Genomic DNA, 112373 nt, shown 5'->3' on the forward strand with positions numbered 1-112373 from the left:
ACGGTCTCGTAGAACTCCGCGATGTTCGGCAGCTGCACCACCACCCGGTCACCGTGGCCGATACCCAGCGCGCGCAGGCCCGCCGCGACCCGAGCCGCGCGCTCGTCGAGCTCCCGGTAGGTCCACCGGCGCTCACCGTCGACCACGGCCACGCGGTCGCCGTGGACGGTGGCGCGGTCGGAGAGCAGCCGCCCGAAGGTCTCGCCCGTCCAGTAGCCGGCGTCGCGGTAGCGGCGCACGACGTCCTCGGGCCAGCCTGGCGCGTCGGTTCCGGTCATGCGGTGAGCTCCGATCCCATGGCGCGCAACAAGGTCTGGAACTTCGCGGAGGTCTCGTCCACCTCGGCGAGAGGGTCGGACGCGGCGACGATCCCGCCGCCCGCGTAGAGCCGCATCCGGGTTCCGGCGAGCTCGCCGCAGCGGATGGACACCGCCCACTCGCCGTCGCCGTTGCGGTCGACCCAGCCGACCGTGCCCGCGTAGTAGCCGCGGTCGAAGGGTTCCAGCTCGCCCAGCACCTGCCGGGCCAGCGCGCGCGGGGTGCCGCACACGGCAGGTGTGGGGTGCAGCGCGGCCGCGAGCCGCAGTGCGGTTGTCCCCGGATCTCTGAGCTCGCCGGTGATCGGGGTGCCGAGGTGCCACATCGTCGGTGTCGCCACGAGCATCGGCTCCGGGGGAACGTGCAGGGTCCGGCAGAACGGGCGCAACGCCTCCACCACGGCCTCGGTCACGAGTGCGTGCTCGTCGCGGTTCTTCGCCGAGGCCGCCAGCGCCTCGCCGTTCTCCTTGTCCACCACGGGATCGGCGCTGCGGCGTGCCGATCCGGCGAGCGGGTGCGACGACACACGGGCGCCGCGCTTGGCGAGCAGCAGCTCCGGCGAGGCACCGAGCAGCGTGGCCCCGTCCGGGAGCCCGACGGCGAAGGTGTAGCCGGACGTGTTCTCCCGCAGCAGGTTCGCGACGATCCGCTCGGCGGCCACCGGCTCGGCGAAGTCGAGCTCGAGCATCCTAGCGAGCACGGCCTTGCGCAGTGGTGTGTCGGCGATCCGGCCGACGAGCGCGCTCACCGCTTCCGCGTGCGCGCCTCGCGACGGCACCGAGCGCACGCGCTCGGGCGCGGGAACCCGCGCCGGCCCGCCCTGCCGCCCCGGCGCCGGCGGCGCCCCGACCCGCAGGGTCTTGGGCACCGCGAGCGCGGAGTCGTTTCCGCCGAAGGGAAACGCGCCGAGCGCGACCGGCACCTCCGCATCGGCGAGCACCTCCGGCACGCACTCGGCCAGCTCGTCGGGAGTGCCACCGTCCCAGCCGTGCGCGACGCCGTTGCCCAGCAGACTCCGCCGCGGGCTCGCGAAGAACACGTCGCGGGGCTGGTAGTCCTCCAGCAGTACGCCGGGGTCGTCTCGAGTCTCGTCATCAGCCACCGAGCGCCGCGCCCCCGTCCACGTACAGCTCCTGCAAGGTGATGTGCCCGGCGCCGGGCGAGCAGAGGAACACGATGGCCTCGGCGACGTCGTGAGGCCGGGCCAGTCTGCCCAGCGGGATGCCGATCTTGAAGTCAGCGGGCGAGCCCGCGATCACCCGCTCGGCCGACTCCGCCTCGTCCGCGCCGTCGGGCCACATCCCGCGCAGCATCGGAGTGTCGGTCGAGCCGGGCGCGACAACGTTGCAGCGGATGCCGTGCCCGGCGAGCTCCAGACCGAGCGATTTGGTGAACATCGTCGCCGCCGCCTTCGACGCGGCGTAGCCGGCCATGCCCGCACGGGGGACGCCCCCGGCGTTGGAGCTGACGGTGACGATGGAACCCGACCCGCGCGGCACCATCCGCCGGGCCACCGCCCTGCTCATGCTGAACACGCCGGTGGCGTTGACGGCGAACAGCGCGGCCCAGTCGTCGTCGGACAGCTCCGTGACCGGGCCGGTGCGCAGCACGCCCGCGCAGTTGACCAGTGAGCCGATGGGTCCGCACGCCTGTTCCACCTCGGCGACCACCGCGTCGGCGGCGCCGGGGTCGGTGAGGTCGGCGGGAAACGCGCGCACGTCCAGACCACGCTCGCCGAAGTCGGCCACGACCCCGCCGAGCCGCTCGATGTCGCGGTCGACGGCGGCGACCCACAGCCCGCGTTCCGCGAACGCCAGCGCTGTCGCCGCGCCTATCCCCTGTGCCGCCCCAGTGACGACGGCGCCTGTCTCGCCCTCTCGCACGGCAGCCATACAACCTTAGGTAAGGCTTGCTTAACAAGGGCCGAACCGGGCACATCAATGGTGAAACTCTGTCGGATCGTGACCTGCCGCACAAGATCGGCACCGCGCGACGGTCACCGTGCGGTCACCATCCGCAGCCGACGGCACGCCGCTGATCAGCGATGATGACTCGCCGATGCTCACGTCCACCGTGCCAGCGGTCGCGGACCACCCGGCGCGACGTGACGTTCTGCACGGTTGACGATCCGCCGACCGCGCATGGTTGGTGAATTCCTCTCAGTCGGCGGAGCGCTCCAGCGCCACCCGCGCTCTCGCCCTCGCGATGCGAGAGCGGACCAGCAGGAAGACCACCAGCACCACACCGACCACCACGACGAGCCGGTTGACGTCCACCGCGGGCACCCACGTCAGCGAGCGGTCCTTGATCGTGTAGGCCCCCACTGGGCGGGCAGCCGTGCCGAATCCGCCGCCCTCGCCCTGCGCCCCCTTCTCGTCCACCCCGGACCCCGCGCCCCCACCGCCGCTGATCGCCGCGGCCGGGATCACGAGCACGCCGTCGCGCTCGATGGGTTCGCCGTAGACCCTGCGCACGGTCAGCGTGTCGCGGGCCTTCGTCAGCAACTGCTCCACGTTCATGGGATTCGTCCCTCCATTGTGGTCAGGATCGGTCAGCGGATTCCGGACGCGGTGGTCCGGGTGTGCGGGACGCTCGTTGCACCGGGATGGCCACCAGCGCCACGCCTCCGGCCAGCAACACGACTCCCAGTGCCAGCAGGCCGACAGCGATCCACGTCAGCGCGGGTGCCTTCGCTCCGGCGTCCACCCGCACGTCGACGCCCGGTGAGCCGTTGGCGTTCATCGCCACGACGGTCCAGGTGCCGGAGCGGGAGGGCCAGTACACGGTCTGCGTGCCGCGGCCGCCGGCCTCGGCGACCCAGATGTCCTCGGCACCGGGGCGCGCGGGCGGCGCCCCGCCGCCGTGCTGGGTCAGCGTGGGCTGCTCCGGGTCCGTCACGGTGGAGTAGCGAACACCGGAGAGGTAGCGCTGAGCGTCGCCCGAGCGCGCGATGCCGACGAACACGTCGTCGGCGGGGTCGGTGCCGGTGACACGGACTCGGACATCGCCTGCCAGTCCGGCCACGGCGACCCAGTCGGTGTCGGTGTCCGAGAGGCCGATCCGCTCGCTCACCAGCGCGTAGCCACCGGTGTCGAGGGTGTGGGAGAAGCCGAGGAAGCCATCGGCGTCGCGGTCGTTGCGGTCGGCCCACAGCAGTGCGCCGCCGCCGGTGAGCAGTCCCATCGACGTCAGCACCAGTATTCCGCCGAGCACCACCGAGACGATCCGGCCCGGGGTCCAGCCTGGATGACCCAGCGGCGGGGTCACCGGCTCCGGGGCGTGTGCGTAAACCGGGCCACCCGGATCCTGCCCGCCGAGGTCGAGCCGGAACGGCGGATACCGGTCGGTCATCAGTCCCGCGTAGGCGGCGACCCGGACCACCCAGCGGTCCATGCCGAGCACGAAGTCGAACACGGGCCGCGGGTACCGGCCGGTGAACAGCAGCACCACGCCCGCGATGAACACGAGGATCCCGACGAGCCCACCGGCCGCCCACTGGTAGCCGCTGTTCTGCGAGTACGACGACGCGAACCACAGCCCGCCGCCGACGAACACGCCCACCACGAAGTACTGCGGGATCGCCAGCAGCCACCACTTGATGAGCACCAGCCCCCGGGACAGGCGCTCCGGATAGTCGATGTCCAGCCGGGCCGGGTATCCCGGTTCGTCAGCGAGCGTGAACGGCGGGTACCGATCGGTGCCGAGGGCGGCGTAGGTGTAGTAGTGCACCCGCCAGCTCCAGCGCAGCACGCCGACGTTGAAGTCGAAGATGGGCCGCGGGTAGCTGCCGGTGATCAGAATGGCGAAGAACGCCACGACGGTGAGCACCACGAACGCGATCCAGAGCAGGGCAAGCAGGATGTAGTGCGGGATCGCCAGCAGCCACTTCACCAGCCACAGCCACCGCGAGAGCGCGGGATCGAGCGCGGCCTCCACCCGCACCGGATACGGCTCGTGGTGCTCGACGCCGGTCACGGCAGCGCTCCCGTGGCGACGCACCGGGCACGCAGGACCCCGGGCACGCCCTCGGCCAGCACCAGTGCCACGTGCCGGTCGGTCTCGCTGTCGAACCGGTCGATGATGGTGGCCTCGCCGTGGCTCACCTCCACGGCCCAGCGGCTGGGCCCGCCGAAGAACGCGAGCCGGTGGCGGATGTCGCGCGCCAGCGCCTCGTCGGTGCGCGCCAGCATCCGCACCAGGTCGCGCCGGGTGAGGATCCCGACCAGGCGGCGTCCTCGCGTGACGGGCACGGAACGCACCCGCTCGTCGAGCATCAGCCTGACCACGTCCACGACGTCGGTCGCGGTGCCGACCGCGACCGCGGGCGCGGTCATCACCTCACCGACCGTCGACCCCGCCGCCCGCCGCTCGCCTCCGCGTGGGTGGCGCGCGTCCCGCGGGAACCGGTCCCGCACGAGATCGGCCTCGGTCACGACGCCGAGCAGGGCCGAGTCACCGTCCACCACGGGCAGTGCCGAGAACCCGTTCCGCGCCAGGGTGTTCGCCGCCGCCTTGACCGGTGTCCCGCGCTCCACCGTCACCACCGGTGCGGTCATCACGTCGGACGCGCGCATGACGATCGCCTCCTCCCGTCCCGCTCCGCTTCCAGGATCGGGGCCGGGAGGGCGCGAGCGAAGGGTCCTTGGACCCTGGCCCGGCGCGCTAGGAACCGCGTTCGGACGGTACCGACCGGACTGCGCGTGCTGACGGTGAAACCCCGTCAGCACGCGGAGTTCGCGAGTGACCACAGTGGACGGGCAACGCTTCGCCGGCGCGGCGGAGACGGCGACAATCGGAGGATGACCGGACGTCCCCTGCCGCCCGTGGCCGTCGTCGTGAGCTTCATCGACCGCATCAACCACGCCGACGTCCCCGGCCTGACCGAACTCATGACTGACGACCACCGGTTGCTGGTGGCCGCCGAACCTCCCGTGGTGGGCAGGCAGGCCACCGCACACGCATGGTCCGTCCACACCGCCACGTTCCCCGGTTACGTCATCCATCCCCGGGAGCTCGCCGAACGCCACGGCCGGGTGGCCGTCGCGGGCCACATCACCGGCTCGGGCGAGGGCCGGCGTAGGTCCGTCTTGTGGCTGGCCGAGGTGCGAGACGGCCTGGTGGCCACCTGGCAGGTGCTCGACGACACGCCCGACGCGAGGGCCGGTCTCGGACTGCGGACGCCGCCCGGCTGAGCGGACCCACCACGGCGCCTGGTCACGCGGCGCGAACGGCCACCAGGTCGAGCGTGAGCGTCAGCCGGCGCCCGGTCATGCCCTTCTGCGCGGTGATACCGAACTCGTAGCGGTCCACCTCGGCCGTGGCCGTCAGGTTCACCGTGCCCTCGCCGACGTCGGCGCGCTCCACGAGCACGTCCAGCGGCCGCGTTTGCCCGCGCACCGTCAGCGCACCGTGCAGCGTCCAGCGCCCCTCGGTCTCGGAGACACCGGTGGAGGCGAACGTGATGTGGGGGTGCTCGTCGGCGGCGAGGTACTGCGTGGACCGGACGACGGAGTCGCGCGCCGCGTTGCCCGTGTCGAAGCTCGTGGCGGGAATGCTCGCCCTCGCGGAGGAGCCCGACACCGGATCGGCGACGTGGATGTGTCCCTCGCCCAGTGCGAACGTCCCGCGCACGGGCGCGAGCCCGAACAGGTGCCGGGTGACGAACGAGATCGTCGAGCCCTCGGGGTCGACGCGGTAGTCGCCGTGTGCGGGCAGCGCGCCGGTGGCGGCGGAGTCGCTCATGGTGTGGTCCCTCTCCCTGTCGGTGCCGGGCGCACGGCGGCGCCGGCGATGTGTGGAATCCCGGCCCCCAGCGGTCCGCGGACCACGAACCGGTGGACATCGGTGAGCTCGAATCCAGCTCGGTGCATCGCGGGTTCGGGGCGCCGGTTCGGCCTGCACCGCGCGCCGAACGATCCGGTGACCCTTCCCCAGATGTCCTGTGCCCGGCGCAGCCCCGTGCCGTCGGGGGCCGCGACGTGCTCGGCGACAACGTAGCGTCCCCCGGGCCGCAACACGCGGTGAATCTCCGAGATCGCGGCGTCCGGGTCGTCGACCGAGCACAGCACGTAGGTCGCCACGACCGCGTCGACGCAGCCCGAGGGCAGGTCCAGCCGTTCGGCTCGCCCGTCCCGGACATCGGCGACGCCGAACGGGGCCGGTGTCCCACGCAGCCGGGCCCGGTGCCGCGCAGCGGGTTCGACGCCGATCCAGGTGACGTCCGGCGCGTAGTACGGCAGGTTCACACCCGCGCCGGGCCCCAGCTCGAGCACGGTGCCGCGCAGCGAGCCGAGCAACTCGGCGCGCAGTGCGTGGGCGGGAAGGCTCGTGATCATGGCGGCCAGCATCACCGTCGCGCCCGGCCCGCCACATCGGCCGGGAGCCGGGTGCCGGTACCGCCTTGGGCCTCGTCTCGATTCGACTTTGGTCGCTGTGCCGACCGGATGGGCGGTCGTACGCTCTGGTGCGTGTCCACCGACCTCTCCTGCCGGGTGCGAGCGGGTTTTCCCGCCGCGGTGATCGCCGCGGGTGCCCTCGGCTCTGCCTGGGGTGAGTACGCGTCGGGCACCCGTGGATGGCTGCTGGGCTTCGACCTGGCGATGGTCGTGACCACCGTCTGCCTCACACCACTGCTGGTGCGCAAGCCGGCCCGGACGACGCTCGTGCTGGCGGCTCTCGCGGTGGTGTCTCCGACGGCCACCCCCGCGGCCAGCGTGGGTGTGCTGCACACGGCGCGAATGCGCCCGTTCACCGTGGCGGTGGGGGTCGCCACGGTAAGCGCGGCCGCCCACACGCTGCGCTGGTGGTGGCGGCCCGTCGGCGGGCTGTCCTTCTGGTGGTGGCTGGTGCTGGTGGTCGTGGCACACGCCGCCCTGCTCGGTTTCGGCGCGCTGGCCGCGGCCCGCCAGGCGCTCATCGCGTCGCTGCGGGACCGCGCCGAGCGCGCCGAGGCCGAGCAGGGCAGGCGGATCGCCGAGGCTCGCGCGGCGGAGCGCACCCGGATCGCCAGGGAGATGCACGACGTTCTCGCGCACCGGCTGTCGCTGCTCGCGACCTACGCCGGCGCGCTGGAGTACCGGCCGGGAATGCCCGCCGAGCGGGTGTCGCAGGCCGCGGGCGTGATCAGGCTGACCGTGCACCAGGCACTCGAGGAACTGCGCGACGTGATCGCCCTGCTGCGCGACGACCCGGCGAGTGAGGGCACCGACCGCCCGATGCCGGCGCTGGCCGACCTGCCCGAGCTGCTCGCCGAGACACGCTCCACCGGCGCGACGGTCGACCTGCGCGGCCTCACCGATCCGGAAGCGCTGCCCGGAGCGACCGGCCGCACCGCCTACCGCGTGGTGCAGGAGGCGCTGACCAACGCCCGCAAGCACGCGCCGGGCCAGCCCGTGAGCATCGAACTCGACGGCACGCCGGGCACCAGGCTCGTGATCACCGTGTCGAACCCGCTGCCGAACCCGCTCGCGGACCCACCGGCGGAGGAGCCTGCGCCACCACCGGTGCCCGGCTCGGGGACGGGGCTCGTCGGGCTCACCGAACGGGTCCGGCTCGCGGGCGGCAGGCTCGACCACCGCGCGACCGCGCGCGAGTTCCGGCTGGACGCCTGGCTACCGTGGCCCGCATGACGGGCGAGGTCAGGGTGCTCATCGTCGACGACGACGCCCTCGTGCGAGCGGGGCTGACGCTGATGCTCGACGGCGCCGACGGCATCGTTGTGGTGGGTGAGGCGGGCGACGGCGACCAGGTGCCGGCGGCGCTGGACTCGCGGGCCGCCGACGTGGTGCTGATGGACGTCCGCATGCCGAGGGTGAACGGGATCGCGGCCACTCACCGGGTCCGGGCCAGGACCACACCACCCGAGGTGATCGTGCTGACCACCTTCGACACCGACGAGAACGTGCTGCGCGCGCTGCGGGCGGGGGCCAGCGGCTTCCTGCTCAAGGACTCGCCTCCCGCCACGATCGCCGACGCGGTACGGCGGGTCGCGGCGGGCGATCCGATTCTCTCCCCCGCCATCACCCGCAGGCTCATGGATCGTGCGGCCACCGACGCCACGGCCTACGACCGCGCCCGCTCCGCGCTGGCCGCGCTCAGCGGCCGGGAGCACGAGGTTGCGCTGGGGCTCGGCGAGGGCAGGTCGAACGCGGAGATCGCGGCCCGGCTCCACGTCAGCGTCGCGACGGTGAAGGCGCACATCACCCACATCCTCACCAAGCTGGACCTCGGCAACCGCACACAGGTCGCGTTGCTGATGCACGATGCGGGCCTCTGCTGAGCGCGTTTCGACGATGATTCTTTTGTGCGGAGAAAAAGCAAATGCCGAATCGTCGTCCACATAGCGGACACTCCCGGAAATGATCGCGGGAAAACGTAGCATGACCGGGTGACCCCTTTTCAGCTCGCCATTGTCGGCGCGGGGCCGCGCGGAGTGTGCGTGCTGGAGAGAATCTCGGCGAACGCGCCCGAGTTCCTCGGCGGGCGGGATCTGGTCGTGCACCTCGTCGACCCGTTCCCGCCGGGGCCGGGCCGGATCTGGCGCCACGAACAGTCCCCGTTGCTGCGCATGAACTCGATGGCCGAGGACGTCACGATGTTCACCGACGACACCGTGCGCATGAAGGGCCCGATCCGGCAGGGGCCCTCACTGGCCGAGTGGGCGAACCTTGTCCGCGCGGGCGAACTCGAGGTAGAAGTCCCACCCGACGTCGCCGCGGAACTGCACGCGCTGGAGGGGATGTCGTTTCCCACGCGCCGGCTGCAGAGCGTCTACCTGGCGTGGGTGTACGAGCAGATCCTCGCCGGACTGCCCGCCGGGGTCGAGGTGCGCGAGCACCGGGCGCGCGCGACCGGCATCACCGGGGAGTCCGCCCAGCAGGTGTGGCTCGAGGGCCGCGACGAGCCGCTCCACGCCGACGCGACCCTGCTGGCCGTGGGCCACCTGGACGCGGAGGCGCACGGCACCCCCGAGGTCCTCACCCGGTTCGCCACGCGCCGGGCCCGCCGGTACTACCCGCCCGGCTACACCGCCGACGTCGACTACTCCGGGGTGCCCGCGGCCGAACCCGTGCTGGTGCGCGGGTTCGGGCTCGCGTTCGTCGACCTGATGCTGCTGCTCACCGAAGGCAGGGGTGGACGATTCGAGGAAGTTCCCGGCGGGTTGCGGTACGAGCCCAGCGGCGCCGAGCCGATCCTGCACGTGGGCTCCCGGCGTGGCGTGCCGTACCACTCCAAGCTCGGCTACCGGCTGCGCGGAGCCGCGCCGCGGCTGCCGAGGTTCTTCGACGACGACGCCGTCTCCGGGCTGCTCGCCCGCCCCGGACTGCTCGACTTCCGCGCCGACGTGTGGCCGCTCGCGGCCAAGGAGATCGCGTGGGGCTACTACCACGAGCTGTTCACCGCGCACCCCGAGCGGGTGCGGATGAGTCTGGCCGAGTTCGAACGCGCCTTCGCCGGACAGGACTGGGGCAGCGCCGGGCATCGCGCGCTGGTGCGCCACGCCGTGCCGGCCTACGACGACCGCCTGGACCTGGATCGGCTGGACCGCCCGCTCGCGGGACTGCGGTTCGACACCGCAGAGGCGTTCGGCAAACACGTGCGCGGCTACGTGGAGGCCGACCTGGCCCGGCGCGCGAACCCGTTCTTCAGCGCCGACCTGGGCGCGTTCACGGCGCTGTTGTCGGTGTACGGCAGGCTCGCGGCGATGCTCGGCGAGGGCCGCATCGAGGGCCGGTCCCAGCTGACCGATGTGGACAACTGGTGGCACGGCTTCTTCAGCTACCTCGCGAGCGGGCCGCCGCCGCGCAGGCTCGCGGAACTGCTCGCGCTGCACGAGTCCGGCGTCGTCGCGTTCCTCGGCGCGGGCATGCGGGTGCGGCTCGACGAGCGCAACGGGCTGTTCGCCGGTAGTGGCGAGAACTTCCCCGGCACCGTCGTGTCCGGGACGCTGATCGAGGCGCGGCTACCGGAGCCGAGTGTGCGCAGGGCGCTGGATCCGCTGCTGCGCTCGTTGCACGGTGCGGGCGGGCTGGCCGAGGAGACCGTACGGACCCGGGCGCCGGAGCGCGAGCTGCCGTCGGGGCGAATCCACACGCGACTGTCCGACGGCAGAATGCTCGACGCCCGCGGCGAGCCGCACCCGCGCCGGTTCGCGGTGGGCCCGCACACGAGCGCCCGCTCCGGGGCCGCGTTCACCCGGCCCCGGACCAACGCCGTGCCGTTCCGGCAGAACGACGCCGTGGCGAGGGAGATGCTCGCCCTCGCCACGGACCAGCGCTCATGACGCCGCGGGCGCGCGCAGCGTCCCGGGCCGCGGCGTCGAGAGTCCGAGGTGGTCGCGCAACGTCGGGCCGGAGTACTCGGTGCGGAACACCCCGCGCTCCTGCAGCAGCGGGACCACCGTGTCGGCGAACTCGTCCAGCCCGCCGGGAGTGACGTGCGGGACGAGGATGAATCCGTCACTGGCGTCGTGTTGCACCAGGTGGTCGATGCGCTCGGCGACGGTCGCGGGTGAGCCGATGAACGTCTGCCGCCCGGTCACCTCGATGATCACCTCGCGCAATGACAGTCCCCGCGCCTCGGCGAGCTCGCGCCACTGCCGGGCGGTGCCCACCGGATCCCGGTACATGCGCACGCTCGCGCGGCCCTGCGCGATCGTGTTCTCCCCCGGCAGCGGGTCGATCTCGGGCAGCGGCCCGTCCGGATCGTAGGCCGAGAGGTCGCGGTTCCACAGCTGTTCGGCGAACCTGATCGCGGTCTGGCCGGACACCTGCAGGCGGCGCACGTCGGCGGCGCGTTCGCGCGCCTCGGCGTCGGTGTCGGCGAGCACGAACGTCGCAGCCGGCAATACCTTCAGGTCGTCCCGCGCACGTCCGTAGCGCGCCAGCCTGCCCTTGACGTCGGCGTAGAACTCCTGGCCCGCCTCGAGCGTGCCGTGCCTGCTGAAGATCGCGTCCGCGGTGGCTGCGGCGAACTCCCTGCCTTCCTCGGAGTCACCGGCCTGCAGGATCACCGGCCTGCCCTGCGGTGCGCGTGGCACCGTGAACCTGCCCGTGATGTCGAAGTGCGCGTCGCGGTGCGCGAACTCCCCCGCCGCGGCATCGGCCACGAACACACCCGACTCCTTGTCGGCGACGAGCTCGCCGCCGCGCCACGAGTCGAACAGCTCCTGAGCGGTGTGCAGGAAGGCCTTGGCCCGGGCGTAGCGCTGGTCCTCCGGCAGGAAACCGCCTCGCCGGAAGTTCTCGCCGGTGAACGCGTCCCACGACGTGACGACGTTCCAGCCCGCGCGCCCGCCGGAGAGGTGGTCGAGGCTCGCGAACTGGCGAGCCACCTCGTACGGCTCGTTGAAGGTGGAGTTGATCGTGCCCGTGAGCCCGAGGTGCTCAGTGACGGCGGCCAGCGCCGCGAGCACCGAGAACGTGTCGGGCCTGCCGACCACGTCCAGGTCGTAGATCCGGCCGGCCTGTTCGCGCAGCCGCAGGCCCTCGGCCAGGAAGAAGAAGTCGAACTTCGCCCGCTCGGCGGTCTTCGCCAGGCGCACGAACGACTCGAACTCGATGTGGCTGCCCGACTGCGGATCGCTCCACACCGTGGTGTTGTTGACTCCAGGGAAGTGCGCGGCCAGGTGGATCTGCTTGAGCCGCCTGCTCGTCGTCATGATCGTCAGACCTCCGCGTAACGGTTGGTGGGACGGGCCAGGCCGAGCCGCTCACGCAGCGACCGCTCGGCGTAGTCGGTACGGAAGACACCCCGGAGCTGGAGTTCGGGCACCAGGCGTCGGGTGATGGTCTCGAGGTCGTCGGGCAGCGCCGCCGGACGCAGGCGAAACCCGGAGAGCCCTGCCTCGGCCCACTCCAGCACCAGATCCGCGAGCTCACCGGCGGTGCCGGTGAACACGAGGGCGTCGGACGAGTAGTCCTCGCCCGCGCGCTCGTCGAGGCGATCCCTGCGCCGCGCGGCCTCTGCGGCGGTGTCTCCGAGAAAGACCACGAGATCGGCGAACACGCGGGGTCCGCCCTCGCCCTCCGGACGGAGCTCGCGCTCGATCGCTCGCGCGTCCCCGGCGTCGCGCGGGGTCACGAACACGACGTCGGCCGAACGCTGCGCGAGCCGGTAGGCCGGTGCGGCGTGGGCCAGCACGGTCACCAGTGGCTGGCCCTGCGGCGGACGGGGCGTGATGGACGGGCCCTTGACGCTGAACCATTCTCCGGCGAAGTCGATGTAGTGCAGCTTGTCGCGGTCGATGAACCGGCCGGTCGCGACGTCGCGGATCTCGGCGTCGTCCTCCCAGCTGTCCCAGAGCCTGCGCACCACCTCGATGTAGTCGCCGGCCTCGGCGAGCAGGTCCTCGCTCGCGAGCACGCCGGGGTCCCTGCGGCCGAAGTGCGCCGCGTCCGCCGGCCTGCGCGCCACCTGCGCTCGCCAGCCGCCGCGGCCCCGGCTGACGTAGTCGAGCGTGGCGATCGCCTTGGAGAGGTGGAAAGGTTCGGTGTGCGTGACGATCCCGGTGGGCACGAGTCCGATGTGGTCGGTGCGCGGAGCGACGCGCGAGGCGACGAGCACCGCGTCGAGCCTGCCCGGCACGCGGTCGGCACGGAACTCCGCGCCCGGCTCGTGCGACGACCGCACCCCGAGCGAGTCCTCGATCGTGACGAAGTCCAGCAGTCCACGCTCGGCCTCGGTCACGAGATCGGTCCAATAGCCCGCGGTGAACAGGTCGCCGGGGCGGGCCCTCGGCTCGCGCCAGGCGGCGGAGTGCCAGCCCGCGCCCTCCAGCGCCACGGCCAGGTGGATTCCCGGTGCGCTCGCCATTCCCGCGTCCCCTTTCGCCACGATTCTCCTCCTTCATCGAAAAGGACACGGCGGCCACGGAATTCCCGCGTCCAGAGAATGGGACCGGGGCCGTTCTTTTCGTGCGGAACGAAAATCCTGTCCGCCGTCAGCGGAACCGCTGGCACTCCGCCGCGCCACCGGTGAAGCTGGCGGAATGGATCTCGGATTTCGCGGTGAGGTCGTGGACTTCTACCACCGCTACCGCCGTGGCTACCCGCCCGCCGTGCTCGACGCGCTCGTCGGCGCCTTCGGCCTCGGCGAGGACGACGTGGTCGCCGACCTCGGCTGCGGCACCGGGCAGTTGACGCTCCCGATGGCGCGCCGCGTCCGCGCGGTGGCCGGGGTCGACCCCGAACCGGCGATGCTGGAACGGGCTCGCCGCGCCGCGAGCGACGAGGGCGTGTCGAACGTGAGCTGGGTGCTCGCCTCGGACGCCGAGGTCCCCGCGCTGGCCGGGCTGCTCGGATCGCGGGCGCTTGGGGCTGTCACGATCGGTCAGGCACTGCACTGGATGGACCACGAGCGGCTGTTCCCCGCGCTGGCGCCGCTGCTGCGGCCGGGCGGCGGGGTGGCCGTCGTGGCCAACGGCACGCCGTTGTGGTTGCAGGACACGGCGTGGTCCCGCGCGCTGCGGCCTTTTCTGGAGGACTGGCTCGGAACGCGGCTCGTGCGCACGTGCGGCACCGACGACGAGAGCCGACGGCGCTACGCCGACGCGCTGACGCGTTCCGGCTACGCCGTGCACCACACCGACGTCGCCTACGAGGCCGCCCTGTCGGCCGACGAGATCGTGGGCGGCGTCTACTCGGCCCTGCCTGTCGACCGGCTGCCCGCACCCGGTGAACGGGCCGCGTTCGCCGCCGACGTCGAGCGCGTGCTCGCCCCGTGCGCGCCGTTCACCGAACAGGTCCAGGTCTCGCTGCTGCTGGGCCTCGTGCCGAGGCCGCCGCCCGTCAGGGCCTGAAGGCCTTGTCCACGGTGCGCAGGCAGAGCGAGAGCGCGGTGAGCTTGGGGACCCCGGACTCGAGGGAGTGCATCCACGCGCTGTAGAGCAGCGCCCACACCACCTGCAACGCCCACGCCGCGTCCAGGTCGGGGTCGAGGGAACCGTCGGAACGGCCGCGTTCGACCACGCGCATCACCTCGCGGTCGAAGTCGGACTCCTCCTCCCACTCCTTGCCCGTCATCAGCTGCGGGTTGTTGAACAGCAGCATCAGCGGGTCGCCGACCTCGAACAGTTCCTGGCACAGCCGGTTCACCGCGTCGGCCCCCGGTCCGTCGTCGAGCCGGGCGCGCGTGGCTGCAGCGTCGGCCTGCTCGAGTGCGTCGAGGCTGATCGCCGCGAGCAGGTCGGAACGCTCCGGGAAGTAGCGGTGCATCGTGGTTCTGCCGACTCCGGCGGTCGCGGCGATGTCGCCGAGCGAGGCCGAGATGTCCTGGGAGAGCACGGTGACGGCGGCGTCGAGAATCGCCCGGCGGGTGCGGGCGCGTGTGCCGGTCTCGGCGGTGTCGGAGCGTTGCTGACTCACGACATAGAAGGTACCAGCCGTCCCGTTTAGAAACTCGTTCGACAAAAACGGAACATCAGTGTTCCATGAGAGTCATGGGAGACCCGGATCAGAACACGGCGGCACCCACAACCGGACGGCTCGCCATCCTGTGGTCGTTCGCGCGACCGCACGTGCCCGCTCTCGCACTCGGCCTGCTGCTGGCCCTCGTCGGCTCAGCCATGAGCCTGGCCACCCCGATGGTCACCAAGTGGGTCCTCGACGCGCTCGGCGCTTCGGCGTCGCTGACCGGGCCGATCGTGGCGCTGGCGGTGCTGCTGGTCGTCGGCTCGCTCGCCTGGGTGTGGCAGTGGATCCTGCTCGGCTCACTCGGCGAGCGAGTGGTTCTCGAGGCCAGGGAGTCGATGGTGCGCCGGCTGTTCACGGCGAAGGTGCAATCGGTCACCGCTAGGCCGAGCGGTGAGCTGGTCGCCAGGGTCACCTCGGACACCGTGCTGCTGCGCGAAGCCGCCTCCTCCAGCATCATCGGCCTGGTCAACGGCGCGATCATGCTCACGGGCTCCCTCGTGCTCATGGGTGTGCTGGACCTGGTGCTGCTGAGCACCACGGTCGCCGCGATCACGGTGGTGGCGGTGCTCTTCGCCGTGCTCATGCCCGCCATCGCCAAGGCCCAGGAACGCGCGCAGGAGCACGTGGGTCGCCTCGGCGGAACGCTGGAGACCGCGCTGCGCGCCATCCGCACCGTGAAGGTCAGCCGCGCCGAGACCCGGCAGGCCGACCGGATCCTCGCCGACGCGCACGCCTCCGCCGAGTACGGCATCCGGGCTGTCCGCCGCGAGGCCGTGAGCTGGACCGTCGCCGGGGCCGGTATCCAGGTGGCGATCATCGTGATCCTCGGGCTCGGGGCGTGGCGGGTCAGCCAGGGCCAGCTCGAGGTCTCGAGCCTCATCGCGTTCCTGCTCTACGCGTTCGGCCTGATGGAGCCGATCACGGAACTGACGCAGAACGTCACCGGCCTGCAGTCGGGCATCGCCGCGGCGGGCCGGATCAGCGACGTCAGGGCACTCGACGTCGAGACCGACCCCGGCAGCGCCGAAACCACGCCCACCGCCCGGACGGCGAGCGGACCCGTCCTGGAGTTCCGGGGCGTCACCGCCGCGTACGGACCGGGACAGGAACCGGCCGTCACCGGCGTCGACCTCACGATCCCGGCCCGCGGTCACACCGCGATCGTCGGCCCTTCCGGCGCGGGCAAGACCACCCTCTTCTCGCTCGTCCTGCGCTTCCTCGAACCCCAGCACGGCGAGGTCCTGCTGAACCAGCGGCCCTACCGGGAGCACTCGCACGCCGAGATCCGCTCGCGCCTGGCCTACGTGGAGCAGGAGGCGCCGACCGTGCCGGGCACGATCCGGGAGAACCTGCTGTTCACCCACCCCAACGCCACCGACGCCGAGCTGGCCGAGGTGCTGGAGGAGGTGCGCCTGAGCGAGAAGATCGCGGAACTGGAGGACGGGCTGGACACCCCGCTGTCCTCGACATCGCTCTCGGGCGGGCAGCGGCAGCGGATCGCGCTGGCGCGGGCGATCCTGCGCACCCCGGACGTGCTGTTGCTCGACGAGGCGACCGCGCAGGTCGACGCGCTCACCGAGGCGGCGATCCACGACTGCATCCGCGATCGGGCCGCCTCGGGCGCGGTGGTGACCATCGCGCACCGGCTCTCCACCGTCGTCGACGCCGACACCATCGTCGTGCTCGAGCGGGGCCGGATCCGGGCCCAGGGCACCCACGACCAGCTAATGGAGACCGACGAGCTCTACAGCGCACTGGTGGAGGCGCTGCGGATCGCCGGCGAACGAGAGTCCACTATGGTCACCGGGTAACGGGCCGGGCCAGTGACTCCACTGTGGATGACAAGGAAGCCGGGCTGAGCGCGAACTCAGGCGGGCGTGAGCACCTCGGCCCGTTCGGCGCCCGACGCCACCAGTGCGCGGTACTTGGCGACGTGCTTGGCCGCACCGAACCCGGCCACGCCCACGAGTCGCTGTCCCGCGAAGTACCCGGCGACAGTGCCCCGCACCGGGCCGCCCGCGAGGCCCTCGCCCTGCAGCGGCACCACGTCGTCGGCCAGCTCGGGCCGCCCGATGACCTGGATCTTCATCCCGAACTGGTCGGACCACACGTAGGGCAGGCTCGGCGGTGGCGGGGCCGCGCCGGCGATGGCGCGGGCCACGATCGCGGCCTGGTCGGTGGCGCTGGTCCAGTGCTCGCTCCGGAACCGGCCGCCGCGAACGGGGTCCTCCCACGCGGCCACGTCGCCGACGGCCCACACTCCCGCGGCGCCGAGGACTCTGCCCTGCGCGTCGCACGCGAGCCCGGCGGTGGTGTCCAGCGTCGTGCCCGCGGCCGTGCCTGCGAGCCAGTCGAGCGCCGGTGCGGCACCGACGCCCACCAGCACGACATCGGCGGAGAGCCGGTCACCGTCCGCCAGCTCCACCGTGCCGGAGTCCACGAACCGCTCCAGCCGGGCGCCGAGCCGCAGGTCCACCCCGGCATCGGTGAGCAACCTGCCGCACAGCGCACCCACCTCGGCGCCCAGCGCCCGCTCGCACGGCGCCACCGACGCCTCGAGCACGGTCACGTCGAGTCCTCGCTCGCGGGCCCCGCCCGCGACCTCCGCGCCGATGAACCCGGCGCCGACGACGAGCAGGGACGACGCGCCGGCCAGTGCGGCCTGCAGCGCGAGTGAGTCGTCCAGAGTCCGCAGCGTGTGCACGCCCCCGGGCTGGCCGGGCAGTGTCCTGGCCTGGGCACCGGTGGCGACCACCACCACGTCGGCGTCGAGCACCGTGCCATCGCTGAGCTCGACCGCGCCCTCGTGCAGCGCCACGGCGGCGACGCCGTAGCGGGTCCGCACGTTCAGCTCGGCCAGTGCGTCGGCGCCGCGCAACGCGGCCCGGTCGGGCGTCCAGGCACCGGTGAGGACCTGTTTCGACAGCGGGGGCCGGTCGTAGGGCGTGTGCGTCTCCGCACCGACCAGGCTGATCTCACCCTCGTACCCGGCGCCTCGCAGCTGCTCGGCGGTGCGCACACCACCGAGTCCCGCTCCGATGACCACGACGTGCTCGGGCTGACTCACCACAGGGCCTCTCCTCGGTTCGACGATCACCGTCGATCCTGGCACGAACCCGCCGGGCGCGGCCACGACGCCGGACACACCGCGGTGGTCCCGCCCGTGCGGGCGGGACCACCGCGGTGTGTCACCAGTCGCCGCCCCGGTCGAGGGCGTTGTACGCGGTCTGCAGCGGGGCCCACCCGTTGGTGGTGTTGTGCGACTCGCCCTCGCTGGCGTGCCAGTAGCGCAGGTTGAACTTGTCCTTGCCGGGAACCAGCTTCCGGATCGCCGTGTGCGAGATCTCGTAGTCGGCATCGCGCAGGTACCGGAACTTGTGGTCGGCGTAGTGCCCCTTGTCGATGGCGGAGCTACCGCTGACGGTCTCGTCCTCGTCGGAGCCGACGAAGCTCCAGTCCGTGCCGGAGGCCCACTTCTGGTCGAGCTGGTTCTCCTTCTTGTGCAGCACCTCCATGAAGTAGGAGTCGGGGTTCATCGAGTCCCACTGCGTGCTGTCGTACTTGTCGGTGTCGAGGATTCCCTTGTGCGGCGTCGCGAGCGTCACCACGTCACTGACCTTCAGCGGTCCCGGCGGAAAGCCCTCCCAGCCCTTCGCCGAGCCGAGGATCGCCACCCGGCTGACCAGACCGCCCATCGAGTGCGCGACGATCTCCACCGACTCGCCCTTGCTGGTGTGGTCCTCATAGATCCGGTTGGCCAGGGAGGCCGCGACCTTCTTGATCCGGGTGCTGGTGGTGCCGGCACCGAGGTCGACGTCGCAGTTGGTGTCCCCGCCGTAGTAGGCCACGGTCTTCATCGACGAGCGGGACTTGCCCTGCTTCTCGAAGTAGTCGAGCGCGGTACCCCAGATCGACGAGCAGTCCGACGCCTCGTTGTCGTTGTAGCCGTGCACGAAGTAGATCGGCGCACCGGCTCTGGCCTCGGCCGGTTTCTCCGCCGCCTGAGCCGTTCCCGCCAGTCCTCCCAGTACGAACACGGCCGTGGTCACGGCCGCGGTCGCCCGGCGGCGGCCGTCGTGCTTCATCGCGCATTCCTCCCTCGCGTCGTGCCGAAGTGGTTCATGGTCTCCGACGCGAGCCGATGCCGTCACGTTCCGGCTGGAATCTCACCTGTCGGTAGGCGGCAGCTCCATCACCCGCGTGTTCTGGAAGGAGTCCTGCAGCCAGCGGCCGTTCTGTTCGACCAGCACGTTCGTGTTACGCGAGTAGGAGTCCTCGCGGCAGGTCGTGCTCGGCGGCTCCAGCTGGCAGCTGGTCCGCACGATCACGGCCAGGCCCGGACGCACGAACCGGACGTGCTCGTCCAGAGCGCGCAGCCTGGTGTTGTCGATGAAGTGGTCGAAGTAGTACCGCATTCCCTCGGCGATGCCCTGGCGGGTGCGCAGGTGGTCGCCGTTGAAGGTCACCACGTCGGCGTCGGCCGTGAACGTCGCGGCGAAGTCCTCGGCGTCCTCGCGGTGCCACGCGTCCTCCTGCTGGCGCAGGATCCGGTCGAACGCGGCGGTCGCGGACTCGCCCGGTTTTCCCGCGTCGCCGGGCTCGGCGGTGGCGAGCAGCGCCGAGCCGCCCGTGAGCAGCGCGGCGGCGGCCAGCACCGCGGCGAGCCTGGCATGTCCCTGACGTCCCATGGGTTCTCCCCCGTCCGATGTGTCCGGTGTGGTCACCGGCTCGGGAGTGAACCTAGGAGCGGCGAGGAGACATCGTCGTCCGGTGAGAGTTGCGGGTCGTGCGCGGCGGGCTACTTCCGGGGTAGCGGTTCGGTCACCGCGTGCACGGATCTGCGAGGCGTCGTGGCTCCGGGGAAGCCGTACCCGAGCCGCAGCGCCGTCTGCGGGCACTCACGGTCGCCCAGCATGGTCCTCAGCACCGTGCGCGCGGCAGGCACCTCGATGGGCTGCGCCAGGAAGGAGGCGCTCAGCCCGGAGGCCGTGGCTGCGAGCAGAACCCGCTGCAACGCCTGCCCCGCGCGCAGCCGGGCCAGGCGCGTGTCGCCCGGGGTCTGCAGCACGGCCACCAGCGGGTCGCGTTCGAACCGGCGTTCGGCGGCCGACTCACGCCCGCCGTAGTCCCGCAGCGCGAGCACGCCGCCCTCCAGAGCTCGCGGGCCACCCGCGGTCCTCGGCACGCCGTCGGCGTCCGGAACATCGCGGGTCCACGTGGCGAGCTCGGTACGAAAAGCCGCGTCCTCGGACTGCAGGTGATCGGAGCGGCGCAGCAGCGCGGCGAAGGCGTCGAGCTGGCCGGGCTGGTCGAGCAGCACGAGCCGGGCGCCCTCGGCGACCGCGGCGCGGCCCAGCGCGTACCGCAGATGCAGCGGAACCCTGCGGTCGAGAAACGGCCTGCGGTTGGTGTGCCTGCGCGGGATCGCCCCGGCCAGCCGGAGATCCTCAGGCGCGGGCCTGCGCGGCCGTCCGGGCCGGATCGTGGCCAGCAGCACCGGGTTGTCGCGTTCGGGCAGCAGGTCCACGATCGGCGTCCGCCCGCTCTCGACGATGCTGAGCCGGATGTTGAGGATCGCGGCGCCGCACGCGAGCAGCGCCTCCCTGGCGTCGGGGTCGCAGACGCGCAGCACCCGGCGCGGATCCAGCAGCACGTCGATGCGCCCGGCGTGCACGCGGAACCGCCACGGCTGCGTGTTGTGCGGTGACGGCGCCCGCACCGCCGCCGCGAGCGCGGACTCGATCAGTGATGTGGCAGGGCTCGGTGGTGCCGTCATGGTCATCGCGTGCCTCCTGCCTCACGGGGTCGCACCACGGCGACTGGGCAGGGCGCGTGGGTCACGAGCGCGCGGCTCGTGGACCCCAGCAGCATGCCCCGGAAGCCGCCCCTGCCCCGGCTTCCCACCACCAACAGCTGCGCGTGCTCCGCCTGCTCGAGCAGCGTGCGCACCGCGCGGCCGCGGGCCACGACGGTCTCCACCGGCACGTCCGGGTAGCCGTCGCGCACCAGCCCGACCTGGGCGTCCAGGACGGCGCGTTCCTCGGTGTCGATGTCGTCGGGGTTCACCGAGAGCGGGTACATGCGCACGGTGGCCTCCAGCATCGCGTCGTTCCAGGTGCGCACCGCGACCACGGGGACGCCCCGCAGTGCGGCCTCGTCGAAGGCGAACTCGACGGCGGCGTCGCTCGCGGGTGAGTTGTCGATGCCCACCACTACGGGTCCCTCGGTGCGCGGGCCCTCCTCCTGCCCACGGACCACGACCACCGGGCAGCTCCCGTGCGCGGCGAGCGAGACGGCCACCGATCCCACGAGCAGGCCACTGAACCCGCCGAGCCCGCGCGAGCCGAGCACCACGAGCGCACTGCGCCGGGATTCCGCGAGCAGCGCGGCCGCGGGCTGCGCCTCGACGAGGGACACCTCCACCGCGACGCCGGGGGCGGCCTTCTCCGCGGCTTCCCTGGCCTCCCGCAGCCGCTGTTCGCCCTCGGCGCGCAACCCGGAACGGAGCTCACCGACGCTGGTGATGAACGCGGGGTAGCCGCGCTCGGGCACCAGGTAGGCGTTCACCAGCCGCAGAGTCCCGCGCCGCTGGGCCGCCTCCGTGGCGGCCCACGCGACCGCGTGCCGGGCGGACGTGGAGCCATCCACGCCCACGACGATCGTGCTCATGTGCTCAGGCCTTCCGTGACTGGGCTGTGCTCTCATCGTGACCGGCCCGTGCACCCGGCGCGTGGGCCGAAAGCCCCTGGTTCGCATGACCTCGGACCCGCCGGGATCAGGTCAGCAGCACGACCGTGCCCTGCGCGGAGCGCCGTTCGAGCGCCGCGTGCGCGCTGGCTGCCTGTTCCAGCGGGAACCGGCTGATCAACGGCACCAGCCGGTCGGCCGCCGGCGGCCTCCAGTGCCGCCGCCCGGTCGCGGAGCAGCCGCCGGCCCCAGCACCCACCTGGCGGTGATCCCGCGCTCGCACAGGTCGCCGGTGCGCAGCGGGGTCGGCTCCCCCGACGCGCAGCCGTACAGCAGGACGCGACCACCCCGGCACAGCAGCTCCAGCGCCTGTCTCCCGGTCGCACCGCCCACTCCGTCGAACACGACGCTGACCTCTCGGCCCCCGAGCGCGGCACGGACCCGCGCGGGCCAGCCCGGCTCCCGGTAGTCGATCGCCACCGTGGCGCCGAGCGCCGCGACCCTGGCGAGCTTGCCCGGCCCGCGCGCCGCGCCCACGACGGTGCGGCCCTCGGCCACGGCCGCCTGCACGGCGAGGCCGCCGATCCCGACCGCGGCCGAGAGCACCAGCAGCACGTCGTCGGGCGTGAGCTCCGACTGGTCGAGCACGCCGAGCATCGTGGCCCCGGTCGTGTCCATCGCCACCGCGGCGGCCGAGCCCACCTCGTCGGGCACCGCGAGCAGCGCGCCGGCGTCGGCGACGGCGACGGCCCGCTCCGCGTAGCCGCCCCGCTCGACACCGGCCACCACCCGGCACCCGAGCCAGCCGCCCGCCACGCCCGGACCCAGCTCGCTGACCAACCCGGCCACCGCCGCGCCGAGCACGGCGGGCAGCCGGGGCGGCCGGTGCGGGCCGACGGCGATCCCCCGCCGCAGCCTGGTCTCGATGAACCGGACGCTCGCGGCCTCGACGTCCACCACCACCTGCCCCACTCCCGGCACGGGATCCGGTGCCCGCTCGAGCCGCAGCTCCTCCGGCGGGCCGTAGGCGTGCAGGCGCACCACGCGCATCGATGACTCCTCCACTTGATCGAGACCGCGGCCCCAGCCATCACTGTCCACCTAACTGGAGGTCAAGGGCGTTCGCGCCGATCACCGTCCACACACGACAGGCGCTCTCGAACTCACCGTGCTCCTGGCCAGGACTCCACGAGAACCGTTGGTACTAGGGACATTCGGCCCATGCGCCCCTGCGCGGCGCTTCTCTAGGGTCGGCTTCGACGGCGGTGCGCCCGGCGCCCGCGCTTCATCGCGAGCACGTCCTGCACACCTGTTGGCCCCTTAGCAACCTCCGGTACGGGAAAGGACGACCATGAGCTTTGTGACGGCCTCCGACGGCGCACAGATCTTCTACAACGACTGGGGTTCGGGCCCGCCGGTGGTGTTCTGCCACGGCTGGCCACTCAACTCCGACAGCTGGGAGGCGCAGATGCTGCTGCTGGCCTCCCACGGCTTCCGGTGCGTCGCCCACGACCGGCGGGGCCACGGAAAATCGACGCAGACCTGGCGTGGCAACAACATGGACACCTACGCCGACGACCTCGCGGTCGTGCTCGACATGCTCGATCTGCGCGAGGTGACGCTGATCGGATTCTCCACCGGCGGCGGCGAGGTGGCCCGCTACGTCGGCAGGCACGGACTCGACCGGATCGCCAGGATCGCGCTCGTGTCCGCGGTGCCGCCGTTCATGTTGCGAACGCCGGACAACCCCGGCGGTGTGCCGGTGGAGACGTTCGACGAACTCAGGACGGGTTCGCTCGCCGACCGTGCCCAGCTCTACCGCAATCTGGCCGACGGACCGTTCTTCGGCAACAACCGGCCGGGCGCGGTCGTCTCGCAGGGCACGCGGGACGCGTTCTGGCTGCGGAGCATGCAGTCGGGTCACCGCAACGCCTACGAGTCGATCGAGGCGTTCTCGGCCACCGACTTCCGCGGCGACCTGGAGGCCATCACCGTGCCGACGCTCGTCATCCACGGCGAGGACGACCAGATCGTGCCCTTCGCGGTGGGCGGGCAGGCCTCGGCCGCGCTCATCAAGGGCGCGACGCTGAAGGTCTACCCCGAGGCACCGCACGGCATCACCGACACGCACAAACAGCAGCTCGGAAACGACCTGCTGGAGTTCGCCTCAGCGGCCAAGGAGACGTGATGAGCCACGCCATTCCCGCACCCGACACCATCGTCCTCATCCACGGCCTGTGGGTGACGCCGCGCAGCTGGGAACACTGGATCACGCACTACCGCAAGAAGGGCTACACGGTGCTCGCACCCGCCTATCCCGGGTTCGAGGTGGAGGTCGAGGCGCTCAACGACGATCCGAAACCGGTGGCCGACGTGACCATCTCCGCGATCATCGAGCACCTGGAGTCGGTGCTCAGGCCGTTGCAGCGACCGCCGATCATCATGGGGCACTCGGCGGGCGGCGCGTTCACGCAGGTCCTGCTCGACCGGGGCTGGGGCGCCGCGGGCGTGGTGCTCAACTCCGCGCCGACGGAGGGCGTGGCCGTCGTGCCGCTGTCCCAGATCAAGTCCACGTTCCCGGTGTTCAAGAACCCCGCCAACCGGCATCGGGCGATCGCGTTCACCCACGAGCAGTGGCACTACGCCTTCACCAACACCTTCAGCGACGAGGAGTCGCAGGCGCTCTACCGGCGCTACGCCATCCCCGCTCCCGGTCGCATCGTGTGGGGCAGTCTGCTCGCCAACCTCCAGCCCGGCCACCAGGAGGCGTGGGTCGACTACCACAACGACGCCCGTGCGCCGTTGCTGTTCATCGCGGGCGGGCAGGACCGCCTGATGCCGCCCGCGGTGCAGCGCTCCAACGCCAAGCACTACAAGTCCAACACCATCACCGAGATCAAGGAGTACGAGGACCGGGCACACCTGCTCCCGGCACAACCGGGCTGGGAGGAGATCGCTGACTACGCGCTGAACTGGGCGGTGGACAACGCGGGACGGGCGGCCCAGCCCGCCCGCTGAGACGCTGAGGCTCGTTCATCGCCTCACGGGGCGCGCGAGGTGACGTGCACGCGTTCGCCGTGCAGTCCGAACAGGATCAGCAGCTCGACCGCGCGCCCGTCGGCCGAACCCAGCCAGTGCGCGACGGTGGTGTCGAACTCGGCGGCCTCCCCCGGCGGGACGGTCAGGTCGCGTTCGCCCACCACCAGCCGCAGCCGTCCGTTGAGGACGTAGAGCCACTCGTAGCCGGCGTGGGTCTGCGGAGTGGGTTCGGCCGGCCGGTCGCGGCCGGGGATGAGCATCTTGTACGCCCGCACGCCGCCGGGCCTGCGGGACAGCGGGATGAACGTCATGCCGTAACGGGGGACCGGGTGCAGGTGGATCCGGGGGGTCGCCGGTGCGCGGCGCGCCGACGAGATCGTCGAGCGGAACGTCGTGGGCGCGGGCGAGCGGCAGCAGGAGCTCCAGGTTCGGCCGCCGCCGCCCGCTCTCCAGGCGCGACAGTGTGCACTCGGAGATCCCGGTCCTGGTCGCGAGCTCGGCCAGGGTGGAGCCGCGCTGCTTGCCCAGGGCCCGCAGCCGCGGTCCGACCGCGTCCAGCACGTCCTCGAGATCCTCGCTTATGCCCCCAGTCCTGCCGACCCGGCAAGTGTTCGTGCGTTCGGGACGGCCCGCGGGCCACGGTGGTCTCCGTAGCCGATCTCCGACCCGAGGGGACACCGCCGATGAGCGCGAACCGCACCGAGACCGCCCGGTTCTGGGACGAGGTGCACAGCGCACCCCGCCCCGCACAGACCGGCCGCCCGAATCCGGTGCTGGCCGAGATCGCTGGGAGCCTCGACCCCGGCTCGACGGGCCGCTGAGCTCCGGCCGTCCACTGACGACAGATCTCCGCTCTCCCTAGCGAGGACTGGTGGTGACGCACGCCGGCTGCGAGGTGCGGCGGCAGAGCCGCCAAGGCCGTGCCGTATAGGGCGTTATACATCCATCAGTGGAGTCGCCACGGCAGCGCCCGAGCGGTGCCTCAGACCTGCTTGACGTAGCGGTGTGCCGGAACGGGGATCGGCCCGTCCTCGCTGGCGGCGGCGTAGTCGATCGGGCCCTCGTCGGACCACCCGTTGCGCTCGTAGAACCGGCGGGCGCGCGCGTTGCCCCCGACCACGGCGAGCCACGCCTGCTCGTGGCCCCCGTCGGCGACCAGCCGCTCGGCCTCGGCGAGCAGCACTCCGGCGACGCCGCTCCCCCGGTGCCTGCCCGCGACGTAGACCTGCTCGACCTCGTCCTCCACCACCATGACGAATCCCGCGACGGCGCCGTCGACGGTGGCCACAGCGGTGTCCTCCACCCGTTGCTCGGCGCGCGCGGTGAACGAGTCCGGGGTCCGGATCGCCAGTAGCGCGTCGGGCACGTTGCCCAGGTGGGCATCGCGCCAGCCCTGGTACCAGATCTCGGCGACCGCGATGGCGTCGGCGGGTCGCGCGGGACGCACCGTCACGGCCGGTTCGGCAGACATCGGCTCAGTGTAGGGATCTCAGCTCAGCGGCGACGTCGTAGCCACGCCGCCAGCCCTCCGGGTCGGGAGCGAGCACCAGCTCCTCGGCCCCGGCCTCGGCGTAGGCGGCGAGTTGCCCGGCCGCGCGCCGGACGGAACCGTCGAGTATCGGCGCCACCACCGTGGCACCCGGCACTGGCCTGCCGCGCGCGGCCGCGGCCGCGCGCAGGTCCGCGAGCCCCGCCGCGACCCGATCCGGCGTAGACGCGACCGAGATCCAGCCGTCGCCGAACTCGGCCGCCCGGCGGCGCGCCCTGGCGCCATCGCCGCCGACGAGCACCGGCGGCATCGGCGAGCCAGGCTCCAGGGCGATCTCGAGACCGTCCTCGACGACGGCGGATCGCCCCGTGACGAGAGCGGGCAGCACGCGTAGCGCCTCATCGGTGTGCCTGCCCCGGTCGGCGAACGACGCGCCTGCCGCCCTCCAGCCGGCATCGCCGTGCGCGGGGTTTCCCGTGCCGACACCGAGCACCACCCGGTCACCGGAGACGAGCTGCAGCGTGGAGATCTGCTTGGCAGCCACGGCGACCCGGCGCAGTGCCAGCAGCAGGACCCCGTAGCCGAGGGTGACCCGCGTCGTCGCCCCGGCCGCCGCCGCCAGCACCACCGAGCTGTCCAGGATGGGCCCGCTCGCGATCAGGTGGTCGGTGGACCACACCGAGTCGAGACCGGACTCCTCCGCGTGGCGTGCGGCCGCGGCGATGCCGGCGGGATCGTCCGAGGGCAGGAACACTCCGATGCGCATACCGCTCGCAACTCGCCCTCGACGATCACCATTCCGCCTCTTCTACGATGGCCGGGTGGCGTCGTCCTACCTGAGCCCACGCGAGGACCAGAACCGCCGCCTGCTGCGCGCCCGCGACGCGATGGACCGCGACTTCGCCCGGCCCCTCGACGTCCCCGCGCTGGCCCGCATCGCGCTGATGTCGCCGACGCACTTCACGCGCTCGTTTCGCACCACGTTCGGCGAGACGCCCCACCGCTATCTGCAGCGGCGGCGCATCGAGCGCGCGATGTCGCTGCTGCGCAATCCCGCGCCCACCGTCACCGAGGTGGCCGCGGAGGTCGGCTTCGAGAGCCTCGGCACGTTCAGCCGCACCTTCCGCACCGTCGTCGGGCTCTCCCCCACCGAGTTCCGCGCGAGCTCCACGCCGCTGTCGGCGCCGGACTGCTTCGTCCGGTCGTGGACGCGGCCGAGTCGTTTCGGATAAGCCGTCCGGCAGCCGTTCGGCCTACGGTTCCGGTCATGTTCACTCGCATCAGCATCCACTCGGTCACCGTCCTCGACCAGCAGGAGGCGCTCGACTTCTACGTGGGCAAGCTCGGCTTCGAGGTGGTCTCGGACGTCGACATGGGATTCATGCGCTGGCTCACCATCGCGCTGCCGAACGACCCCGACCGCCAGCTCCTGCTCCAGGTCCCCGGCCCGCCGTTCGTCAGCCCGGAGATCGCGGCCCAGCTGCGCGACCTGGTGACCAAGGGCGCGCTGGGCACCGCCGCGATCCTCAACACCGACGACTGCCAGCAGACCTACGACGCGCTCTCCGCCAAGGGAGTCGAGTTCACCGAGAAGCCCACCAGCCAGCCCTACGGCATCGACTGCGCCCTGCGCGACCCGTTCGGCAACCACATCCGCATCACCCAGCTCGCGACGACGCCCGCGGAGATCTCCGAGGGCGACATCGCCCGCTGGCGGAACGAGTCGGCGTGACGACGGGGTGCCGGGACGAGATCCGCCCCGGCACCCGCGGCGGTCACAGGGTGAGCCGTGGCCAGTCCGCCGTGTCGCGCAGCAGCTGCCGGTCGTGCGTCGCGAGCACCACCGCCGCCCCCGTGGCGCCGAGCGCCTCGGTGAGCTCGTCCACGAGCGTGATCGACAGGTGGTTGGTCGGCTCGTCGAGCAGCACCACGTGCGGCCGGGCGGCCAGCAGGATCGCCAGGTCCAGCCTGCGCTGCTGACCGACGGACAGCTCCGTCACCGGCCGGTGCGCGGCGTCCGAGGGCAGCAGCCCCAGCTGGCCGAGACCCACCCGCTCCGACTCGGCGAGCGCGCCAGAGCCGACGAGCCTGCCGACGGCCGCCTCGTAGACCTCGAACGCGCGCCGCCGAGCGGGTGCGGGTGACTCCTGGGCGAGCCTGCCGACGCGCGCCCCGCGCCTGCGCTGCACGACGCCCGAGTCCGGGTCGAGCACCCCGGCCAGCACCGAGAGCATCGTCGACTTGCCCGCGCCGTTGGGCCCGGTCACCACCAGCCGGTCGCCCGAGCCCAGCAGCGTTGACGCCGGTGACTCCAGCCGGCCGGCCACGGTGACATCGTCGGCACGGAGCAGCGTCGCCCCGGCCACGGTGGCCGCGTCCGGAACCCGCAGGCGCAGCGGCGGCGGGGGTACGTCGACGACGTGTGCCTCGAGCTCCTCCTGCCTGCGATGCACCGAACGCACCAGCGCGGGCGCGCGGGTGGCGCGGGTGTGCTTGCCAGTGCCCTTGTCCGGACGCCAGCCGGTGGACAGCCGGTTCTGCGCCTCGGACAGGTTCTGCGCGAGGCGCTGCCGCTCGTTCTGCTGATCGCGGTAGGCGGTCTCCCACCGCTCCCGTTCCGCGCGGCGGCCCTCCAGATAGCCCGCGTAGCCGCCGCCGTAGACCCGCGGCCGACCGTCGCTGGCCGGGTCGAGGTCGAGCACCGTGGTGACCACATCGGACAGCAGCGCACGGTCGTGACTCACCAGCACCACCCCGCCCGGATGCTCGCGCAGCCTCGCCGTGAGGTGGTCGAGTCCGCTCGCGTCGAGGTGATTGGTCGGCTCGTCGAGCAACAGCAGGTCGTGACCGGCACCCAGCAGGCACGCGAGCCGGATCCGGTAGCGCTGCCCCACCGACAGGGTCGGCAGCGGACGCGTGCGATCGGTCTCGGCGCTCAGCGCGGCGAGGGAGATGTCGACGCGGCGGTCGGCCTCCCACGCGTCGATCGACTCGGCCTCCGCGAGCGCGTCGGCGTAGCGCTGCTCGGCGCCGGGCAGCTGGTCGACGAGCGCGAGGGTGGCCTCCTCGAAGCGCGCGAGCACGGCCCGGACCTGGGCGAGCTCCACGTCGATGAGGTCGCCGACGGTGCGCTCGCCGTCGACGGGCATCTCCTGGTCGGCGACGCCGAGCGTGCCCGCGCGGTGCACGGTCCCCGCATCGGGCGTCAGTGTTCCCGCGAGGACCTGGAGCAGGGTGGTCTTTCCACGGCCGTTCTCGCCGACGACACCGAGCCGGTCGCCCGCCGACACCGTGAGCTCCACTCCGGTCAGGACAGGACGGCCGCCGCGGGCGAGCGCGACCCCGCTGGCGTTGAGATGAGCGCGTGCCCGTGCGGGCAGCGCGATGACGCTGGACATACTTCCTCCGAGACAGCCGGAATCCGCGCGGCACGAACCGCGGCGAGGACTCCGGACTGGACAATGGGACGACGACGGACGCGCTCGGCCACGCCCGGTGTGGTCACGGGCGGCCGAGGTCCGGCGGCTCAGAGGTAGTACTGGTACTGCACGTCGCGAGGCTAACAGACGCCGCCGCCGGCTCGCCCGTGGTTTTCGCGCCCGCGCCTGCTGCGACGATGGGCCGATGACCGACACCGGCCTGATCACCTCGTTGCGCGCCACCCGGTTCTTTCTCGACCGGCCGGTCGAGGAGGCCGAGCTGGACGCCATCGTGGACGTCGCGCGCTGGACGGGATCGGCCCGCAACCGGCAGCCGTGGCGGTTCGTGGCGGTGACCGACGGTGCGGTGCGAGCCGAGCTGGCGCGGCACGGTCGCTACGCGCAGGTCCTCGCCGTCGCCCCGGCCGTGCTGGTGCTGCTGTCCGATCCGGGCGCGGGCGAGGACACCGAGTTCGACCTCGGCCGGGTGTGCCAGTCGGTGCTGCTGGCCGCGCACGCCCGCGGTCTCGGCAGCTGCCCGGTGACGGTGCATCCCGAGGAGAACGCACGACGGGCCGCCCGGCTGGTCGGAGCGCCCCCACCGTGGCGCGCGGGCCACGCCGTCGCGCTGGGCCACCCCGCGCCCACTCCCCGCGGCCGCTCCGCGATCCCCACGGGACGCAAACCGTTGACGGAGCTGCTCACCCACCACCGACCCGGGTCCGATTAGGACCGGGCTGGGATCGCGCGCCGACGACGGCCAGCGCGGACAACGACAGCACCACGGCGAGCCCGCCGAGGCTGAACCCGAGCGTGGTGATCGCGGCGAGGCCGCCGACGAGCAGTGGACCGCCCGCGTCGCCCAGCTCCTTGCCGACCTCGGCGGCTCCCATCGTCTGACCGAGCCGCTCCCGCGGGGTGGAGGAGGCCAGGTGCGCGAAGCCCAGGGGCGTCGTCAGCCCGGTGCCCACACCGATGGCGACCGCGGCCACGACGATGCCCGCGACGCCCGGAATGACGGTGACCAGCACGGCGCCGGCCGCGGCGAGCAGCAGTCCGCTGGCCATGCCGGGCCCGTCGCGCAGGCGCCCGGCGTCGCGCGCCCTGCCCGAACACGGCTGCACCAGCGCGCCGCACGCGGCCAGCAGCGACACCACGGCTCCGGTGACGAGCGGCCCGAGTCCGCGCCCGGCTCCCTCGACGGGCAGGAACCCGACGCCGACCGCGAGCGCCCCCGTGGCACCGGCCAGTGCGAGCGTCGGCCGCACGAAGGCTCCGTGGCCGAGGCGGCGCGCGAGGTCCGCGACCGTCTGGCGGGCCCTCGGCAACGGGGCGAGACCCGGAACGGCCAGCGCGGCCCAGCTCACGACCGCGAGTGCCAGCCCGGCCAGGGTCGCGAACAGCAGCGAGTAGCCGCCGACCGTGATCAGCACACCGCCGAGCACCGGACCGAGCGTGTAGCCCAGGCCCTTCCACGCCCCGTAACCGCCGAACGCGCGCCCGTGCCGGGACTCGGGCGAGAGCCGGGCGACCAGCGCTCCGGCCGCCGGTGAGAACGCGGCCGCCGCGGCGCCCTGGAAGAACCGGACCACTCCGATCAGCGCCGCATCGCCCGCGATCACGAACGCGGCCGACGCCACGGCGAACGCGAGCAGGCCGCCCAGCAGCACCGGACGCGGGCCGGTCCGGTCGGCCAGCGTGCCGAAGACGGGCTTGAGGATCACCTCGGCACCGTCGTAGACGGCGAGCAGGACGCCGAGCGTCAGCAGGGAGGCGTGTTCGCCGCCGGTCAGCCCGCCGAGTCCCGCGGCGATGCTGTGGGCGCCGAAGGCGGTGACGAACCCCGCGGCGTACAACGGGGCACGGCGGCCGCGGCCGGTCCCGACCGGGCTCATTGCCCTGAGCCGTCTCCCATGGGCGCGAGGATAGTCCGCGGCGTCAGGCCACGACCGGCGTCGCGCGCTCAGCTCGCCGGGCGTTCACTCCGGGTCAGGTGCTCGGCCGCGGCGATCGTGGCGGCGTACTGCGTCGCGACGAGCGACCGGATGGGGATCACCTCGTAGCCCTCCACCGCGGCGTCCTCGGCGAGCCAGCGCTCGTAGTGCTCCGACACCGTGTCGCGCGCCTGCCGCACGGAGGCGCGCACGTTGCCCACGGCGAGTTCCCCGTCGAGCGCCCGCAGCAGGATTCCGGCATAGCGCAGGCGGAAGCAGTGCACGTCGCCCTCGAGGGAGGCGACTTCCGCCACGGTGGCGGGACGCCGCGCCTCGGCGGCCTCGCCGCGCAACTGCGCCGACTCCGCCGCACCCGACAAATACGCCGTGAAGAACCGGGTCGCGCGCCAGAACGGCGAGTCCGGCGCCATCAGGAACCCCTCCACCGCGTCGAGGCCATGCCTCAGCACGGCCTGGAGCTCGGCCAGGTCCCGTCCCTTGCGGGCGAGCGCGCTCGCGTAGGACACCGCCGACGGTGTCTCGTCGGCGGTCGCCGGGTCCTGCCAGTGCGGCAGCTCGCTGATCAGCGTCAGCGAGCCGTAGCGCTGGGCGTAGGACGCGGTGTTGTCCCCGGAACGGCCCGGCCACGTGCCGCCCTCGGCGATGATCCGGTCGACGGCGCGCCGGATCGACGAGCCACGGAAGATGGCATCGGCGAGGCGGTCCAGGTGCGGGCCCTCGGGCTCGCCCCGGTCGAGCGGCAGGCCCAGCGCCTCCGGGATCTGTTGCAGCACCGGGTACAGCGCGGGCTCGGCCCGGTTGAGGTAGTAGTACACGCCGCCGAGTTCGCTGTTGTGCAGCGAGCAGACCAGCGACGGCCGGTGCTGGTCGATCAGCCGCATCAGCGCCTGCGTCTCGGGCAGCGCCGCGTCGAAGTAGGCGTCCTTGTAGTCCAGCGGGAAGGTCCACTCCACCTGGTCTCCGCCCGCGGGCCGGTAGAAGTTCCTGGCGTAGTGCTGGCGGGTGAACGGGCCGGCGAGCCAGCCCTCGTTGAGCCGCAGCCCGTCGGGGTCGATGCAGGTGATGATCTCCCAGCGATGCCCGAGACGCTCCCGCAGTCCGGCGTCGGCACACAATCGCTCGGCCAGGTGCAACGCGGTCAGCCCGCCGATCGGCTCGTTGGGGTGCGGCAGCCCGAACACGAGCGCGACGGGCAGGTCGGCGTCGCCGTCCAGCGACAGGCACAGCAACGGCTCGCCCTGCCTGGACGTCCCGACCCGGCGCAGGCTGGTGATCTCCGGATACGCCGAAGCCACCGCGCGCAGCCGCCGGTGGAGCTCGTCCACACCGGCGAACGCGCCGAACTCCGGGACCTCGTCGATCTCCTTCACCAGCCACTCGGACAGCACGGGTGAATCCTCCCTCGATCGTCGGTGGTGCGGGCCACGTCGGCGCCGCTGCCCGAGTCTGGCGGCTCCCCGCGGTGCTGACCAGTGGCGACGGCCCGAGTTCACTGGCTTGGCCTTATCCGTTCCCGCACAAGGGAAAACGTGCCCCCAACCGGCCGAAACCCACCCGGTTGGGCTCACCCGGGCAACGCTTCAGAGCCAGTCGCGCCTGCGGAAGGCGAGGTAGAGGATCACCGACATGGCCACGATCGCGACCGCCGACACCACGAAGCCCCACGCCTGCTCCGAACCGGGTAGGGCACGTTCTGCCCGTAGAAGCCGGTGATCGCGGTGGGCACGGCGATGATCGCGGCCCAGCTCGTCACCTTCTTCATGATGGTGTTGAGCCGGTTGCTCTGGATCGTCAGCTGCGTGTCCCGGATGGTCGCCACCAGCTCCCGCAACGATTCCGTCCACTCCGACACGCGCAGCACGTGGTCGTAGACGTCCTGGAAGTACGGCACGAGCTCGTCGTGCACGAGGTGGGCCAGCGCCTGCTCCCTGCGCAGGAACGGGTTCAGCACCTCCCGCATCGGCAGCACCACCCGGCGCAGCAGCACGAGGCTGCGCCGCAGCCGCAGCGACCGGCGCTGCAGCTCGGTGGAGTCGACGCCGGAGTCGAACACCAGCTCCTCGAGCGCGTCGATCTCGTCGTCAAGCGCGGTGACGGCGTCGAAGTGCCCGTCCACCACGTAGTCGAGCAGGCCGTGCAGCAGATAGCCCACCCCGCACTTGGCGAGCTCGGCCGAGGCGTCCCAGCGCGCCACCACGGCGTCGATGTCGAAGTGCTCGTCCTTGCGCACGGTCACCAGCGCCCGCTCGGTGATGAACGCGGCGACCTCGGAGGCCTGCAGCTTCCCGGTGCCGGTGTCGAGTCGAGCGGCGTAGGCGGTGAGGAAGCAGTGCCCGTCGTAGCGATCGAGCTTGGGCCGCTGGTGCTCGTGCACCGCGTCCTCCACCGCGAGCGAGTGCAGGCCGAGCTCGTCGCTGAGCACCACGAGGTCCTGCTCCCCCGGCGCGCACAGATCCACCCACACCACGGCCGTGGTGTCGGCCAGGTGCTCGGACACGTCCTCGAGCGGGAAGTCCTCGGCTTCGAGGACGCCGTGCCGGTAGAGCCGCGTTCGGACCATGGGCGCACACGCTACTGGCCCCTGAGCGACGCGCATGTCCGCGGACGGCGCGGGCCGGGCGAACGGCGCACCGCGTTGAGACCAATGGTCGAAGGAGTCACGCACCGCGCCCGAGAATGCGGCGACACGCACGTTTCCTGGCTCTGTCGACCGCGATGTCACCATATCGTGCTGCGGCATGCGCTACCGGGTGCTACGCCCTCCTTATTGTTATCGCTGGGCCGTGTTGATCCTGGCCCTGGTGACGATGACGACGCTGGCCGTGGTCGCGCTGCGCCCGTCCGCCCAGGGCGCCTCCGCCGCCCCGACTCCACCGCGGCGCCCGGCGTTCACCCCCGCGCCGCCGCCTCCCCCGGTGGAACCCGCGCTCGTGCGGCACAGCTCCGAGCCGGGCCGCGTCGTCGCGCTCACGTTCGACGACGGCCCCGATCCCGCGCACACACCGCGCATTCTCGACCTGCTGTCCGAACACGACGCCGTGGCCACCTTCTGCATGCTCGGCTCCCAGGCGCGCCGCTATCCCGAACTCGTCACCGACGTGCTGGCGCGGGGAATGCGCCTGTGCGACCACACCGTCAGCCACGACCAGGAGCTGCGCACCCGCAGCGAGCAGCGCGTCATGGCCGAGATCGTGGGCGGCTGGACCGATCTGCAGATCGCCGCGGGCGAGGACGTGCCGGTGCCGTACTTCCGCGCCCCGGCCGGGAACTGGTCCGAGCGCCTCAGCACGCTCGCGGCACGGCACGGGATGCGCTCGCTCGCGTGGTCGGTCGACTCGCGGGACTGGACGCGGCCCGGCGCGGCGCGCATCGTCGCCACGGTCAAGGACGGCGTCGAACCCGGCGCGGTGATCCTGCTGCACGACGCGGGCGGGCCGAGGGAGGAGACCGTCGCCGCGCTGGAGGAGCTGCTGCCGTGGCTGCGGGCGCAGGGCTACCAGTTCGGGTTCCCGTGAGGTTGCTAGTCTCCCCGCGTGGACGAGGCCGCCGAGACTGTCGTGGAGATCTACACCGACGGCGCGTGCAGCGGCAACCCCGGCCCCGGGGGCTGGGGCGCGGTGCTGCGGTACGGCCACCACGAACGCGAGCTGTACGGCGGCGAGTCCGAGACCACCACCAACAACCGCATGGAGCTCACGGCGCCGATCCGCGCGCTCGAGACGCTGACCCGGCCGTCGGTGGTGAAGCTCTACACCGACTCCACCTACGTCCGCAACGGCATCACCAGCTGGATGATCCGGTGGCGGAGCAACGGCTGGCTCACCAGCGCCAAGGAGCCGGTGAAGAACGCCGACCTGTGGCAGCGGCTCGAAGCCGCGGTGAGCCGGCACCAGGTGGAGTGGCACTGGGTGAAGGGCCACGCCGGTCACCCCGAGAACGAGCGCGCCGACAAGCTCGCCGTCCGCGGGGTCACCGAGGCCCGCGAGCGCCTCACGTCCTGAGCGCGGGCAGCACCGCCTCGCTGAGCAGCCGCACCGAGTTCAGCGAGTGCTCCACCGGCATCCCGGCCCAGTGCGTGCGCAGCAGCAGGTGGTCGACCCCGAGCTCGTCGCGCCACGGCAGCAGCGCGCGCACGCAGTCCTCCGGTGAGCCCACCACGAACCGCTGCTCCGCCAGCTGGTCGTAGGGCATCTCGAACGACTCCCGGTCCGGCATCACGCGGTCCTGGCCCCACCGGGCGTAGGTCCGGTACTTGCCGCTCAGGTACGGACCGGCCAGCTCCACGGCCCGCTCGCGGGTCTCCGCGCAGAAGATCTCCCGCATCGCGGGGCGTTCGGCCGGTTCGGGCACGCCGTGTGCGGCTGCCTCGGCGCGGAAGAGCTCCGCCTGCCTGCGCACCGTGCCGAGCGTCGCGTGCGGATTGATCATCCACGTGCCCGTGAGGCGCGCGGCGCGGCGCACGGCACCGTCGCTGTTGGCCGCCATCCATACGGGCGGGCCGGGCCGCTGCACCGGCAGCACCCCGAGCCGCGCGCCGTCGAGGCGGCACCACGGCAGGTCCGCGCCCACGGTGTCGCCGGCCCACAGCCGCCGCACGACGTCGAGGTTGGACTCGAAGCGGCGCACCTTGTCCTCCGGTGGCACCCCGAGCGCGGCGTACTCGACCTCGCGGTAGCCGAGCCCGACCCCGAAGATCAGCCGCCCGCCCGTGATCACGTCCAGCGCGGCGTAGTTCTCCGCCACCTCCACGGGGTTCTGCAGGGCGAGCAGCAGGATGCCGATCCCGACGCGCAGCTCGCCTGCCTCGGCGGCGAGCCGCGCGAGGTAGGGCAGCGGCTGGATGTGGGTCAGGCCCTCGCTGAGGTAGTGCTGACCGGCGAACACCGAGTCCCATCCGCCGTCGCGGGCGGCCCGCAGCAGGCTCAGCTGGTCCTCGAGCGCCTGGCGCTGGTCGGCCCCGATCGGCTGCTGGTTGGTGAGGAAGATGCCGAACCGCATCGCGCTCACCCGCCCGCTCTGGCCAGCGTCGTCCTGGCACTGGCGACGATGGGCGGGTCCACGAGCTTGCCGTTCAGCAGCACCACGGACTCGCCGCGCCGCTGCGCGTCGTCGAACGCCGCCAGCACGGCACTGGCGTGCGCGGTCTCCTCCTCGGTCGGGGTGAAGACCCGGTGCACACCGGCCAGCTGCGCCGGATGCACGCACGCCTTGCCGCCGAAGCCCAGCGAGCGGGCCAGACGCGCCTCGGCCTCCTGCGCCGCGTCGTCGCGCACGTCGAGGTGCACGACGTCGAACGGCGGCCGCAGCCCGGCCGCGATGGAGGCGAACACGAGCACCGAGCGGGCGTGCAGCAGTTCCTGCCCGTCGGCGCGGAGCTCCAGGTTGGCCTCGGCGGCGAGGTCGGCTCCGCCCAGCATCAGCGCCACGACCCTCGGGTGCGCCGCCGTCTCGTAGGCGTCGCGCACCCCGGCCGCCGTCTCGATCAGCGCGATGACCGGCGGCCCGTCCTCGTCCAGCGCGCCGAGCGCCGACGGCGTCGCCTTCGGCACCATGATCCCGTCGAGCGCGACACCGGACAGCGCGGCCACGTCGTCGGCGAACCACGGGGTGCCGGGCGCGTTGATCCGCACGAAGCTCAGGCCGCGCGAGCGACGGGTCGCGAACGCCGCCGCGATGGTCGCCCGCGCGAGCTCCTTCTCCCCCGGTGGCACGGCGTCCTCGAGGTCGGCGACCACCAGGTCCGCCTCCGACGCCAGCGCCTTGGCGAGCTTGCGCTCGTCCTTGCCGGGCGCGAACAGCAGCGAGCGCGCCGCCTCCAGTGCGAACGTCACGACCGCACCGCCGCGAGGAAGCCGAGGTCGGGCAGCTCGCCGAGCCGCGTCACCGAGTCCTCCAGCGCGCTCACGGCGCCGCCGGAGAGCGCGAGTCCCGCGTTGGCGCGGTACTTGACGCGCACGTCGTCCTCGGTCATCGGGTTCTCCGCGCCGCCGCGCTGGTAACGCAGTTCGGCCTCGAAGGTGCGGCCGTCTGTGGTCTCCACCCGCACGCCGCCGCCGAACGCGTCCGGCCGGGGCGAGTACTCGCGCGTCTCGTAGCTCACGCGCGGCGTCACGGCGAGCACCGCCTGGTCGGCGATCGCGTCCGGGGTGAAGCTGCCGACCTCCACGCTGCCGCGCACCAGCAGGCTCGCGAGGCAGTACGGCAGGCTGAACTTCGCGTCGTAGGGCGTGCGCGGGCGCACCTTGTCCGCTGACGGCTCGAGTACCAGGTCCACCCCGGTCTTGTCGGTGAACGCCACCACCCGGGCCACCTCATCGGCGCGCAGCGGGTGCTCCCGCAGCACCTCGGCGAGCGCGTCGACGGGCGCGTGCGTGTAGTGGCACGCCGGGTAGGGCTTGTAGGCGATCGAGGGCGTGTTCCACCGCTGCCCGAGATCGGCCAGCCCCGCGCCGAGGTCGACCTCGACGCCGTTGAGGTAGGTGGCGTAGAAGCCGCGCCTGCCCTCGAACACCGTGGCGGGGCCGGTGGCGCCGTGCGCGGCGAGCCGCGCCGCGGTGATGCCCGCCTGCGCGGCCCAGCCAGGGTGCAGCCGCTTGGTGTCGGCGCCGTCGGCGAGGAACTCCAGCAGTCCCGAGGCCATGCTGCCCGCGATGCCGAGCGCGTGGGCCGTGGTCTCGGCGTCGAGCCCGCGGGCCCTCGCCGCGGCGGCCGCGGCGCCGAACACGCCGCACACGCCACTGGGGTGCAGTCCGCGGGCGTGGAAGACCCCGCCCGCAGCGGCGCCGACCCGCGTGGAGACCTCGTTGCCCGCCACCACCGCGGCCAGCACGGTCGCGCCGTCGGCCCCGGCCGCCTCCCCCGCGGCGAACGCCGCCGGGGTCACCGCGACGCTCACGTGCGTCACCGACTCCGGGTGCGTGTCGTCGAAGTCGAGCGCGTGGCACAGCACCCCATTGACGAACGCCGCCTCCGCCGCGGGCAATCCGTGTGCCACCCCGATGCCGGTCGCCGGCCCGCCGCCTGCGCCCTCCTCGGTTCCCGAGACCACGTAGGCGGCCTCGTCCAGCGCCGACGCCGCCAGCCCGCAGCCGAGCGTGTCGAGCACGTGCAGGCTCGCCGTCCGCCGCACCTGTTCGGGCAGGTCCTGCGCGCGCAGTCCCGCGGTGAAGGTCGCGATCCGCTGCGCCGCAGTCGGTGCTTTCTCTGCCAGGGTCATCAGTCGTCCTTTCCCACGCCCAGAAACGTTCTGCGTACCTCGTCGTCGCCGAGCAGCTCCGAACCCGCGCCGGAGTAGGTCACGCGGCCGCGCTCGATCACGTAGCCGCGGTCGCTGAGCTCCAGCCCGGACTTGGCGTTCTGCTCGATCATCAGGAAAGTCAGGCCCGCCGCGTCGCGCAGCTCGCGCAGCTGCTCGAACACCTCGCGCACCAGCACCGGGGACAGGCCCACGGACGGCTCGTCCATCAGCACCAGACGCGGGCGCAGCATCAGCGAGCGGCCGATCTCCAGCGCCCGCCGCTCGCCGCCGGAGAGCGTGCCCGCCTGCTGCGAGCGGCGGGCGGCGAGCTTCGGGAACAGGTCGAACACCTCGGCCACGCGGCCGCGGATCTTGCCGCGGTCGCGTTCGAGGTACATGCCCAGTTCGATGTTCTCGTGCACAGTCATTGAGGGAAAGATCGCCGGCTGCTGCGGGACCAGCGCGATCCCGGTGGTCAGCAGGCGCTGCGGGCCGTAGTCGGTGATGTCCTCGCCGTCGAGGAGCACGCTGCCCTCGCGGACGTCGATCAGCCCGTACAGCGCCTTGAACACCGTGGACTTGCCCGAGCCGTTGGGCCCGACCACGCACACGATCTCGCCCTGGCCGACTGTCAGGTCCACACCGTGCAGGATGTCCACGCCGCGGTATCCGGCCCGCAGCCCGCGCACCTCGAGCAACGGCCGCTGCCCCGGCTCGTCGCGGCGCACCTCGGCCTCAGGCTCCGAGATAGGCATCGATGACCTCCTGGTTGGACTTGACCTCGTCGGGCGGGCCCTCCGCGAGCACGCGCCCCTGCTGGAGCACGACGATCCGGTCGGCCATCCCGAACACGAAGCCGACGTTGTGCTCCACGATCACGAACGCCACGTTCTCCTCGCGGTGCAACAGCCGCAGGTGCTCCGACAGCTCGGCGATCAGCGCCGGGTTCACCCCGGAGGTGGCCTCGTCGAGCATCACGACCTTCGGGCCCGGCATGATCGCCATGACCAGCTCCAGCAGCCGCTGCTGCCCGCCGGAGAGGCTGCCCGCCTTCTCCCGCGCCATCCCGCCGAGGCCCACGAGGTCGAGCAGCCCGGCCGCCCGCTCCCGCGCGGCGCGTTCCGGGGACCGCAACAGGCCGAACGAGGGCAGCCGGGTCCAGTCGCGCGAGAGCAGCGCGTTCTCGGTGACGGTGAGCTCGCCGAACACCCGCGCGTCCTGGAACGTCCTCGTCAGCCCCAGTCTGGCTACTGTGGACGGACGACGGCCGGTGATGTCCTTGCCGTCCAGCCGGATGCGCCCGTCGTCGGCACGCCTGCCCGCGGACAGGCAGCTGAGCAACGTGGACTTGCCGGAGCCGTTGGGCCCGATCAGTCCCACGATCTCGCCCGCGTCGACGTGGAAGTCCACGGCGTCGAGGGCGACGAGCCCGCCGAAGCGGCACGTGACCCGCTCGGCCGTGAGCAGCGCAGTCATCGGCTCTCCTCCTTCCCGGCGCGCCGGGCTCTCGCAAGGTGGACGCGATCGGCCAGCGAGCCGGCGATGCCCTTGGGCAGGGTCAGCACCACCACGATCAGTGCGACCCCGAAGAACACCAGGAAGTCCTCACCCTCGGTCTCCCACAGCGTCTCGCGCAGCAGGATGAACACCGTCGCGCCGAGCGCGGGGCCCCACACCGTGCCGAGCCCGCCGAGCGTGACCATCAACGCGAGGTTGATCAGCAGCACGTCGCGGAACATGATCGCGGGGTCGATGAACGCCGTCTGGTAGGCCCACAGGCTGCCGATCAGCGCGGTGATGGAACCCGCGACGCAGAACGCCGTGAGCTTGACCATCGTGGTGTTGATGCCCCGCGCCTCGGCCCCGATCTCGTTCTCGCGCACGGCGAGCATGCTCGACCCGAGCTGTGAGCGCCGCAGCCACACGGTGCCCAGCACCACGATCACCGCGACACCGAGGAACACGTAGTAGAACAGCGTCCGGTCGATGACGGCCTCGAAGATGATGCCGCCGGAGCCGCCGGTGAAGTCGCGGAACACCAGTGCGAGCTCCCGCATCGCCATGAACGCGCCCAGCATGGCGATGGAGAAGTACACGCCCCGCAACCGCAGCAGTGGGTAGCCGACGACGAGCGCGAACACGAAACCGAACACCGGGGCGAAGGGCACCGTGTACCAGAACGGCATCTCCAGGTGCGTCACCAGCAGGCCCGCGGTGTAGCCGCCGATGCCGAAGAACACGCCGTGCCCGAAGTCGACGTAGCCGGTGAAGCCGGAGATGATGTTCCAGCTCGACGTCAGCCCGATCCACATGAAGACCGTGCTGAACAACAACAATGCCGAGTTGTTGAGCCCGAACAGGGGCGTCACCAGCAGCGCCGCCAGCCCGGCCGCGAACAGGCCCGCCCGCAGTCGCGGGTCGGCCAGCCGCGACGCGGCGAGCGCGCGGACCGGGGCAGCCGACAGGCGCTGCGCCGCCTTCTGTGGCGGTGGCGCGCCGGGCGTACTGACCGTGGGGGTTCCGCTAGACACCGGCGGTCACCTGCTTTCCTCCGCTGATTCCGTTGGGGCGCACCACGAGCACGACCACCACGAGGATGAACGCGGCCGCGATGCCCAGACCCGTGCCCACCGAGGGCACGTACGAGGCGAGCAGTGTCTCGATCAGCCCCACCACCATCGCCGCGAGCACCGTTCCGGTCATCCGGCCCACGCCGCCGAGCACCACGATCGCGAACGCCTTCATCGTCAGCAGCGGCCCGAGGAACGGGTAGAAGCCCTGCGCCGAGCCCAGCAACGTGCCACCCGCGAACACGAGCGCGATACCGATGCCGAACGCGATGGCGTAGACCGCCGCGATGTCGATGCCGACGACGCGCGCCGCGGCCTTGTTCTGCGCCGCCGCCTGGATCGAGCGGCCGACGCGCGTGCGGTTGAGCAGCGCCCACGTGAGCACGAGGATCACCACGGCGCCGAGCAGCATGAACGCCCTCGGGGTGGGGATCGTGAGCCCGAAGATGCTCACCACGTCGGCCGAGTAGCCGGTGGTGGTCACCCTCGGGGTGCTGCTGAACAGCTTCAGCAGCACGCCCTGGGCCACCGCGCCGATCCCGAAGGTCAGCAGCAGCGACATCAGCGGCGGCCGCTCGACCACGCGGATCACCAGCGTCCGGCACAGCACCCAGCCGAACCCGAAGCCGAGCGCCATGATCACGGGCAGCGCGATCAGCGGATCGACTCCCAGGTAGTGCTGGGCGGTCCACGCGAGGTAGGCCCCGATGAGCACACATTCGCCGTGGGCGAGGTTGAGCACGCCCATCACGCCGAACACCAGCGAGAGTCCTTGCGCGACGAGGGCATAGAAGCCGCCGAGCACGATGCCGTCGAGCACCACCTGACTCAACTGGCCCATACGCATAACTCCTTTGTCAGCACGGCGCCACGCGCCGATGGGCTAGCCGTGGATCAACGCTGCGACCACGGCTTCATGGGTACGATTTCGGCGGAGGCGTTCTCCTCCGGGGCGACGACGACCTGCTCGCCCTTGGCGTTGAGCTGGATCGTCAGCATCGGCCGCGTGACGTTGGCGCCCTTGAGCCCGCTCGGGTCGCCCTCGCCGGAGTAGTTGATCCGGCCGTAGAACGTCTCGGTGTCCAGCTCCAGCAGCGCCTCGCGGACCTTTTCCACGTCGACGCTGCCCGCCTTCTCGATCGCGAGCTGCAGGGACAGCGCCACCGCGCTGCCGCTGGGCGGCATGTACGACGGTTCCTCGCCGTAGCGCTCGACGTAGCGTTTCCGGTAGTCCCCGGCCGTGCCGAAGTACTCGTCGGAGAACTGCGCCGAGGAGTGCCACTGAGTCGGCGCCATGATGCCCTCCGTCGCGGCGGCGCCGAGCTGCTCCACGAAACCGGGCTCGGTGGGCGCCTGGATCATCACGACGTACTCCGGCGCCCAGCTCATGCTGCGCATGGTCTGCACCGTGAGCACGCCCATGAGCGTGTGGCCGGCCTCGACGAGCACGTCGGGGTCGGACTGGCGCAGCTGGGTCACCGCGCCGCGGATGTCGTTGGCGTCGCTGGGCACCCGTTGCGTGCCCACCACCCGCATGCCCAGCTCTCCGGCGAGCTTCTCGGTGGCCGTCTGGATGTCGACCATCGGCGCCTCGTCGGTGTGCAGGATGCCCACGGTCTTCGCCCCGCGTTTCGCGAGCTCCCGCAGCGCCGACTCGGTGTAGCGGCTCGTGTTGGTGAGCGGGCTGAACACGTAGTCGGAGCCCTGGCTGAACACCGTGTCGGCCGCGGCACCGCCCGCGAAGAGGATCCGCTGGTTCGGCTCGGTCACCGCCGACGCCGCGAGCGTGAGCCCCGACGAGTAGGAACCGAAGATGAAGTCGATGCCGTCCTCGCTGATCAGGCGCTGCGTGAGCCGCACGGCCTGCTCCGGGTCGGACTGGTCGTCGTAGTAGACCATCTCGACCTTGCGTTTGCGGTCGCCGACCTGGATGCCGCCCAGCTCGTCGTTGACCATGTCGGCCCACAGCTCGTAGCCGTGTTTCACCGCCTGGCCCTCGATCGAGTACTTGCCCGTGTCCGACACGGCGGCCCCGATGCGGATCGGCCCGTTCGGGTCGTCGGCCACGGGCGGCTTCGCGCAGCCCGCCGCCAGCAGACCGAGCCCGGCGAGGCCGGCGACCACCGCGCGCGCCCGCCTACCCCACATGAGCCTTGCCTCCGAGCAGCGCCTTCGCGATGACCGTGCGCAGCACGTCGTTGGTGCCCTCGCCGATCGCCATCAGCGGCGCGTCCCGGTAGAGCCGCTCCACCTCGAACTCGGCGGAGTAGCCGTAGCCGCCGTGGATGCGCATGGCGTCGAGCGCGCACTGCAGAGCGGTCTCGGAGCTGAACACCTTGGCCATCCCCGACTCGGCGTCCATCCGCGCCCCGGCGTCCATCTGCGAGGCCGCCCAGTACGTCATGAGCCGGGCCGCTTGCAGCTGGATCGCGATCTCGGCGAGTTTGATCTGCACGGCCTGGAAGTCGCCGATCGGCTGGCCGAAGGCCTCGCGTTCCCTGGCGTAGCGCAGTGCCTCCTCGTAGGCGCGCTGCGCGATGCCGACGGAGCGGGCGGCGATGTTGACGCGCCCGGTCTCCAGTGAGGACAGTGCCTGCCGCATGCCCTTGCCCTCGACGCCGCCGAGCAGCGCCGAACGCGGGACCCGGACGTTGTCGAGCCGCAGCTCGCACGACTCGGTGCCCTTGTAGCCGAGCTTCGGGATGTCCTTCTCCACCGAGAAGCCCTCGCTCGTGGTGTCCACGAGCAGCACGCTCATGCCGCGGTGTGCCGGAGTCGCGGCCGGGTCGGTCTTCACCAGCACCGGCAACGGGTTGGCATAGCGGGCGTTGGTGATCCACGTCTTGGAGCCGTTGACGACGTAATGGTCGCCCTCCAGCCGCGCCGTGGTGCGAATTCCCTGCAGGTCGGTGCCCGCACCCGGCTCGGTGAGCGCGATACCGGTGCGCAGCTCGCCGGTGGCGAGCCTCGGCAGGTACTGCTGCTTCTGCTCCTCCGTGCCGTGGTTGGCGATCATGAAGCACGAGACGGAGTGGCTGCCGAGGATGCCGGCGATGCCCATCCACCCGCGCGAGATCTCCTCGAAGGTGAGCACGAAGGACACGGTGTCGGCGCCGAGGCCGCCGTAGGTCTCGGGGATGGCGAGCCCGAACAGGCCGAGCGTGCGCATCTCGGCCACGATCTCGGCCGGATAGCGGCCCGACTGCTCCCAGTCGCGTGCGACCGGGATGATCTCCTTGTCCACGAAGGCACGCAGCGAGTCGCGGAACAGCCGTTGTTCGTCGTTGAACGAGAAGTCCATGGTCACTCCTGGTGGGGATGGGTTCAGGCGGTGCCGAAGGCGCCTGCCGCGCGAATGCCCGCGATGTGCTCGGGCGAGTAGCCGAGCAGCTCGCTGCACAGCGACTCGGTGTGCTCGCCGCGGTGCGGTGCCCGGTGCGGGGCGACCCGCTCGGGCCCGACGCGGACCGGCGAGGCGACCTGGCGAACCGTGCCGAACACCGGGTGCTCGGTGGCCACCACCATCTCGCGGGCGAGCGCCTGTTCGTCGGCGAGCGCCTGCGGGATGCTGTTGATGGGCGCGCACGGGATCGACGCGGCGCGCATCTTCTCCAGCCAGCCGGCGACCGTGCCGCGGACCAGCTCGTCGTCGAGGATCTTCTCGAGTTCGCCGTGGTGGCGTGCCCGGTCGGCGAAGGTCGCGAACCGGGGGTCCTCCAGCAGGTCCGCCCTGCCGATGATGGTGGCCAGCCGCTGCCAGAACTTCTCCTTGGCACAGCCGATCACCAGCCAGCCGTCGCTCGCGGGGAAGGTCTGGAACGGCACCAGCGACGGGTGCGCCGAGCGCGCGGTGCGCTGGGGTTCGTGGCCCGCGCTCAGGTGCCAGGTGGCGAGGTAGGTGAGCATGCTGATGGCGGTGTCGTACAGGCTCAGGTCGCAGTCCATGCCCACGCCGTCGCGGCGAGCCGCGTGGATACCCGAGACCAGCGCTATGGCGGCCACGAGCCCACCGCTGTAGTCCACCATGGACAGTCCGGTCTTCTGCGGCGGTCCGCCGGGCTCACCGCCCACCGACATCCAGCCCGCGAGGCCCTGCAGGATGTAGTCGTAGCCGGGTTCCTTGACGCGCGGCCCGGTCATTCCGAAGCCCGACAGCGAGCAGCACACGATCGCCGGGTTGAGATGCTCGAGGTCGGCGTAGGTGATGCCGAGCTTAGCCGGCACGTCACCGCGCAGGTTCGAGTACACGGCGTCGGCACCACGGACCAGGTCCTCGAACACCGCGCGCCCCTCGGGCGTTGCCATGTCCAGCGAGATGCTCGACTTGTTGCGGTTGAACGACTCGAAGAACAACGAGTCCTCGCCCTGTGTGTAGGGCGGCACCGTGCGGCCGACGTCGCCGCCGACCGACGGGTCCTCGATCTTGATGATCTGCGCACCCAGCTCGGCGAGATGGAGCGACCCGAACGGACCCGCGCCGTACTGCTCGAGCGAGACGATCCTGACGTCCTGCAGCGGAAGCATGGGCACCTCAGTCCACGGTCAGCGGTTCGGCGGCGACGGGGAACGGGTCCTTGCCCTCGTTGGCGCCCTGCTTGTGGACGTAGAACGTGCGGACGAAGCTGCACACCACCGCGCCGTCCTGGTTGAGCGTGCGCGTGCGGATGGTCACGATGCCCGCCTTGGGCCGGCTGCCCGACTCTCGTTTGGACAGCACGATCGACTCGGACCACAGCGTGTCACCGGCGAAGACGGGGGTGGAGAACTTGACGTCGTCGAGGCCGAGGTTCGCGAAGGCGTTCTGGGTGACGTCGATGACGCTCTGCCCGATGGCGATCGCGAGGGTGAGCGTGGAGACCACGAGCGGCTTGCTGAACTCGGAGTCGGCGGCGTACTGCGTGTTGAAGTGCGCCTGGTTGGTGTTCATGCTCAGCAGCGTGAACCAGGTGTTGTCGGTCTGGGTGACCGTGCGCCCGAGGGGGTGGCGATAGATGTCGCCCACCTCGAAGTCCTCGTAGTACCGCCCCTGCCAACCCTGCCGAACCTGTGGCGACGTTGCACTCATGGCATCGGAAGTTAAACGTCTGACGTATTGCCGTCAAGCCCTCGTTCTCGCCTGAATCGGTTATCTCCCAGCATTTTTTACGCACTGCCAGCACAAACGTTTTTCGCCCGCGAGTCCGGTCGCTAATCATCAGTCCGCTTCGCTAGACTGGGCAGCGTGAGCAACGTGAGCAAGCAGGTGGTGCCGCACGGGCTCGGTGTCACCCCGGTGCGGTCGGCCTACCAGCAGATCGCCGACCAGCTGCGCTCGCTGATCGTCAGCGGCGAGCTGTCCCCCGGCGACCGGCTGCCGTCCGAACCCGAACTGGGCCAGGCGTTCGGCGTCGGCCGCAGCACCGTGCGCGAGGCGCTGAGGTCGCTGAGCTCGCAGCACCTCGTCTACACCAGCCGCGGCGTCAACGGCGGCACGTTCGTCGCCGACGTCGACCCGCGCACGATCACGGCCTACCTGGAGACCAGCCTCGGGCTGCTCTCCGCGAGCGGTCTCACCGTCGACGAGCTGCTGACCGTGCGCGAGATGCTGGAGGTGCCCGCGGCGCGGCTCGCGGCCACCGAGCGCACCGACGACGAGCTGGCCGCGCTGCGCACCGCCGTCGAGCAGGAGAACGCCGAGTCGGGCACGCAGCACGAGCACCCGCAGGGCTTCCACATCCTCTTGCTCACATGTGCTCACAACGGCCTGCTCGAGGTGGTGACCCAGCCGATCTTCTCGGTGCTGAAGAACCGCTTCCTGCGGGGCAACGCGCCCTCGGAGTTCTGGGATCAGGTGTGCCTCGACCACCAGGGCATGGTCGAGGCCATCGACCGGCGCGACGCCGACACGGCGGGCGAGCTGATGCAACACCACCTGCACCGGCTACGCGAGGCCTACCTGGAAATGGACCGCCGCTAACCAACCCCACCCCACCAGATCACGAACCCGGTCACGAACGCGGTGAAGGGCACCTTTACCGCGTTGAACGCAGTAAAGGTGCCCTTCACCGCGCTACCGAGGGCGACCCGGAGACGGCGGATGGGGTCATGGCCGGCCACCTGGCCACGGTCCGCAAGAGCAAGATCGCCGAACTGACGAGTCCCCCACGCCAGCGCGCGAGTCCCCCACTCCAGACCGCGAGTCCCGCGCTCCAAACCGCGAGTCCCCCACTCCAGACCGCGAGTTCGACACTCGGGACCATGAGACGGGCGGACGAACCCGGGCCGCGTACGTGGCGACCGGCCCACCTCGCGCGTCTCCGGCGGAACAGGTGCTGGAAGCGCGCCCACCGCACTATGCAACTGCGCAACTACGTGCGGCAGAACGACCTGTGCGACTCCGACCAACTCACCGCACAGACACCGTGCGGTGCGCTACACCGTCACCGCGCGGGCCACCCGAGCCGCATTCCGACGCCCCCAGCCGCCGACCCGAGCCTCCACCCGCCGCACCCGCCACCGGACAGGAACGCAGAACTCGCGTGCTGGAGCGCGCAACTCGCGGCCCGGAACGCACGACTCGCGCGCCCGAGCGCACGACTCGCGGCCGCGGGACCATGCGCTCGCACTCGAGTGGGGACTTCGCGTACCGGAATGGGGGACTCGCGGGTCTGGGCGGGGGACTCGCGGTGGAGTGCGGAGCGCCGGGGGTACCTGACGGGTGATCGTCGTCGCAGCCTTCGTCACCGGTCGTGGCGTAGCGTGCACGTAACATGGCGCGCCGTTTCCGTGCCGTAGGGGACCCCCTCGGTCGCCCGCCTACCACCGGTCGTAGATTCCTCGCGTAACAAGAGGTGGATCTCGGGGCATCAAGGGGCGCGGCCCAGCAGCCCGGACCGGAAGGGAAACGCTGCGTGAGCGAGGAGTCGTCCCGGCGGCGGCGCGTCAAGCTACTGGGCCTGCTCGCCTCGATCGTGGGAGTGCTGAGCGCGATCCTCGCGATCGCGATCCCACTGCTACCGGTCAATCAGGACGTCACCACCCTGGAGTGGCCGACGCAGGAGGGCACCCGCGCGGTCACCGCGCCGCTCACCGCACAGGCTCCCGTCCAGCTCGAGGCCGAGATCCCGTGCTCAGCGGCCGCCGACCTCGACCGCCGCACCTCCGGTCCGGCCACACTGGTCAGCACCAACGCGCCCGACTCGGAGGACGGCAGGCTCACCGGTCTCGCGCTGCGCGTCGACAGCGGACTGCTCACGTTCACCACGCGCGGACAGCAGCTCGGCTCCGCGCCGGTCGGCCCCGGCGACTGCACGATCACCATCCGCTCCGATGCCTCCGGCACGTCCGCGAGCATCGGTGACGAGGTCCTCGCCGCCGCCGAAGGCGACTACCGCCCCCAGGTCACCGGCATCTACTCGGATCTCGACGCCAACCGCGACGCCATCCAGGGACTGTCGGTCTCGGTGGAGGTCGACAACCGCTGGGACACCACGGCCACGGTCATCAAGTGGATCGCCATCGCACTGTCGGTGACGTGCTTCGTCATCGCGATGGCGGCGGTGTACCGGCTCGACCACCTCTCGCGCGGCAAGCCACCGCGGCTCGCGCCCAAGGGCTGGTGGAAACCCCGGCTGCTGGACCTCGCCGTGGTGGGCACGCTGGTGGTCTGGTGGCTCATCGGGGCGATGACCGCGGACGACGGCTACTTCCTCACGATGGCCAGAGTCCGCGACGACGCGGGCTACATCGGTGAGTACTACCGCTGGTACGGCACCGCCGACTCCCCGCTGGCGTGGTTCGTCGACCTCTACGCCGCGATGACCCACGTCAGCACCCTCGCGCCGTGGATGCGGCTGCCCTCGCTGCTGATGGGCATCGTGTCGTGGCTGCTCATCAGCAGGGAGGTGCTGCCGCGCCTCGGCCAGCAGGTGCGCAGGAGCAACGCCGCGGCGTGGGCCGCGGGCGCGGTGTTCCTCGCGTTCTGGCTGCCCTACGACAACGGCCTGCGGCCGGAGAACATCGTCGCGGTGCTGTCGCTGATCACCCTGTGCGCGGTCGAACGCGCGGTGGCGACCCGCAGAATGCTGCCCGCCCTGCTCGGCCTGACCACGGCCGCGCTGTCGGTGGCGACCAACCCGCACGGCCTCATGGCTGTGCTGCCGTTCATCGTCGCCGGGAAACCGTTGCTGAAGATGGTGCGACGGCACGCGCGGCAGTTCGGGTGGCTGCCCATTCTCGCGTCCATCGCGGCCGCCGGGTTCGTGATCCTCAACCTGGTCTTCTACGACCAGACGCTCGGCGGGGCGCTGAGCTCCACCGACCTGCGCACGGCGATCGGACCGAACCAGTCGTGGCACCAGGAGCTCGCGCGCTACACGATGTTGTTCACCGACGGCGCCGACGGCTCGATGACGCGCCGCTTCCCGGTGCTGCTCGTGCTGCTCTGCCTCGCGACGTGTGCGGTGGTACTGCTGCGCCGCGGCATCATCCGCGGTGCCGCGCTGGGTCCGAGCAGGCGCCTGCTCGCCATGTCCGCCCTGTCGTTCGTGGTGCTGGCGCTGACCCCGACCAAGCACTCGCACCACTTCGGGATGCTCGCCACGATCGGCGGCGCGCTCGCCGCGCTCACCGCGTTGGCGACCAGTACGAACGTCCTGTCGTCGCGGCGCAACCGCGCCGGGTTCACCGCCGCGCTGCTGCTCATCGCCGCGCTGGCCTCGACGGGCCCGAACGCCTGGTGGTACGTCTCCGGCTGGGGCGTGCCGTGGTACGACATCCCGCCGCAGTTCATGGGCATTCCGCTCAGCACGATGCTGCTCGTCGCCGCCGCGGTGGCGTTCGCGGTGGCCGTGGTGGAACACATGAAGCACGACGAGCACAAACCGTACGAGCCGCCACCGCGGGTGGAGAGCCGCAGTCGCGCGCTGCGACTCGGCGCCGCTCCCCTGTCCATCGTGTGCGCGGTACTGGTGCTCTTCGAGATCGGCAGCATCGGCAAGGCCACGGTGGAACGGTGGAACACCTACAGCAGCGGCACCGACAACGCCGCCCAGCTGATCGGGCAGAGCTGCGGGCTGTCGGACTACGTCTACGTGGAACAGGACCCGTTGCGCGGCGTGCTCTCACCGAGCCCCGACCAGCCCAACGTGCCCGCACCCGGCTGGGAGACACCCGAGGGAACCCCACCGGAGCTCACTCCGGAGCGGTGGCTCGAACCGGCGCAGGAAGGCTTCTACACCGGCGAGGGCCTGCCGGAGCGTTCCGAGGGACAGAGCTGGCAGCCGCCATACGGTCTCGGTGGCTCGAACGCCCCGGTGTGGGGCAGCTACGAGCCCACCGGCAACGGCACCGGGCAGCTGCGCACGGAGTGGTATCCGGTGCCGCAGCGCGCGCTCGACGGTGACGTGCCCGTGGTTGTCGCCGTCGCGGGCCAGCTCGACGGCCCGATGACGATGACGGCCGAGTTCGGCAGGGACACCCCGGAGGGCTTCGAGGTCGTCGACCGCCGCGAGATCACCGTGCCCTCGGAGTCCGGCTGGCGCGACGCCCGCATCACCGTGGACGGCGCCGCGAAGGAGGCCGACCGCATCCGCATCGTCGCCGAGGACAACGGGCTCGGCCCGGACGCGTGGCTCGCGTTCAGCGCGCCTCGCGTGCCGGCTCTGGAGCGGATGACCGACGTCGTGGGCGACACCCCGACGTTCCTCGAGTGGGCCGCGGCGTTCCAGCACCCCTGCCTGAGCCCGTCGACCGTGATCAACGGCGTGGCGGAGATGCCGGAGTACCGGGTCAGCGCGGGCGGCTCGTTCCGCGACATCGGCGAGTCGTGGTCCTCCCCCAAGGCGGGCGGCCCGTTCGGCTGGATCAACGTCACGACCCGCGCCCGTGAGCTGCCGACCTACCTCAAGGGCGACTACAACCGCGACTGGGGCTCGCTCTACAAGCTCGAGCCCTACGAGCCGGACGCGTTGCCGCCCGAGGCCGCCGAGCAGCAGCGGACGGTGACCCGCTCCGGAATGTGGTCGCCCGGCGACTTCGTGATCCCCGCCGAGCTCCACAGCAACGTGACGAGCTAGTCAGCGCCGAGGCGGGCCAGCGCTTCCGGCAGCCGGTCCAGCAGCGGCTGCGGGCGCTGCCCGCCCATCGTGGCGCGCAGGTACAGCCCGTCGCCGAGCAGGGCGACCATCTCCGCGGTGAGCGGGTCGTCGAAGTGCTCGGCGAGCAGGTTCGCCCACATCTCGTTGACTTCGGCCATGGCGGCGGTCACCCGGTCCTCGCTCCCGAGCAGGCGCAGCGCCGCCACGGCGGAGCGATGCGCGGGCTTGTTCATGCTGGCGTCGGTGACCGAGGTGAGCAGGTAGTAGCGCACGACACCCTCGGGCGCGGTGCGCGCGTGCTCGACGTCGGCGATGGTGAGCCGTCGCAGCCGGTCGACCAGGCCGTCGAGCAGGGCGTCCTTGGATCCGAAGTGGTAGAGCAGCCCGCCTTTCGAGACCGCGGCTCTCGCGGCGACCGCGTCGAGCGTGACGGCGGCGGAGCCGCTGTCGATGAGGATGTCCTCGTAGGCATCGAGGATCTGTTCACGCGCTGAAGGCCGTCCCATGCGGCTTGACTATACCGTCCAGACGGTTTAGTTTCGATCCCAGGGCAAACTATACCGTCTGGACTGTTCAGTCCGAGGGGATGAATCGTGGTGAAGGCTCAACGCCGGGACTGGCTGGCGCTCGCCGTGCTGGTGCTTCCGGTGCTGTTGATCAGCGTCGACATGACCGTGCTCGGGTTCGCATTGCCGTACCTGGCCGAGGATCTCGGTCCCAGCGGCGCCGAGCAGCTGTGGATCGTCGACATCTATTCGTTCGTGCTCGCCGGCCTGCTGGTGCTGATGGGCACGCTGGGCGACCGCATCGGGCGGCGCAAGCTGCTGCTCGCGGGCGCGGTGGCCTTCGGCGGCGCCTCGGTGCTGGCCGCATTCGCCACCAGCCCGGCGCTGCTCATCGCGGCCAGGGCACTGCTGGGCGTCGGCGGCGCGACCCTGATGCCGTCCACGCTGTCGCTGATCCGCAGCATCTTCACGGACCCGACACAGCGCCGCATCGCGATCGCGGTGTGGGGTTCGGGCTTCTCGGGCGGCATGGCGCTGGGGCCCGTGCTCGGCGGCTGGCTGCTGGAGCACTTCTGGTGGGGTTCGGTGTTCCTCATCAACGTGCCGGTGATGCTGGTGCTGCTCGTCGCCGGCCCGTTCCTGCTGCCGGAGGCGCGCGACCCGAGCCCGGGACGCTTCGATCCGCTCTCGGCGCTGTTGTCGCTGGCGGCGATCCTGCCCGTCGTCTACGGCATCAAGCGCTTCGCCGAGTACGGCGTCGAGCCACTGGCGGGGCTGAGCGTGCTCGCCGGTGTGCTGCTCGGTGTCGTGTTCGTCCGCAGGCAGCGGGCGCTCACCGACCCGATGCTCGACCTCGCCCTGTTCAGGAACCGGGCCTTCAGCGCGTCGGTGCTCACCAACATGCTCGGGGTGTTCGCGCTCGTCGGGTTGTTGTTCCTGATGCCGCAGTACCTCCAGCTCGTGCTGGGGCTACGGCCGATGACGGCGGCGCTGTGGTTGCTGCCCATGACGTTCGCCGGGGTCGCGGGGTCACTCGCGGCGGCGCGGCTGTCGCGCAGGCTCCCGGTGCCGTGGCTGATCGGCGGCGGGCTGCTGGTGGCCGCCGTGGGGTTCGCCGCGCTGGTGACGCTCGGAGTCGACAGTGGACTCGCGATGCTCGTCACCGGCATGGCGCTGGTCGGCTTCGGGGTGCCGCTGTCGGAGACGCTGACCAACGACCTGATCATCACGGCCGCTCCCCCGGAGCGCGCGGGTGCGGCGTCGGCGATCTCCGAGACGGGCTTCGAGCTGGGCGGTGCCCTGGGCACGGCGGTGCTCGGCAGTGTCGCGACCGCGGTCTACCGCTCCGGGATTCCCGCCGACGCCGACGAGGCCGCGCGCGAGACGCTGGGTGGTGCGGTGGCCACGGCGGCGCAGTTGCCGCCCGAGCAGGCCGCGTCGCTGCTCGCCGCGGCGAAGGAGTCGTTCGTGCAGGGTGTGCAGGTCAGTGCCGTGGTGGGTGCGGTGCTGCTGGCCTACACCGGCGTGCAGGCACTCGTGCTGCTGCGCGGGCGCCGCGAGGAGCCGGCCGCGGTCGCCACGTCGTAGCGATCCCGGCCGGTCACGCCGAGAGCCTGGCGCACGGAGCCGAGACGCGGGCCGATTCCGCGACGCTTCCGGCTCGCCTTGACTGTCCGGTATGACCACGACCTCAACGGACAAGATCACCCGGCAGCTGCTCAGGACCATCGAGCGGCGCTCGTTCTGCACGCTCGCCACGTCGTCGCCCGCGCACCGGGCGCACGTGGCGGGCGTGCTGTACGCCACCGTCGGCTCCACGCTCTATGTCAGCACCCTGCGGGGCAGCCGCAAGGCCCGCAACGTCGCGGCGAACCCGAACGTCGGCGTCTGCATCCCGGTGCGGCGGCTGCCGGTCGGGCCGCCGTCGTCGGTCCAGTTCCAGGCGGTGGCCGACGTCCTCGCCCAGGACGACCCGCGCCTGCTGCGCCTGGTCGAGGACGGCGCGTTGTCCGCGATCACCAAGCACGGCGAGCTCACCGTGCCCGACGGCTGTTTCCTGCGCATCACTCCGGCGCGCACCGTGTTCACCTACGGCGTCGGGATGCCGTTGCTGACGTTCCTGCGCGACCCGCTGAACGCCGCGGGATCGGTCACGCTCAGCGCGTGACCGCGCCGCGGCGGCGGCGCACCATGGACTCATGGCGTCTCCGCGACGACGCGGGCCCGACCTCGACCGGGACGGGCAGATCGAGACCGTGACGTGGAATCCCACCACGGGCTGCGATGTCGTGAGTCCTGGCTGCGACCACTGCTACGCGCTGACCTTCGCCCGGCGGCTCAAGGCGATGGGCAATCCGGGCTACCAGCGCGACGGCGATCCCCGCACCAGCGGTCCCGGTTTCGCACTGACGCTGCACCCGGAGCGGCTGCGGCTGCCCGCCCGCTGGCGCGCGCCACAGCTGGTGTTCGTGGACTCGATGAGCGATCTGTTCCACCCTCGCGTCCCGGAGGACTTCCTCGCAGAGGTCGTGCGGGTGATGGAACACGCTGGGCGGCACACGTTCTTCGTGCTCACGAAGCGGCCGGCCCGGATGGCGGCGGTGCTCTCGCGGCTGCGGCCCGATCCGCTGCCCAACGTGTGGTGGGGAACCACGGTCGAGCACAACGGCTACGTGGGCCGAGCCGACCGGCTCAGGGCCACCCCGGCGAGTGTGCGGTTCCTGTCGTTGCAACCGTTGCTGGGCCCGGTGCCGGATCTGAACCTGCGTGGCCTGGACTGGGTGTACGTCGGGGGCGAGTCCGGCACCGGGCACCGGCCGATGGAGCCGGAGTGGGTACGAGAGGTCCGCGACCGTTGTGCTGCCGAGCGCATCCCGTTCCTGTTCAAGCAGTGGGGCGGGCGCACGCGCAACGCGGGCGGGCGGCTGCTCGACGGCAGGACCTGGGACGAGATGCCGCCCGCCTGGCCCCTCGGGCCGGGTGGCTCCGGCTGAGCGAGTCAGGCGCCCAGGCCCACCACGTCGGCCAGCAGCTCCGCCTGTCGAGGGTCCGGGTCACACGGGAACAGCACCAGCTCGTCGCAGCCGGCCTGCTCGTAGGCCGCGACGGCCTCACGAACCGCGTCGGCGTCGGTGAGCGCCGTGGCGGCCAGCTGCTGGGCTGCCTCGCCCTCGATCGCGTAATGATCGGTGAGGTAGGCCTCCGCCGTCCGGCGCGCGTCGGGGCCGAGCGCGAAGTACGGCAGCGCCAGCAGCCGCGGCGCACCGTCCCGGCCCTGCTCCGTCCACTCGCGGCGGACCTCGGCCGCGCCCGCGCGGAACGCCTCCACCCCACGGGCCCCGCCGATCCACCCTCCGCCCCAGCGGGCGACGCGGGCGTAGGCCTTGGCGCTGCTGCCGCCGAAGACGAGCTGGTCCCGGCCGGGCCCGGCGGGTCCGATGGCACCGGCGAACCCGCGGGACTCCCCCGCCCAGATCCGCGTCATGTCCTCGAGCATCGCGTCGAACCTGCGGCCACGCTGCTCGAACGGCACCCCGGAGGCGTCGAAGTCGTCGCGGTACCCGCCGACGGCCATGCCGAGCACCAGCCGCCCGCCCGAGAGGTGGTCCACCGTCGCGGCCTGCTTGGCGAGCAACGCGCCGTTGGCCCGAAACGGCACCAGCAGGATCGAGGTCAGCAGTTTGATCCGCTCGGTCACCGCCGCTGCCGCACCGAGCGTCACCAGCGGTTCGGTGTTGCCGTAGACGAGCCGGTCGATCACCGCGAGCGACGAGAATCCCCTGCGTTCGGCGGTGCGCGCGAACTCCAGCAGCTGGGCCGGAGTCGCGGCCGGGTTGATCGAGGGCAGTCCGATGCCGATGTCCACGTGCCGTACTCCCTGTCGGGTCGGTGGCGCTACAGCGCCAGCTTGAATCCCTCATGCGAGGCGACGAAGCCGAGCCGCTCGTAGAAGCGGTGAGCACCCGTGCGGCTGCGATCGCTCGTCAGCTGGACGAGGACGCAGCCCCGCTCGCGCGCCTCGTCGATCGCCCACGTGAGCAACCCGGCGCCCAGCCCCTCGCCCCGGTCAGCGGCGGCCACGAACACGCCCTCGATCTGTGCCCGCAGGGCGCCCGCATACGGGAGCCCGGGTAGCACCGACAGCTGGAGAGTTCCGGCGAGCGCACCGGCCCGCGTGGCCACCACGAGCAGATGGGCCGGGTCGGCGTCGATCGCCGCGAACGCCCGCTCGTAGGGCTCCAGATCCTCGCTCTCCCTGGCCCTGCCCAGCGGGTCGTCGGCGAGCAGGCCGACGAGCCCCGGCAGGTCGGCCCGCTGCGCGCGGCGCAGCTCGACCGGGCCCGACGGAAGGGACAACGTGGCCAATGGGGCAGTCATGATCACGAGTGTCCCAGGCCGGAGGCGCCAGGGACCACCGTCCGCAGTGGACGGGCCCAAAGCCCCTACCCCGGTGTCGCGGCGGCATCGCATTCTTCCCGCGAAGGCCCATCGGAGGCGGCATGTCCCAGCGGCTCGTGGTGCTGTGCGACGGCACCTGGAACACCCTGCACCAGCGCAGCCCCACCAACGTGGCGAGGCTGGGCGACGGCGTGGCCACCGAGGGGGCCGACGGCGTCAAGCAGCGCTGCCACTACGTCGCGGGCGTGGGCACCAAGCCGTTCCAGCACCTGCTCGGCGGCGCGTTCGGTGTCGGGCTCTCCGCGAACGTGCGGGACGCCTACGAGTTCCTGGTCCATCACTACGAGCCCGGTGACGAGCTGTTCTTCTTCGGGTTCAGCCGGGGTGCCTACACGGCCCGCAGCGCCGTGGGGTTCATCGTCAACTGCGGCATCCTGCGGCCCCAGCACGCGGATCGCATCGACGAGGCCTACGAGCTCTATCGCGACCGCACCGACGCGTCCGCGCCGGGCCAGGAGAACGCACGGCGGTTCCGGCACCGCTACGCACACGAGGACGAGACCCCGATCCGGTTCGTCGGCGTGTGGGACACGGTGGGCGCGCTGGGCATCCCGCTCAGCGGCGGACGGCTCATCCACCGGTTCAACCGGCGCTGGCAGTTCCACGACACCACGCTGAGCCACACGGTGCGCGCGGCGTTCCACGCACTCGCGATCGACGAGCACCGCAGGTCCTTCCGCCCGGCGGTCTGGCAGGCCTCGACCACCGCGGCGGACCAGCGCAGGGAGCAGGTCTGGTTCGCGGGAGACCACGGCGACGTCGGTGGCGGCCGCTCCGACACCGCGCTGGCCGACCTCGCGCTGCGCTGGCTGGCCGACCGTTCCCGGGAATGCGGGCTGGGCCTGGACGAGCGGGTGTTCTCCTCCCTGCCGCCCCGCGACGAGTGCGGCACGCTGCACCAGACGTGGCGGGCACTGACGCGCCTGTTCGGCCCGTACGTGCGCCCGATCGGCCGCACCGACCAGCCCGGTGAGTTCGCCGCGTCGTCGGCGGTGCTGCGCCATCAGCGGATGCGCCCGCCCTACGAGCCGGCGAACCTCGTCGAGTACCTCGCCGATCCGAAGCGGCAGATCATCGCGGTCTGAACCGCGAGGTAGCTGACACGAGGAAAGAAATAGCCGCAGCTCACCGGGTTCTCAGCGCGTGTGATCATGGCGTCGGACCACGAACCCACTCGAGGAGCGGATGTGACCATCACCGTCGTCGCGGGCAATCCGAAGCCCGCATCACGCACCCTCGACGCGGGCAGGCGCCTGGCCGAGGCGCTCACCGGGCTTCCCGCCGACCACGTGATCGACGTGGTCGACCTCGGGCCTGGCCTGCTCGGCTGGGGCGACGAGGACGTCCGGCGCGCGGTCGAGACGGTGTCGGGCTCGTCGCTGGTGGTGTTCGCGAGCCCCACGTTCAAGGCCACCTACACGGGACTGCTCAAGTTGTTCCTCGACCAGTTCGCCGGAGGAACGGGACTCGCGGGTGTCGTGTCGGTGCCGCTGATGCTCGGCGCGGGTCCCGGGCACGCACTGGCTCCGGAGCTGTTGCTCAAGCCCGTCTTGAGCGAGCTCGGCGGCACCTGCGCGCTGCCGGGGCTCTACCTGATCGACTCCACCTACACCGAGGACTCCGCGCTCGCCGACTACGCGAGCAGGTGGTCGCCCACCGTCGCGGCGCTCATCGCGGGCCGCTGACGCCACACTGACGTCTACGCCGGATCGCGCACCAGGAACCACGGCAGCCCGGTGCAGTCGGGCCAGTCGTCGCCGTGGGCCAGCTCGCGGCGCTCACCCTGCCCCGGCCGCACGATGGACCCGACGATGGTCGCGGGCGTGTTCGAGGCGATCACGCGCCCGCTCGCGTTGACGATCAGGCTCGCGGGACCGTCGGCGTTGAGCACCGGCAGCAGTGCGCGCTCGAGGTCGGTGGCGCGGATGTCGGCGGCGGCGACGCCGAAGAATCCCGCGTCGCCGCTCACCGGGGCGGCGAAGGTGAGGATGTACTCGTCGGTGCCCGCGTAGTCGACGTAGGGGCCGACCACCACGCGCCTGCCGGTGCGGCACGGCACGTCGAACCACGGCGCGACCGGGTACTCGTAGCTGCCGATGTTGCCGGGATCGAGGTCGACGGCCAGCGGTCTCGGGCTCCCGCCCGAGGGCGATCGGCGCCACCACTCCAGCCAGCGCGGCCGGTCGGCGAGCGTGCCGGGTGCGGCGATCACACCGGTGCCCGCGAGCGGGACGCGGCTCTGGCTCAGCAGCCGCAGCACCGTGGGGCGGATGGCCTCGAGGTCCTCGGTCGTGGGCGCGCGACCCTCCCGGACGGCTCGGCGGTGCACGTCGACGGCGAGCCCGCGCAGCTCGTCGGTCCCGGCGAAGGTCTCCCTGAGCAGGGCCTCCACCGTGGCGGCGGCCTCACCGGCGTACGGGCTGGCTTCCTGCACGGGCTGCTCCACGGTCGGCGTGACGGCGGGTCTGCCCACCCAGGTTAGGGCGAACGCTGCGTGAGTTGTAGATGGAACTCGATCAGCTTGGCGATGGCGAGCTCCACGTGCTGCTCCACGAGTGCGCGAGCCCGGTCGCCCGCACTGTCTGCGATCGCGGCGAGCACCGCCCGGTGCTGTGCGGCGCGCTCGTCGCGCTCGATGGCCTCGCCGTTCGGAATCCACAGCAGCTCGCCGATCTCGCCCTGGAGGTCGATCTCCTGACGAGTCAGCCGCGTCGACTGCGCGGCGGCGGCGATCTCGATGTGGAAGAGCCCGTCTGCACGCCTGCGCTCACCCGCGGTCTCGGCGGCCGCGAGCTGGTCCACCAGCTCCTCCAGCCGGCCCAGATGCTCGTCGGAGGCGCGTTCGGCGGCGAGCCTGGCCGCGGTGGCGGTGATGGCCAGCAGGTGGTCGCCGATCTCGCGCAGCTCGTGCACGCCGGTGTCGCGCAGCACGGTGCGCAGCCGCTCCACCGAGGCGTCGACGGGTGCGCGCACGAACGAGCCGCCGCCACGTCCACGCCGCGTCTCGACCAGCCCGCGCTGGCGCAGCAGCGCGAGTGCCTCGCGCAGGGTCACCGTGGACACGGCCAGCGTGCCCGCCAGTTCCAGTTCGCTGGGCAGCTGCTCGCCGTCGGCGATCAGGCCGAGCCCGATCGCCTCGCTGATGCGCCGGGCGACGACCTCCACCCTGCCGCCGTCGCGCAACGGCGCGAACACGACATGTCGAGCGGCACCCGAGACGTCGGCGTCGGTCACCGTTGGTTCTCCTCCCAGCACAGCGACTCCGAGCTTAACGTGATCTACCCACCCGCCCTTGCCATTTGAAATATGAAGTCATATTTTAAGTCTACTGTGACCGCAGTCACTTAGTGCGCGCAAGCTTTCCGCGTCCGCCAGAACCGCGTCCGCCAGAACGACGACCCGAACCGACTTCCGCCGAGTGGAGCCACCGCCTCCGCCCGGTCGTCGGCGCATCCGCACCCCGTTCCCGGTGGGAGGCCTACCGATGACAGACACCGAGCCCGGCACCAGCACGGGCAACGGCCACGAGCCGGTGACGATGGAGTTCCTCGCCGACTGGCGCAACGCGGCCTACAACTGCTTCTCCTCGGGGCACAAGTTCTGCCGCGAGGTCTGCCCCGTCATGCAGGTGACCCGCAACGAGTCGTGGACCCCCACCGCGTTCCACGCCAACGTCGTCGCGATGGAGCAGGGCGAGCTGACCGTCGAGGACGTCGCCGAGGACTACGTCAACTGCACCCAGTGCGGCGCCTGCGAGCTGCGCTGCCCCAACACGCTGTTCACGGGCGACTTCTACCGCTTCCGCACCCGCACCGTGGACCTGGTCAAGCAGATGCGCGCGCTGGCGGTGGACAACGGCGTGCACCAGCCCGGCTACCAGCGCTGGAACGAGCTCACCGACGAACGCACCCACGAGCCCGTGCTGGGCGAGGTCCCCGTGAGCCAGGACCGGGTGCGGGACTGGGCCGAGGGTCTCGACCTGCCCATCGGCGGCGAGACGATCCTGTTCGTCGACTGCGAGGCCGCGTTCTACCGGACGTCGGTGCCGCGCGCGGTCGCCCAGCTGTTGCAGCGCGCGGGCTACGAGTTCGGCCTCATGCGCGAGCAGTGGTGTTGCGGCGGTCCCGCCGCGGAGATGGGCTACCGCGACCAGTCACGCCGCTTCGCCGAGCACAACCTCGCCGACTGGCGGGCCAGCGGCGTCAAGCGGGTGCTGGTGCTCGACCCGCACGACTACATCACCTTCACCGAGGACTACCCGGGTTACTTCGGCGACGACTTCGACATCGAGATCGTGCTGGTCGTCGAACTGCTGGCGCGGTTCCTCGCCGAGGGACGGCTGACGCCGACGGTGCCGGTGGAGCGCACGATCACCTATCACGACCCGTGCAGGCTGAACAAGCGCAAGGGGATCTGGCAGGAGCCGCGCCAGATCCTGCGCGCGATCCCGGGTCTGACGTTCCACGACGTCGACCGCGTGACGCAGTGGTCCTACTGCTCCGGGGGCGGCGGCGGGCTGCCCGTGGAGAAACCGGAACTCACCGCCCGCATCAGCGCGTCGCGGGTGGACAAGGCCGCCGAACTCGAGGTGGACACGCTCGTCTCGGCGTGCCCGTGGTCGGAACGCCCGCTGTCGGAGGCGGGCGAGGCTCGCGCCATCGACGTGGTGGACATCCACGAACTGCTCGCCGAGTCGGTGGGCATCGAGGTGGGCGGGAGCACGGGCCGATGACCACCACCGGAGCAGCGCCCCAGCTGAGTGACCGCGTGCTCGCGGAGCTGACCGACGTGCTCGGCGGCGAGCACGTCCTGACGTCGAAGACGGCGCGCTACAACCGGGCCCGCGTGCCCGCGCCGTTCCCGGTGCACCGCTGGCGCGAACGGGTGCCGGACCTCGTCGTGCTGCCCGGCACCGCCGAGCAGGTGGCCGAGGTGGTGCGCATCGCCAACGCCCACCGCATCCCGATCGTCCCGCGCGACGGCGGCACGGGACTCACCGACGGCGCCGTGCCGGAACGCCGGGGCATCGTCGTGGACGTCAAGCGGATGAACGAGATCAAGGAGATCGACCTCGACAACCGGACGTGCACGGTGGGCCCCGGCATCAACATGCTCAAGCTCAACGAGGTGCTCGGCGCGCACGGCCTGATCTATCCCGACGATCCGGCGTCGTACCCGTGCTCGCTCGTGGGCGGGCGCATCGGCACGAGCGGCTGGTCACTCGTCGGCTCCCGGTTCGGCCACACCCGGGACCTGGTGCTGAGCTTCGAGCTCGTGCTGCCCACCGGCAGGCTCATCCGGGTCGGCGACGGCGGCGGGCGCAAGGTGTCCAAGAGCTCCAGCGGCTACCAGCTCAAGCACCTGTTCATGGGCCACCAGGGCACGCTCGGCATCGCGACCGAGGCGACGTTGAAGCTCTATCCCAAGCCGGAGGCGGAGTTCTCGCCGTTCTGGGCGTTCGCCGACTTCGACTCCGCCTACCGCTGCGTCGGCGAGCTCGCCCGCGCCGGGGTGGCGACGTTCGCGGGGGCGGTGCTGTTCGACGAGTGGAAAGTGGACTATCTGCGCCGCGACGACGAGGCCTACATTCCGCAGCCCGCCGACGTACGCGCGCTCGTGTGCGCGGTGGCCTACGGCAACGAGGACGAGGTGCGCGCCGGCGCCCGGCGGCTGATGCGGGTGGCCCGAGACGCGGGCGCGCGCTACCTCGGCGACGAGATCTCGCACGGCGACTGGGCGGCGCGCCACGACCGCTACGCCACGCCATTGCACGGCCGCACGCGGGAGGGGCAGGTGGCGCCGATGAGCTGGCACTGCGAGGACGCCGCCATCAACTACACGAACCTGCCCGCCGTCCGGCGCGAGTGGCACGCGATCGTCGCGCGGCTGCGGGAACGGCACCCGGTCTTCGACGACTGGGGCATGTTCTTCTACACCAGCGCCGACACCGGCGTGGACTACCTCACCGAGATCGACGTCGGCATCTGGGAGCAGGAGCTCGACGACGCCGCCTGGGCAGCGTGGGTGGACGCCAAACGCGACATCGCCGCGGTGGCGCTGAACAACGGCGGCTCGATCAGTGCCTGCCACGGCTCGTGCCGCGAGGGCGAGGTCGACCTGGTGCCGCTGGAGCTCGGCGGCGGCTATGACGTGATGCTCCAGGTGAAGAAGGCCCTGGACCCCCACAACATCATGAACCCGGGCAAGTACGGGCTCCAGCGCGCCTACGAGGAGACCCCATGAGCGGCTACCGCTACCGCGACCAGCACACGCCACCGCCCGCCCGCCAGATCACCGACGTCGCGGTGGAGCGCTTCGAGCACATCTTCGAGGTCGACCCGAAACTGATGACCGTCCACGTGGCACAGCAGTTGTTCCCCAACTGGGACACGCTGCGCATCGCGCGCAGCAGGGGCGATCACCTGGAGTGGATGCACCGGCACTGGGCCGGTGAGGTGCTGTCGGGCCAGGAGCTGCTCGACGAGCTCGAGGGCAGTACCGCGGAGGCGGGTGAGTAATGGCCACCACCCCCGCCGGGCCCGACGTCTCCTCCGACGCGCAGCAGCTGGCCGCGCTGGGCTACACCTCGGAGTTCCGCAGGGACATGAGCCTGTGGGCCAACTTCTCGCTCGGGTTCACCTACCTCTCCCCCGTGGTCGGGATCTACACGCTGTTCGCCGTGTCGCTCGCCGTCGGCGGGCCGCCGATGATCTGGAGCCTGATCCTGGTCGGGCTCGGGCAGCTGCTGGTGGCTCTGGTGTTCGGCGAGGTGGTGTCGCAGTACCCGATCGCGGGCGGCGTCTATCCGTGGGCGCGCAGGCTCTGGGGCCCGAAGTGGGCCTGGCTCACCGGGTGGGTGTACGCGATCGCGTTGCTGGTGACCATCGCGAGCGTCGTGTACGGCGCGGGCCCGTATCTGGCCTCGCTGCTCGACCTCACGGTCTCGACCAACACCACGATCATCTGCGCGCTGGTGATGATCCTGCTCGCGACGGCGATCAACTTGGGCGGCACCAAGGTGCTCGCGGCCGCGGCTCTCATCGGGTTCACCACCGAGATCCTCGGCGCGCTCGTGGTGGGCGGCTGGCTGCTGATCTCCGAGCGGCACCACGGGCTCGGGGTGTTGTTCGACAGCTTCGGCGCCGAGGCGGGCGGCTCCTACCTGGCCGCGTTCCTGGCGGCCGGGCTCATCGGCATCTTCCAGTACTACGGCTTCGAGGCGTGCGGCGACGTCGCCGAGGAGGTGCCCGGCGCGAGCACCCGGATCCCGAAGGCGATGCGGATGACGATCTACGTCGGCGGCGCCGCGGCCACGTTCGTGTGTCTCGCGCTGGTGCTCGCGGTGCCCGACTTCGGCGCCGTGATCTCCGGCGAGAACGCCGATCCCGTGTCGGGTGTGCTCACCACGGCGTTCGGCGACTGGGGCGCCAAGGTGGTGCTGGCCGTGGTGCTGGTGTCGTTCCTGTCCTGCGCGCTGAGCCTGCAGGCCGCGGCGAGCAGGTTGATGTACTCCTACGCCAGGGACCGGATGCTGCCGGGCAGTGGCGTGCTCGCGCGCTTCTCGCGCACGCGCGGGGTGCCGCCGTACACACTGCTCGTGGCCGCACTCGTGCCCGCGGTGGTGGTGCTGGTGTCCCGGTTCTCGGAGAACGCCATCACCAAGATCGTCTCGTTCGCGGTGCTCGGCATCTACCTCGGCTTCCAGATGGTGGTGCTCGCGGCGCTGCGGGCGCGGCTCAAGGGCTGGCGGCCCTCCGGCAGCTTCACGCTCGGCCGCTGGGGTCTGCCCGTCAACGTCGCGGCGCTGCTCTACGGCGTCGCCGCGATCGTGAACATGGTGTGGCCTCGCACGCCGGACGCGCCCTGGTACGACGACTACCTCGTGCTGCTCTCGGGTGTCGTCGTGCTCGGCGCGGGCCTGCTCCTGCTGGTGCTGCTGCGGCCGTACCGGCACAGCACGGCGACCGCGGGCGACGCGGTCGCGAACTCCACGACAGCCAGGGAGGACGCATGACGAGCACAGCGGTGCGCACGGTCCGCAACTTCGTCGGGGGCGACTACACCGACGCGCGCAGCGGCCGGACGGCGGAGCTGGTCGACCCGGTGACCGGCGAGGTCTTCGCGACCGCGCCGGTGTCGGGACACGAGGACGTGGACGCGGCGATGTCGGTGGCGCGGGACGCGTTCCCCGCGTGGCGCGACGCGACGCCGGGCGAACGCCAGCTGGCGCTGTCGCGCCTGGCCGACCGCATCGAACAGCGCGCCGACGAGCTGCTGGCGCTGGAGTGCGAGAACACCGGCAAACCACTGGAGCTGACGCGCCAGGAGGAGCTGCCGATGCTGCTGGACCAGTTGCGCTTCTTCGCCGGTGCCGCCCGGGTGCTGGAAGGCCGCTCGGCGGGCGAGTACATGGCGGGCCACACCTCGTGGATCCGCCGCGAGCCCATCGGGGTGTGCGCGCAGGTGACGCCGTGGAACTACCCGGCGATGATGGCGCTGTGGAAGTTCGCGCCCGCGCTGGCGGCGGGCAACGCGGTGGTGCTCAAGCCCTCGGACACCACGCCGGTGAGCACGGCGTTCCTGGCCGAACTGGCCGCGGAGTTCCTGCCGCCGGGCGTGTTCAACGTCGTGTGCGGCGACCGCGAGACCGGGCGGCACCTGGTGTCGCACCCGGTGCCCGCGATGGTGTCGATCACCGGCAGCGTGCGCGCGGGCAGGGAGGTGGCGATCGCCGCGGCGGCCGACCTCAAGCGGGTGCACCTGGAACTCGGCGGCAAGGCGCCGGTGATCGTGTTCGACGACGCCGACATCGGTGCCACCGCCGAGGCCGTGGCGGCGGCGGGTTACTTCAACGCGGGCCAGGACTGCACGGCGGCGAGCCGGGTGCTGGCGGGCCCGAGGGTGCACGACGACCTCGTGGCCGCGCTGGCCGAGCAGGCGGCAGGCACTCGGACGGGTTCGGAGTCCGATGTGGACTACGGTCCGCTCAACAACGCCGACCAGCTGGCGAAGGTGAGCGGCTTCGTCGACCGGCTGCCCGACCACGCGAACCTCGCCCACGGCGGCGGGCGGGTCGGCGACCGCGGGTTCTTCTACTCGCCCACGGTGGTGTCCGGGCTGCGCCAGGACGACGAGCTGGTGCAGCAGGAGGTGTTCGGGCCGGTGATCAGCGTGCAGCGGTTCACCGACGAGGACGAGGCCCTGCGGTGGGCCAACGGCGTCGAGTACGGACTGGCGTCGTCGGTGTGGACCCGTGACCACGGCAGGGCGATGCGGATGTCGAAGGCGCTCGACTTCGGCTGTGTCTGGATCAACACGCACATCCCGCTCGTCGCGGAGATGCCACACGGCGGGTTCAAGCACTCGGGGTACGGCAAGGACCTGTCGTCCTACGGCCTCGAGGACTACACGAGGGTCAAGCACGTGATGTCCAACGTGGACGCATGACCGACGGCGAAGGTGGGAGACCAATGCGATTCAGCTACGTGATGCTGCCCGACTACCCGCTCGACGACACCATCGAGTCCATCAAGCTCGCCGACGAGCTCGGCTTCTACGCCTGTTACGCCGCCGACGAGACGTGGCACAAGGACCTGTGGCTGCTGTTCGCCGCGGCCGCCGACAAGACGACCAACATCCGCTTCGGCCCGAGCCTCTCGGCGGTGACGTTGCGCGAGCCGTCGCTGATCGCGCAGGCCACGGCGACGCTGGACGAGCTCACCGGCGGCCGCGCCGAGTGCGTGCTCGGCTCGGGCAACTTCGGCCTGCTCGCGCAGTACGGCATCGACTGGGCCAAGACCAAACCGCTCTCGCGCATCAAGGACGCCCACCACGTGGTCCGCACACTGCTCGACGAGGGAGCGATCACCCACGACGGTGAGTTCTTCTCCTACAACGGGCTCTTCACGTTCGCGCGTCCCGTGCAGGAGCGGGTGCCGGTGAAGCTCGGCGCGATGCGAGGGCCGAAGTCGTTCCAGGTGGCGGGCGAGATCTCCGACGGCGTCCACCATGCGCTGAGCTACACCAAACGCGCCTACGAGTACATGGTGGACAACGTGCGGATCGGCGCGCAGCGCGCGGGCCGCGACGCCGACTCGCTCGACCTGGGCGCGTGGATCGTGTTCGCCACCGGGCCCGACTCGGCCGCTGCCAAGGACGCGGCCAGGGCGATGGTGGGCCTCTACGCGTCGTCGATGCCCGTCGAGCAGCTGGAGCGCAACGACGTCGACCCCGCCGAGCTCACCGACATCATCGCGGCAGTGGGCGAGGGCAGGGTGGACCGCGCCTACGAGCTGACCTCCCCCGAGCTCGCCGAGCGGCTCTCGGTGGCGGGTACGCCCGCCGAGTGCGCGGAGAAGATCAAGTCGCAGATCACCTCGACCGGCGTGAACCATCTGATCCTGGCCATCACCGACGCGGCGCTGGTCAAGGCCTTCTCCGGGCTCGAACTCCCGGGCGTGGCGACGATGCGCGAGCAGCTACGGCTCGTGCACGACGAGATCATGCCCGCGTTCGCGAGCCAGCCCGCCTGAGCCGTGCCGGGTCCGGGGCCGCCGCGGCGGGCGGCCCCGGGCTCAGGCCTTGTGGCGGCGCGTGCCCGTCTTGCGGACGCGCCGCCGCAGCTGCAGGATCCTCGCCACGCCGAGCACGGCGACCAGCACCGCTCCCCCGACCACCGACAGCAACAGGGCCACGGCGAGCGGCAGAGTCGACGAGGTGCCGAGGAAGTGCACCGTCACCGAGTCCTGGTTCTGCAGGATGAAGATCAGCAACACGACCAGGAGCAGCACGCCCACGATGACGGCCACCCACGCGGCGCTGATCCGCGTGCGCGGCACCCCACGGCCCGGCGGCCTCCCGGAGGGCCTTCCCGACGGCCGTCCCGTTGGTTGTTCCGAGGACGCCGCGGGTGTCGGCGTCCCCTTCCCGCCCACGCTTCCGGGCTGGTCCGCGACGTTCCCGTTTACCTGGTTGACCGGCGGCGGTTCCTCGCGGCCGGCGCCCGCTGAGGTACTCACCCCTCCATCATCACCCCGAACGGGGCACCGACGCACCCCTGTCAGAGCACGACGAAAACGAACCAGCTCAGTCCGGGGGCCAGCGCGATCACGGGCACGGCCCACATGATGAGCCTGCGGAAGAACACCCGCGAGTCCATCGACTGCTGGTTGGCCACCAGCAACGCGCCGTTGGTGGACAACGGGCTGACGTCGACGACACTGGAGGCGATGCCGATCGCGGTGATGGTGCCCAGCAGCGGCAGGGTGCCGTCGTCGAGCAGTGGCACTGTCAGCGGGATCGACGCACCGAGCACACCGGCCGTGGACGCGAACGCCGAGATGACCCCGCCGATGTAGGCGGCGGCGAGAGCGGTGAGCAGCGGGCTGCCGCCCGACGTGATCAGCTCGCGCAGGAAGTCGATGGTGCCGAGTTCGTCCAGCACGCCGACGTAGGTGATGACCCCGCACACGAGCAGGACCGCCGACCACGGGATGCGGCTGATGGCCTCGGCGTAGTCCTTCGGCGCGAGCAGCGTCAGCACGAGGCCGATGGTGAGCGCCGTGAAGCCGACGTCGAGGCTCAGTGCGGTGCTGGCCACGACCAGTCCGGCGAGCCCGGTGAGCGTGAGCGCCTGGTGCACCGTGAACCGGGTGCGCTGTGTGGTCGCTGTCGTCGCTGTCGCGGCCGGCGTGGTCGTCGTGGTCGCCGTGGTCGCCGTCGCGACCGCGCCGCCGGAGGACTCGGGGCCGGGTCCGGCGTCCGGCTCGTCGCGCCGCCCCTCGCGGAACAGCCGCACGCCGCCGAACACACAGAACACCACGATGCCGAGTACGAAGTTGAACACGAAGCTATTGATGAACAACCAGGGCTGCTGGTCGGGCAGTCCGGCGCCGGTGAGCAGCTGCCCGGTGATGGCACCGAACGGGCTCAGCGGCGAGAACGAGCCCGCCGTGGCCCCCTGGACCACCATCAGGCCCGTCAGCAGCGGGCTGATGCGGTACTGCTGGGCGAACCGCATCGCGATGGGAGCCACGATGGCCACCGCCGCCGCGCTCAGCGCACCGACCGCGGCCACGAACGCCGTGAGCACGAACAGCAGCCACGGCATCAGTGCCACGCGCCCGCGCACGAGCCGTACCCCGAGGTCGACGACGCGTTCCAGCGTCCCGTTGGTCTGCGCGATGCCGAACAGGTACGTGACGCCGACCAGCAGCACCAGCAGATCGGCGGGGAACCCCGCGAGCATGGCGTCGATGTCGAGGCCACCGAACCCGACGCCGACGACGAACGCGGCCACCAGCGCCAGGATGCCGAGGTTGACCTGCACGAACGACGCCAGCAGGAACATCGCCAGCAGCACGGCCAGCGAGGCGATCTGCACGGTCACCGGGGCGACTCCTGACCAGCCAGCAGACCGCGGCGGCGCAGCTCCGGCCGCAGGCCCTCGCCGACCCAGTACGCCTCCTCGAGGTGCGGGTAGCCGGAGAGGATGAACTCCTCGATGCCCGCGTCGTGGTACTCGGCCATCAGGTCGGCAACCTCGGCGTGGCTGCCGACGAACGCCGTGCCCGCTCCGCCGCGCAGCAGGCCGACGCCTGCCCACAGTCCGGGATGCACCTCGAGGTCGCGCACGTCACCTGACTTCACTCCGGCGTGCAGCTTGTTCATCGCCTGCTGCCCGGTGGACTCCAGACCTGCCATGCGCTTCTGGGAGGCCGCGACGTCGGCGGGGTCCATCTCGTCGAGGAACCGCTGCGCCGTCGCCCACGCGTCGGCGCTCGAATCGCGCGTGATGACGTGGGCGCGCACGCCGAAGCGCAGCGTGCGGCCCTCCTGCTCGGCCAGTTCACGCAGCCTGGCGACCTTCGCGCCGACCGCGGCGGGCGGCTCACCCCAGGTGAGGTGCACGTCGGCGCGGCGGGCCGCGACCGGGAGTGCCGCGTCCGAGCTGCCGCCGAAGTACAGCGGGGGCACCGGGTCCGGCACGTCAAAGGCCCGGGCGTCGCGCACCTGGTAGTGCTTGCCGTCGAAGTCCACCGGCTCGCCTGACCAGATCTCGCGCAGCAGCTGGAGGAACTCGTCGGTGCGCTCGTAGCGCTGGTCGTGGTCGAGCCAGTCGCCGAACCGGCGCTGCTCCACCGAGTCGCCACCGGTCACGACGTTGAGCAGCAGCCTGCCGCCCGAGATCTGCTGGTAGGTGACGGCGAGCTGCGCGGCCAGTGTCGGCGTGAGCGTGCCGGGGCGGAACGCCACGAGAAATTTGATGCGGCTCGTGCGGCTCAGCAGCGCCGCCGTGCTCAGCCACGCGTCCTGGCACCACGTGCCGGTGGGCGTGAGCATGCCGGTGAAGCCGAGGTGCTCGGCGGCCTGGGCGACCTGCGCCAGGTAGTCGATCTCGGGCTTGCGCGGCGTGTTCGCGCCGTCCGCCGTGACGTGCGGACGGTCCACGATCGACCTGCCGTCGCCATGACTGGGCAGGAACCAGTGCAGCGTCACGCTCATCAGGACACGATCCTTTCCGCGGGAACAGCGATTCCGAGCGGGGGAAACGTATCAGTTCCAGCCGTCCGGACGACCTCACGCAGTGAAAGAAAGTAATTCGTCACAAGCGTCCCACAGAGCGGTCCTATTATTTTCGTTCTGTAATTAACAATCAGCCGGTGACCTCGCCGAGCTTTCCGGTCGCCACGTCGAAGACAAAACCGCGGATGGAGTCCTTCCTGGGCACGAACGGGTTGCCGCGGATCCGGGCGATCGACTGCCGCACGTCGGCGTCCAGGTCGCCGAACGCCTCCGCCGCCCAGGCCGGCTTCACTCCCACGTCGTCCTGAATGGACTTCTTGAAGTCGTCGTCGGTGAAGGTGAGCATGCCGCAATCGGTGTGGTGAATGAGGATGACCTCTTCCGTCCCGAGCAGCCGCTGACTGATGGCGAGCGAACGGATCTCGTCGTCGGTGATCACCCCGCCCGCGTTGCGGATGACGTGAGCCTCGCCCTCTCGCAGCCCGAGCACGGCGTAGACGTTGATGCGCGCGTCCATGCACGCGACCACGGCGACGCGCTTGGCGGGCGGCAGTGGCAACGGGCCGGAGAAGCTCTCGGCGTAGCGGGCGTTGTTGTCGAGCAGCTCGTCGGTGACGGACATGAGCGGCCTCCTTCGGTGCGGGTGCTAGTTTCCGTGCAGGCGCACGAGGTCCGAGCCGTCGAGCCGGTAGCCGACCCCGCGGACCGTGGTGATCAGCGGGAGGTCGGCGCCGAGCTTCGTGCGCAGTTTCCGGATGTGGACGTCGAGCGTGCGACTGCGGTGCCTGCTCGCCTTCGGCAGACCCCACACCTCGTCGAGCAGCGCTTCCCGGCGGCACACCCGGCCCGAGTGCCGCGACAGGTGCAGCAGCAGGTCGAACTCGAGCCGGGTGAGTGCCACCGGGTTGCCGCGGGCCACCACGATCCGCGATCCGGGGTCGATGTCCACGACGGGTCCGGCCACTGCCGGATCGCCGTCGCCGTGGGGAATCGCGACGCGCACGAGCCGCTCCGTGGGCCCCGGCGAACAGCCGTCCCTTCCCGAGGGGAAGTGGGTGCTGATCGCCGCCACGAGCTCGGCGCTGGCCCGGGAGAACTCCCCGGCGTCACCGCTGCCGCGAATCACGACGTCGAGCTCGGTCACTCGCACTGGAGCACTCGTCTGGGTCACGATTTTCCTCCTCGAGACCCAGCACACCAAAAAGGGAGACAACGGGCAACCGCGCTCGCATAGTGGGCATTGTTGACGAGCGCGGGACAATCATTTCCGACGGTATTTTCTTTTGTTCTGGACGTATTGTCAGCGAGGCAGCGACGTGTGCTTGAACTCGTTGAGATCGGCCCAGCCGTCGAGCAGGTCCAGCGTGCGCTCGACCGCGCCGACCGACGGCGCCGGGTCGGCACCGGCCGGGGCCCGGTTCATCAGCCGCACGAACACGGCCCGCTCCCCCGAGATGAACGTCGGCACGCCCCAGACGTGGTGGGAGGCGGCGAACTCCTCGTGCTCCCGCCGCACGGTCTCCAGCGCCGCGCCGGAGTCGACCCGCTCGAACACCGCGTCGGCGGGCGCGCCCGCGCCGCTGAGCACGCGCCCGACCACGGCACGGTCCTCCAGGTGCAGGCCCTCGTCGTGGCGGGCGGCGAACAACGCCCGGTGCACGGCGGGGAACGCCCCGGGGAACTCGTCGCGGACCGCCACACCTGCCTGCAGCGCGAGGATTCCCTTGTCGTCGCCGGGCTTGTCCCACACGCTGGGCTGTCCCTCCTCGACGTGGGCCTGCCCCAGCGAGAACGGCAGGAACCGCACCTGCCAGTCCGCACCGGCGGCCAGGCCGGTCAGGACGTGCTCGTGGGCGTTGCGGGCGAACGGGCAGCGGTAGTCCCAGGTGACGGCGAACGAAAGTGTCATGTCCTCGGCAACGCGCGGGGCGCCGCCCGTTGTTCCGGTGACGATCAAGCCGCCTGCTGCGACTTCGCAGTATGGCCGCCATCGTGACCGCGCTGCGCGCGCACAACAAGGTGCTCACGGACGGGTTCTTCCGCGACCAGGAGCTGGACTTCCGGGCCCGGGGAGTACTCGGCGCCGCGGTGCACGGCGCGAGCGATCCGGGCACGGTTCTCGCGACACTGGCGAGGATCGACTCGCACCGTGCCTGGTTCCGCGAGTGGTGTGCGACCGCCGAGCACGCCGAGGCGCGGGCACGGGCGGCCCGCGCCTCGGGCGACGTCGCGGGGGCGCGCGGGGAGTTCCTGCGCGCCGCGACGTACTGGGCGTGCGCGCTCGACGGTGTGGACAGCTTCGGCGAGCAGCACACCGACGAGCTGCTGCTGCCCACGTTTCGCAGGCACCGGGCGTGCTGGGACGCGTTCGTCGACGGTGCGGGCGGGGCCTACGTGCGGGTGGACGTGCCCTATCTCGACACCACCCTGCCGGGTTACCTGCTGCGCCCCGACGACTCGGGGCGGGCCCGCCCCACGCTCGTGGTCACCAACGGCAGCGACGGCGCGCTCAGCGATCTGTGGAGTGGCGCGGGAGTGGCCGCCGCGCTCGGCCGCGACTGGAACGCCTTCGTCTACGACGGTCCCGGGCAGCAGTCGATGCTGTTCGAACACGGCACCCGGTTCCGCCCCGACTGGGAGGACGTGCTGACCCCGGTGCTCGACGCGCTGGTCGCCAGGCCGGACGTCGACGCCGGCCGCCTCGCGGGCTACGGCCTGAGCCAGGCGGGGTTCTGGGTACCGAGGGCGCTGGCCTTCGAGCACCGGCTGCGCGCGGCGGTGGTGGATCCCGGTGTCGTGGACGTCTCGGCGTCGTGGACCCGGCACCTCAACCCCGGGTCACGCAAGCAACTCGACAACGGCGACCGCGAGGGGTTCGAGAAGTCCATGCGGTTCGCGACGCGCATTCCGGCGCTGCGCCGCACCCTCGCGTTTCGGGGCAGGCCCTACGAGCACCAGGATTTCTTCGACCTGTTCACCACGGTGCGCACCTACCGGCTGGAAGCAGCCGACGGCGCGCGGATCACCACGCCGCTGCTGATCACGGATCCGGAGGGCGAGCAGTTCTGGCCTGGCCAGTCGCGCGCGCTGGCCGAGCTCGTCGACGGCGCCGAGGTGGTGTCGTTCACCGCCGACGAGGGCGCGTCGTGGCACTGCGAGCCACTGGGCAGACTGCTGGTCGAGCAGCGGGTGTTCGGCTGGCTCGACCAGCGGCTCAGCTCTGCGGACGACCCGTCGGTGTCCCCAGCCTCGGGCCGATCGCGCCGCCGACGGTGATCAGCACCAGTCCACCGAGCGTGACGTAGACACCGGACGACAGGGCGTCGAAGTCCTCGAACACGCCACGATAGGTCGCGATCGCGTGCCCGACGGTCAACAGCAACGACGCGACCGCCATCATGGCCCGCATCGGACCGAGACGACCACGCTCCACGCTCCTGCCGGACGTGCTGAGGATCAGCTTGGCCGACTTCTTCCCGCGCACTCCCCCCGCGGTCCACGCCAGGTAGTACACAGCGTGCAACGCGATCAAGCCGAGCCCGGCCCACTGGAAATAGGCCTGGAACACGTGGTGCCCCCACTTGTCCGAGAGGACGCCTTCCTCCACGGCCCGGCCGATCAGCACCGACCAGCCGTACATCGACTCCTGTTCGACCCACGGCAGGGCCAGAGCGCCGACCAGCGCGACGAGCGTGCCGAGCACCACCGGCACCAGACCCCAGCCCGGCCGGGTCCACGGCTGTGGTTCACCGGAGCCGGGCCTGCCGTGCGGACCGGGGTACTGCTGAACCGGGTACTGCTGAACCGGGTACCGCTGAACCGGGTACTGCTGCCCCGGGTGCTGCTGGGCCGGGGCGTGCGGTGGCGGCGCGACCGGGCCGCGCGACGGGTCGGGGTGGTTCACCGCGCGAACGGTAGTGCCGCGCCGGGAGCGTCCGGTGGCAGACCAGTGGCACGGCGGTGGCACGGCGGTGGTCCGCGCCCGCCACCGTGCCACCGTGCGGCTAGGCGTTGGCGTCGACCTTCTCCACGCCCCTGCGGTGCAGCCGGTAGGCCAGGCCCACCGAGACGAGCGCCGCCGCGGCGAAGCACAGGAAGATCGGGCTCTCCACCAGCGACGCCGGCGAGATCGCGACCGTCTGGCGCAGGGAGAGCTCCAGCATCGGGCCGAGGATGAAGCCCATCACGAACGGAGCCACCGGCAACCCGCGTTTGCTCATCGCCCAGCCGGCCACACCGGCCACGAGGCACACCACGATGTCGAACACGCTGTTGCGCGCGGTGTAGGCGCCGACCCCGCAGCACACGATGATGATCGGGCCGAGCACCCCGTAGGGCACGTTCGCGATCTTGGCCCACAGTCCGGCAAGCGGCAGGTTGAGCACCAGCAGGATCACGTTGGCCACGAAGAAGCTCGCGATGACCGCGGCGGTGATGTCGGCGTCGGAGGTGAACATCGTCGGACCCGGCACCACGCCGTACACCATCAGCGCCGCCATGATCAGCGCCATCGTGGGACCGGTGGGGATGCCGAGGCTGAACAGCGGCACGAACCCGCTCATCGCCGTGGCGTTGTTGGCGGCCTCGGGCCCGCCGATGCCCTCGACGGCGCCCGTGCCGAACCGCGAACCGCCCTTGCGCTCGGCCCTGCGCCGTTCGCTGGCGTAGCTGAGGAACGTGGTGGTGGAGGGCAGCATGCCGGGGATGAGCCCGAGCAGGAAGCCGGTCACCGTGCCACGGCCCGCCGCGCCCGCGCTGCGCCGGAACTCGTCGCGGGTGGGCAGGAACCCGCCCACCTTCGCGGCCTGGGCGCTGGGCGTGCCCCGCTCGAGCGTGCGCAGCACCTCCGCGACGCCGAAGAGCCCGATCATCACCGGCACGATGTCGAGGCCCTGCATCAATTCCAGCGAGCCGAACGTCATGCGCTGCTGGCTGCTGGTGAGGTCGAGACCGACCGAGGCGAGCAGCATCCCGGCCACGGCCATGCCGATGCCGCGCACCACCGAACCGGACGACAGGCCCGCGATCGCGGTGAGGGCGAACAGCACCAGCCCGAGCATCTCCGGCGGGCCGAACTCCAGCGCGAACCCGGCCAGGTGCGGCCCGATGAGCCAGACGCCGAGCGTGCCGACGATCCCGGCGAAGAACGACGCACCCGCGGCGATGGCGAGCGCCTGGCCCGCTCTGCCGCGCTGGGTCATCGGATACCCCTCGAGCGCGGCGGGCAGCGACGACACCTCGCCCGGGATCTTCAGCAGGATCGCGCTCGTCGAGCCGCCGTACATCGCGCCGTAGTAGATCGCGGCGAGCACCACGATCGCGGCGGACGGGCCGAGGTAGGCGGTGAGCGGGAACAGGATCGCGATGGCCGACACCGGACCGAGGCCGGGCAGCACGCCCACCATCGTCCCGGCGAGACAACCGAGGAAGGCCAGCAGCAGCACCTGCGGCTGGAACACCTCGGCGAAACCGCTGAGCAGTTCGGACAGACCCATCTGGCAGCCTCCCTCAGAACCTGAGGATCCCGGCGGGAAGAACCACTCCCGACAGTTCGAACAAGGCGATGAACACGGCGTTCATCACCAGTGTGTACACAGTGGACTTGATCCAGCCGTAACGGGAGATCACGTGCAGGAACACGAAGACCACGACCACGCCCGCGAGGACGTAGCCCAGCGTGGCCAGCAGCGCGGCGTAGGCGGCGACCAGCAACAGGCAGATCGTCATGTCCCGGTACGGCGTCGCCGGACGGGCGGCGTCGTCGGAGTCGCCGGGGGCGTCCTCGCCGGTGCCCTCGGTGACCGAGGGCCGCTCGGAGTACGCCGTGGTCGCGGCGAGCACGACGCCGAGTACGAGGATGTACCAGCCTGCCATGTCGGCCTGCGCGGCCGGATCGATCGTGAGCAGCAGCCGCAGGCCCTCCTCGACGGCCAGTCCGGCGAGCAGCAGGAGGACGAGCATCGGGGCGTAGGCGCCCAGGGTGCGGGCCCTCGACGGGCTCCGGGTGGTCGTGGCCATGAGGCCTCCTGAGGACGGTGGGGACGGCGAGTCAGCCGGCGACGCCGATCTGCTCGGACAGCGTGGCGAAGCGGTCCTTCTCTCGGTTGATGTCGGTGCGCAGCTCCTCGCCGGTGAGCACGGCCGGAGCGAGGCCCACGGCGGAGAGCTGGTCGACAACGGCGTCGTCCTCGGCGATGGTGGCGACGGCGTCGGCGAGCTTGCCGGTGAGGTCACGGGGCAGCCCGGGCGGCGCCGAGACGCCCACCCAGTACTGCATGTCGAGCTCGGGGTGGCCGAGTTCGGCGGTACTCGGCACGCCTTCGAGCTTGTCGATGGGCTGGGTGCCCGTCAGGGCGATGGGCCGCAGCTTGCCGGTGCCTGCGAGGCTGAACGCCGAGCTGGCCCCGCCCGCGCCGAAGTCGATGTCGCCAGCCGCGACGGCCCGCATCACCTCGCCGGAGCTGCGGAACGGCACACGCTTGACCTTCGCCGCGTCGATGTCGTTGCCCGCGAGGAACTGCAGCGTCGCGAAGTCACTGGTGCTGCTGCCGCCGATCCAGCCGACCGTGAAGTTCTCCGGGTCGCTGCGCGCGGCCTCCACCACGGCGTCGAAGTCCTGGTACGGCGAGTCCCCTCCGACGACGTAGACGTGCGGGCCCTCGGCGAACTTGGCGACGAACGTGCGATCGGTCCAGTCGTAGGGCACGTAGGGCAGCAGCCCCTGGATGGAGCTGGACCCGGCGCCGTCGGCGAGCAGGGTGTAGCCGTCGGCCTCGGACGTGCGCACCGTGCTGACGCCGATGATCTGGTCGGCGCCGGGCTGGTTGACCACGTTCACCGGCACGCCGAGTTCGTCGGAGAGCGCCTCGGCGCCCGCCCTGGCGGCGATGTCGGTGGAGCCGCCCGCCGCGAACGGCACCACGTAGTCGATGGAACGGCTCGGGTAGGTGCCGGCGGTCTCGGCATCGGCGGCGCACGAGGTCAGCAGCGCGGCGGCGCACAGCGCGGCGGCCGCGCGCAGGGCGGTGGCTCGCATCGGCCTCACCCCTCCGGCCGGTCGCCGCGGACGCGCGCGGTGGCCTCGGCGTCGAGCGCGCCGTCGTCGGTGAGCACCACGCCGTAGTCGGACAGTGCGCTGCGCGTGGTGATCCGGCCCTGTGCGACGTCGCGCACGACGAGCTCGGCCGGGCGCGCGAACGGCTCGCCGTAGCCGCCGGAGCCGGGACTCTCGATGCGCACGACGTCGCCGTGTCCCAGCGTGATGCCGGAGACGCGGCCGCCGGGCAGGGTGTGCTCGGCGTCGGTATCGGGACGCAGGATGAACTTGCCGGTGGTGCCGTCCTTGCCGCCCTCGAGACCCAGTGGCGGGAACGTCTGCCGGTCGGCGTGCGCGGAGAAGTCGGCCTGACCGGAGAGCACGCGGATGTCGCGCCGCACCCCGAGCCCGCCGCGGTGCTCGCCCGCTCCGCCGGAGTCGGTGATCAGCTCGTAGGTGTCGACCCGCAGCGGGTACTCCAGCTCCAGTGCCTCGATGGGCAGGTTGGAGGAGTTGGTGACGTGCACCTGCACCGCGTCGAGGCCGTCGCGGTCGGAGCGGGCTCCCGCCCCGCCCGCGATCACTTCGGGGTAGACGAAGAACTCCTCGTCCGGGCCCGCGAAGGTGACGTAGGTGATGGAGCTGTGCGACCCGGCCGGCACGCGGCCGGGCACGGCCTTGGCGAGCGCGGCCAGCAGTACGTCGGCCACGCGCTGGCAGGCGTCGGTGCGCGCGGCCACGGCGGCGGGCGGGCGCGGGTTGACGATGCTGCCGAGCGGAGCCTCGATCCGCACGGCGTCGAAGAAGCCGCCGTTGGCGGGGATGTCGGGATCGAGCGCGGCCTTCAGCGCGTAGTAGACGGTGGCTTCCAGCGCCGAGCGCACCACGTTGATCGCGACGTCGGCCTGCCGCCCGGTGCCGGCGAAGTCGACCGAGACCTCCTCGCCCGCCACGGTGACCGCGGCCTCGATGCGGATCGGCTCCTGGCCGGGGTGGTCGCTGTCGAGCCAGTCGGCCGCGGAGTAGGTGCCGTCGGGGATCGCGGCGACGGCCACGGCGAGCCTGCGCCGGGCGTAGCCGAGCAGTTGCGCGCACGCCGCGTCGATCACGTCGCCGCCGTACTTGCCGTGCAGCTCGGCGAACCGGTTGCCGCCGGTGTGCACGGCGGCGAGCTGGGCCAGCAGGTCTCCCCTGCGTTCCTCGGGCAGCCGCGAGTTGAGGGTGACGAAGGCCAGCACCTCCTCGTTCACGGCGCCGTCGATCATGAAGCGCACCATCGGGATGCGCAGGCCCTCCTGGAAGATGCTCGTGGAGTCGCCGGAGTTGCTGCCCGGCACGTGCCCGCCGACGTCGGAGTGGTGGGCGATGTTGGCGCTGAAGCCGACGAGCCCTCCGGCGACGAATACGGGCGACACCATCGTGATGTCGGGCAGGTGCGTGCCACCGCCGGTGTAGGGGTCGTTGGTGATGTAGACGTCGCCCTGCCGGAGCTGTTCGGGGCCCACCCGGTCCAGCAGCGCCTGCACCAGGCCCGCCATTGATCCCATGTGGATCGGAATGTGCTCGGCCTGTGCGACGAGCCTGCCCCGCGCGTCGAACAGCGCGGTGGAGCAGTCGACGCGCTCCTTGATGTTGGTGGAGTAGCTGGCCCGCCGCAGCACGGCGCCCATCTCCTCGGCGACCGACAACATGGCGTTGCCGATCACCTGCACGCTCACCTGGTCCACAACGGTCTCGGTCATGCGTCGACCACCTCGATCAGCAGGTTTCCGAATTCATCCACAGTGGAGGACCACCCCGGGGGCACGACGGTGGTCGAGTCGAGCTGTTCCACGATCGCGGGGCCCGGGATCGTGTTACCCGCCGTGAGTTTCGCGCGGTCGAGCACCGGCGTCGGCACGGCTCCGTGCCGCTCGCCGAAGTCGACGTCCCGGGTGCCGAGCCGCGCGTCCGGATCCGGGGCCGCCCCGCCCCGCTCGATCACGGGCATCGCGGGCTTGGCGACCTCGCCGTGGGCGACGGCCCGCAGGTTCACCAGCTGCACCGGCGAGTCGGGATGGGCGAAGCCGTAGGCCTTCTCGTGCCGCGCGTGGAAGTCGGCCACCACGGCCGCGAGCGTGTCCTCGTCGAGGCCGTCGGCGGGCAGCGGAATGCGCAGCTCGAAGTTCTGCCTCGGGTAGCGCGCGTCGGCGAGGATCAGCACCTCGTGCCGCTGCGCGATGCGGGCCTCCTGCTCCAGCCACGCGGTGCCCTCGGCGACCAGCGCCGCCACGGCCTCGTTGAGCGCGGGCAGCGTCTCCGGCTCGGCCCTGCGCAGGAACGAACTGGTGAACTCGCTGCGCACGTCACTGACCAGCAGACCCAGCGCACACAGCGTGCCGGGGTTGGGCGGCACCAGCAGCCGGGTCATGCCGACCTCGGCCGCCACCTCGGCGGCGTGCAGCGGGCCCGCGCCCCCGTAGGCCATGAGCACGTACTCGCGCGGGTCCTCCCCCGACTCCACCGACACCTGGCGCACCGCGCGGGCCATGTGGGAGTTGGCGAGCCTGCCGATGCCGCGCGCGGCCTCGACGACACCGGCGCCGAGGCCGTCGGCGACGCTCGCGACGGCACGCTCGGCGGCGGCGCTGTCGATCGGCATCGCGCCGCCCAGTGCGCTCTCGGGGTTCTGCCTGCCCCGCACCACGTTGGCGTCCGTGGTGGTGGGCTGGGTGCCGCCGTGACCGTAGGCGGCCGGACCCGGCCGGGCGCCCGCGCTCTCCGGTCCGACCCGCAGCCCGCCCGCGCCGTCGACGGAGGCGATGCTGCCGCCGCCAGCGCCGATCGTGTGCACGTCCACCGAGGGCACGCGGATGGGATATCCGCCCAGCCCGCGCTCGTTGGCCGAGGCCGGCCTGCCGTCGCGGATGAGGCACACGTCGGTGGAGGTGCCGCCCATGTCGAAGGTGATCAGATCGCCGATCCCGGCGAGCCCGGCGAGGAAGCTGGCGCCGACGACACCGGCGCTCGGGCCCGACAGCAGGGTGGTGACGGGCCGCTCGGCCACCGCGTCGGTGGACGCGAGCCCGCCGTTGGACTGGATCACGCGCGGGCCCACCGGCAGCCCCTCCTCGGCGACGCGCTCGCCGAGGCGGCGGATGTAGCGCGACACCACAGGTCCGATGAACGAGTTGATGACCGCCGTGGAGAAGCGCTCGTACTCACGGAACTCGGGCGCGACGCGGCTGGACCGCGACACGAACACGTCGGGCAACCGCGAGGCCAGCGCCTCCTCTACGCGCGTCTCGTGTGCCGCGTCGCGGTAGCTGTGCAGGAAACAGATCGCGACGGACTCGGCCCCGGAGGCCTCCAGCTCGGTGGCCACGCGCTCGATCTCGGCGTCGGTCAGCTCCCGCACCACCTCGCCGGTGGCGGCCAGCCGCTCGGCGACGCCGAAGGTGAGGTCGCGCGGCACGAGCACGCGTGGCTTGTCGGCGAAGAGGTCGTAGAGGTGCGGCCTGCGCTGGCGGGCGATCTCCAGCACGTCCGGCACGCCGCCGGTGACGAGCAGCGCGGTGGTAGCGCCCTTGAGCTCCAGCAGCGCGTTGGTGGCGACCGTGGTGCCGTGCCCGAGGTAGGTCACGTCGCCGGGCTCGCGGCCCGCGCCGCGGAGCACCTCGCGGATGCCGTCGGCGACGGCGATCGACTGGTCGTGGCCGGTGGAGGGCAGCTTGACGATGTGGAACCGGCCGCTGCCGGTGTCCAGCGCGGTCACGTCGGTGAACGTGCCGCCGACGTCGACTCCGATGCGGATCATGCGGTCTCCTGGTTGGTCCTGGCGAGAGCGAGCCGGGCGGGCAGCGGGTCGCCGCCGCGCTCGAGCAGTGTGTCGACGGCGAGCGACGCGAACACCGGCGAGAGCTTGAAGCCGTGCCCGGAGAAGCCGCTCATGGACACCACGCGCTCGAAGCCGGCCGGGGTGCCGATGAGCCCGTGGTTGTCGGGCGTGTAGCCCTCGATGTAGGCGGCGGCGCCCGCGGCACCGGGTTCCAGCCCACGCAGCACACCGCCGATCGCCGCTTCGATCCTCCTGGTGTACTCGACCGGAACGGTGTTGTCGAATGTGGACAGATCGGACACGGTTTCCTTGGGAATGTGCAGGTTCACCTTCACCAGAGCGTCCCCGTCGGGAGGGAAGAACGACAGCTCCGCCTCGCGGCCGCTGCGGCGGATGCCCACCGGGAACCGTTCGGGGGCGAAGGCGTCGGGGTCGGTGGCGCGGAACCAGTGCAGCACCACCCTGCGCACCTCGTACCGCCCGCGCACGCCCGCCAGCAGCTCCGCTGTCCACGGCCCGCCGCACACCAGCACGCGGCTCGCGGTGAGCACGCCGTCCTCGGTGTGCACGCGAACGTGCTCGCCCGCCTCGTCGAGCCCGGTACAGCGCACGCCCGTGCGCACGTCGGCGCCGAGGTCGCGGGCCAGTCCGGCGGCGGCGCGGATGGCCGTCGACGGGAACAGCAGCCCACCCTGCGGGTCGAGCACGCCGACGTCGCCGTCGCGCAGGACGTGCTGCGGGTAGCGGGCGGCGAGCTGGTCGTGGTCGAGCCGCTCGATCGGCAGGTCGAAGTCGGTGGCGCTGCGCAGTACCTCGGCGACGTCGGGATGCTCGGCAGCGCCGATGCTCAGCGCGCCGGTGGGCAGCAGGATCCGCTCTCCCGTCGCGTCGGCGAGCTCGGCCCAGAGCCCGGCCGCGCGCTGCAACAGCGGCACGTACCAGGCGCCCTCCTTGTAGGCGATCCGGAAGATGCGGGTCCGCCCGCCGGCGGCGCCGTGCTCGTGACCGAGTTCGTCGTGCTGCTCGAGACCGATCACGCGCAGGCCGTCACGGGCGAGGCGCCACAGCGCCATGCTGCCCATCGTGCCGACGCCGATCACGATGACGTCGGCGTCGAGGCCCCGGTCGGACATGTCAACCTCCATGGTGTACGGACTCGACGTTGCGAGCTAATGTAGGCAACACGACAGGAAGGGGTCAATGTCGTAATGAAAACTACAAGTAACGAGTCCCGCGACGCGCCACTGCACGAACGCGTGGCCGCGCTGGCCGATGGCATGTCGGCCAGCGAACGGATGGTGTCCGAGTACATGGCCGACCATCCCGAGATCGTGGTGTCCTGTTCGGCCAGTGAGCTGGGCTCCCGCACCGGAACCAGCGACGCCACCGTGGTGCGTGCCGCGAAGGCGTTGGGCTACGGCGGTTTCCGCGAGCTCAAACGCAGCATGCTCGACGTCCTGACCCGGCAGCGCGACCTCGCGGCGACCATGGACGACCGGCTGGCGCGCGTGTCCACTGAGGACAACCAGGTGGCGCGCGTGCTCGACGACACGGTGACGCTGCTCGGCCAGCTCCGGCGCGGACTCGACACCGCGTCGTGGCAGCGCGCCGTCGACGCGCTGATCGCCGCACCCGCGGTGATGACCTACGGCATCGGCCCCGCCGCGAGTCTCGCCGACTACCTGCGCCTGTCGCTGACCCGCATCGGCGTGCACGCGCGCGGCGGCGGCATCACCGGGTTCCGGCTCGCCGACGACCTGCTGACCCTGCGAGCCGACGAGGTCGTGGTGGTGTTCGCCCCGATCAGGCAGTTCCGGGAGATCTCGGTGATCGTCGAGCACGCGAACACCGTGGGCGCGAAAGTCGTGGTGATCACCGAGAGCCTCGGTCTCGCGCTGGAGCCGAAGGTGCACGCCGTGCTGTCGACCCCCCAGTCCACCACCACGGCCGCCAGCGAGGTGACCGCCGGGCTCGTGCTGGCGCACGCGCTGACACTCAGCGTCGCCTCCGCCACCCACGACACCGCGGTGGACGCGCTGCGGCTGGTCAACCAGCTGCGCGCGGGCGTCGTCGGTGCCGAACTCGACGTCACCCCACTGCCCACCGACTAGCCAACCAGCGAAGGGAGCGCCGCGTGCGCGTCATCGTCCTCGGCCTCGGAGTCGTCGGAGCGGCCGTCGCCGCGAACCTGGCCCAGCGCGGGCACGAGGTCACCGTGCTCGACGCGGCCGGCGCACCGGCACTCGGAACGACCTCGACCACGTTCGCCTGGGTCAACGCCAACAACAAGCGACCGCCGCACTACCAGCGGCTCAACGCCGACGCGCTGCGCGAGCACCTGCGGCTCGGCGGACAGGACGCGGGCTGGCTGGTCCAACGTGGACATCTGGAGTACGCGACCGGCGACGACCACAGGGCACGGCTCACCGAACGGGTCGAGCGACTGCGGGGACTGGGCTATCGCGCGGAGTTCCTCGACGGGACAAGGGCCGCCGAACTGGAGCCCGACCTGCGGGTGGCTCCCGACGCGCTCGTCGGCTGGTTCGCCGAGGAGGCGCACTGCTATCCGGAGCTGTTCGTGGCGGCGATGCTCGGTTCCGCGCCGGTCACCGTGGAGACCGGCCACACTGTGACCGCGGTGACCGGCGACGGAACCGTGCACCTTGCCGACGGCTCGAGGCGGACCGCCGACCAGGTGGTGACCTGCCTGGGCAGGCACACCGGCTCCCTGCATCCCGAGGTGCGCATGATGGAGCCGGAGAAGGGCAACGCGGTGGTCGGGTTCCTCGGGCGGACCGCACCGGTGCCGGTGCGGCTCTCGCGCGTGGTCACCACCGCGTCGGTGAACCTGCGGCCCGCGGGAGGCGGGGCGCTGCTGGCGCAGACGCTCGACCAGGACACCCATGCCGATCCGCACGGTCCGGTCCCGGAGCACGTGACCGAGACGATGCGCGAGCGGATCGCACAGCGGGTGGGGATGCCGGTGAACATCGACGCGATGCTGCTGGGGCAGCGGTCGCTGCCCGCCGACGGACTGCCCGTGGTGGGCCCCGTCGGCCCGCGCTCCTACGTCGTGACCAGCCACAGTGCCGTGACACTCGCCCCGCTGTTCGGCGAGCTGGTGGCACGGGAGCTGACCGGCGACGAGCAGGAGCGGCTCACGCCCTACCGACCGGGCCGGTTCGCCGGCGCTACCGGCGACACCAACGAGACCGGCACGGTGCGGCCTGCGCGACTGCCCGGCGAGCAGTGACCGCCGGCGACCGGCCCGGAACCCTCCGGACCGGTCGCCGAGACGAGCGCTGGATCAGCGGGATCAGTAGCCGCGGTAGCCGCCGCCACCCGCCATCGAGGCGAGGCCGGGGTGCTCGGCGAAGCTGCCGTAGCGCGCCAGCGTGTAACGGACACCGGCGATGATGTTGTCCACCGGGTCGTAGATGTTGTCGTAGCCGGGCAGCTTGTAGGAGTTGAACGTCGGGTCGATCGTCTGCATCAGACCCTTCGACGGGGTGCCCTTGACCGCGTTACTGTCCCACAGGTTGATCGCGTTGGGATCAGCGCTGGACTCCTTCTCGATCACCGTGCGGATCGCGCCGGTGTCCGCCTTGGACACCGGGACGCCCTTGGACTGCATGATCGAGATCGCGTTCCAGATCCAGCCTTCCACGGCGTCCGCGGGCTGGGGCTGCGGTGGCTTGGGAGCCGGCTTCGGCGGCGCGGGGGCGGGCTTCGGCGGCTGGGGCTTGGCCGCGGGCTTGTGCTGCTCCGCCTTCTTCGGCGCGGGCTTGGCCGACTCGGCCTTCTGCTCGGCGGGCTTGCGCTCCGCCGCGAGGGTCGCCTTGCCCACCTCGGACTTGTCGCCGTCCTTGACGTTCTTGTCACCGGCGGGGCGAGCGGGCCCCGGGGTGGCGTCGCGGTTGCCCTCGGCCAGGCGCTGTGTCTGGGACGAGACGGCCTTGGCCTCGGCGGGAACCGACTCACCGCCGTCGGCGAGAGCACCCGTGCCCACCACGCCGCCGATGGCGGCGGCGATCAGGCCCATCGCCGCATAACCGCGGACGCTCTGGCGCTGTTTGCCTTCGAGGTTCTTGTAGTTCTCGTGGATTCGGGTCGGGGAAATACGCGCGGCATGTTTCTTAACATGCCGCGACAGGGTGTTCCATGCCACGGGCTCGTGGTCTCCTTCGGGGCGGGGATGTGCCATCCAGTCGGGGGCCTGGACGGCAGCGGCACGCGCGACCGGTCCTCACGGGACTCCGCTGCTTCGGGGGAAACATTCATCGCATCGCGACGCCTCCGAGAGATTACGAAAGCGAAACGAGGAAATCACTAGTGGGTGTCGTGAAACACAGATCAACATTCTTTTTCGAAGCAACCTCGAACTGAGTTGATTCTTTCTATGAATGTGTTGACGTGTGCACGAAACGTGTTCACGTGAACAAGAAATGCGCCGTTTTCCTTGCGTCCACCCGCCATCGACACTGGTGGTCCAGTTGCTGAAGCGCTAACATAACAGCGCTGTTGCATCGGCCGGATTCACCAACGAAGGGACGTCGCGTGCCCGACCGCCTGTACCCGCAGTACGAGCCCTACGCAGCGGGGTTGCTCGATGTCGGAGACGACAACCGGATCTACTGGGAGGAGTCGGGCAATCCGGACGGCAAGCCGGCCGTCTTCGTCCACGGCGGGCCCGGATACGGGAGCAACCCGGCCCGGCGACGTTACTTCGACCCCGCCCGTTACCGCCTCGTGTTCGTCGACCAGCGCGGGTGCGGGCGCAGCGTCCCGCACGCGAGCGATCCGGCCGCCGACCTGCGCCACAACACCACCGAACACCTGCTCGCCGACCTGGAGCAGCTGCGCGAGCACCTCGGCATCGAGCGCTGGCTGCTCTTCGGCGGGTCGTGGGGCTCGACGCTGCAACTCGCCTATGCCCAGCGGCACCCCGAGCGCGTCACCGAGATCGTGATCGCCGGCGTCACCACCTCCAGCGCCCGCGAGATCGACTGGCTCTACCGCGGCTCAGGGCGGTTCCTGCCCGAGGATTGGACCCGGTTCCGCGACGCCGTGCCCGAGTCCGACCGGGACGGCGACCTGCCCACCGCCTACGCCCGGCTGCTGGAGGATCCCGATCCCGACGTCCGGGTACGCGCCACCCACGCGTGGTGCGCGTGGGAGGACGCGCTGCTCGCCACCGAGCCGAACGGCATCCCGAACGCGTTCAGCGGACTTCCGCTCACCGACCGGCTCGCCCTGGTGCGGATCTGCGCCCACTACTTCTCCCACCGCGCGTGGCTGCCCGACGGCGCCCTGCTCGACGGTGCGGGCCTGCTCGCCGGGATCCCGGGTGTCCTGATCCACGGCAAGCTCGATCTGAGCTGCCCACTCGATACGGCGTGGGAGCTCGCTCGCGCGTGGCCCGGCGCCGAGCTCACGGTCATCGACGACGCGGGGCACCTCGGCAGTGACACGCTGCGCACGCGAATTCGCGGTGCACTCGACGAGTTCGCGACCTCGGGCCGGTAGCCCGTCCCGGCACCCGCCCTGACGCGAAGTTCGTTACCGAACCGTCATGGGCACCGTGAGCTGCGGGAAGCCTTACCTCACCACGAGGTTGCCGCCTCTATGTCCGGATCCGCCGACTGTCGATCTTGGACAGTGCTGGACTTTCAGGTGAGGCTTACCTAAAACCCTTCTCGGCACCATTCGCACCGACGAGGAGGAGCGGTTCAGATGCTGTTCTCGAGCACGTTGATCGGGCTCCGCGAAGGACTCGAGGCAGCCCTCGTCGTGAGCATCCTCGTGGCGTTTCTGGTCAGAACGGGGCGCGGATACGCGCTGCGCTGGGTATGGCTGGGAGTCGGGCTCGCCCTCGCGATCTCGATCGGCGTCGGCGCGATTCTCACCTTCAGTACGGCACAACTCTCGTTCGAGCAGCAGGAACTGCTCGGCGGCCTGCTGTCGATCGTCGCCGTCGCATTCGTCACCTGGATGATCTTCTGGATGCGCAGGGCATCGCGCACCATCGCGGCCGAACTGCGCGGAAAACTCGACCACGCCCTCAAAGTGGGTCCGCTGGCGGTGTTCGTGCTGTCGTTCCTCGCGGTGGGCCGGGAGGGACTGGAGACCGCCGTGTTCTTCTACGCGGCGGTGCAGTCGGCGCAGAGCGGCACGGCGCGGCCGCTTCTCGGCTTCGCCATCGGCATAGCGATCGCCGTGGTGCTGGCCTACCTGCTCTACCGCGGCGCGATCCGGTTCGACCTCGGCCGCTTCTTCACGGTCACCGGTGTGCTGCTCGTGTTCGTGGCCGCGGGCGTACTCGGCTACGGGCTGCACGACCTGCAGGAGGCCGCGTTCCTGCCCGGCCTCGACGTGCTCGCGTTCGACGCCTCCGGTGTGCTGCCCGAGGACAGCTGGTACGGCGCGTTACTCAAGGGCATCTTCAACTACTCGCAACAGACCACCGTGTTGCAGGCCGTGGCGTGGGCCCTCTACGTCGGCATCGTGCTGCCGTTGTTCCTGCGGCCTGCCAAGAAGACCGCGCGCCGCGACACCGTCGGCGCGGACGACAAGGAGTGACCGTGTCCGCCAAGTCCGTGGCCGCCCTCGCCGGGGCCGGCCTGCTCGCCGTGCTCGCCGGGTGCGGCGGCAATGGGGAATCCGCGACCGACGACGCCATCGCCGTCACCGCCACCGACTCGGCGTGCGAGGTCGCCACCACGTCCGCGAAGGCAGGCAAGATCACCTTCGAGGTCACCAACAACGGCTCGCAGGTCACCGAGTTCTACCTCTACGGCCCCGGCGACCGGATCATGGGCGAGGTAGAGAACATCGCGCCGGGACTCACCCGCAGGCTCATCGTCGACGTCCGCGACGGGGGCGACTACCAGACGGCGTGCAAACCCGGGATGAAGGGCGAGGGGATCCGCGGCGACTTCACGGTCACCGGCACGGCGGCCCAGCGCGACGACCCGGACGGCGGACTCGGCCGCGCCGTCGCCGGCTACCACGACTATGTGACCGGCGAGATCGCTCTGCTCGTGCCGAGAACCGAGGAGTTCGTCGCCGCGGTCAAGGCGGGCGACGTCAGCAGGGCCAAGGAGCTCTTCCCCGTCGCGCGCACGCACTGGGAGCGGGTCGAACCGGTCGCGGAGAGCTTCGGCGACCTCGACCCGCGCATCGACGGCCGCGAGGACGTCGTCGAGGAGGGCCTGGAGTTCACCGGCTACCACCGGCTCGAGAAGGACCTGTGGCAGAGCGGCCTGCGGCCCGACTCCCCCGAGGTCGCCGACCGGCTGCTCGCCGACATCCGCGAACTCGCCCGGCGAGCGCCGAACGTGGAGCTGACCCCGGTCCAGCTCGCCAACGGCGCCAAGGAACTGCTCGACGAGGTGGCGACCGGCAAGATCACCGGCGAGGAGGACCGCTACTCCCACACCGACCTCTGGGACTTCCGGGCCAATGTGGACGGATCGAAGGCCGCGGTGGAGGCTCTGCGGCCGGTGGTGCGGGAACGCGAGCCGGCCCTGCTGGACACGCTGGACACCAAGTTCGCCGAGCTGGACACGCTGCTCGACCGGCACCGCGCCGGTGACGGGTACGTGCTCTACACCGACCTGTCCGAGCAGCAGGTGCGCGAACTCTCCGCCGCCGTCGACGCGCTCGGCGAACCGGCGAGCAAGGTGGCTGAAGTGGTGAGCCGCTAGTGCCCGGGATGTCGCGGCGGCGCGTACTCGGTCTGACCGGCGCGGGCGCGGCCGTGGCCGGCGCGGGCGTGGCCGGCGGGTTCGCCGCCGACCACTGGCTGCACCCGACACCCGCCGAGGCCGGCGGTGGGGCTCGGCCGGTGCCGTTCACCGGCGAGCACCAGGCCGGGATCGCCACGCCCGCGCAGGACCGGCTGCATTTCGTCTCCTTCGACGTCACCACCACCGACCGGGCCGAGCTGGTGGCATTGCTGCGAGAGTGGACGCGCGCGGCCACGCGGATGACGAGAGGTCTGCAGACCGTGCGGGACGGCGCGGTCGGCGGTTCGCCCGAGGCGCCGCCCGGCGACACCGGTGAGGCACTGGACCTGCCCGCCTCCGCGCTCACCCTCACGATCGGCTTCGGTCCGAGCCTGTTTGACGACCGCTTCGGGCTGCGCGCCCACCGGCCTGCCGCACTGGTCGAGCTGCCCGCGTTCCCCGGTGACGACCTCGACCCCGCGCGCTGCGGCGGCGACCTGTGCGTGCAGGCGTGCGCCAACGACCCGCAGGTGGCCGTGCACGCCATCCGCAACCTCGCCCGCATCGGCTTCGGCAGGGTGGCCGTGCGATGGTCGCAGCTGGGGTTCGGGCGCACGTCCTCCACGAGCCGCGCGCAGTCGACGCCCCGCAACCTCTTCGGGTTCAAGGACGGCACCAACAACCTCAAGGCCGAGAACACCGGCGCGCTCGACGAGCACGTGTGGGTGCGACCCGGCGACGGTCCGTCCTGGCTCGCCGGGGGCACCTACCTGGTGGCGCGGCGAATCCGGATGCACGTCGAGACCTGGGATCGCACATCGCTGAGCGAGCAGGAGGCGATCGTGGGGCGCGCCAAGGGCACCGGCGCTCCCCTGGGCCAGGTCCGCGAGTTCGACCCCGTCGACCTGCACGTGCGTGGCGAGGGCGGCACGCCGTTGATCGGAGCGGACGCCCACATCCGGCTCGCGTCGGCGCAGTCGCTCGGCGGCGCCCGCATCCTGCGCCGCGGCTACAACTTCACCGACGGCTCCGACGGGCTCGGCCACCTGGACGCGGGCCTGTTCTTCCTCTGCTTCAACCGCGACAGCCGGGCCGGGTTCGTGCCCATGCAGCGAGCGCTGGCGGCCCGCGACGTGATGATGGAGTACCTCGAGCACACCGGGTCGGCGCACTTCGCGTGCCCGCCGGGCGTGCGCGAGGGCGGCTACTGGGGCGAGACCCTGTTCGGCTGAGTTCGGCCGGCTCGTTCAGCCCGCGGGCTGGTGACCGAGCTGCGCGAGCAGACTGGCCTGGTCGTAGTACAGACTGCCGTCGGTGACGAGACCGTCGTCGTTGTAGTGCAGCACCTCGCAGAACCGCAGCGCCATCCGCTTTCCGCTCTGAGGGAAGGGGCCCAGCGCCCCGTCCTGCGTCCCGGTGCCGGTGAACTCGGCGACGCTGTGATCGGGCCCGTCGTGGAAGTGCTCCTCGGTCGCGGCCGCGTCGGAGAAGGCGCCGACCCAACCGTCGCGGAGGTAGTCGACGATCTCCGCGCGCCCCTTGAGCGTCGTGTCCCTGGCGACGTCGGTGTACTCGGCGTCCGGCGCGAAGTCGGCGCTGACGGCGTCCCAGTCCCTGCGGTTGAACGCCTCGTGTGAGGCACGGTGTTTGTCGGAGTAGCTCATGATCACTGCTTCCGTTCCCGCCGGAAGGAATCCCGGCGGCAGGGAAACTACGCGCGCCCCTCCGTGGTCAGTAGAGCCTTCCGGCCCCCGGGATCTGCCTGGGATTTCAGGGCTCGGTCCGCTCCCGCTCCCGCAGGCGGAATCGCTGCACCTTGCCGCTCGGTGTCTTCGGCAACTCGCTCACCCAGCGCACGGACCTCGGGTAGGCGTGCGCGGCGAAGCGCTCTTTGACCAGTCGCTGCAGCTCGGCCTCCAGCTCCGGGGTGCCCTCGCGGCCCGCGGCGAGTACGACGTGGGCGACGAGCACCTCGCCGCGCAGGGCGTCGGGCGCGGCGACCACGGCCGCCTCGGCGACGGCCGCGTGGGTCACCAGCACGCTCTCCACGTCGAACGGGCCGATGCGGTAGCCGGCCATGATGATCACGTCGTCATCGCGTGAGGAGAAGAAGTACCGGCCGTCCTCGTCGCGGTAGCCGCTGTCGCCCGTGAGGTACCAGCGGCCGTCGGCGGTGAACCGCTCCGCGGTCCGCTCTGGCGCGCCCGGATAACCGGCGAACCAGAACAGCGGGCTGGCCGACGTGTCGAGCGCGACCCTGCCGACCTCGCCCGCAGGAGCCAGCTCGTCGGACTCCAGCCGGAGCACCGCCGTGGCGTAACCGGGCAGCGGCCTGCCCATCGACCCGGGCAGCACCTTCGCGCGCAGCCCGTCCCGCCAGGCGTTGGCGATCACCATGCCCAGCTCGGTCTGCCCGTAGTGGTCGCGCACGGTCAGCCCGAGCACCCGCTCCGACCACTCGATGACGTCGGGCGTCAGCGGCTCCCCCGCCGACGACACCCTGCGCAGCCGCAGACCCTCCGGCGCGCCCAGCGGGTCGGTGCGCAGTGCGCGGTAGATCGTCGGTGCGGCGGCGAAGTTGGTGACACCGAAGCGATCGAGCACCTGCCACGTAGTCGAGGCCGAGAAGCCCGCGGCCAGCCAGATGCTGCGCCTGCCCATCGCCAGCGGGGCCAGCACGGCGTAGTACAGCCCGTACGCCCAGCCGGGGTCGGCGGCGTCCCAGTAGACGTCGTCGGGGCGCACGTCGAGCCCGTCCACGAGGTAGCCCTCCAGAGCCGCGAGCGCGCGCACCGGCAGTCGCACACCCTTCGGTCTCCCGGTGGTGCCGCTGGTGAAGAGCTCCACCAGAGTGCCGTCCCCGCCGATCCTGGCCGGGTCGACGGGCGGATGGCCACCACCCATGAGGTCCTCGAACGCGAGCCGGCCCGGGTTGGCTCCCGTGCCGCCGACCTCGATGACCGTCCGAGCGCCGCCGGTCAGGTCCTCGCCTGAGTCCAGCTTGTGCGCCTGATCCGCGTCGACCACCACCGCCGTGGCGCCACCCGCCCGCAGGCGCAGTGCGATGGCAGGTGAGGCGAAGGCGGTGAACAGCGGGATGTGCACGGCTCCGAGGCGCCAGATCCCGAGCAGCACGGTGGCCAGGTCGGCCGACTTGCCCATCAGCACCGCCACGGCGTCACCCTGGCCGATGCCCTGCGCGGCCAGGGCCGCCGCGAACGTCTCCGACCGCGCGCGCAGCTCGCCGAAGGTCAGGTCCTGCGAGCCAAGATCTGCATCGACGACGGTGAGCGCGACCCGCTCGGCGGGGTGGCGGTCGCAGAGCAGCTCGGCCGCACTCGCGTCCGGCCGGTCGTAGGGCGCGAGCAGCCGCTCGGTCCGGTCGTCACTGCGCAGGTCCATCGTCGGACACCTCCTGGGCTGGCACGGGGCACCGGCAGTATCGGAGCCGCCGGTGCCGCCGTGCTACCCGCCAAAGAAGGTACGCCGGGGGCCGGCTCTCAGCCCTTCACGCACACCACCTGCTTGAGGTGCGCGACCACCTCGACCAGGTCGGTCTGCGCGGCGATCACCGAGTCGATGTCCTTGTAGGCGGCCGGGATCTCGTCCACTACGCCCGCGTCCTTGCGGCACTCGACACCGGCGGTCTGCTCGGCCAGATCGTCCGCGCTGAACGTCTTGCGCGCCCTGGTGCGCGACATCCGCCTGCCCGCCCCATGTGAGGCCGACAGGAACGACGACTCGTTGCCGAGGCCGCGCACGATGTAGGAGCCGGTTCCCATGCTGCCGGGGATGATCCCGAGGTCGCCCCGGCCAGCCCGGATGGCGCCCTTGCGCGTGACCAGCACGTCCACGTCGTCGTAGCGCTCCTCGGCGACGTAGTTGTGGTGGCACGAGATCGCCTCGTCGAAGCGGGTTCCCGGCACGGTGGCCGCGAGTGCCCGCCGCACGAGCGCCATCATCGTCGCGCGGTTGCGCGCCGCGTAGTCCTGCGCCCAGAACAGGTCGCGCCGGTACGCCTCCATCTCCGGCGTTCCGGCCACGAACACGGCGAGGTCCCGGTCGGGCAGGTCCGCGTTGTGCGGCAGGCGCTGCGCGATGTCGATGTGCCGCTTGGCGAGCTCGTTGCCGATGCCGCGCGAACCGGAGTGCAGCATGAGCCACACCCGGCCGTGGTCGGCGCCGCCCTGCTCGAGGCACACCTCGATGAAGTGGTTGCCGCCGCCGAGGCTGCCGACCTGCGCACGAGCCCGGTCGCGCAGCTTCTGCACGCCGGGGTGCAGGTCGCCGAAACCGGCCCAGAACCGGTCCCAGCCGCCCAGTCCCGGCACGGTCGCCGCGGGCACCGGCGTGCGGTGCATGTCGAAGCCCACCGGGACGGCGGACTCGATGCGCCTGCGCAGCCCGCTCAGGTCGTCGGGCAGGTCCGCGGCGGTGAGCGAGGTCCGCACGGCGCTCATGCCGCACCCGATGTCGACCCCGACCGCGGCGGGCGACACCGCGTCCCGCATGGCGATGACGCTGCCGACGGTGGCGCCCTTGCCGTAGTGCACGTCCGGCATCACCGCGAGCCCGTGCACCCACGGCAGGTTGGCGACGTTGGTCAGCTGGCGCAGCGCGGCCTGTTCGACCGATGCGGGATCGGCCCACATCCGGATCGGTACCCTCGCGCCGTCGACCGCCGTGTGCATCGTCTTGCCTTTCCGTCAGAAATTCTTGTCCACACAGGATCGCCGTGGCGGCAGGCGAATGCCAGCGAGTTTTCGGACCCGGATGACATAATCACGCCCGCGCGGTCGACAACCGCGCGGGGGAAACACGACGGGGGTCGGGAACGTGAATCTCACGGAGCTTCAGGCACAACAGCGCTTCCACGTGCACCAGCGCGTCACGATGATGATCAACCGCTACGAGGTGTTCGCCGATGACGGCACCGGCGAACCGGGCCCGCTGGTCGCGTTCGTCGAGCAGAAACGGATGACCTTCAAGGAACAGGTCACGCTCTACACCGACGAGAGCAAGCAGGCGGTGCTCGCCGCGTTCACGGCGCGCAAGGTGATCGACCTCGCCAGCGCCTACGACGTGACCACACCCGAGGGCGCCTCGCTCGGCTACTTCGGCAAGAAGTTCGGGAAGTCGCTGGTGCGCTCCACGTGGGAGCTCAACCAGCCCGGCACGGATCCGGTGCAGATCAGCGAGCGCAGCCTGGGCTTGGCGTTGTTCCGCCGGTTCTGGGACGTCATCCCGTGGATCGGCGACGCCCCGTTCCCGATGATGTATCACTTCGACTTCGTGCGGGACTCCACCGGAGTCGGCTCCGTGGACAAGAAGACGCGCTTTCGCGACCACTACCTCGTGCGCATCGACGACCCCGCGCTCGACCGCAGGCTCGTGCTCGCCCAGGCCGTCGCGCTGGACGCGCTGCAGTCCCGCTGAGCCAGGTGAGTTGTCTCCCATTCTGTCAGGTGTCTACCCATGTAGACAGGTGCGGGTTAGACTCCGCGGTGTCCGCATGACCACTGACGCTCGCCGGAGGCAACAAGGTGCCGCAGAACCAGCCCACCGGGTCTCACCGCATCACCGACGTGCACATCACGCCCGTCGCGTTCCGTGACCCGCCGCTGCTCAACACCGTCGGTGTGCACGAGCCGTTCGCGCTGCGCGCCATCGTCGAGATCGTCACCGACACCGGGCTCTCCGGCCTCGGTGAGACCTACGGCGACGCGGGCCACCTCGCGCGCCTGCGCACCGCCGCGGCGCAGCTGAGCGGCGTGGACGTGTGGCACGGCAACGAGATCGAGCGGCGCGTCCACGCCGCGCTCTCGGCCGACACGAGCAAGGCCGGGCACGGGATGAGCGGCATGGTCACCGGCAGCAGCACGGTGCACCGCGTGCTCTCGCCCTTCGAGGTCGCGTGCCTCGACATCCGGGGCAAGGCGCTCGGCAAGCCGGTCAGCGACCTGCTCGGCGGCGCCGTGCGCGACCGCGTCGACTACAGCGCCTACCTCTTCTACAAGTGGGCCGGCCACCCCGGCGCCGGGGACGACTCATGGGGCGCGGCACTCGATCCGGCGCAGCTCGTCACGCAGGCGCGCCGGATGATCGACGACTACGGCTTCTCCGCCATCAAGCTCAAGGGCGGCGTGTTCGCGCCCGAGGAGGAGGTGGCCGCGATCCTCGCCGTGCGCGAAGAGTTCCCCGACCTCCCGCTGCGCATCGACCCCAACGGCGCGTGGACCGTCGAGACCTCCATCCGCGTCGCCAAGGAACTCGACGGCGTCGTGGAGTACCTCGAGGACCCGACCGCGGGCATCGAGGGCATGGCCGCCGTCGCGCGCGAGGCGCCGATGCCGCTGGCCACCAACATGTGCGTGGTCGCCTTCGACCACCTCAAGCCCGCCATCAAGTCCGACGCCGTGCAGGTGGTGCTCTCCGACCACCACTTCTGGGGCGGGCTCGACCGCTCCCGCACGCTCGCGGGCATCTGCGACACGTTCGGCCTCGGGCTGTCCATGCACTCCAACTCGCACCTCGGCATCAGCCTCGCCGCGATGACGCATCTCGCCTCGGCCACGCCCAACCTGACCTACGCCTGCGACACGCACTGGCCGTGGAAGGAGGCCGACGACGACGTGATCGTGCCGGGCGTGCTGCGGTTCGAGGGCGGAGCCGTCCGGGTGCCGACGACGCCGGGCCTGGGCGTGGAGCTCGACCGCGACGCGCTGGCGCGCCTGCACGAGCAGTACCTGTCGTGCGGGATCACCGAGCGCGACGACACCGGCTACATGCGACGGTTCGAGCCCGGGTTCGACCCGACCGCGCCGCGCTGGTGAGCCGATGAGGATCCTGCTGACCGACCCCATCCTGTCCCGCTTCGCCGCCGAGCTCAGCCACGACGGCACCGACGGTCACGACTGGGAACTGCTCGCGGGCAGACCCGACGCCGAGATCGAGGACCGCCTGCGCGAGGCCGACGTGCTCGTCGCCTCCCGCATGACGCCCGCGATGGCGAAGGCCGCCGAGCGACTGCGGCTGGTGCACGTGACGGGCGCGGGCTACGACCGGATTCCGCTGGACGACCTCGCTCCTGGCGTCACGGTGTGCAACACCTTCCATCACGGCCGCTCCATCGCCGAGCACGTCGTGATGGCCTCGGTGCTGCTCTCGCGCCGCGTGCTGCGCGCGGATCGCCTGCTGCGCCAGGGAGTCTGGGAGTCCGTGGCCGTCGATCCCTCGGTGCGGCTCGGCGGCACGCTCGCCGGGCGCACCGTCGGTGTGGTGGGGCTCGGCGAGATTGGCAGGCAGGTCGTGCGCACCACGACGGCGCTCGGGATGCGCGCGCGGGCGACGCGGCGCAACCCCGACGCGCCGCTGCCACCGGGTCTCGACCTGGACCGGGTCGACGGTGACGACGCGCTCGGTGACCTGCTCGAGGCCTCCGACGTCGTGGTGCTCACGGTGCCGCTCTCGGCGGCCACCCGTGGGCTCATCGACGCGGATGCCCTGCGCCGCATGCGATCCGACGCGATCCTGATCAACGTCGCGAGGGGCCCGATCGTCGACGAAGATGCGCTCTACGACGCACTGTCGGAGGGCCGCCTCGGCGGTGCGGCGCTGGACGTGTGGTGGAGCCACCCCAAGGACGGCGGTGGGGCCCGCGGCTACACGCGGCCCTTCCACGAGCTGGAGAACGTCCTGCTGACCCCGCACCACTCGGGTCACACGCTCGAGACGTTCACGGGCAGGGCGGGCGAGATCGCGGCCAACATCGCGAAGCTCGCCGAGGGAGAGGCACTGACGAACGTGGTCCGCTCCCCCGTCTGAGTCGCCGATCCGGGCGGCGTCGGGCACCACTCAGGCCAGGCATCGAGACGAGGCCCGGGATGCGTGGCGGGTTTCCCGACGCCGCATCCGGTCAGCGAAGGTCTCGACAACTCCTCGCCGTTGTCGAGACCTACACGAACTGCTGCACCGTGAGGATCGCCGCGCCCGTCACCGCCAGCACCATCGCGACGGCACGCGTGCGGCGCACGTCGAGGCGGTGGCCCAGCGGGCGCGCGAGCGCGACCCCGAGCGCCGCCGCCGGAGCGAGCAGTGCCGCGTAGGACAGACTGTCCACCGTCACCGCGCCCGCGAAGGCCAGCGCCACGAGGCTCATCACCGAGCCCACGAGAAAGAAGCCGCTCATCGTGCTGCGCAGGCGCGGGCCCGCGAAGCGCTGCCACACCATCGCCATCGGTGGCCCGCCGATCGCCGTCGCCGTGCCCATCACTCCCGAGGCCATGCCCGCGATGACGACCGCCCTGCGCGTCGGGGTGGGCGCGAAGCCCCACAGCGACACCAGCACACCGAGCACCACCATCCCCGCCACGCACAACGCGAGCACCGAGGTCGGCAGCCACGCCACCAGCAACGCTCCCCCGACGACGCCGGGCACGCGGCCGGCCAGGGCCCAGCCCGTGCCGCGCAGGTCGATGTGCGCGCGGTCCAGCAGCAGCACCACGGCGGTGACGCCGGTGGCGAGCACCACCACCAGCGCGGGCACCAGTTCCGGCGCGATCAGGGCGATCACCGGTGCGCCCAGCAGGCCGAGCCCGAAGCCGATCGTCACCTGCAGCAACGCACCGAGCACGACCACCGCGCAGAGCACGGCGAAGCCGGCGCCGCTCACGCGCCGACGGGCGTCAGGCTGAGCGGGAAGTGGCACCGCCCCTCGTGCGGCTCCAGCGCGTCGGCGGACTCGGCGCGGCCGACCGGGTCCGGCGCCTCGGTGGCGCACCGGTCGGTGGCCTGCCAGCAGCGGGTGCGGAACCGGCAGCCCGACGGCGGGTCCAGCGGCGACGGCAGCTCGCCGTCGAGCAGGATGCGCTCGCCGGAGCCCGCCGTGCCGTCCTCTTCGAGCGTCGGCGCCGCCGACATCAGCGCGGCGGTGTAGGGGTGCAGCGGACGGTCGAACACGTCCTCGGTGGGCCCGTGCTCGATGATCTTGCCCAGATACATCACCGACACACGATCGGCCACGTGGCGCACCACGGACAAGTCGTGGGAGATGAACACGTAGGTCACGCCGAGGCGCTCCTGCAGGTCCGCGAGCAGATTGAGCACCTGGGCCTGCACCGAGAGGTCCAGCGCCGACACCGGCTCGTCGCACACGATCAGGTCCGGCTGCAGCGCCAGCGCCCTCGCGATGCCGATGCGCTGCCGCTGCCCGCCGGAGAACTCGTTGGGATAGCGATGGGCGTCGGTGGCGCGCAGGCCGACCAGTTCCAGCAGCTCGCGCACCTTCGCCTCGCGCTCGCGCGGGCTCGGGGCGACGTCGCGGTGCGTGCGCCAGGGCTCGCCGATCAGGTCGGCGGCGGTCATCCGCGCGTTGAGCGAGGCGAACGGGTCCTGGAACACCATCTGCACACGACGTCGCCACGCGAGCAGGTCCTTGCCCTTCAACGTGAACGGGTCGATGCCGTCGAAGCGCACGGTGCCCTCGTCGGGCCGCTCCAGCATCAGCAGGACGCGCGCGAGCGTGGACTTGCCGCAGCCGGACTCGCCGACCAGGCCCAGGGTCTCGCCCCGGCCCAGTGTCAGGTTCACGCCGTCCAGCGCGGTCAGCTTGCTGCGGCCCGCCTTGTTCTTGGCCACCCGGAACGACTTGCGGAGGCCGCTGACCTCCAGCAGTGGTGTCGGCTCAGACACTGGCGAGCTCCTCGGAGAAGTGGCACGCGGCCGCGCGGCCGGAGCCGGTGGCGGTGAGGGCGGGACGTTCCTCGGCGCAGCGCTCCCGCGCGAGCGGGCAGCGCGCCTGGAAGACGCAACCGGGAGGAATCTTGCTCAGCTCCGGCGGGCTACCCGCGACGGCGGGCAGCGGACTGCCCTTCTCGGCGCGTTCGGGCACGGAGTCGAGCAGTCCCCTCGTGTAGGGGTGACGGGGATTGCCGAACACCTCGCGCACCGGGCCGGTCTCCACGACGTTTCCCGCGTACATCACCACGACGTCGTCGGCGCGCTCGGCCACCACGGCGAGGTCGTGGGTGATCAGCACGACCGCCATGTCGCGTTCCACCTGCAGGTCGCGCAGCAGCTGCATGATCTGCGCCTGCACGGTCACGTCGAGCGCGGTGGTCGGCTCGTCGGCCAGCAGCACGTCCGGCGCGAGCGCCACCGCCATCGCGATGAGCAGGCGCTGGCGCATGCCGCCGGAGAACTGGTGCGGGTAGGACCGCGCACGGGCCCTCGGCTCGGGGATGCCGACGATCCGCATCAGCTCGATCGCCTTCTCCTTGGCCTGGCGGCGGGAGAGGCCGTGGTGGATGCGGAACGGCTCGCCCAGCTGCCTGCCCACGGGCTGCACCGGGTTGAGCGCGGTGAGCGCGTCCTGGAACACGATCGAGAGCACCGGCCCCGCGAGCTTCTTGCGCGCGGGGCGCGAGAGCGTGAGCACGTCCTTGCCGCCCGCGCGCACGGAGCCGCCCACGACCTCGGCGACGGGGTCGAGCAGGCCGACGATCGACAACGCGGTCATCGACTTGCCACAGCCCGACTCGCCGAGCAGCGCCAGCGTCCGGCCTTTGTGGACGGCGAAGCTGACCTCGTCGACGGCGCGCACCGTGCCGGTGGGCGTATGCAGGTCGACGGTCAGGTTCTCGACGGCGAGCGCGGGCTCGCCGGTGGCGGCTTCCGGATCGGCCGTCGCGGTGCTGGGCAGCGGGTTCATGCGGAGACCTCCGGGGTGCGCTTGCCACGCTTGTTCTTCGGCAGAGTGAGCCGCCAGCGCTGCGCGGGGTCGGTGGCGAGGCGGACCCACGCGGCGAGGATGGTGGCCGAGACGGTGGTGATCACGATGGCCACACCGGGCAGCACGGCGATCCACCACGCGGTCTGCAGGAACTGCCTGCCCTGCGCCACCATCAGGCCCCAGCTGACATCCGGCGGCTGGATGCCGATGCCCAGGAAGCTCAGCGACGACTCGGTGAGCATCACGAAGCAGAAGTCGAGCGTGGCCACGGTCAGCAGGGTCGGCAGCGCGATCGGCAGGATGTGCCGGTAGATCGTGGCCCAGCTCGTGGTGCCGAACGTGCGGGCCGCGTCGACGAACAGGCGGCTCTTGAGCTCCGCGGCCTCGGCGCGGGCGGTGCGCAGGTAGATCGGGATGCGCGCCACGGCGAGGATGAGCACGATGTTGGCGACGCTCGGCTCGAACACGTAGAGCACCACCACGGCCAGCAGCAGCGACGGGAAGCTCAGGATCACGTCCGCCACGCGCATGGCGATGTTCTCCCGCCTGCCGCCGTGGAAACCGGCCCACATGCCCACCGCGGAACCGATGAACAGCGAGCACAGTACGGCGGGGATCGCGACCGACAGCGTGGTGCCCGCCGCCTCGACGAGCCTCGCGAGCACGCTGCGGCCCAGGATGTCGGTGCCGAGCAGGCCCGTGATGCCGTGGTCGAAAGACGGTGGCCGCAACGACGCGCTCAGGTCCTGGCGCACGGCGGCGTCGCCGAGCAGCAGTGGCCCGATGAGCGCGGTGAGCAGCACCAGGCCGAGCACCACGGCCGCGACGGCGGCCATCGTGTCCCTGCCCAGCAGCAGCCACCAGCGCGGCGGGCGGCTCGCGACCGCGGGCACGCCCTTGTTCTTCTTGCCGTCCTTGGAGCCGTCTGGCTTGTCCAGGGTGGCGGTCATGGCTCGTCCCTCCCTCGGCTCACGCCGGAACGGCCTGCCGGACGCGGGCGTCCAGCAGCGCGTAGCAGACGTCGATCAGGATGTTCAGCACGAAGATCGTCACGGCCGTCAGCAGCACGGCCGCCTGCAGCACGGCGAAGTCGCGCTGCAGGATCGAGTCGATCATCAGCTTGCCGATGCCGGGCCAGCCGAAGATGGTCTCGACCACCACGGCGCCGTTGACCAGGCCGATGGTGAGATCACCGGCCACCGTGAGCACGGGCATCGTGGCGTTGCGCAGCGCGTGGCCGAACACGACCCTCGGTTCGCTCGCGCCCTTGCTCCGCGCCACCTTGACGTACGGCGCGGACAACGCGGCGACCATCGAGCCGCGCACCACCTGCACGAGCACGCCGAACGGGCGGATCAGCAGCGTCGCGATGGGCAGCACCCACACCTCGGGACCGCCCACGACCCCGGAGGTCGGCAGGATTCCGAGACTCACACCGAAGACCAGCACACCCATGATCGCGAACCAGAAGTCCGGGATGCTCGCGGCGGTCATCGACAGGAAGCTCGAGGTCCGGTCGGCCAGTGAGTTCGGCCGGTAGGCGGCGAGGCTGCCGATCAGCACCGCGCCGACGATGGCGATCAGCATCGTGACGGCGGCGAGCTGCAGCGTCGCGGGGAACGCCTCGAGCACCATCTCGCCCGCCGATTGGCCCGTCCGCAGCGACTCGCCGAAGTCGAGCTGCACCACCTGCCCGAGGTAGTCCCACAGCTGCACCAGGATCGGCTGGTCGAACCCGTTCGCCGCGGAGAACGCGGCCCGTTGTTCCGGCGTGGCGCTCAGCGGGAGGTAGAGGTCCACCGGGTTGCCGGTGAGCCGGGCGAGCACGAACACGCCCAGCACCACGACCACCAGCGGGATGGCGCTGGAGACGATGCGTTTGCGCAGGAAGGTCGTCACGTCAGCGTCCCTGTCCCTTCACGGGCTGGACGGCGGCGAGGCGCAGCTCGTCGCCCGTCGCCGAGTTGGGCTCGTACTCCACGGAGTCGGCGATGCCGAGCAGACCGCGCATGTGCGCCAGATAGGCGTACTGCGCGACTTGCTCGTTCTGGTAGGCCAGCACGTCGGCGAAGGCGTCCTGACGTTGCGGCCCGGCCAGCTCGCCCGCCTCGGCGATCCGCTCGTCCAGCTCCTGGGTGCCGAACGTCGACTGTGGACCATCGCTCAGCAGGTACTGGCTCGTGGTGAAGGCCGCGTCACCGGCCTGGTTGCCGTGCATGATCAGCAACGCGACCGGGCCCGCGCCCTCGGGAAACGGTCGCAGCTGGTATTCCAGGTGCGCCGCGGTGTCGCTCATGAGGATCCGCACGTTCAGTCCTAGCTCGCCGAGCTGGTACTGCAGCGCCTCGGCCGTCTCGGACACGCGCGGGAACTGGCCGTTGCGCGCCACGAGCGTGATCTGCCGGTCGGTGGGGACACCGTCGGCGCGAGCCGCGTCGACGAGCCGCTTCGCCTCCTCGCGTTGCGGCGGCTGGCTGGTCAGCTCCGGGTTGTAGCCGACGACGCCGTCGGGCACGAGCTGCGCGGCGGGCTCGGCGAGGCCGTCGAACAACGTGTCGGCGATGGCCTTGCGGTCGATCGCCATGCCGATGGCCTTGCGCACGCGGATGTCGTCGAGCGGGGCCTGCGTGCCGTCGAGTCGCAGCGCGGTGGTCTCGTTGTTGGGGTAGGCGATCGAGTTCTCCTCGGTCGCGTCCTCGGGATCGAGCCCGGTGGACAGGTCGGCCTCGCCCTTGGCGATCATCGCGGCGCGCACGCTCGACTCGGAGCGCCACACGTACCGGGCGAACGGGAACGCGGGCTGCTCGCCCCAGTAGCTCTCGTTGCGCTTGAGGCTGATCGAGACGCCGGTCTGCCAGCCCGTGAGGGCGTACGGTCCCGTGCCGACGGGTTCGCGCACCTTGTTCTCGGTGCTGGTGCCCCTCGGCACGATCTCGACGAAGCTGATGCGCAGCGGCAGGATCGGGTCCGGCTTCGCGGTGGTGACGGTGAGCGAGGTCGGGCTCGTCGCCTCGACGCCGAGCTCCTCGTCCTCGAAGACGTAACCGTCCACATTGCACGCGAGGTCGGAGTTCACCGCGCGGTCGATGGAGAACGCGGCGTCCTCGGCCGTGAACGGCGCTCCGTCGTGGAACGTCACGCCGGTGCGGATGTCGAAGGTCCAGGTGGTGGGACTGGTCTGACGCCAGCCGGTGGACAGCAGCGGGTCGAGGTCACCCGTGCTCGGGTCGCGCTCGACGAGCGGCTCGCTGATGTTGGAGCGCACGACCACGCCGGTGGAGGTCAGGGAGGACTCGCACGGCTCGAGCGTCGGCGGTTCCTCGGCGAGCACGATGCGCAGCGTGCTGCCGTCCGCGGCTCCGGCGTCCCCAGCGCCGTCGCTGTTCGCGACGGCGCACGCGCTCGCCGCGAGCAGCACGGCGGAGGAGAGTGCGGCTGTCGCCGCTCTCGTCCGCAGGCGGTGAGGTACGGAAGACAGCATCGTCTCTCCGGGAGTTGTGGGTGTGGTGGGTCGCCGGGATCGCATTCTCTGCAAGACACTGTCTATAAATGCGACTCCGGTCTTCATTTGTAGACAGGACCGTAGGCCCGGCCCCACCGGCCGTCAAGAGGAAACCGGCGCCGCCAGCCGCAACAGCGCGTCGAGCGCCGGGTTGTCGTGCTCGGTACGCCAGACGCAGTGGGTCTCCACCACGTCCGGCCGCAGGCCGCTCACCTCGGTGAACGTCAGGTTCGGCAGCCGCAGGCTCGAGGCCGAACGCGGTACGAGGCCCACTCCGACCCCGGCGTCGACCAGCGCGAGCAGGCTGTGCACCTGACCGACCTGCTGCACGTACCGCGGCTGCGCGCCCACGCCGTGGAAGGTGCTGATGACGAGTTCGTGCAGGTAGCGGGCCGCCACCGGGCCGTAGGTCACGATGTCGTGCGCCGCGATCTCGGCCAGCGACGGCGGTCTGCCCAGTTCGGTGAGCGGATGCCCCCGCGGGCACGCCAGCACCAGGGTCTCGGCGTGCACCCGCCGCGCGCTGAGCAGGTCCGAGGCCGGGATGCCGCGCGCGAGCCCGACGTGGATCTCGCCCGCCAGCAGCGCGTCGATCTGCTCGCGGGTGACCAGCTCGGTGAGGGTCAGCTCCACGTCGGGCAGTTCGCTGCCGACCACGCGGATCCACGTGCCGAGCACGGTCAGCGCCGAGATCGCGGTGAAGCCGACCCGGAGCCTGCCCGTCGTGCCCCTGGCCGCGTTGCGCGCGGCGGACGGGGCGGCGTCGGCGAGGCTGAGCATGCGCCGTGCCTCGGGCAGGAACGCCTCCCCTGCCGGTGTCAGCAGCACCGCGCGTGGCGTGCGGACCAGCAGCTCGACCTCGAGGGAGCGCTCCAGCTTCTGCACCTGTCTGCTCAGCGGCGGTTGCGTGATGCGCAGGCGGGCCGCGGCCCTGCCGAAGTGCGCCTCCTCCGCCACGGCGACGAAACCGCGCAGCTGCTCCAGGGTGAACCGGGCCGGACTGGTCATGCGCGGAAGGTATCAACCGATGCGATCTTGGCGTTAGACCGGTATCGCCGCAGCTTCTACGCTTCGGACATCCCTTCGACCCTGGAGCCGACATGACGCTGTTCAGCCCGGAGACCCTGCGCACGACCCTCGGGGCGGGACTGCTCTCCTTCCCGGTGACGCACGCCAGGCCGGACCTGAGCTTCGACGAGGACGGCTACCGCGAGCACCTCGCGTGGCAGGCTCCGCTCGGCTCCTCCGGCGTGTTCGCCGCGGGCGGCACCGGCGAGTTCTTCAGCCTCACCACCGACGAGGTCGCCACCGTGGTGCGCGCCGCCGTGGCCGCGACCCCCGAGACCAAGCCCGTCGTCGCCCCCGCCGGCTACGGCACCGCCCAGGCCGTGGCGATGGCGCGCGACGCCGAGGCCGCGGGCGCCTCCGGCGTCTTCCTGCTGCCGCCGTACCTGACCGAGCTGTCGCAGGAGGGCCTCGTCGCGCACGTCCGCGCGGTGTGCGAGGCCACCGGGCTCGGCGTGATCGTCTACCACCGCGCCAACGCCCGGTTCTCCTTCGACGCGGTCCAGGAGCTCACCGACACCTGCCCCAACCTCATCGGGTTCAAGGACGGCGTCGGCGACGTCGACCTGATGACGCGCATCTACGCCAAGCTCGGCGACCGGCTGCTCTCGATCGGCGGGCTGCCCACGGCCGAGACCTACGCGCTGCCCTACCTCGAGATGGGCGTGACCACGTACTCGTCGGCGATCTTCAACTTCCTGCCCGAGTTCGCGCTCGGCTTCTACAACTCCGTGCGCGAGCGCGACGCCGCGGCGGTCTACGCGAAGCTCGACCAGTTCGTCCTGCCCTACCTCGACATCCGGAACCGGCGCGCCGGTTACGCGGTGTCCATCGTCAAGGCGGGGCTGCGTGCGGTAGGACGGGACGCGGGCCCCGTCCGGCCCCCGCTGACCGATCTCACCGAGACCGAGCTCGGCGAACTGACCGCACTCGTGGACAAGGTGGCCCGCGTATGAGCACCGTTCCCGTCGTCACCGGCTATCGCGTCGTCCCCGTCGCGGGCCGCGACAGCATGCTGCTGAACCTCAGCGGCGCGCACGGCCCGTTCTTCACTCGCAACCTGCTGATCGTCACCGACTCCGAGGGCCGCACCGGCGTCGGCGAGGTCCCGGGCGGGCCGGCGATCACGAGCACTCTGGAGGAGGCCCGCGACCTGGTCGAGGGCTCGCGCGTGGGCGATCACCACGCCGTGCTCGGCGCGGTCCGCGACCGGTTCGCCGGCCGCGACGCGGGCGGCCGCGGGCAGCAGACCTTCGACCTGCGCGTGACCGTGCACGTGTGCACGGCCATCGAGTCGGCGCTGCTCGACCTGCTCGGCCAGCTGCTGGAGCAGCCCGTCGCCGCGCTGCTCGGCGAGGGCAAGCAGCGCGACCGCGTCCCGGCGCTCGGATACCTCTTCTTTGTCGGCGACCGCGGGCGCACCGACCTGGACTACCGCGGCGGTGCTCCCGGGGACAGCACCGACGAGTGGTTCCGGCTCCGCGACGAGCAGGCGCTCGACGCCGACTCGGTGATCCGGCTCGCCGAGGCCGCCCGCGCCCGCTACGGCTTCACCGACTTCAAGCTCAAGGGCGGCGTGCTCCCCGGCGACGAGGAAGTCGAGGTGATCACGGCACTGGCGGAGCACTTCCCCGACGCAGACGTGACCCTCGACCCCAACGGCGGCTGGCTGCTCTCCGACGCGATCGCGCGCGGCAGGCGACTGCGCGGAGTCCTGGCCTACGCCGAGGACCCGTGCGGCGCCGAGGACGGCTACTCCGGCCGCGAGGTGCTCGCCGAGTTCCGCCGCGCCACCGGACTGCGCACCGCCACCAACATGGTCGCCACGGACTGGCGCCAGCTCGGCCACGCGATCCGCGAGCACGCCGTCGACATCCCGCTGGCCGACCCGCACTTCTGGACCATGAACGGGTCGGTGCGCGTGGCACAGCTGTGCGACGCGTGGGGACTGACGTGGGGCTCGCACTCCAACAACCACTTCGACGTCTCGCTCGCGATGTTCACGCACGTCGCCGCGGCGGCGCCGGGCGACATCACCGCCATCGACACGCACTGGATCTGGCAGGACGGCCAGCGGCTCACCCGCGAGCCGTACCCGCTCACCGACGGGCACCTGACCGTGCCCGACAAGCCCGGTCTCGGCGTCGAGCTCGACCTCGAGCAGGTGGAGGCCGCCCACGAGCTGTACCGTCGGGAAGCCCTCGGGGCCCGCGACGACGCGGCGGCGATGCGCTATCTCGTCCCCGGCTGGAGTTTCGACCCGAAGCGGCCGGCCCTCGACCGGGCCTGACACGGTGGCAGGAGAAACCATGACCCAGTCCGCCCCGCAGGGCATCGTCCTGCAGGTCTGTCCGCTGCTGGAGTCGCTGGAGGAGGCACTGACCTCCCACCACGACACCGTGCGCCTGGCCGAGCAGCCCGACCCGGCCGCCTACCTCGCCGAGCACGGCCACGAGGTCGTCGCCGCCGTGACCAGCGCCAGGATCGGTGTGAGCAACGAGCTGATGGACGCGTTGCCCAAGCTGCGTGCCATCGTCCACTTCGGAGTCGGGTACGAGACCACCGACGTGGCCCGCGCCCGCGCGCACGGCATCGACGTGAGCAACACACCGGACGTGCTCACCGACTGCGTCGCCGACCTGGCCGTGGGCGGGCTGATCGACGTGCTGCGCACGCTGTCGGCCGCCGACCGCTACGTGCGCCGCGGCGAGTGGACCCCGGGCGGCTACCCGCTGACCACCAAGGTCAGCGGCAAGCGGGTCGGCATCCTCGGCCTCGGCCGGATCGGGCGCGCGATCGCCACCCGGCTCGAGGGCTTCGACGCGCGGATCAGCTACCACTCGCGCAGGCCGGTCGAGGACGTGCCGTACCGCTACGCGGCCTCGCCCGTGGAACTGGCGGAACAGGCGGACGTTCTGGTGGTCGCCACGGCGGGTGGCGCCGCCACCAACGGGCTGGTGTCGGCGGAGGTCCTGCGCGCGCTGGGGCCGCGCGGCTACCTGGTCAACATCTCGCGCGGCAGCGTGGTCGACGAGCCCGCGCTGGTCTCCGCACTGGTGGAGGGTGGCATCGCGGGCGCCGCGCTCGACGTGTTCGCCGACGAGCCGAACGTGCCGGAACCGTTGCTGGGACTGGACAACGTGCTGTTGCTGCCGCACATCGCCAGCGCGACGCGGGAGACACGCGAGGCCATGGGCGAGCTGACCTTCCGCAACCTCGACCACTTCATGGCCGAGGGCACGCTGGTGACCCCGGTTCCGGAGGTCAGCCCGTCCTGAACTTTTCCGGCCGCCGGGTGTCGATTCCGGCGGCCGGTCTTCGACGTCGTGGTGAGGGCCGCGCGACGGGCGCGGCCACGAGACGGACGGAGACCGTCATGACCGCCACCGCGCGCCGCCGGATCATCGCCTGGGCCAGCATCTCGATCGACGGCTACACCAGCGGGCCGCAGGGTCCGGCGCACGACACGTGGCTGTACGCCCACGCGGGCCAGGAGCGGACCGCCGAGTACTTCGAGGGTGTGTGGCGCGGCGCCGACACGGCTCTGCTGGGCCGCACCAACTATGAGGGCTTCGCGGCGGTCTGGCCCGCGATCACGCGCGATCCCGCCACGGACGCGCGCACCCGCGACCTCGGGACGTGGTTGGAGAGCGTGGAGAAGGTGGTGCTGTCCCGCACGCTGGAGCGGGCGGACTGGGAGAACTCGCGCATCGCACGGGACCTGGTGGCCGAGGCCGAGGCACTGCGCTCCGCGCCCGGCCGCGACGTCCTGGTGCTCAACAGCGCGAGCGTGATCCAGGCGCTGCTGCGCGCGGACCTGCTCGACGACCTGCGTTTCGCCGTGGTGCCGTGCCTGCTGGGCGGTGGACTCCGCTTGTTCTCCGAGGGCCTGCCCGCCTCCGGCTGGACACTCGTGGCGAGCACGGCGCTCGCGCACGGCGCGGTGGGCGTGCACTACCGGCGCGGCTGACGGCGCCGGGGTCCGCGTTCCCGGCGGCGCGGCCGGGAACGCGGACCCCGCCGCTCAGCCCTGGCGGGCCTTGTTGCGAGGGTCGCGCTTGTTGATGACGAACACCTTGCCGTGGCGCCGCACCACCTGCGCGCCGGGCTTGTTCTTCAGCGAGCGCAACGACTTCCGAACCTTCACGGCCGCTCCCTCCCGTGTTCTTGTTGAAAACGATTCCCATTATACTCACGCCGGGGACCTCGTGACGCTCACCGGACCGCGCGGCGATAAGCTCGGCCGGCTCGCGATCAAGACAGGAGTGGACTGGACTGGACTGGACGGCGGTGACAGTTGCCCACGGGGCCCTCGCGGGTCCCACGGAACGTGGCCTGAACACGGCGTTTCAGCGTTATGCCGTCCGGGTGCGCGTCCTGGTCGTCGTGCCGTGCGTCGTCCTCGGTGTGCTCGGCACTCCCGAGGGCTGGCAGCTGACCGCCGCGCTCGCGGGCACGCTCGCCGTGGCCTGGTGCGGGCTCAGCCTCCACTGGCTGCGCGCCGACACTCCGCCAGTGCCCGTCGTCGCCGGAGTCGCACTGTCCGGTGTGCTGGTGGTGGAGCTGACCCAGTTCTGGACCGCGCCGGGCTTCTTCAACGGCTGGGCCTTCGCGATCGCCTCGATCACCGTGATCAGCATGCAGTTCGAACTCGCGACCCGGCCCTGGGTGGCAGCGCTGGTGTCGGTCACCACGGCGCTCGCCTATGTCGCGGGCAGCGCGTTCCTCCGGCCGCTGCCCGACGTCACGCTGCTCGGCGTGCGACTGCTCGTGGAGACGGGCCTGTCCCGTGCCGCCTACCTCGTCATCAGGTCCCGCGCCCGCGTGGCCGACCGCGGCAACGCGCGCGCCGCCGACCGGCGACGCGCGGCCGAGGTGTCGGCGGCCCGCCGCGCCGCCGAGCGCGAGTACCTGGCGACCCTGCACGACACCGCCAGCGCCACGCTGCTGATGGTCTCGCTCGGCGCGGCGAACCAGCAGTGGCTGCCCGGCCGCGCGAAGCAGGACCTCGACGCGCTCACCACCTTGCCCAGGGAGCGCACGGGCGAGCTCGACCTGGCCGCCCTGCTGACGCAGGCCACCGACTATCCCGGGATGCGCGTGGAGCGGGAGGCACCCGCCGCGCTGCCACTGCCCACGGCGCCCGCGCTCGCGATCGCCCACGGCGTCCGGGAGGCCGTCCGCAACGTCGCGCACCACGCCGGAGTCCCCGAGGCCACGCTGCGGGCGGCGCGCTACGACGACGGCACACTGGTCGTCGAGCTGTCCGACCACGGCGCCGGGTTCGACCCGGGCCAGGTCGGTCCCCACCACCGCGGCCTCAGCGGCTCGATCGCCGGAAGAATGGCCGAGGTCGGTGGCCTCGCGGAAATCCGCTCCGCTCCCGGTGAGGGCACCACCGTGCGCTGGACATGGCATGGCTGAGCCGCTCACCGACGTGCCCACCGAGCACGTGCGCGATCGTCTCCTGCACGGCGCCAGGATCGCGATCCTCCTCGTCGCGGTGACCGTCCAGTTCGGAGAGTGCCTTCCGCAGCTGCTCGCCAACCGGGACGACCACGACCCGTGGTGGCCGGAACTCGTCGCGTTCTGCCTGCTGGCACTGGTGGCGGCGACCGCGGCCGTGGCGCTGGTGCGCCGCTCGGTGTGCGGGCCGCGAAGCCGCGTTCTCGCTGTGGTGTGCCTGCTCGCCGGAGTGCTCGCCTCGGTGCCTGTTCCGGTGAACCTGCTGCTCGCCGCCGACGACTGGTCGTTCGGCCTCGTCGGCTGGTACGGGCTCGCGCTGCTGTTCGACGCGCCGCTGCGCACGATCGGCACGTTCCTGGGTGCGCACCTGGCGCTTACCGCCACAGAGGTGCTCGCCAAAGGAGTGCCGCCCTCGATCGTCACGGCGGCGATGGCGATCGCCGCCGTGTCGGTGTGCGGCTTCCAGTTCGCGGTCGCGCTGGCCGCCGAGCTCTTCCGGCGCACCGCGGCGGCCGCGGAGGACGCGTCCAGGCGTGAGGAGGAGGTGCGCACCCGCGAGGCGATCGCGGAGAACACCCACCAGGACTACCAGGCGCGCTACGCCATGCTGCAGGACAGCACCGCTCCCCTGCTCACGGGGCTGGCGCAGGGCACGCTCGACCCTGACGACGAGGGGACCCGCCGCCGGTGCGCGATCGAGGCGGCCCGGATGCGCCAGCTCTTCGCGGAGAGCGACGACGTGGCCGACAGCCTCGTGCACGAACTGAGGGCGGGTATCGACATCGCCGAGCGGCACGGGGTGTCGGTGCACCTCGCCGTGCGCGGCGCGGTCAGGGACATCCCGAGACGGGCACGGCACGAGCTGGTGGACGCCGCCTCGGTCGTGCTCGCGTCGGCGCGCACGCGCGCCCGTGCCACAGTGGTCCGTGGCGCGGAGACGGTGCGGGTGAGCGTGGTCGCCGACGCGCCGGCCGAGGCCGTGCGCGGCCTCGCGGACCCGGAGCTGATCGAGATCACCAGGACGACGGACGAGGAAAGGCTGTGGGTGGAAGCGGTATGGCCGCGGACGAGATCACGGTGACGGTGGTCGACGACCATCCGGCGATCCTCGTGGGGATCGAGCACTGGTACGCCGCGGCGCCGACACCGATCAGGGTCGTCGCCAGCGGCAGCACGGTCAAAGCGGCGTGGACGCCGCCCGGCGACTCCGCCGACGTGGTCGTCTTCGATCTCCAGCTCTCCAGCCAGGGCGCGCCGTCGCTCGGCGACCTGCGCAGACTGGTCGACGCGGGCAGGCGCGTGATCGTCTACACGATGCGCGAGGACGAGCAGGTCGCGCTGACGTGTCTGGACCTGGGCGCGTTCACCTTCCTCACCAAGACCGAGGGCGCCGACCACCTGGTGGCCGCCACCCTCGCCGCGGGCGAGGACCGGCCCTACACCCCGCCCGCGCTCGCGGGCGCGTTCAGCGCCAACACGCGCTCCGACCGGCCGAAGCTCTCGGTCCGGGAGGAGGAAGTACTGGTCGAGTGGTTCCAGTGCGAGTCGCGCGACCTGGTGGCGCAGCGGCTCGACATCTCCGCGAAGACGGTGACGACGTACCTGGACCGGGTGCGTCTGAAGTACGCCAACGTCGGCAGGCCCGCGCGCAGCAAGGCCGCGCTGATGGCGAGGGCGATTCAGGACGGGCTGGTGCAGGTCGACGACCTGTGAGCCGGGTGCTCGTGCCGACCCCCACCGGCACGAGCACCCGCCTCACGGCCGCTCGCCCGCCGCGACCCGCCTCAGCTCGGGCAGGTGGAACCCGCGCACGCTGCGCTGATCCACGAGGTTGAGAGCGACGAGCCGGTCGAGCCGCACCCTCGCCAGGACACCGTCGCCTCCGATGAGGCGCGCGGCGTCGTCCACGTCGAAGTCGGTCTTGGCCTCCGAGGCGAGTGCGTACAACAGGGCCGATTCCTCCGGCCGCAGCAGCGCCGCCGCCCTGCCGAGCGTCGCGCGCACGCTCGCGTACTCGCCGTCCCCGGTCGCCAGCAGATCGAGCCGGGTCTCCTCGCGACGAAGCTCCTGCACGAGCGCGGCCGGCGTCAGTCCCGGCACCCTGGCCAGCCGCTCCACCGCGATCCGCAGCGCGAGCGGCAGCCCTCCGCACAGCTCCACCAGCTCGTACACCGCCGCCGGGTCCGCGGCCACGAGTTCACGGCCCGCGAGCGCGGCCACCACCGCGGCACCGTCCCGCACCCCGAGCGGTGCCACGCTGAGCCGCACCGCGCCGTCGCGGGCGACCAGCCCGCGCAACTGGCTCTGGCTGGTGACCAGCGCGACGCTGCCCGTACCCGGCAGCAGCGGCCGCACCTGCTCGGCGTCGCGGGCGTTGTCGAGCAGCACGAGCATCCGCCGCTGCGCCGTCAGCCGCCGGAACGCCGCGGCCCTCGCGGAAACTCCGCCCGGGAGTTCGGCCTCCGGTGTGCCCGCGGCGCACAGCAGCTCGCCGAGCGCGTCGTGCGCCGACGCCGGCGAGTCCTGGTGGAAACCACGCAGATCGACGTGGAGGAGACCGCCGGGAAAGCGGTGTGCCGCGTGGTCGGCCCAGTAGCGGGCCAGAGCGGTCTTGCCGACGCCGGCGGGCCCGTCGACCACCACGATGCCGGGCGCCCCCTCCGCGTCGGCGAGCGCGTCGAGAGCGGCGACCAGACTGTCCCGGCCCGTCGGCGCGCTGCCGCCCTGCTCGGCGGGCACGACGGACACGGCGGGCACGGCGGTCTCGGTGGGCGGGTCCTCGCGCAGCAGCCGCTGGTGCAGGGCCCGCAGCTGGCCCGAGGGCTCGACCCCGAGCCGGTCGGCCAGCAGCCGCCGCACCTCGTCGTACTTCAGCAGCGCGTCGGCGGTGCGGCCGCTGTGGTGCAGCGCCAGCAGCAGGCGGGACCACAGGCTCTCGCGGAACGGCTGCTCGGCGAGCACGCCGTGCAGCTCCACCGCTGCCGCGGCGGCCTGCCCCTCGCCGATCAGCAGGTCCATCCGGCATTCCACGGCCTGCAGCCATTCCTGCTCCAGCCCGACCGCGGCCTGCTCGACCCATTCCATCCTGGGCAGCCCGCTGAGCGGACGGCCCCGCCACAAGGCCAGCGCCGCGCCCAGCGTCTCGAGCCGCGCCACGGCGTCGTCACACCCCCGCGCCCGCTGCCACCCGAGGCGGAACCGGCTCAGGTCCGTGTCCCCGGCCGCCGCATCCAGCCGGTAGCCGCCGGGCAGCGCCTCGATCACGAGCCGGCCGCCCGCACCCGCGTTCGCGAACCGGGTCCGCAGCCGTTTGACGTAGCCGCGCAGGGTCGTCCGCGCCGA

General features: G+C 71.6%; 108 protein-coding genes and 2 pseudogenes (2 of these 110 only partly in view). 44 read left to right on the forward strand and 66 right to left on the reverse strand.

Annotated elements, in window-relative coordinates; all coding sequences use genetic code 11:
* From JHE00_RS02440 to JHE00_RS02465, 6 genes are all read right to left on the reverse strand, one after another.
* Positions 1-278 carry the start of a (2,3-dihydroxybenzoyl)adenylate synthase gene (locus JHE00_RS02440; protein WP_200314279.1) on the reverse strand. It extends 1348 nt beyond the left edge of the window, so only the first 278 of its 1626 coding nucleotides appear in the window; its start codon is at positions 276-278; its stop codon lies off the left edge, out of view.
* Entirely contained in the window at positions 275-1420 is a 1146-nt protein-coding gene (locus tag JHE00_RS02445) for an isochorismate synthase (protein ID WP_307831782.1), read from the reverse strand. The genes JHE00_RS02440 and JHE00_RS02445 overlap by 4 nt, the downstream gene beginning before the upstream one ends.
* The gene (locus JHE00_RS02450) at positions 1413-2210 is read right to left on the reverse strand and encodes a 2,3-dihydro-2,3-dihydroxybenzoate dehydrogenase (protein ID WP_200314281.1); all 798 of its coding nucleotides are present in this window, start codon (positions 2208-2210) and stop codon (positions 1413-1415) included. The genes JHE00_RS02445 and JHE00_RS02450 overlap by 8 nt, the downstream gene beginning before the upstream one ends.
* Positions 2211-2477: 267 nt before the next feature.
* Positions 2478-2837, reverse strand: a complete 360-nt coding sequence (locus JHE00_RS02455) for a sporulation protein (RefSeq protein WP_200314283.1) — start codon at positions 2835-2837, stop codon at positions 2478-2480.
* A gap of 22 nt (positions 2838-2859) precedes the next feature.
* Positions 2860-4293: a DUF4389 domain-containing protein gene (locus JHE00_RS02460; RefSeq protein WP_200314285.1), complete on the reverse strand. Its 1434-nt coding sequence runs from the start codon at positions 4291-4293 to the stop codon at positions 2860-2862.
* Entirely contained in the window at positions 4290-4892 is a 603-nt protein-coding gene (locus tag JHE00_RS02465) for a CBS domain-containing protein (protein ID WP_200314287.1), read from the reverse strand. Before JHE00_RS02465 ends, JHE00_RS02460 begins: the two co-directional genes overlap by 4 nt.
* Before the next feature lie 225 nt (positions 4893-5117).
* On the opposite strand from JHE00_RS02465, the gene JHE00_RS02470 reads away from it, so the two are divergent.
* Complete coding sequence (locus JHE00_RS02470) at positions 5118-5510, forward strand: nuclear transport factor 2 family protein (RefSeq protein ID WP_200314289.1); 393 nt, start codon at positions 5118-5120, stop codon at positions 5508-5510.
* Between the two features lie 22 nt (positions 5511-5532).
* Here the strand turns inward: JHE00_RS02470 and JHE00_RS02475 are convergent, their stop codons facing one another.
* Together JHE00_RS02475 and JHE00_RS02480 are read right to left on the reverse strand one after the other, a co-directional pair.
* Entirely contained in the window at positions 5533-6060 is a 528-nt protein-coding gene (locus JHE00_RS02475; RefSeq protein ID WP_200314291.1) for a YceI family protein, read from the reverse strand.
* The gene (locus JHE00_RS02480; RefSeq protein ID WP_200314293.1) at positions 6057-6653 is read right to left on the reverse strand and encodes a class I SAM-dependent methyltransferase; all 597 of its coding nucleotides are present in this window, start codon (positions 6651-6653) and stop codon (positions 6057-6059) included. Before JHE00_RS02480 ends, JHE00_RS02475 begins: the two co-directional genes overlap by 4 nt.
* Before the next feature lie 132 nt (positions 6654-6785).
* On the opposite strand from JHE00_RS02480, the gene JHE00_RS34860 reads away from it, so the two are divergent.
* The 3 genes from JHE00_RS34860 (at position 6786) to JHE00_RS02495 (ending at position 10600) form a co-directional block, all read left to right on the forward strand.
* A complete protein-coding gene (locus JHE00_RS34860) occupies positions 6786-7946 on the forward strand; it encodes a sensor histidine kinase (RefSeq protein WP_307831783.1) in 1161 nt (386 codons plus the stop codon).
* Positions 7943-8596 carry a response regulator transcription factor gene (locus JHE00_RS02490; RefSeq protein WP_200314297.1) on the forward strand — a complete coding sequence of 218 codons (654 nt, stop codon included), beginning with the start codon at positions 7943-7945 and terminating at the stop codon, positions 8594-8596. Before JHE00_RS34860 ends, JHE00_RS02490 begins: the two co-directional genes overlap by 4 nt.
* A gap of 108 nt (positions 8597-8704) precedes the next feature.
* Positions 8705-10600 (forward strand): FAD/NAD(P)-binding protein, encoded by a 1896-nt coding sequence (locus tag JHE00_RS02495; RefSeq protein WP_200314299.1) that lies wholly within the window; start codon positions 8705-8707, stop codon positions 10598-10600.
* Here JHE00_RS02495 and JHE00_RS02500 read toward each other — a convergent pair.
* On the reverse strand, positions 10595-11977 hold the full coding sequence (locus JHE00_RS02500; protein ID WP_200314301.1) for an NtaA/DmoA family FMN-dependent monooxygenase: 1383 nt from the start codon (positions 11975-11977) through the stop codon (positions 10595-10597). The two genes, JHE00_RS02495 and JHE00_RS02500, sit on opposite strands and share 6 nt — an antisense overlap.
* Before the next feature lie 5 nt (positions 11978-11982).
* Complete coding sequence (locus JHE00_RS02505; RefSeq protein WP_200315779.1) at positions 11983-13131, reverse strand: LLM class flavin-dependent oxidoreductase; 1149 nt, start codon at positions 13129-13131, stop codon at positions 11983-11985.
* 175 nt (positions 13132-13306) lie between these two features.
* Between JHE00_RS02505 and JHE00_RS02510 the strand changes: the two genes are divergently transcribed.
* Positions 13307-14116, forward strand: a complete 810-nt coding sequence (locus tag JHE00_RS02510; protein WP_200314303.1) for a class I SAM-dependent methyltransferase — start codon at positions 13307-13309, stop codon at positions 14114-14116.
* Here JHE00_RS02510 and JHE00_RS02515 read toward each other — a convergent pair.
* Entirely contained in the window at positions 14106-14681 is a 576-nt protein-coding gene (locus JHE00_RS02515) for a TetR/AcrR family transcriptional regulator (RefSeq protein ID WP_200314305.1), read from the reverse strand. The genes JHE00_RS02510 and JHE00_RS02515 overlap by 11 nt on opposite strands.
* A gap of 74 nt (positions 14682-14755) precedes the next feature.
* Here JHE00_RS02515 and JHE00_RS02520 point away from each other — a divergent pair, with 74 nt between their 5' ends.
* Positions 14756-16540: an ABC transporter ATP-binding protein gene (locus tag JHE00_RS02520; protein WP_230422784.1), complete on the forward strand. Its 1785-nt coding sequence runs from the start codon at positions 14756-14758 to the stop codon at positions 16538-16540.
* 56 nt (positions 16541-16596) lie between these two features.
* On the opposite strand, the gene JHE00_RS02525 is transcribed toward JHE00_RS02520, so the two are convergent.
* The 6 genes from JHE00_RS02525 to JHE00_RS02550 form a co-directional block, all read right to left on the reverse strand.
* Complete coding sequence (locus JHE00_RS02525; RefSeq protein WP_200314309.1) at positions 16597-17796, reverse strand: NAD(P)/FAD-dependent oxidoreductase; 1200 nt, start codon at positions 17794-17796, stop codon at positions 16597-16599.
* Positions 17797-17917: 121 nt separating this feature from the next.
* Positions 17918-18814 carry an esterase/lipase family protein gene (locus tag JHE00_RS02530; protein WP_200314311.1) on the reverse strand — a complete coding sequence of 299 codons (897 nt, stop codon included), beginning with the start codon at positions 18812-18814 and terminating at the stop codon, positions 17918-17920.
* 81 nt (positions 18815-18895) lie between these two features.
* Entirely contained in the window at positions 18896-19417 is a 522-nt protein-coding gene (locus JHE00_RS02535; protein WP_200314313.1) for an SgcJ/EcaC family oxidoreductase, read from the reverse strand.
* A gap of 110 nt (positions 19418-19527) precedes the next feature.
* The gene (locus JHE00_RS02540) at positions 19528-20511 is read right to left on the reverse strand and encodes an Acg family FMN-binding oxidoreductase (protein ID WP_200314315.1); all 984 of its coding nucleotides are present in this window, start codon (positions 20509-20511) and stop codon (positions 19528-19530) included.
* Positions 20508-21398, reverse strand: coding sequence for a universal stress protein (locus JHE00_RS02545; protein WP_200314317.1), 891 nt, complete (start codon positions 21396-21398; stop codon positions 20508-20510). Before JHE00_RS02545 ends, JHE00_RS02540 begins: the two co-directional genes overlap by 4 nt.
* A gap of 195 nt (positions 21399-21593) precedes the next feature.
* On the reverse strand, positions 21594-22466 hold the full coding sequence (locus JHE00_RS02550; protein ID WP_200314319.1) for a zinc-binding dehydrogenase: 873 nt from the start codon (positions 22464-22466) through the stop codon (positions 21594-21596).
* 301 nt (positions 22467-22767) lie between these two features.
* Between JHE00_RS02550 and JHE00_RS02555 the strand changes: the two genes are divergently transcribed.
* Both JHE00_RS02555 and JHE00_RS02560 read left to right on the forward strand, forming a co-directional pair.
* Positions 22768-23604: an alpha/beta fold hydrolase gene (locus tag JHE00_RS02555; protein WP_200314321.1), complete on the forward strand. Its 837-nt coding sequence runs from the start codon at positions 22768-22770 to the stop codon at positions 23602-23604.
* Positions 23604-24434 carry an alpha/beta hydrolase gene (locus tag JHE00_RS02560; RefSeq protein ID WP_200314323.1) on the forward strand — a complete coding sequence of 277 codons (831 nt, stop codon included), beginning with the start codon at positions 23604-23606 and terminating at the stop codon, positions 24432-24434. Before JHE00_RS02555 ends, JHE00_RS02560 begins: the two co-directional genes overlap by 1 nt.
* 23 nt (positions 24435-24457) lie before the next feature.
* Here the strand turns inward: JHE00_RS02560 and JHE00_RS02565 are convergent.
* Positions 24458-25037, reverse strand: a pseudogene (locus tag JHE00_RS02565) (helix-turn-helix domain-containing protein).
* 101 nt (positions 25038-25138) lie between these two features.
* Between JHE00_RS02565 and JHE00_RS02570 the strand changes: the two are divergent.
* The gene (locus JHE00_RS02570; RefSeq protein WP_200314325.1) at positions 25139-25276 is read left to right on the forward strand and encodes a hypothetical protein; all 138 of its coding nucleotides are present in this window, start codon (positions 25139-25141) and stop codon (positions 25274-25276) included.
* A 161-nt stretch (positions 25277-25437) separates the two neighbouring features.
* On the opposite strand, the gene JHE00_RS02575 is transcribed toward JHE00_RS02570, so the two are convergent.
* Together JHE00_RS02575 and JHE00_RS02580 are read right to left on the reverse strand one after the other, a co-directional pair.
* Complete coding sequence (locus JHE00_RS02575; RefSeq protein ID WP_200314327.1) at positions 25438-25926, reverse strand: GNAT family N-acetyltransferase; 489 nt, start codon at positions 25924-25926, stop codon at positions 25438-25440.
* Positions 25927-25930: 4 nt separating this feature from the next.
* On the reverse strand, positions 25931-26710 hold the full coding sequence (locus tag JHE00_RS02580) for an LLM class flavin-dependent oxidoreductase (RefSeq protein WP_200314329.1): 780 nt from the start codon (positions 26708-26710) through the stop codon (positions 25931-25933).
* Between the two features lie 121 nt (positions 26711-26831).
* Between JHE00_RS02580 and JHE00_RS02585 the strand changes: the two genes are divergently transcribed.
* Positions 26832-27176 carry a helix-turn-helix transcriptional regulator gene (locus tag JHE00_RS02585; protein WP_230422946.1) on the forward strand — a complete coding sequence of 115 codons (345 nt, stop codon included), beginning with the start codon at positions 26832-26834 and terminating at the stop codon, positions 27174-27176.
* Positions 27177-27211: 35 nt separating this feature from the next.
* Positions 27212-27676, forward strand: a complete 465-nt coding sequence (locus tag JHE00_RS02590; RefSeq protein WP_200314333.1) for a VOC family protein — start codon at positions 27212-27214, stop codon at positions 27674-27676.
* A 43-nt stretch (positions 27677-27719) separates the two neighbouring features.
* On the opposite strand, the gene JHE00_RS02595 is transcribed toward JHE00_RS02590, so the two are convergent.
* Positions 27720-29342 carry an ABC-F family ATP-binding cassette domain-containing protein gene (locus JHE00_RS02595; protein ID WP_200314336.1) on the reverse strand — a complete coding sequence of 541 codons (1623 nt, stop codon included), beginning with the start codon at positions 29340-29342 and terminating at the stop codon, positions 27720-27722.
* Between the two features lie 226 nt (positions 29343-29568).
* On the opposite strand from JHE00_RS02595, the gene JHE00_RS02600 reads away from it, so the two are divergent.
* Positions 29569-30093: a nitroreductase family protein gene (locus tag JHE00_RS02600; RefSeq protein WP_200314338.1), complete on the forward strand. Its 525-nt coding sequence runs from the start codon at positions 29569-29571 to the stop codon at positions 30091-30093.
* Here the strand turns inward: JHE00_RS02600 and JHE00_RS02605 are convergent.
* From JHE00_RS02605 to JHE00_RS02615, 3 genes and pseudogenes are all read right to left on the reverse strand, one after another.
* Entirely contained in the window at positions 30065-31258 is a 1194-nt protein-coding gene (locus tag JHE00_RS02605) for an MFS transporter (protein ID WP_200314340.1), read from the reverse strand. The two genes, JHE00_RS02600 and JHE00_RS02605, sit on opposite strands and share 29 nt — an antisense overlap.
* Positions 31259-31326: 68 nt before the next feature.
* Complete coding sequence (locus tag JHE00_RS02610; RefSeq protein ID WP_200314342.1) at positions 31327-32706, reverse strand: M14 family zinc carboxypeptidase; 1380 nt, start codon at positions 32704-32706, stop codon at positions 31327-31329.
* A gap of 192 nt (positions 32707-32898) precedes the next feature.
* A pseudogene (locus tag JHE00_RS02615) lies at positions 32899-33878 on the reverse strand (magnesium transporter CorA family protein).
* Positions 33879-34101: 223 nt separating this feature from the next.
* On the opposite strand from JHE00_RS02615, the gene JHE00_RS02620 reads away from it, so the two are divergent.
* Positions 34102-34833 carry a polysaccharide deacetylase family protein gene (locus JHE00_RS02620; protein WP_307831784.1) on the forward strand — a complete coding sequence of 244 codons (732 nt, stop codon included), beginning with the start codon at positions 34102-34104 and terminating at the stop codon, positions 34831-34833.
* 18 nt (positions 34834-34851) lie between these two features.
* Positions 34852-35319, forward strand: a complete 468-nt coding sequence (gene rnhA / locus JHE00_RS02625) for a ribonuclease HI (protein ID WP_307831785.1) — start codon at positions 34852-34854, stop codon at positions 35317-35319.
* Here the strand turns inward: rnhA and JHE00_RS02630 are convergent.
* From JHE00_RS02630 to JHE00_RS02680, 11 genes are read right to left on the reverse strand one after another with little or no spacing between them, the layout of a single operon-like run.
* Positions 35309-36316: an LLM class flavin-dependent oxidoreductase gene (locus JHE00_RS02630; protein WP_200314346.1), complete on the reverse strand. Its 1008-nt coding sequence runs from the start codon at positions 36314-36316 to the stop codon at positions 35309-35311. The genes rnhA and JHE00_RS02630 overlap by 11 nt on opposite strands.
* A gap of 5 nt (positions 36317-36321) precedes the next feature.
* The gene (locus tag JHE00_RS02635) at positions 36322-37149 is read right to left on the reverse strand and encodes an HpcH/HpaI aldolase/citrate lyase family protein (RefSeq protein ID WP_307831786.1); all 828 of its coding nucleotides are present in this window, start codon (positions 37147-37149) and stop codon (positions 36322-36324) included.
* The gene (locus JHE00_RS02640; RefSeq protein ID WP_200314348.1) at positions 37146-38534 is read right to left on the reverse strand and encodes an MmgE/PrpD family protein; all 1389 of its coding nucleotides are present in this window, start codon (positions 38532-38534) and stop codon (positions 37146-37148) included. The genes JHE00_RS02635 and JHE00_RS02640 overlap by 4 nt, the downstream gene beginning before the upstream one ends.
* The gene (locus JHE00_RS02645; protein ID WP_200314351.1) at positions 38534-39310 is read right to left on the reverse strand and encodes an ABC transporter ATP-binding protein; all 777 of its coding nucleotides are present in this window, start codon (positions 39308-39310) and stop codon (positions 38534-38536) included. The genes JHE00_RS02640 and JHE00_RS02645 overlap by 1 nt, the downstream gene beginning before the upstream one ends.
* Entirely contained in the window at positions 39291-40031 is a 741-nt protein-coding gene (locus tag JHE00_RS02650) for an ABC transporter ATP-binding protein (RefSeq protein ID WP_200314353.1), read from the reverse strand. Before JHE00_RS02650 ends, JHE00_RS02645 begins: the two co-directional genes overlap by 20 nt.
* Complete coding sequence (locus JHE00_RS02655; RefSeq protein ID WP_200314355.1) at positions 40028-41086, reverse strand: branched-chain amino acid ABC transporter permease; 1059 nt, start codon at positions 41084-41086, stop codon at positions 40028-40030. Before JHE00_RS02655 ends, JHE00_RS02650 begins: the two co-directional genes overlap by 4 nt.
* Positions 41079-41966 (reverse strand): branched-chain amino acid ABC transporter permease, encoded by an 888-nt coding sequence (locus JHE00_RS02660; RefSeq protein ID WP_200314357.1) that lies wholly within the window; start codon positions 41964-41966, stop codon positions 41079-41081. The genes JHE00_RS02655 and JHE00_RS02660 overlap by 8 nt, the downstream gene beginning before the upstream one ends.
* 53 nt (positions 41967-42019) lie before the next feature.
* On the reverse strand, positions 42020-43273 hold the full coding sequence (locus JHE00_RS02665) for an amino acid ABC transporter substrate-binding protein (protein WP_200314360.1): 1254 nt from the start codon (positions 43271-43273) through the stop codon (positions 42020-42022).
* Positions 43263-44426 carry an acyl-CoA dehydrogenase family protein gene (locus tag JHE00_RS02670; RefSeq protein ID WP_200314362.1) on the reverse strand — a complete coding sequence of 388 codons (1164 nt, stop codon included), beginning with the start codon at positions 44424-44426 and terminating at the stop codon, positions 43263-43265. The genes JHE00_RS02665 and JHE00_RS02670 overlap by 11 nt, the downstream gene beginning before the upstream one ends.
* Before the next feature lie 23 nt (positions 44427-44449).
* Complete coding sequence (locus JHE00_RS02675; protein WP_200314364.1) at positions 44450-45649, reverse strand: CaiB/BaiF CoA transferase family protein; 1200 nt, start codon at positions 45647-45649, stop codon at positions 44450-44452.
* Positions 45650-45656: 7 nt separating this feature from the next.
* Complete coding sequence (locus tag JHE00_RS02680) at positions 45657-46190, reverse strand: MaoC family dehydratase (RefSeq protein WP_200314366.1); 534 nt, start codon at positions 46188-46190, stop codon at positions 45657-45659.
* A gap of 156 nt (positions 46191-46346) precedes the next feature.
* On the opposite strand from JHE00_RS02680, the gene JHE00_RS02685 reads away from it, so the two are divergent.
* Both JHE00_RS02685 and JHE00_RS02690 read left to right on the forward strand, forming a co-directional pair.
* Positions 46347-47081 (forward strand): FadR/GntR family transcriptional regulator, encoded by a 735-nt coding sequence (locus JHE00_RS02685; protein WP_307831787.1) that lies wholly within the window; start codon positions 46347-46349, stop codon positions 47079-47081.
* A 934-nt stretch (positions 47082-48015) separates the two neighbouring features.
* A complete protein-coding gene (locus JHE00_RS02690) occupies positions 48016-51180 on the forward strand; it encodes an arabinosyltransferase domain-containing protein (protein ID WP_200314368.1) in 3165 nt (1054 codons plus the stop codon).
* Here the strand turns inward: JHE00_RS02690 and JHE00_RS02695 are convergent.
* Positions 51177-51707: a TetR/AcrR family transcriptional regulator gene (locus JHE00_RS02695; protein ID WP_200314370.1), complete on the reverse strand. Its 531-nt coding sequence runs from the start codon at positions 51705-51707 to the stop codon at positions 51177-51179. The two genes, JHE00_RS02690 and JHE00_RS02695, sit on opposite strands and share 4 nt — an antisense overlap.
* 87 nt (positions 51708-51794) lie before the next feature.
* Between JHE00_RS02695 and JHE00_RS02700 the strand changes: the two genes are divergently transcribed.
* The 3 genes from JHE00_RS02700 to JHE00_RS02710 all read left to right on the forward strand — a co-directional run bounded on the left by JHE00_RS02700 (position 51795) and on the right by JHE00_RS02710 (position 54700).
* A complete protein-coding gene (locus JHE00_RS02700) occupies positions 51795-53294 on the forward strand; it encodes an MFS transporter (RefSeq protein WP_200314373.1) in 1500 nt (499 codons plus the stop codon).
* A 91-nt stretch (positions 53295-53385) separates the two neighbouring features.
* Positions 53386-53874, forward strand: coding sequence for a pyridoxamine 5'-phosphate oxidase family protein (locus tag JHE00_RS02705; RefSeq protein ID WP_200314376.1), 489 nt, complete (start codon positions 53386-53388; stop codon positions 53872-53874).
* 31 nt (positions 53875-53905) lie between these two features.
* Positions 53906-54700 (forward strand): DUF5131 family protein, encoded by a 795-nt coding sequence (locus JHE00_RS02710; protein WP_200314378.1) that lies wholly within the window; start codon positions 53906-53908, stop codon positions 54698-54700.
* 5 nt (positions 54701-54705) lie between these two features.
* Here the strand turns inward: JHE00_RS02710 and JHE00_RS02715 are convergent, their stop codons facing one another.
* Both JHE00_RS02715 and JHE00_RS02720 read right to left on the reverse strand, forming a co-directional pair.
* Positions 54706-55572, reverse strand: coding sequence for an LLM class flavin-dependent oxidoreductase (locus JHE00_RS02715; RefSeq protein ID WP_200314380.1), 867 nt, complete (start codon positions 55570-55572; stop codon positions 54706-54708).
* 29 nt (positions 55573-55601) lie between these two features.
* Positions 55602-56084, reverse strand: a complete 483-nt coding sequence (locus JHE00_RS02720) for a GNAT family N-acetyltransferase (protein ID WP_200314382.1) — start codon at positions 56082-56084, stop codon at positions 55602-55604.
* Between the two features lie 122 nt (positions 56085-56206).
* Here JHE00_RS02720 and JHE00_RS02725 point away from each other — a divergent pair, with 122 nt between their 5' ends.
* Positions 56207-57250, forward strand: coding sequence for a T6SS phospholipase effector Tle1-like catalytic domain-containing protein (locus JHE00_RS02725; RefSeq protein ID WP_200314383.1), 1044 nt, complete (start codon positions 56207-56209; stop codon positions 57248-57250).
* Between the two features lie 102 nt (positions 57251-57352).
* Complete coding sequence (locus JHE00_RS02730) at positions 57353-57850, forward strand: NADPH-dependent FMN reductase (RefSeq protein ID WP_200314384.1); 498 nt, start codon at positions 57353-57355, stop codon at positions 57848-57850.
* A gap of 14 nt (positions 57851-57864) precedes the next feature.
* Here JHE00_RS02730 and JHE00_RS02735 read toward each other — a convergent pair whose 3' ends face one another.
* Both JHE00_RS02735 and JHE00_RS02740 read right to left on the reverse strand, forming a co-directional pair.
* Positions 57865-58638 (reverse strand): cache domain-containing protein, encoded by a 774-nt coding sequence (locus JHE00_RS02735; RefSeq protein ID WP_200314385.1) that lies wholly within the window; start codon positions 58636-58638, stop codon positions 57865-57867.
* A 5-nt stretch (positions 58639-58643) separates the two neighbouring features.
* Positions 58644-59399 carry a FadR/GntR family transcriptional regulator gene (locus tag JHE00_RS02740; RefSeq protein ID WP_307831788.1) on the reverse strand — a complete coding sequence of 252 codons (756 nt, stop codon included), beginning with the start codon at positions 59397-59399 and terminating at the stop codon, positions 58644-58646.
* Positions 59400-59649: 250 nt separating this feature from the next.
* On the opposite strand from JHE00_RS02740, the gene JHE00_RS02745 reads away from it, so the two are divergent.
* The 6 genes from JHE00_RS02745 to JHE00_RS02770 are packed head-to-tail and all read left to right on the forward strand — an operon-like array spanning position 59650 to position 66697.
* Positions 59650-60897: a (Fe-S)-binding protein gene (locus tag JHE00_RS02745; protein WP_200314386.1), complete on the forward strand. Its 1248-nt coding sequence runs from the start codon at positions 59650-59652 to the stop codon at positions 60895-60897.
* The gene (locus JHE00_RS02750; protein WP_200314387.1) at positions 60894-62408 is read left to right on the forward strand and encodes an FAD-binding oxidoreductase; all 1515 of its coding nucleotides are present in this window, start codon (positions 60894-60896) and stop codon (positions 62406-62408) included. The genes JHE00_RS02745 and JHE00_RS02750 overlap by 4 nt, the downstream gene beginning before the upstream one ends.
* A complete protein-coding gene (locus tag JHE00_RS02755) occupies positions 62405-62683 on the forward strand; it encodes a hypothetical protein (protein WP_200314389.1) in 279 nt (92 codons plus the stop codon). The genes JHE00_RS02750 and JHE00_RS02755 overlap by 4 nt, the downstream gene beginning before the upstream one ends.
* Positions 62683-64179, forward strand: coding sequence for an APC family permease (locus JHE00_RS02760; protein ID WP_200314391.1), 1497 nt, complete (start codon positions 62683-62685; stop codon positions 64177-64179). Before JHE00_RS02755 ends, JHE00_RS02760 begins: the two co-directional genes overlap by 1 nt.
* Positions 64180-64190: 11 nt before the next feature.
* Positions 64191-65612: a gamma-aminobutyraldehyde dehydrogenase gene (locus tag JHE00_RS02765; protein WP_200315786.1), complete on the forward strand. Its 1422-nt coding sequence runs from the start codon at positions 64191-64193 to the stop codon at positions 65610-65612.
* Positions 65613-65635: 23 nt separating this feature from the next.
* On the forward strand, positions 65636-66697 hold the full coding sequence (locus JHE00_RS02770) for an LLM class flavin-dependent oxidoreductase (protein WP_200314392.1): 1062 nt from the start codon (positions 65636-65638) through the stop codon (positions 66695-66697).
* Positions 66698-66739: 42 nt separating this feature from the next.
* On the opposite strand, the gene JHE00_RS02775 is transcribed toward JHE00_RS02770, so the two are convergent.
* From JHE00_RS02775 to JHE00_RS02800, 6 genes are all read right to left on the reverse strand, one after another.
* The gene (locus JHE00_RS02775; RefSeq protein ID WP_307831789.1) at positions 66740-66973 is read right to left on the reverse strand and encodes a lipopolysaccharide assembly protein LapA domain-containing protein; all 234 of its coding nucleotides are present in this window, start codon (positions 66971-66973) and stop codon (positions 66740-66742) included.
* Positions 66974-67224: 251 nt separating this feature from the next.
* A complete protein-coding gene (locus tag JHE00_RS02780) occupies positions 67225-68553 on the reverse strand; it encodes an SLC13 family permease (protein ID WP_200314393.1) in 1329 nt (442 codons plus the stop codon).
* A complete protein-coding gene (locus tag JHE00_RS02785) occupies positions 68550-69668 on the reverse strand; it encodes an LLM class flavin-dependent oxidoreductase (RefSeq protein WP_200314394.1) in 1119 nt (372 codons plus the stop codon). Before JHE00_RS02785 ends, JHE00_RS02780 begins: the two co-directional genes overlap by 4 nt.
* A 151-nt stretch (positions 69669-69819) precedes the next feature.
* Positions 69820-70311 carry a beta-class carbonic anhydrase gene (locus JHE00_RS02790; protein ID WP_200314395.1) on the reverse strand — a complete coding sequence of 164 codons (492 nt, stop codon included), beginning with the start codon at positions 70309-70311 and terminating at the stop codon, positions 69820-69822.
* Positions 70312-70335: 24 nt separating this feature from the next.
* Positions 70336-70860 carry a winged helix-turn-helix domain-containing protein gene (locus JHE00_RS02795; RefSeq protein ID WP_307831790.1) on the reverse strand — a complete coding sequence of 175 codons (525 nt, stop codon included), beginning with the start codon at positions 70858-70860 and terminating at the stop codon, positions 70336-70338.
* Between the two features lie 129 nt (positions 70861-70989).
* Positions 70990-71598 carry a DsbA family protein gene (locus tag JHE00_RS02800; protein ID WP_200314396.1) on the reverse strand — a complete coding sequence of 203 codons (609 nt, stop codon included), beginning with the start codon at positions 71596-71598 and terminating at the stop codon, positions 70990-70992.
* Positions 71599-71669: 71 nt separating this feature from the next.
* Between JHE00_RS02800 and JHE00_RS02805 the strand changes: the two genes are divergently transcribed.
* A complete protein-coding gene (locus tag JHE00_RS02805) occupies positions 71670-72965 on the forward strand; it encodes an alpha/beta hydrolase family protein (protein ID WP_200314398.1) in 1296 nt (431 codons plus the stop codon).
* Here the strand turns inward: JHE00_RS02805 and JHE00_RS02810 are convergent.
* From JHE00_RS02810 to solA, 7 genes are all read right to left on the reverse strand, one after another.
* Positions 72904-73593 carry a hypothetical protein gene (locus JHE00_RS02810; protein ID WP_200314400.1) on the reverse strand — a complete coding sequence of 230 codons (690 nt, stop codon included), beginning with the start codon at positions 73591-73593 and terminating at the stop codon, positions 72904-72906. The two genes, JHE00_RS02805 and JHE00_RS02810, sit on opposite strands and share 62 nt — an antisense overlap.
* A gap of 100 nt (positions 73594-73693) precedes the next feature.
* The gene (locus tag JHE00_RS02815) at positions 73694-75184 is read right to left on the reverse strand and encodes a tripartite tricarboxylate transporter permease (RefSeq protein ID WP_200314402.1); all 1491 of its coding nucleotides are present in this window, start codon (positions 75182-75184) and stop codon (positions 73694-73696) included.
* Positions 75185-75197: 13 nt separating this feature from the next.
* Entirely contained in the window at positions 75198-75707 is a 510-nt protein-coding gene (locus JHE00_RS02820) for a tripartite tricarboxylate transporter TctB family protein (protein ID WP_200314404.1), read from the reverse strand.
* 31 nt (positions 75708-75738) lie between these two features.
* Positions 75739-76725 carry a tripartite tricarboxylate transporter substrate binding protein gene (locus JHE00_RS02825; protein ID WP_200314406.1) on the reverse strand — a complete coding sequence of 329 codons (987 nt, stop codon included), beginning with the start codon at positions 76723-76725 and terminating at the stop codon, positions 75739-75741.
* Positions 76726-76730: 5 nt separating this feature from the next.
* Complete coding sequence (locus tag JHE00_RS02830; protein ID WP_230422787.1) at positions 76731-78467, reverse strand: hydantoinase B/oxoprolinase family protein; 1737 nt, start codon at positions 78465-78467, stop codon at positions 76731-76733.
* Positions 78464-80521 carry a hydantoinase/oxoprolinase family protein gene (locus JHE00_RS02835; RefSeq protein WP_200314408.1) on the reverse strand — a complete coding sequence of 686 codons (2058 nt, stop codon included), beginning with the start codon at positions 80519-80521 and terminating at the stop codon, positions 78464-78466. Before JHE00_RS02835 ends, JHE00_RS02830 begins: the two co-directional genes overlap by 4 nt.
* Positions 80518-81675 (reverse strand): N-methyl-L-tryptophan oxidase, encoded by a 1158-nt coding sequence (gene solA / locus JHE00_RS02840; RefSeq protein WP_200314410.1) that lies wholly within the window; start codon positions 81673-81675, stop codon positions 80518-80520. Before solA ends, JHE00_RS02835 begins: the two co-directional genes overlap by 4 nt.
* Positions 81676-81750: 75 nt before the next feature.
* On the opposite strand from solA, the gene JHE00_RS02845 reads away from it, so the two are divergent.
* Positions 81751-82653 (forward strand): MurR/RpiR family transcriptional regulator, encoded by a 903-nt coding sequence (locus JHE00_RS02845; RefSeq protein ID WP_200314412.1) that lies wholly within the window; start codon positions 81751-81753, stop codon positions 82651-82653.
* Between the two features lie 23 nt (positions 82654-82676).
* Complete coding sequence (locus JHE00_RS02850) at positions 82677-83795, forward strand: NAD(P)/FAD-dependent oxidoreductase (protein WP_200314414.1); 1119 nt, start codon at positions 82677-82679, stop codon at positions 83793-83795.
* A 63-nt stretch (positions 83796-83858) separates the two neighbouring features.
* Here JHE00_RS02850 and JHE00_RS02855 read toward each other — a convergent pair whose 3' ends face one another.
* Positions 83859-84710 carry a transglycosylase SLT domain-containing protein gene (locus JHE00_RS02855; protein ID WP_307831791.1) on the reverse strand — a complete coding sequence of 284 codons (852 nt, stop codon included), beginning with the start codon at positions 84708-84710 and terminating at the stop codon, positions 83859-83861.
* 389 nt (positions 84711-85099) lie between these two features.
* On the opposite strand from JHE00_RS02855, the gene pip reads away from it, so the two are divergent.
* From pip to efeB, 4 genes are all read left to right on the forward strand, one after another.
* Positions 85100-86068 carry a prolyl aminopeptidase gene (gene pip, locus JHE00_RS02860; RefSeq protein WP_200314418.1) on the forward strand — a complete coding sequence of 323 codons (969 nt, stop codon included), beginning with the start codon at positions 85100-85102 and terminating at the stop codon, positions 86066-86068.
* A gap of 207 nt (positions 86069-86275) precedes the next feature.
* Positions 86276-87121, forward strand: a complete 846-nt coding sequence (gene efeU / locus JHE00_RS02865; protein ID WP_200314420.1) for an iron uptake transporter permease EfeU — start codon at positions 86276-86278, stop codon at positions 87119-87121.
* Positions 87118-88248 (forward strand): iron uptake system protein EfeO, encoded by a 1131-nt coding sequence (gene efeO, locus JHE00_RS02870; protein WP_372440343.1) that lies wholly within the window; start codon positions 87118-87120, stop codon positions 88246-88248. Before efeU ends, efeO begins: the two co-directional genes overlap by 4 nt.
* Positions 88249-88256: 8 nt before the next feature.
* The gene (gene efeB, locus JHE00_RS02875) at positions 88257-89501 is read left to right on the forward strand and encodes an iron uptake transporter deferrochelatase/peroxidase subunit (RefSeq protein WP_200315790.1); all 1245 of its coding nucleotides are present in this window, start codon (positions 88257-88259) and stop codon (positions 89499-89501) included.
* Between the two features lie 15 nt (positions 89502-89516).
* On the opposite strand, the gene JHE00_RS02880 is transcribed toward efeB, so the two are convergent.
* The 3 genes from JHE00_RS02880 to JHE00_RS02890 all read right to left on the reverse strand — a co-directional run bounded on the left by JHE00_RS02880 (position 89517) and on the right by JHE00_RS02890 (position 92960).
* A complete protein-coding gene (locus tag JHE00_RS02880; protein ID WP_200314424.1) occupies positions 89517-89933 on the reverse strand; it encodes an ester cyclase in 417 nt (138 codons plus the stop codon).
* A 106-nt stretch (positions 89934-90039) separates the two neighbouring features.
* Positions 90040-91671, reverse strand: coding sequence for an AMP-binding protein (locus JHE00_RS02885; protein WP_200314427.1), 1632 nt, complete (start codon positions 91669-91671; stop codon positions 90040-90042).
* A 98-nt stretch (positions 91672-91769) separates the two neighbouring features.
* Positions 91770-92960: an RtcB family protein gene (locus JHE00_RS02890; RefSeq protein WP_200314428.1), complete on the reverse strand. Its 1191-nt coding sequence runs from the start codon at positions 92958-92960 to the stop codon at positions 91770-91772.
* A gap of 145 nt (positions 92961-93105) precedes the next feature.
* On the opposite strand from JHE00_RS02890, the gene JHE00_RS02895 reads away from it, so the two are divergent.
* From JHE00_RS02895 to JHE00_RS02905, 3 genes are all read left to right on the forward strand, one after another.
* Positions 93106-93705 (forward strand): LURP-one-related family protein, encoded by a 600-nt coding sequence (locus JHE00_RS02895; protein WP_200314430.1) that lies wholly within the window; start codon positions 93106-93108, stop codon positions 93703-93705.
* Positions 93706-93812: 107 nt separating this feature from the next.
* Positions 93813-95102, forward strand: coding sequence for a glucarate dehydratase family protein (locus tag JHE00_RS02900; protein ID WP_200314432.1), 1290 nt, complete (start codon positions 93813-93815; stop codon positions 95100-95102).
* 4 nt (positions 95103-95106) lie between these two features.
* A complete protein-coding gene (locus tag JHE00_RS02905) occupies positions 95107-96093 on the forward strand; it encodes a 2-hydroxyacid dehydrogenase (RefSeq protein ID WP_200314435.1) in 987 nt (328 codons plus the stop codon).
* Between the two features lie 130 nt (positions 96094-96223).
* Here JHE00_RS02905 and JHE00_RS02910 read toward each other — a convergent pair whose 3' ends face one another.
* The 7 genes from JHE00_RS02910 to JHE00_RS02940 form a co-directional block, all read right to left on the reverse strand.
* Positions 96224-96940, reverse strand: a complete 717-nt coding sequence (locus tag JHE00_RS02910) for a sulfite exporter TauE/SafE family protein (RefSeq protein ID WP_200314437.1) — start codon at positions 96938-96940, stop codon at positions 96224-96226.
* Positions 96937-97959 carry an ABC transporter ATP-binding protein gene (locus JHE00_RS02915; protein ID WP_200314439.1) on the reverse strand — a complete coding sequence of 341 codons (1023 nt, stop codon included), beginning with the start codon at positions 97957-97959 and terminating at the stop codon, positions 96937-96939. The genes JHE00_RS02910 and JHE00_RS02915 overlap by 4 nt, the downstream gene beginning before the upstream one ends.
* Positions 97952-98977 carry an ABC transporter ATP-binding protein gene (locus tag JHE00_RS02920; RefSeq protein WP_200314441.1) on the reverse strand — a complete coding sequence of 342 codons (1026 nt, stop codon included), beginning with the start codon at positions 98975-98977 and terminating at the stop codon, positions 97952-97954. Before JHE00_RS02920 ends, JHE00_RS02915 begins: the two co-directional genes overlap by 8 nt.
* Positions 98974-99948, reverse strand: a complete 975-nt coding sequence (locus JHE00_RS02925) for an ABC transporter permease (RefSeq protein WP_200314443.1) — start codon at positions 99946-99948, stop codon at positions 98974-98976. The genes JHE00_RS02920 and JHE00_RS02925 overlap by 4 nt, the downstream gene beginning before the upstream one ends.
* 19 nt (positions 99949-99967) lie before the next feature.
* Positions 99968-100897: an ABC transporter permease gene (locus JHE00_RS02930; RefSeq protein WP_200314445.1), complete on the reverse strand. Its 930-nt coding sequence runs from the start codon at positions 100895-100897 to the stop codon at positions 99968-99970.
* 1 nt (position 100898) lies between these two features.
* A complete protein-coding gene (locus JHE00_RS02935; protein ID WP_200314447.1) occupies positions 100899-102479 on the reverse strand; it encodes an ABC transporter substrate-binding protein in 1581 nt (526 codons plus the stop codon).
* Between the two features lie 123 nt (positions 102480-102602).
* A complete protein-coding gene (locus tag JHE00_RS02940) occupies positions 102603-103508 on the reverse strand; it encodes a LysR substrate-binding domain-containing protein (RefSeq protein ID WP_200314449.1) in 906 nt (301 codons plus the stop codon).
* A 92-nt stretch (positions 103509-103600) separates the two neighbouring features.
* Between JHE00_RS02940 and kdgD the strand changes: the two genes are divergently transcribed.
* The 4 genes from kdgD (at position 103601) to JHE00_RS02960 (ending at position 107535) form a co-directional block, all read left to right on the forward strand.
* Positions 103601-104521: a 5-dehydro-4-deoxyglucarate dehydratase gene (gene kdgD / locus JHE00_RS02945; RefSeq protein WP_200314451.1), complete on the forward strand. Its 921-nt coding sequence runs from the start codon at positions 103601-103603 to the stop codon at positions 104519-104521.
* Positions 104518-105855 (forward strand): enolase C-terminal domain-like protein, encoded by a 1338-nt coding sequence (locus tag JHE00_RS02950; RefSeq protein ID WP_200314453.1) that lies wholly within the window; start codon positions 104518-104520, stop codon positions 105853-105855. The genes kdgD and JHE00_RS02950 overlap by 4 nt, the downstream gene beginning before the upstream one ends.
* 19 nt (positions 105856-105874) lie before the next feature.
* Complete coding sequence (locus tag JHE00_RS02955) at positions 105875-106843, forward strand: 2-hydroxyacid dehydrogenase (protein ID WP_200314455.1); 969 nt, start codon at positions 105875-105877, stop codon at positions 106841-106843.
* Positions 106844-106941: 98 nt separating this feature from the next.
* The gene (locus JHE00_RS02960) at positions 106942-107535 is read left to right on the forward strand and encodes a dihydrofolate reductase family protein (protein ID WP_200314457.1); all 594 of its coding nucleotides are present in this window, start codon (positions 106942-106944) and stop codon (positions 107533-107535) included.
* A 54-nt stretch (positions 107536-107589) separates the two neighbouring features.
* Here JHE00_RS02960 and ykgO read toward each other — a convergent pair whose 3' ends face one another.
* Positions 107590-107712 (reverse strand): type B 50S ribosomal protein L36, encoded by a 123-nt coding sequence (gene ykgO / locus JHE00_RS02965; protein ID WP_200314459.1) that lies wholly within the window; start codon positions 107710-107712, stop codon positions 107590-107592.
* Between the two features lie 221 nt (positions 107713-107933).
* Here ykgO and JHE00_RS02970 point away from each other — a divergent pair, with 221 nt between their 5' ends.
* The 3 genes from JHE00_RS02970 to JHE00_RS02980 are packed head-to-tail and all read left to right on the forward strand — an operon-like array spanning position 107934 to position 110744.
* Positions 107934-108989, forward strand: coding sequence for a sensor histidine kinase (locus tag JHE00_RS02970; protein ID WP_200314461.1), 1056 nt, complete (start codon positions 107934-107936; stop codon positions 108987-108989).
* Positions 108982-110112: a hypothetical protein gene (locus JHE00_RS02975; protein WP_200314463.1), complete on the forward strand. Its 1131-nt coding sequence runs from the start codon at positions 108982-108984 to the stop codon at positions 110110-110112. Before JHE00_RS02970 ends, JHE00_RS02975 begins: the two co-directional genes overlap by 8 nt.
* Complete coding sequence (locus JHE00_RS02980; RefSeq protein ID WP_200314465.1) at positions 110088-110744, forward strand: DNA-binding response regulator; 657 nt, start codon at positions 110088-110090, stop codon at positions 110742-110744. The genes JHE00_RS02975 and JHE00_RS02980 overlap by 25 nt, the downstream gene beginning before the upstream one ends.
* Positions 110745-110786: 42 nt before the next feature.
* Here JHE00_RS02980 and JHE00_RS02985 read toward each other — a convergent pair whose 3' ends face one another.
* Positions 110787-112373, reverse strand: partial view of an AfsR/SARP family transcriptional regulator gene (locus tag JHE00_RS02985; protein WP_200314467.1) — the 3' portion only. It continues 177 nt past the right edge of the window; only the last 1587 of its 1764 coding nucleotides appear in the window; the start codon falls outside the window, past its right edge; it ends in the stop codon at positions 110787-110789.

It is taken from the genome of Prauserella cavernicola (assembly GCF_016595675.1).
Taxonomy (GTDB): domain Bacteria; phylum Actinomycetota; class Actinomycetes; order Mycobacteriales; family Pseudonocardiaceae; genus Prauserella_A; species Prauserella_A cavernicola.

Coding starts and splice junctions, on each gene's coding strand:
- JHE00_RS02760 (WP_200314391.1), top strand. CDS start 62,683: ATGGCCACCACCCCCGCCGGGCCCGACGTCTCCTCCGACGCGCAGCAG.
- JHE00_RS02605 (WP_200314340.1), bottom strand. CDS start 31,258: ATGAGCCCGGTCGGGACCGGCCGCGGCCGCCGTGCCCCGTTGTACGCC.
- JHE00_RS02450 (WP_200314281.1), bottom strand. CDS start 2,210: ATGGCTGCCGTGCGAGAGGGCGAGACAGGCGCCGTCGTCACTGGGGCG.
- JHE00_RS02575 (WP_200314327.1), bottom strand. CDS start 25,926: ATGTCTGCCGAACCGGCCGTGACGGTGCGTCCCGCGCGACCCGCCGAC.
- JHE00_RS02935 (WP_200314447.1), bottom strand. CDS start 102,479: ATGCTGTCTTCCGTACCTCACCGCCTGCGGACGAGAGCGGCGACAGCC.
- JHE00_RS02830 (WP_230422787.1), bottom strand. CDS start 78,467: ATGACCGAGACCGTTGTGGACCAGGTGAGCGTGCAGGTGATCGGCAAC.
- JHE00_RS02805 (WP_200314398.1), top strand. CDS start 71,670: ATGGCCGCCATCGTGACCGCGCTGCGCGCGCACAACAAGGTGCTCACG.
- JHE00_RS02595 (WP_200314336.1), bottom strand. CDS start 29,342: ATGTCCAGCGTCATCGCGCTGCCCGCACGGGCACGCGCTCATCTCAAC.
- JHE00_RS02545 (WP_200314317.1), bottom strand. CDS start 21,398: ATGAGCACGATCGTCGTGGGCGTGGATGGCTCCACGTCCGCCCGGCAC.
- JHE00_RS02950 (WP_200314453.1), top strand. CDS start 104,518: ATGAGCACCGTTCCCGTCGTCACCGGCTATCGCGTCGTCCCCGTCGCG.
- JHE00_RS02705 (WP_200314376.1), top strand. CDS start 53,386: ATGACCACGACCTCAACGGACAAGATCACCCGGCAGCTGCTCAGGACC.
- JHE00_RS02600 (WP_200314338.1), top strand. CDS start 29,569: ATGACCGACACCGGCCTGATCACCTCGTTGCGCGCCACCCGGTTCTTT.
- JHE00_RS02650 (WP_200314353.1), bottom strand. CDS start 40,031: ATGACTGCGCTGCTCACGGCCGAGCGGGTCACGTGCCGCTTCGGCGGG.
- JHE00_RS02570 (WP_200314325.1), top strand. CDS start 25,139: ATGAGCGCGAACCGCACCGAGACCGCCCGGTTCTGGGACGAGGTGCAC.
- JHE00_RS02475 (WP_200314291.1), bottom strand. CDS start 6,060: ATGAGCGACTCCGCCGCCACCGGCGCGCTGCCCGCACACGGCGACTAC.
- JHE00_RS02710 (WP_200314378.1), top strand. CDS start 53,906: ATGGCGTCTCCGCGACGACGCGGGCCCGACCTCGACCGGGACGGGCAG.
- JHE00_RS02785 (WP_200314394.1), bottom strand. CDS start 69,668: ATGAGCGTGACGCTGCACTGGTTCCTGCCCAGTCATGGCGACGGCAGG.
- JHE00_RS02555 (WP_200314321.1), top strand. CDS start 22,768: ATGAGCTTTGTGACGGCCTCCGACGGCGCACAGATCTTCTACAACGAC.
- JHE00_RS02585 (WP_230422946.1), top strand. CDS start 26,832: ATGGACCGCGACTTCGCCCGGCCCCTCGACGTCCCCGCGCTGGCCCGC.
- JHE00_RS02680 (WP_200314366.1), bottom strand. CDS start 46,190: ATGAGTGCAACGTCGCCACAGGTTCGGCAGGGTTGGCAGGGGCGGTAC.
- JHE00_RS02490 (WP_200314297.1), top strand. CDS start 7,943: ATGACGGGCGAGGTCAGGGTGCTCATCGTCGACGACGACGCCCTCGTG.
- JHE00_RS02505 (WP_200315779.1), bottom strand. CDS start 13,131: ATGGCGAGCGCACCGGGAATCCACCTGGCCGTGGCGCTGGAGGGCGCG.
- JHE00_RS02835 (WP_200314408.1), bottom strand. CDS start 80,521: ATGATCCGCATCGGAGTCGACGTCGGCGGCACGTTCACCGACGTGACC.
- JHE00_RS02745 (WP_200314386.1), top strand. CDS start 59,650: ATGACAGACACCGAGCCCGGCACCAGCACGGGCAACGGCCACGAGCCG.
- JHE00_RS02465 (WP_200314287.1), bottom strand. CDS start 4,892: ATGCGCGCGTCCGACGTGATGACCGCACCGGTGGTGACGGTGGAGCGC.
- JHE00_RS02550 (WP_200314319.1), bottom strand. CDS start 22,466: ATGCGCGTGGTGCGCCTGCACGCCTACGGCCCGCCGGAGGAGCTGCGG.
- JHE00_RS02530 (WP_200314311.1), bottom strand. CDS start 18,814: ATGAAGCACGACGGCCGCCGCCGGGCGACCGCGGCCGTGACCACGGCC.
- JHE00_RS02590 (WP_200314333.1), top strand. CDS start 27,212: ATGTTCACTCGCATCAGCATCCACTCGGTCACCGTCCTCGACCAGCAG.
- JHE00_RS02925 (WP_200314443.1), bottom strand. CDS start 99,948: ATGACCGCCACCCTGGACAAGCCAGACGGCTCCAAGGACGGCAAGAAG.
- JHE00_RS02955 (WP_200314455.1), top strand. CDS start 105,875: ATGACCCAGTCCGCCCCGCAGGGCATCGTCCTGCAGGTCTGTCCGCTG.
- JHE00_RS02540 (WP_200314315.1), bottom strand. CDS start 20,511: ATGACCATGACGGCACCACCGAGCCCTGCCACATCACTGATCGAGTCC.
- efeU (WP_200314420.1), top strand. CDS start 86,276: ATGCTGTTCTCGAGCACGTTGATCGGGCTCCGCGAAGGACTCGAGGCA.
- JHE00_RS02665 (WP_200314360.1), bottom strand. CDS start 43,273: ATGTGGGGTAGGCGGGCGCGCGCGGTGGTCGCCGGCCTCGCCGGGCTC.
- JHE00_RS02975 (WP_200314463.1), top strand. CDS start 108,982: ATGGCTGAGCCGCTCACCGACGTGCCCACCGAGCACGTGCGCGATCGT.
- JHE00_RS02645 (WP_200314351.1), bottom strand. CDS start 39,310: ATGCCTATCTCGGAGCCTGAGGCCGAGGTGCGCCGCGACGAGCCGGGG.
- JHE00_RS02470 (WP_200314289.1), top strand. CDS start 5,118: ATGACCGGACGTCCCCTGCCGCCCGTGGCCGTCGTCGTGAGCTTCATC.
- JHE00_RS02815 (WP_200314402.1), bottom strand. CDS start 75,184: ATGGGTCTGTCCGAACTGCTCAGCGGTTTCGCCGAGGTGTTCCAGCCG.
- JHE00_RS02675 (WP_200314364.1), bottom strand. CDS start 45,649: ATGCTTCCGCTGCAGGACGTCAGGATCGTCTCGCTCGAGCAGTACGGC.
- JHE00_RS02940 (WP_200314449.1), bottom strand. CDS start 103,508: ATGACCAGTCCGGCCCGGTTCACCCTGGAGCAGCTGCGCGGTTTCGTC.
- JHE00_RS02820 (WP_200314404.1), bottom strand. CDS start 75,707: ATGGCCACGACCACCCGGAGCCCGTCGAGGGCCCGCACCCTGGGCGCC.
- JHE00_RS02920 (WP_200314441.1), bottom strand. CDS start 98,977: ATGAACCCGCTGCCCAGCACCGCGACGGCCGATCCGGAAGCCGCCACC.
- JHE00_RS02480 (WP_200314293.1), bottom strand. CDS start 6,653: ATGATCACGAGCCTTCCCGCCCACGCACTGCGCGCCGAGTTGCTCGGC.
- JHE00_RS02845 (WP_200314412.1), top strand. CDS start 81,751: ATGAAAACTACAAGTAACGAGTCCCGCGACGCGCCACTGCACGAACGC.
- JHE00_RS02885 (WP_200314427.1), bottom strand. CDS start 91,671: ATGGACCTGCGCAGTGACGACCGGACCGAGCGGCTGCTCGCGCCCTAC.
- JHE00_RS02695 (WP_200314370.1), bottom strand. CDS start 51,707: ATGGGACGGCCTTCAGCGCGTGAACAGATCCTCGATGCCTACGAGGAC.
- efeB (WP_200315790.1), top strand. CDS start 88,257: ATGTCGCGGCGGCGCGTACTCGGTCTGACCGGCGCGGGCGCGGCCGTG.
- JHE00_RS02510 (WP_200314303.1), top strand. CDS start 13,307: ATGGATCTCGGATTTCGCGGTGAGGTCGTGGACTTCTACCACCGCTAC.
- JHE00_RS02890 (WP_200314428.1), bottom strand. CDS start 92,960: ATGCACACGGCGGTCGACGGCGCGAGGGTACCGATCCGGATGTGGGCC.
- JHE00_RS02960 (WP_200314457.1), top strand. CDS start 106,942: ATGACCGCCACCGCGCGCCGCCGGATCATCGCCTGGGCCAGCATCTCG.
- JHE00_RS02825 (WP_200314406.1), bottom strand. CDS start 76,725: ATGCGAGCCACCGCCCTGCGCGCGGCCGCCGCGCTGTGCGCCGCCGCG.
- JHE00_RS02880 (WP_200314424.1), bottom strand. CDS start 89,933: ATGAGCTACTCCGACAAACACCGTGCCTCACACGAGGCGTTCAACCGC.
- JHE00_RS02720 (WP_200314382.1), bottom strand. CDS start 56,084: ATGACTGCCCCATTGGCCACGTTGTCCCTTCCGTCGGGCCCGGTCGAG.
- JHE00_RS02905 (WP_200314435.1), top strand. CDS start 95,107: ATGAGGATCCTGCTGACCGACCCCATCCTGTCCCGCTTCGCCGCCGAG.
- JHE00_RS02535 (WP_200314313.1), bottom strand. CDS start 19,417: ATGGGACGTCAGGGACATGCCAGGCTCGCCGCGGTGCTGGCCGCCGCC.
- JHE00_RS02725 (WP_200314383.1), top strand. CDS start 56,207: ATGTCCCAGCGGCTCGTGGTGCTGTGCGACGGCACCTGGAACACCCTG.
- JHE00_RS02455 (WP_200314283.1), bottom strand. CDS start 2,837: ATGAACGTGGAGCAGTTGCTGACGAAGGCCCGCGACACGCTGACCGTG.
- JHE00_RS02580 (WP_200314329.1), bottom strand. CDS start 26,710: ATGCGCATCGGAGTGTTCCTGCCCTCGGACGATCCCGCCGGCATCGCC.
- JHE00_RS02800 (WP_200314396.1), bottom strand. CDS start 71,598: ATGACACTTTCGTTCGCCGTCACCTGGGACTACCGCTGCCCGTTCGCC.
- JHE00_RS02670 (WP_200314362.1), bottom strand. CDS start 44,426: ATGGACTTCTCGTTCAACGACGAACAACGGCTGTTCCGCGACTCGCTG.
- JHE00_RS02500 (WP_200314301.1), bottom strand. CDS start 11,977: ATGACGACGAGCAGGCGGCTCAAGCAGATCCACCTGGCCGCGCACTTC.
- JHE00_RS02640 (WP_200314348.1), bottom strand. CDS start 38,534: ATGACCCTGGCAGAGAAAGCACCGACTGCGGCGCAGCGGATCGCGACC.
- JHE00_RS02980 (WP_200314465.1), top strand. CDS start 110,088: ATGGCCGCGGACGAGATCACGGTGACGGTGGTCGACGACCATCCGGCG.
- JHE00_RS02770 (WP_200314392.1), top strand. CDS start 65,636: ATGCGATTCAGCTACGTGATGCTGCCCGACTACCCGCTCGACGACACC.
- JHE00_RS02560 (WP_200314323.1), top strand. CDS start 23,604: ATGAGCCACGCCATTCCCGCACCCGACACCATCGTCCTCATCCACGGC.
- JHE00_RS02755 (WP_200314389.1), top strand. CDS start 62,405: ATGAGCGGCTACCGCTACCGCGACCAGCACACGCCACCGCCCGCCCGC.
- kdgD (WP_200314451.1), top strand. CDS start 103,601: ATGACGCTGTTCAGCCCGGAGACCCTGCGCACGACCCTCGGGGCGGGA.
- JHE00_RS02630 (WP_200314346.1), bottom strand. CDS start 36,316: ATGCGGTTCGGCATCTTCCTCACCAACCAGCAGCCGATCGGGGCCGAC.
- JHE00_RS02750 (WP_200314387.1), top strand. CDS start 60,894: ATGACCACCACCGGAGCAGCGCCCCAGCTGAGTGACCGCGTGCTCGCG.
- JHE00_RS02790 (WP_200314395.1), bottom strand. CDS start 70,311: ATGTCCGTCACCGACGAGCTGCTCGACAACAACGCCCGCTACGCCGAG.
- solA (WP_200314410.1), bottom strand. CDS start 81,675: ATGTCCGACCGGGGCCTCGACGCCGACGTCATCGTGATCGGCGTCGGC.
- JHE00_RS02520 (WP_230422784.1), top strand. CDS start 14,756: ATGGGAGACCCGGATCAGAACACGGCGGCACCCACAACCGGACGGCTC.
- JHE00_RS02660 (WP_200314357.1), bottom strand. CDS start 41,966: ATGGGCCAGTTGAGTCAGGTGGTGCTCGACGGCATCGTGCTCGGCGGC.